At 65.3% G+C, this 113767-nt stretch carries 101 protein-coding genes, 2 pseudogenes and 1 other annotated feature (2 of these 104 only partly in view); of the genes and pseudogenes, 33 read left to right on the top strand and 70 right to left on the bottom strand.

Going from position 1 to position 113767, the window contains the following annotated elements; genetic code table 11:
* From HV786_RS07875 to HV786_RS07855, 5 genes are all read right to left on the bottom strand, one after another.
* Positions 1-518, bottom strand: the 5' portion of a protein-coding gene (locus HV786_RS07875) for an endonuclease/exonuclease/phosphatase family protein (protein WP_056317766.1). It extends 250 nt beyond the left edge of the window; only the first 518 of its 768 coding nucleotides appear in the window; its start codon is at positions 516-518; its stop codon lies off the left edge, out of view.
* A 111-nt stretch (positions 519-629) separates the two neighbouring features.
* Positions 630-2096, bottom strand: a complete 1467-nt coding sequence (locus HV786_RS07870) for a SulP family inorganic anion transporter (RefSeq protein ID WP_128829474.1) — start codon at positions 2094-2096, stop codon at positions 630-632.
* A 91-nt stretch (positions 2097-2187) separates the two neighbouring features.
* Positions 2188-2240 (bottom strand) — a sequence feature (sul1 is cis-regulatory element that is thought to sense ions involved in sulfur or methionine metabolism; They are found in Alphaproteobacteria).
* Between the two features lie 74 nt (positions 2241-2314).
* Positions 2315-3268 (bottom strand): c-type cytochrome, encoded by a 954-nt coding sequence (locus HV786_RS07865; RefSeq protein WP_175210476.1) that lies wholly within the window; start codon positions 3266-3268, stop codon positions 2315-2317.
* Positions 3265-5037, bottom strand: coding sequence for a GMC family oxidoreductase (locus tag HV786_RS07860; RefSeq protein ID WP_128829236.1), 1773 nt, complete (start codon positions 5035-5037; stop codon positions 3265-3267). The genes HV786_RS07865 and HV786_RS07860 overlap by 4 nt, the downstream gene beginning before the upstream one ends.
* Positions 5030-5788 (bottom strand): gluconate 2-dehydrogenase subunit 3 family protein, encoded by a 759-nt coding sequence (locus HV786_RS07855; RefSeq protein WP_128829235.1) that lies wholly within the window; start codon positions 5786-5788, stop codon positions 5030-5032. Before HV786_RS07855 ends, HV786_RS07860 begins: the two co-directional genes overlap by 8 nt.
* Positions 5789-5902: 114 nt before the next feature.
* Here HV786_RS07855 and HV786_RS07850 point away from each other — a divergent pair, with 114 nt between their 5' ends.
* Together HV786_RS07850 and HV786_RS07845 are read left to right on the top strand one after the other, a co-directional pair.
* A complete protein-coding gene (locus tag HV786_RS07850) occupies positions 5903-6325 on the top strand; it encodes a hypothetical protein (protein ID WP_175210474.1) in 423 nt (140 codons plus the stop codon).
* Positions 6326-6720: 395 nt separating this feature from the next.
* Positions 6721-8298, top strand: a complete 1578-nt coding sequence (locus tag HV786_RS07845) for a TerC family protein (protein ID WP_175210472.1) — start codon at positions 6721-6723, stop codon at positions 8296-8298.
* Positions 8299-8324: 26 nt separating this feature from the next.
* On the opposite strand, the gene HV786_RS07840 is transcribed toward HV786_RS07845, so the two are convergent.
* The 4 genes from HV786_RS07840 to HV786_RS07825 all read right to left on the bottom strand — a co-directional run bounded on the left by HV786_RS07840 (position 8325) and on the right by HV786_RS07825 (position 23729).
* The gene (locus HV786_RS07840) at positions 8325-8891 is read right to left on the bottom strand and encodes a hypothetical protein (protein WP_128829233.1); all 567 of its coding nucleotides are present in this window, start codon (positions 8889-8891) and stop codon (positions 8325-8327) included.
* Between the two features lie 228 nt (positions 8892-9119).
* A complete protein-coding gene (locus tag HV786_RS27435; RefSeq protein ID WP_175210470.1) occupies positions 9120-22016 on the bottom strand; it encodes an autotransporter-associated beta strand repeat-containing protein in 12897 nt (4298 codons plus the stop codon).
* A gap of 622 nt (positions 22017-22638) precedes the next feature.
* Positions 22639-23277, bottom strand: coding sequence for an FMN-dependent NADH-azoreductase (locus HV786_RS07830; protein ID WP_128829134.1), 639 nt, complete (start codon positions 23275-23277; stop codon positions 22639-22641).
* Positions 23274-23729 carry a GNAT family N-acetyltransferase gene (locus HV786_RS07825; protein ID WP_128829135.1) on the bottom strand — a complete coding sequence of 152 codons (456 nt, stop codon included), beginning with the start codon at positions 23727-23729 and terminating at the stop codon, positions 23274-23276. Before HV786_RS07825 ends, HV786_RS07830 begins: the two co-directional genes overlap by 4 nt.
* 112 nt (positions 23730-23841) lie before the next feature.
* On the opposite strand from HV786_RS07825, the gene pdxR reads away from it, so the two are divergent.
* Positions 23842-25266, top strand: coding sequence for a MocR-like pyridoxine biosynthesis transcription factor PdxR (gene pdxR, locus HV786_RS07820; RefSeq protein ID WP_128829136.1), 1425 nt, complete (start codon positions 23842-23844; stop codon positions 25264-25266).
* 21 nt (positions 25267-25287) lie between these two features.
* On the opposite strand, the gene HV786_RS07815 is transcribed toward pdxR, so the two are convergent.
* A complete protein-coding gene (locus HV786_RS07815; protein WP_128829137.1) occupies positions 25288-25767 on the bottom strand; it encodes a carboxymuconolactone decarboxylase family protein in 480 nt (159 codons plus the stop codon).
* Positions 25768-26009: 242 nt separating this feature from the next.
* Between HV786_RS07815 and chrA the strand changes: the two genes are divergently transcribed.
* Positions 26010-27266 (top strand): chromate efflux transporter, encoded by a 1257-nt coding sequence (gene chrA / locus HV786_RS07810; RefSeq protein WP_175210468.1) that lies wholly within the window; start codon positions 26010-26012, stop codon positions 27264-27266.
* 27 nt (positions 27267-27293) lie between these two features.
* On the opposite strand, the gene HV786_RS07805 is transcribed toward chrA, so the two are convergent.
* Entirely contained in the window at positions 27294-28088 is a 795-nt protein-coding gene (locus HV786_RS07805; RefSeq protein ID WP_128829473.1) for an enoyl-CoA hydratase, read from the bottom strand.
* A 54-nt stretch (positions 28089-28142) separates the two neighbouring features.
* A complete protein-coding gene (locus HV786_RS07800) occupies positions 28143-29345 on the bottom strand; it encodes a multidrug effflux MFS transporter (protein WP_175210466.1) in 1203 nt (400 codons plus the stop codon).
* A gap of 87 nt (positions 29346-29432) precedes the next feature.
* On the opposite strand from HV786_RS07800, the gene HV786_RS07795 reads away from it, so the two are divergent.
* A complete protein-coding gene (locus HV786_RS07795) occupies positions 29433-29741 on the top strand; it encodes an Rdx family protein (RefSeq protein ID WP_128829230.1) in 309 nt (102 codons plus the stop codon).
* Positions 29742-29856: 115 nt separating this feature from the next.
* Here HV786_RS07795 and HV786_RS07790 read toward each other — a convergent pair whose 3' ends face one another.
* The 4 genes and pseudogenes from HV786_RS07790 to HV786_RS27570 all read right to left on the bottom strand — a co-directional run.
* Complete coding sequence (locus tag HV786_RS07790) at positions 29857-31383, bottom strand: tripartite tricarboxylate transporter permease (protein WP_128829229.1); 1527 nt, start codon at positions 31381-31383, stop codon at positions 29857-29859.
* 3 nt (positions 31384-31386) lie between these two features.
* Entirely contained in the window at positions 31387-31857 is a 471-nt protein-coding gene (locus tag HV786_RS07785) for a tripartite tricarboxylate transporter TctB family protein (RefSeq protein WP_056317818.1), read from the bottom strand.
* Between the two features lie 259 nt (positions 31858-32116).
* Entirely contained in the window at positions 32117-32569 is a 453-nt protein-coding gene (locus HV786_RS07780) for a DUF1348 family protein (protein WP_128829228.1), read from the bottom strand.
* Positions 32532-32654: pseudogene (locus HV786_RS27570) on the bottom strand (TetR family transcriptional regulator); the annotation flags it as partial. The pseudogene HV786_RS27570 and the gene HV786_RS07780, both read right to left, overlap by 38 nt.
* Positions 32655-32882: 228 nt before the next feature.
* On the opposite strand from HV786_RS27570, the gene HV786_RS07775 reads away from it, so the two are divergent.
* Complete coding sequence (locus HV786_RS07775) at positions 32883-33035, top strand: hypothetical protein (protein WP_174245449.1); 153 nt, start codon at positions 32883-32885, stop codon at positions 33033-33035.
* Positions 33036-33104: 69 nt separating this feature from the next.
* Here HV786_RS07775 and HV786_RS07770 read toward each other — a convergent pair whose 3' ends face one another.
* From HV786_RS07770 to HV786_RS07730, 9 genes and pseudogenes are all read right to left on the bottom strand, one after another.
* Entirely contained in the window at positions 33105-34859 is a 1755-nt protein-coding gene (locus HV786_RS07770; protein WP_128829227.1) for a GGDEF domain-containing protein, read from the bottom strand.
* Positions 34860-35095: 236 nt separating this feature from the next.
* The gene (locus HV786_RS07765) at positions 35096-36646 is read right to left on the bottom strand and encodes a sensor domain-containing diguanylate cyclase (RefSeq protein WP_128829226.1); all 1551 of its coding nucleotides are present in this window, start codon (positions 36644-36646) and stop codon (positions 35096-35098) included.
* A gap of 114 nt (positions 36647-36760) precedes the next feature.
* Positions 36761-37879: a site-specific integrase gene (locus HV786_RS07760; protein WP_175210464.1), complete on the bottom strand. Its 1119-nt coding sequence runs from the start codon at positions 37877-37879 to the stop codon at positions 36761-36763.
* 78 nt (positions 37880-37957) lie between these two features.
* Positions 37958-38551: pseudogene (locus HV786_RS07755) on the bottom strand (pyruvate kinase); the annotation flags it as partial.
* 37 nt (positions 38552-38588) lie between these two features.
* Positions 38589-39548: a D-2-hydroxyacid dehydrogenase gene (locus tag HV786_RS07750; protein ID WP_128830258.1), complete on the bottom strand. Its 960-nt coding sequence runs from the start codon at positions 39546-39548 to the stop codon at positions 38589-38591.
* Between the two features lie 149 nt (positions 39549-39697).
* Positions 39698-40660, bottom strand: a complete 963-nt coding sequence (locus HV786_RS07745) for a Bug family tripartite tricarboxylate transporter substrate binding protein (protein ID WP_128830257.1) — start codon at positions 40658-40660, stop codon at positions 39698-39700.
* Between the two features lie 91 nt (positions 40661-40751).
* The gene (locus tag HV786_RS07740) at positions 40752-41153 is read right to left on the bottom strand and encodes a VOC family protein (protein WP_128830256.1); all 402 of its coding nucleotides are present in this window, start codon (positions 41151-41153) and stop codon (positions 40752-40754) included.
* Positions 41154-41158: 5 nt separating this feature from the next.
* Positions 41159-42142, bottom strand: coding sequence for a hydroxymethylglutaryl-CoA lyase (locus HV786_RS07735; RefSeq protein WP_128830255.1), 984 nt, complete (start codon positions 42140-42142; stop codon positions 41159-41161).
* Complete coding sequence (locus HV786_RS07730; protein WP_175210462.1) at positions 42135-43337, bottom strand: CaiB/BaiF CoA transferase family protein; 1203 nt, start codon at positions 43335-43337, stop codon at positions 42135-42137. Before HV786_RS07730 ends, HV786_RS07735 begins: the two co-directional genes overlap by 8 nt.
* Before the next feature lie 86 nt (positions 43338-43423).
* Here HV786_RS07730 and HV786_RS07725 point away from each other — a divergent pair, with 86 nt between their 5' ends.
* Together HV786_RS07725 and HV786_RS07720 are read left to right on the top strand one after the other, a co-directional pair.
* Positions 43424-44350, top strand: coding sequence for a LysR family transcriptional regulator (locus HV786_RS07725; RefSeq protein ID WP_128830253.1), 927 nt, complete (start codon positions 43424-43426; stop codon positions 44348-44350).
* A 346-nt stretch (positions 44351-44696) separates the two neighbouring features.
* The gene (locus HV786_RS07720) at positions 44697-45740 is read left to right on the top strand and encodes a DNA-binding protein (RefSeq protein ID WP_128830252.1); all 1044 of its coding nucleotides are present in this window, start codon (positions 44697-44699) and stop codon (positions 45738-45740) included.
* 29 nt (positions 45741-45769) lie between these two features.
* Here HV786_RS07720 and HV786_RS07715 read toward each other — a convergent pair whose 3' ends face one another.
* The 4 genes from HV786_RS07715 to HV786_RS07700 all read right to left on the bottom strand — a co-directional run bounded on the left by HV786_RS07715 (position 45770) and on the right by HV786_RS07700 (position 54091).
* Positions 45770-46435, bottom strand: coding sequence for a response regulator (locus tag HV786_RS07715; RefSeq protein ID WP_254599462.1), 666 nt, complete (start codon positions 46433-46435; stop codon positions 45770-45772).
* Between the two features lie 326 nt (positions 46436-46761).
* A complete protein-coding gene (locus HV786_RS07710; protein WP_128830251.1) occupies positions 46762-50031 on the bottom strand; it encodes a hybrid sensor histidine kinase/response regulator in 3270 nt (1089 codons plus the stop codon).
* Between the two features lie 8 nt (positions 50032-50039).
* Complete coding sequence (locus tag HV786_RS07705) at positions 50040-51254, bottom strand: EAL domain-containing response regulator (RefSeq protein WP_128830250.1); 1215 nt, start codon at positions 51252-51254, stop codon at positions 50040-50042.
* Positions 51251-54091 (bottom strand): ATP-binding protein, encoded by a 2841-nt coding sequence (locus HV786_RS07700; protein WP_217472105.1) that lies wholly within the window; start codon positions 54089-54091, stop codon positions 51251-51253. The genes HV786_RS07705 and HV786_RS07700 overlap by 4 nt, the downstream gene beginning before the upstream one ends.
* Before the next feature lie 136 nt (positions 54092-54227).
* Here HV786_RS07700 and HV786_RS07695 point away from each other — a divergent pair, with 136 nt between their 5' ends.
* The 7 genes from HV786_RS07695 to HV786_RS07665 all read left to right on the top strand — a co-directional run bounded on the left by HV786_RS07695 (position 54228) and on the right by HV786_RS07665 (position 61046).
* Entirely contained in the window at positions 54228-54995 is a 768-nt protein-coding gene (locus HV786_RS07695) for a hypothetical protein (RefSeq protein WP_128830294.1), read from the top strand.
* Positions 54996-55064: 69 nt separating this feature from the next.
* A complete protein-coding gene (locus tag HV786_RS07690) occupies positions 55065-55421 on the top strand; it encodes a hypothetical protein (protein WP_128830293.1) in 357 nt (118 codons plus the stop codon).
* 184 nt (positions 55422-55605) lie between these two features.
* The gene (gene ydiK / locus HV786_RS07685) at positions 55606-56682 is read left to right on the top strand and encodes an AI-2E family transporter YdiK (RefSeq protein WP_128830295.1); all 1077 of its coding nucleotides are present in this window, start codon (positions 55606-55608) and stop codon (positions 56680-56682) included.
* A gap of 506 nt (positions 56683-57188) precedes the next feature.
* The gene (locus tag HV786_RS07680; RefSeq protein WP_175210460.1) at positions 57189-58055 is read left to right on the top strand and encodes an RNA pseudouridine synthase; all 867 of its coding nucleotides are present in this window, start codon (positions 57189-57191) and stop codon (positions 58053-58055) included.
* Positions 58056-58300: 245 nt separating this feature from the next.
* Positions 58301-59254: a S66 peptidase family protein gene (locus HV786_RS07675; protein ID WP_175210547.1), complete on the top strand. Its 954-nt coding sequence runs from the start codon at positions 58301-58303 to the stop codon at positions 59252-59254.
* A 123-nt stretch (positions 59255-59377) separates the two neighbouring features.
* Positions 59378-59722, top strand: a complete 345-nt coding sequence (locus HV786_RS07670; RefSeq protein ID WP_128830283.1) for a helix-turn-helix domain-containing protein — start codon at positions 59378-59380, stop codon at positions 59720-59722.
* 40 nt (positions 59723-59762) lie between these two features.
* Positions 59763-61046 (top strand): type II toxin-antitoxin system HipA family toxin, encoded by a 1284-nt coding sequence (locus HV786_RS07665; protein WP_252870457.1) that lies wholly within the window; start codon positions 59763-59765, stop codon positions 61044-61046.
* Between the two features lie 6 nt (positions 61047-61052).
* On the opposite strand, the gene HV786_RS07660 is transcribed toward HV786_RS07665, so the two are convergent.
* From HV786_RS07660 to HV786_RS07650, 3 genes are all read right to left on the bottom strand, one after another.
* Complete coding sequence (locus HV786_RS07660) at positions 61053-61517, bottom strand: Rrf2 family transcriptional regulator (RefSeq protein WP_056317851.1); 465 nt, start codon at positions 61515-61517, stop codon at positions 61053-61055.
* Between the two features lie 83 nt (positions 61518-61600).
* Positions 61601-62407 carry a methyltransferase domain-containing protein gene (locus HV786_RS07655; protein ID WP_128830285.1) on the bottom strand — a complete coding sequence of 269 codons (807 nt, stop codon included), beginning with the start codon at positions 62405-62407 and terminating at the stop codon, positions 61601-61603.
* A gap of 108 nt (positions 62408-62515) precedes the next feature.
* Positions 62516-63865, bottom strand: coding sequence for an APC family permease (locus HV786_RS07650; protein WP_128830282.1), 1350 nt, complete (start codon positions 63863-63865; stop codon positions 62516-62518).
* Between the two features lie 537 nt (positions 63866-64402).
* On the opposite strand from HV786_RS07650, the gene HV786_RS07645 reads away from it, so the two are divergent.
* Positions 64403-64789 (top strand): DUF6152 family protein, encoded by a 387-nt coding sequence (locus tag HV786_RS07645; protein ID WP_128830281.1) that lies wholly within the window; start codon positions 64403-64405, stop codon positions 64787-64789.
* 13 nt (positions 64790-64802) lie between these two features.
* Positions 64803-65288, top strand: a complete 486-nt coding sequence (locus tag HV786_RS07640; protein ID WP_128830280.1) for a DUF6644 family protein — start codon at positions 64803-64805, stop codon at positions 65286-65288.
* Between the two features lie 7 nt (positions 65289-65295).
* On the opposite strand, the gene HV786_RS07635 is transcribed toward HV786_RS07640, so the two are convergent.
* Both HV786_RS07635 and HV786_RS07630 read right to left on the bottom strand, forming a co-directional pair.
* Complete coding sequence (locus HV786_RS07635; protein WP_128830279.1) at positions 65296-66231, bottom strand: SMP-30/gluconolactonase/LRE family protein; 936 nt, start codon at positions 66229-66231, stop codon at positions 65296-65298.
* 118 nt (positions 66232-66349) lie between these two features.
* A complete protein-coding gene (locus HV786_RS07630; RefSeq protein ID WP_128830278.1) occupies positions 66350-68011 on the bottom strand; it encodes an arylsulfatase in 1662 nt (553 codons plus the stop codon).
* 252 nt (positions 68012-68263) lie between these two features.
* Here HV786_RS07630 and HV786_RS07625 point away from each other — a divergent pair, with 252 nt between their 5' ends.
* The 4 genes from HV786_RS07625 to HV786_RS07610 all read left to right on the top strand — a co-directional run bounded on the left by HV786_RS07625 (position 68264) and on the right by HV786_RS07610 (position 72923).
* Positions 68264-69163, top strand: coding sequence for a bestrophin-like domain (locus tag HV786_RS07625; RefSeq protein ID WP_338076529.1), 900 nt, complete (start codon positions 68264-68266; stop codon positions 69161-69163).
* A 123-nt stretch (positions 69164-69286) separates the two neighbouring features.
* Positions 69287-70609, top strand: a complete 1323-nt coding sequence (locus tag HV786_RS07620; protein ID WP_175210458.1) for a tetratricopeptide repeat protein — start codon at positions 69287-69289, stop codon at positions 70607-70609.
* Between the two features lie 56 nt (positions 70610-70665).
* Complete coding sequence (locus tag HV786_RS07615) at positions 70666-71808, top strand: formylglycine-generating enzyme family protein (RefSeq protein ID WP_175210456.1); 1143 nt, start codon at positions 70666-70668, stop codon at positions 71806-71808.
* A gap of 89 nt (positions 71809-71897) precedes the next feature.
* Positions 71898-72923 (top strand): HAD family hydrolase, encoded by a 1026-nt coding sequence (locus HV786_RS07610; protein WP_128827434.1) that lies wholly within the window; start codon positions 71898-71900, stop codon positions 72921-72923.
* 6 nt (positions 72924-72929) lie between these two features.
* Here the strand turns inward: HV786_RS07610 and HV786_RS07605 are convergent, their stop codons facing one another.
* The 7 genes from HV786_RS07605 to HV786_RS07575 form a co-directional block, all read right to left on the bottom strand.
* Positions 72930-74732 carry a PHA/PHB synthase family protein gene (locus HV786_RS07605; RefSeq protein ID WP_128827435.1) on the bottom strand — a complete coding sequence of 601 codons (1803 nt, stop codon included), beginning with the start codon at positions 74730-74732 and terminating at the stop codon, positions 72930-72932.
* Positions 74729-75142 carry a hypothetical protein gene (locus HV786_RS07600; RefSeq protein WP_128827436.1) on the bottom strand — a complete coding sequence of 138 codons (414 nt, stop codon included), beginning with the start codon at positions 75140-75142 and terminating at the stop codon, positions 74729-74731. The genes HV786_RS07605 and HV786_RS07600 overlap by 4 nt, the downstream gene beginning before the upstream one ends.
* Positions 75143-75287: 145 nt before the next feature.
* Entirely contained in the window at positions 75288-76022 is a 735-nt protein-coding gene (locus tag HV786_RS07595) for a helix-turn-helix domain-containing protein (protein ID WP_252870000.1), read from the bottom strand.
* Between the two features lie 184 nt (positions 76023-76206).
* On the bottom strand, positions 76207-76860 hold the full coding sequence (locus HV786_RS07590) for a response regulator (protein WP_128827437.1): 654 nt from the start codon (positions 76858-76860) through the stop codon (positions 76207-76209).
* Positions 76857-77945 carry a PAS domain-containing sensor histidine kinase gene (locus HV786_RS07585; protein ID WP_128827493.1) on the bottom strand — a complete coding sequence of 363 codons (1089 nt, stop codon included), beginning with the start codon at positions 77943-77945 and terminating at the stop codon, positions 76857-76859. Before HV786_RS07585 ends, HV786_RS07590 begins: the two co-directional genes overlap by 4 nt.
* A gap of 161 nt (positions 77946-78106) precedes the next feature.
* Complete coding sequence (locus HV786_RS07580; RefSeq protein WP_128827438.1) at positions 78107-78622, bottom strand: flavodoxin family protein; 516 nt, start codon at positions 78620-78622, stop codon at positions 78107-78109.
* Positions 78623-78651: 29 nt separating this feature from the next.
* Positions 78652-79107 carry a CBS domain-containing protein gene (locus tag HV786_RS07575; protein WP_056317885.1) on the bottom strand — a complete coding sequence of 152 codons (456 nt, stop codon included), beginning with the start codon at positions 79105-79107 and terminating at the stop codon, positions 78652-78654.
* 166 nt (positions 79108-79273) lie between these two features.
* On the opposite strand from HV786_RS07575, the gene HV786_RS07570 reads away from it, so the two are divergent.
* On the top strand, positions 79274-80647 hold the full coding sequence (locus HV786_RS07570) for an MBL fold metallo-hydrolase RNA specificity domain-containing protein (RefSeq protein WP_128827439.1): 1374 nt from the start codon (positions 79274-79276) through the stop codon (positions 80645-80647).
* A gap of 81 nt (positions 80648-80728) precedes the next feature.
* On the opposite strand, the gene HV786_RS07565 is transcribed toward HV786_RS07570, so the two are convergent.
* Positions 80729-81154: a universal stress protein gene (locus HV786_RS07565; RefSeq protein WP_128827494.1), complete on the bottom strand. Its 426-nt coding sequence runs from the start codon at positions 81152-81154 to the stop codon at positions 80729-80731.
* A gap of 282 nt (positions 81155-81436) precedes the next feature.
* Between HV786_RS07565 and HV786_RS07560 the strand changes: the two genes are divergently transcribed.
* Genes HV786_RS07560 through HV786_RS07550 form a run of 3 tightly spaced genes read left to right on the top strand, consistent with a single transcriptional unit; the run spans position 81437 to position 83737 of the window.
* Positions 81437-82276 (top strand): universal stress protein, encoded by an 840-nt coding sequence (locus HV786_RS07560; RefSeq protein ID WP_128827440.1) that lies wholly within the window; start codon positions 81437-81439, stop codon positions 82274-82276.
* Between the two features lie 31 nt (positions 82277-82307).
* Positions 82308-82757: a universal stress protein gene (locus HV786_RS07555; protein ID WP_128827441.1), complete on the top strand. Its 450-nt coding sequence runs from the start codon at positions 82308-82310 to the stop codon at positions 82755-82757.
* Positions 82754-83737 carry a zinc-binding alcohol dehydrogenase family protein gene (locus HV786_RS07550; protein WP_128827442.1) on the top strand — a complete coding sequence of 328 codons (984 nt, stop codon included), beginning with the start codon at positions 82754-82756 and terminating at the stop codon, positions 83735-83737. Before HV786_RS07555 ends, HV786_RS07550 begins: the two co-directional genes overlap by 4 nt.
* 32 nt (positions 83738-83769) lie before the next feature.
* Here HV786_RS07550 and HV786_RS07545 read toward each other — a convergent pair whose 3' ends face one another.
* Both HV786_RS07545 and HV786_RS07540 read right to left on the bottom strand, forming a co-directional pair.
* Positions 83770-85560 carry an adenosylcobalamin-dependent ribonucleoside-diphosphate reductase gene (locus HV786_RS07545; protein WP_252870003.1) on the bottom strand — a complete coding sequence of 597 codons (1791 nt, stop codon included), beginning with the start codon at positions 85558-85560 and terminating at the stop codon, positions 83770-83772.
* 13 nt (positions 85561-85573) lie between these two features.
* The gene (locus HV786_RS07540; protein ID WP_056317900.1) at positions 85574-86032 is read right to left on the bottom strand and encodes a universal stress protein; all 459 of its coding nucleotides are present in this window, start codon (positions 86030-86032) and stop codon (positions 85574-85576) included.
* Here HV786_RS07540 and HV786_RS07535 point away from each other — a divergent pair.
* Together HV786_RS07535 and HV786_RS07530 are read left to right on the top strand one after the other, a co-directional pair.
* Positions 85922-86572 carry an aminotransferase class I/II-fold pyridoxal phosphate-dependent enzyme gene (locus tag HV786_RS07535; protein ID WP_338076528.1) on the top strand — a complete coding sequence of 217 codons (651 nt, stop codon included), beginning with the start codon at positions 85922-85924 and terminating at the stop codon, positions 86570-86572. The genes HV786_RS07540 and HV786_RS07535 overlap by 111 nt on opposite strands.
* 84 nt (positions 86573-86656) lie before the next feature.
* Positions 86657-87361, top strand: coding sequence for a ribonuclease activity regulator RraA (locus tag HV786_RS07530; protein WP_128827443.1), 705 nt, complete (start codon positions 86657-86659; stop codon positions 87359-87361).
* A gap of 16 nt (positions 87362-87377) precedes the next feature.
* Here the strand turns inward: HV786_RS07530 and arsH are convergent, their stop codons facing one another.
* The 6 genes from arsH to HV786_RS07500 all read right to left on the bottom strand — a co-directional run bounded on the left by arsH (position 87378) and on the right by HV786_RS07500 (position 92256).
* The gene (gene arsH, locus HV786_RS07525) at positions 87378-88091 is read right to left on the bottom strand and encodes an arsenical resistance protein ArsH (protein ID WP_128827444.1); all 714 of its coding nucleotides are present in this window, start codon (positions 88089-88091) and stop codon (positions 87378-87380) included.
* Positions 88084-88506, bottom strand: coding sequence for an arsenate reductase (glutaredoxin) (gene arsC / locus HV786_RS07520; RefSeq protein ID WP_128827445.1), 423 nt, complete (start codon positions 88504-88506; stop codon positions 88084-88086). Before arsC ends, arsH begins: the two co-directional genes overlap by 8 nt.
* A gap of 45 nt (positions 88507-88551) precedes the next feature.
* A complete protein-coding gene (gene arsB / locus HV786_RS07515; RefSeq protein ID WP_128827446.1) occupies positions 88552-89631 on the bottom strand; it encodes an ACR3 family arsenite efflux transporter in 1080 nt (359 codons plus the stop codon).
* A gap of 21 nt (positions 89632-89652) precedes the next feature.
* Positions 89653-89979 (bottom strand): ArsR/SmtB family transcription factor, encoded by a 327-nt coding sequence (locus HV786_RS07510; RefSeq protein ID WP_128827447.1) that lies wholly within the window; start codon positions 89977-89979, stop codon positions 89653-89655.
* Positions 89980-90008: 29 nt separating this feature from the next.
* A complete protein-coding gene (locus HV786_RS07505) occupies positions 90009-91106 on the bottom strand; it encodes a DMT family transporter (protein WP_128827448.1) in 1098 nt (365 codons plus the stop codon).
* A gap of 184 nt (positions 91107-91290) precedes the next feature.
* Entirely contained in the window at positions 91291-92256 is a 966-nt protein-coding gene (locus tag HV786_RS07500; RefSeq protein WP_128827449.1) for a Bug family tripartite tricarboxylate transporter substrate binding protein, read from the bottom strand.
* Between the two features lie 174 nt (positions 92257-92430).
* Here HV786_RS07500 and HV786_RS27565 point away from each other — a divergent pair, with 174 nt between their 5' ends.
* Entirely contained in the window at positions 92431-92622 is a 192-nt protein-coding gene (locus tag HV786_RS27565; RefSeq protein WP_420809630.1) for a hypothetical protein, read from the top strand.
* 189 nt (positions 92623-92811) lie between these two features.
* Positions 92812-93027: a hypothetical protein gene (locus HV786_RS07490; protein WP_128827450.1), complete on the top strand. Its 216-nt coding sequence runs from the start codon at positions 92812-92814 to the stop codon at positions 93025-93027.
* A 56-nt stretch (positions 93028-93083) separates the two neighbouring features.
* On the opposite strand, the gene HV786_RS07485 is transcribed toward HV786_RS07490, so the two are convergent.
* From HV786_RS07485 to HV786_RS07450, 8 genes are all read right to left on the bottom strand, one after another.
* Positions 93084-95516, bottom strand: coding sequence for a membrane-bound PQQ-dependent dehydrogenase, glucose/quinate/shikimate family (locus HV786_RS07485; protein ID WP_128827451.1), 2433 nt, complete (start codon positions 95514-95516; stop codon positions 93084-93086).
* Positions 95517-95627: 111 nt separating this feature from the next.
* Complete coding sequence (gene ribA, locus HV786_RS07480) at positions 95628-96209, bottom strand: GTP cyclohydrolase II RibA (protein WP_418910203.1); 582 nt, start codon at positions 96207-96209, stop codon at positions 95628-95630.
* 131 nt (positions 96210-96340) lie between these two features.
* Entirely contained in the window at positions 96341-96760 is a 420-nt protein-coding gene (locus HV786_RS07475) for a YgiW/YdeI family stress tolerance OB fold protein (protein ID WP_128827453.1), read from the bottom strand.
* A gap of 106 nt (positions 96761-96866) precedes the next feature.
* Complete coding sequence (locus HV786_RS07470) at positions 96867-98258, bottom strand: ATP-binding protein (RefSeq protein WP_175210446.1); 1392 nt, start codon at positions 98256-98258, stop codon at positions 96867-96869.
* Position 98259: 1 nt separating this feature from the next.
* Positions 98260-98916 (bottom strand): response regulator, encoded by a 657-nt coding sequence (locus tag HV786_RS07465; RefSeq protein WP_056317929.1) that lies wholly within the window; start codon positions 98914-98916, stop codon positions 98260-98262.
* A 107-nt stretch (positions 98917-99023) separates the two neighbouring features.
* Positions 99024-99521, bottom strand: coding sequence for an outer membrane lipoprotein (locus HV786_RS07460; RefSeq protein ID WP_175210444.1), 498 nt, complete (start codon positions 99519-99521; stop codon positions 99024-99026).
* A 39-nt stretch (positions 99522-99560) separates the two neighbouring features.
* Positions 99561-100016, bottom strand: coding sequence for a hypothetical protein (locus HV786_RS07455; RefSeq protein WP_175155506.1), 456 nt, complete (start codon positions 100014-100016; stop codon positions 99561-99563).
* A 77-nt stretch (positions 100017-100093) separates the two neighbouring features.
* Positions 100094-100330 (bottom strand): LapA family protein, encoded by a 237-nt coding sequence (locus HV786_RS07450; RefSeq protein ID WP_056317937.1) that lies wholly within the window; start codon positions 100328-100330, stop codon positions 100094-100096.
* A 248-nt stretch (positions 100331-100578) separates the two neighbouring features.
* On the opposite strand from HV786_RS07450, the gene HV786_RS07445 reads away from it, so the two are divergent.
* Entirely contained in the window at positions 100579-101310 is a 732-nt protein-coding gene (locus HV786_RS07445) for a carbonic anhydrase family protein (protein WP_223575452.1), read from the top strand.
* A gap of 71 nt (positions 101311-101381) precedes the next feature.
* Here HV786_RS07445 and HV786_RS07440 read toward each other — a convergent pair whose 3' ends face one another.
* Together HV786_RS07440 and HV786_RS07435 are read right to left on the bottom strand one after the other, a co-directional pair.
* On the bottom strand, positions 101382-101954 hold the full coding sequence (locus HV786_RS07440; protein ID WP_252870005.1) for a class I SAM-dependent methyltransferase: 573 nt from the start codon (positions 101952-101954) through the stop codon (positions 101382-101384).
* A 241-nt stretch (positions 101955-102195) separates the two neighbouring features.
* Positions 102196-103635 (bottom strand): NAD-dependent succinate-semialdehyde dehydrogenase, encoded by a 1440-nt coding sequence (locus tag HV786_RS07435; protein ID WP_056317945.1) that lies wholly within the window; start codon positions 103633-103635, stop codon positions 102196-102198.
* 225 nt (positions 103636-103860) lie between these two features.
* Between HV786_RS07435 and HV786_RS07430 the strand changes: the two genes are divergently transcribed.
* Entirely contained in the window at positions 103861-104136 is a 276-nt protein-coding gene (locus HV786_RS07430; RefSeq protein WP_128828342.1) for a hypothetical protein, read from the top strand.
* Positions 104137-104140: 4 nt separating this feature from the next.
* On the opposite strand, the gene HV786_RS07425 is transcribed toward HV786_RS07430, so the two are convergent.
* The 8 genes from HV786_RS07425 to HV786_RS07390 form a co-directional block, all read right to left on the bottom strand.
* Positions 104141-104857, bottom strand: coding sequence for a symmetrical bis(5'-nucleosyl)-tetraphosphatase (locus HV786_RS07425; RefSeq protein ID WP_252870131.1), 717 nt, complete (start codon positions 104855-104857; stop codon positions 104141-104143).
* An 84-nt stretch (positions 104858-104941) separates the two neighbouring features.
* Positions 104942-105181: a hypothetical protein gene (locus HV786_RS07420; RefSeq protein WP_062839450.1), complete on the bottom strand. Its 240-nt coding sequence runs from the start codon at positions 105179-105181 to the stop codon at positions 104942-104944.
* A 33-nt stretch (positions 105182-105214) separates the two neighbouring features.
* Complete coding sequence (locus HV786_RS07415) at positions 105215-105763, bottom strand: cytochrome b (protein WP_254599461.1); 549 nt, start codon at positions 105761-105763, stop codon at positions 105215-105217.
* Between the two features lie 45 nt (positions 105764-105808).
* Positions 105809-108331 (bottom strand): DNA ligase D, encoded by a 2523-nt coding sequence (ligD, locus tag HV786_RS07410; protein ID WP_128828340.1) that lies wholly within the window; start codon positions 108329-108331, stop codon positions 105809-105811.
* 2 nt (positions 108332-108333) lie between these two features.
* Positions 108334-109308, bottom strand: a complete 975-nt coding sequence (gene ku / locus HV786_RS07405; RefSeq protein ID WP_128828339.1) for a non-homologous end joining protein Ku — start codon at positions 109306-109308, stop codon at positions 108334-108336.
* A 21-nt stretch (positions 109309-109329) separates the two neighbouring features.
* Positions 109330-109608 carry a hypothetical protein gene (locus HV786_RS07400; RefSeq protein ID WP_252870129.1) on the bottom strand — a complete coding sequence of 93 codons (279 nt, stop codon included), beginning with the start codon at positions 109606-109608 and terminating at the stop codon, positions 109330-109332.
* 57 nt (positions 109609-109665) lie between these two features.
* Positions 109666-110058, bottom strand: coding sequence for a PRC-barrel domain-containing protein (locus HV786_RS07395; protein ID WP_128828338.1), 393 nt, complete (start codon positions 110056-110058; stop codon positions 109666-109668).
* Between the two features lie 18 nt (positions 110059-110076).
* Positions 110077-110265, bottom strand: coding sequence for a hypothetical protein (locus tag HV786_RS07390; protein ID WP_128828337.1), 189 nt, complete (start codon positions 110263-110265; stop codon positions 110077-110079).
* Positions 110266-110546: 281 nt separating this feature from the next.
* On the opposite strand from HV786_RS07390, the gene ppk2 reads away from it, so the two are divergent.
* Positions 110547-111368, top strand: coding sequence for a polyphosphate kinase 2 (ppk2, locus tag HV786_RS07385; protein ID WP_128828336.1), 822 nt, complete (start codon positions 110547-110549; stop codon positions 111366-111368).
* A 63-nt stretch (positions 111369-111431) separates the two neighbouring features.
* Positions 111432-111686, top strand: a complete 255-nt coding sequence (locus HV786_RS07380) for an RNA-binding protein (protein ID WP_128828335.1) — start codon at positions 111432-111434, stop codon at positions 111684-111686.
* Positions 111687-111723: 37 nt separating this feature from the next.
* Here HV786_RS07380 and HV786_RS07375 read toward each other — a convergent pair whose 3' ends face one another.
* A complete protein-coding gene (locus tag HV786_RS07375; RefSeq protein ID WP_128828334.1) occupies positions 111724-111921 on the bottom strand; it encodes a hypothetical protein in 198 nt (65 codons plus the stop codon).
* A gap of 74 nt (positions 111922-111995) precedes the next feature.
* Positions 111996-113767 carry the 3' portion of a TonB-dependent copper receptor gene (locus tag HV786_RS07370; RefSeq protein ID WP_158216689.1) on the bottom strand. It continues 289 nt past the right edge of the window, so the window shows 1772 of its 2061 coding nt (coding positions 290-2061); the start codon falls outside the window, past its right edge; its stop codon occupies positions 111996-111998.

The raw sequence follows: 113767 nt of genomic DNA, 5'->3' as shown, positions 1-113767 counted from the left end.
AGCGGCTCGTCGGCGGGCACGCCGTGGGACACCAACTCGCACAGCCGGCGCAATTGCTCGCCCCGGTGTCGCTCGAGCAGCCCCAGATGCACGCAGATGGCGTGCACGGGCGACGCAAGGGAAGGGGGCCTCAAGACGCAGTGCAACAGGCCCCGTCCCTCATGGCCATCGACGCTCACGTCGTGGTTCTCGTGGCTTTCGATCGGGTAGCGCGACAGGATCGCGTTGCCGTGATGTCCTTCGGGGTAGACCGCGTTGCGGCCATACGCGAAGTCCGTCCACAACGTGTCGGCAAGAAATTCATACTGCGACTGCGCCGGCCAGGAATCGTGGCGCCCGGCGTGCGTCTGGTGTTCGCCCAGGACTTCCTGCAGAAAGACCACGTCCGGGGAGGCGGTGCGCAGCGCCTCACGCAGGTCGTGCAGCATGAAGCGGCGATTGAAACTGGTAAAGCCCTTATGGGTGTTGACCGTCAACACCGTCAGCGTCGTGGCGTCGAGGGAATGCGAAGCGGGCATGAAAACTCCGGCAGATGCGATCTGGCGGAGTGAGCAAGCGGCGTGCCCGGTAAGTAACCAAACGTGTTGATTCGCAGCCGAGGCCGTGAAGGCGTCGGCCGCGACGGCGCGCTAGTGGCCCGACTGCGCTCCGGGTTGGGCATAACGCCCGACCAGCGTTGCGCTGGCCTCGTTCAGTCCCACGACCTCGACCTGACGGCCCGCGCGGCGCAGCTTGAGCGTCACCTTGTCCAGTTCGCCAACGGCCGAAATGTCCCAGAAGTGCGCGCCCGTCAGATCGATCACCACGCGCTCCACGGGCTCATGAAAGTCGACCGCCGCCGAGAACCGCGACGCCGAGGCGAAAAAGATCTGCCCCGAATAGCGGTAGGTACGCGTGAGACCGTCCTCGGACAGCGACGTGGCCACGTGCAGCAGCCCCTTGACCTTGCCGGCAAAGAACAGACCGCTCAGTACCACGCCCACCAGCACGCCGCGTGCCAGGTCGTGCGTCCAGACCACCACGGCGACCGTCGCCAGCATGACGACCGACGACTGCCAGGGATGCGAGCCAAGGTTGCGCAGGGAGCGCCAGTTGAAGGTGCCAATCGACACCATGATCATCACGGCCACCAGGGCCGGCATTGGAATCTGCGCCACCAGGGGGCCCAGCGCCACGATCAGGAACAAGAGGAAGACGCCCGCCACGCAGGTGGACAGACGCGTTCGGCCGCCGGCGCGCACGTTGATGACGGACTGGCCGATCATGGCGCAGCCGCCCATGCCGCCCAGAAAGCCCGTGACCAGGTTGGCGATGCCCTGGCCCTTGCATTCGCGGCGCTTGTCGCTGGAGGTGTCGGTCATGTCGTCCACGATCTGCGCCGTCATCATCGATTCCAGCAGTCCCACCGCGGCCATCGTCAGCGAGTACGGCAGGATGATGCGCAGGGTCTCCAGCGTGAAGGGCACGTCGGGAACCATGAACGACGGCAGGGCAGAGGGCAGCGCGCCCATGTCGCCCACCGTGTTGACGTCCAGGCCCGCCTGGATGGAGACGGCCGTCATGACGATGATGGCGATCAGCGGCGATGGGATGGCCGTGGTGAGCCGGGGCAGCAGATAGATGATGGCAAGCGCGGCGGCCACCATGGCGTACGTGACCCATGTCACCCCGATCAGCTGTGGCAGCTGCGCCATGAAGATCAGGATGGCCAGCGCATTGACGAAGCCGGTCACGACCGAACGCGACACATACTGCATCAGCAGGTCCAGCCGCAGGAATCCGGCGGCGATCTGCAGCAGGCCCATCAGCACGGTCGCGGCGAACAGGTAGCTGACGCCGTGCTCGCGCACCAGCGGCGCAACCAGGACCGCGACCGCGGCGGTCGCGGCTGAGATCATGCCAGGCCGCCCGCCCATGAATGCGATGATGAACGCGATGGAAAACGAGGCATACAGCCCAACGCTGGGGTCGACCCCGGCGATGATGGAAAAGCCGATGGCTTCGGGAATCAGGGCAAGGGCGACGAGCACCCCCGACAGAACGTCCGCGCGCGGATTGGCCATCCAGTCGCGGCGAAGCTTGGAAAGAACTGACATTGATTGGCTAAGCAGATTTGAGCAAGCGCCGGGCGTGGGTCGCGCCGCAGCGTGTGCGGCAGGTCAAGGGCGAACGCCCGTTGGGCTTGCAGGTTGTCCGAGGGATAGGCGCCCGGCCGAGCCACCCGGCAAGCCGGGTCCATCTGGGATCGCGACAGCGTCGCGGCCGCGCACCCGTTGCGGGTGCGGCGGACGGAATTGTACTCCCGGAGCTACGGCTAGCGCGGCGTTGGGGCGGGACCAGCGTAGTAGTGCGCCAGCGCCTGGATCTCCGCGTCGGTCAGGCGCTGCGAAAACGCCCGCATCACGCCGACATCGTCGTTCTGGCGCGATCCATTGCGAAACGCATTCATCTGGTCGGTGAAATATTCCCGAGACTGTCCGGCCAGCCGGGGCAACAGCGGGCCTTCGCCCATGCCGCGCAGACCATGGCAATTGGCGCAGGCGGGCAGGGCGCGCGCGCCGTCGCCTTCAACATCCAGCTTGCGCGCCGCCTCGCCGCCGAACTCGCCCACGTGCAGCGGCGGGCCGGCCAACGTGCCGTAGTAGGCCGCCACCTGTCCGATTTCTTCCTCTGTCAGCGCGCGCGCGATGGTGTTCATCAGGGGTTGCACCCGCGTGCCGGACCGGAAGTCGGCCAGCTGCTTGGCCAGATATTCGCTGCGCAGGCCCGCCAGGTTGGGGAAGATGCCGCCCGTGGGCGTGATGCCCGCTGGGCCATGGCAGGCCACACAGGCCTGCACCCCCGCGCCGGGCTTTCCGTTCGCGGCCAGCTGTTTGCCTGCTTCTGGATCGGCCTCGCGCAGCCATTTTTCCCAATCGGGGCGCGACGCGGTGAAATCGGTGGCGCTGCGTCCGGGCACGGGTTTCAGGGGGGCAGGCGCCTGGGCGCCAGGTGTGGCGGCAGGCGCCGCCGCGCCCGATACGGCAGCGGGGCCCGTTGCGGCCGGCGCGGGGCCCGAAGCAGCCGGGGCCGCCCCTTGCCCCGCCGGCGCGGCCGCCTGAGGCGCCGGACTGGCGGCGGGCGGTGGCGGTTGCGGCACAGCCGAGGCCCGGATCGCCTCGTCGCCGCCCGCGCCCATCATCTGGTGCACGGTCGCGACCAGCGTGATGGCCGGAACCGCGACCATCAATCCGACAGTGAAGAAGATGCCTTTGCGATGTTCGATCATGATGACACCAGCGGGCCCGGCGAACGCAGATAGTCCGCCTTGATTTTCTCTACGATCCAGTAGGCGGTGGCGCCCACGGTGCCTGTCGGGTTGTAGCCCGAGTTCTGCGGAAAGAGCGCGGCGCCCGTGACGAACACGTTGGGCACGTCCCACGACTGACCGTAGCGGTTGACGACGCTGGTGTTGGGATCGTCGCCCATTGCCGCGCCGCCCGTCAGATGGGTCGACTGATACGCGGTCGCCGAAAACGGCCGCTTGCGCGGGCCCGGTTCGGTGCGGACGATGCCCTTCATGGCGCGTGCGATCTCGTCGCCTTTTTCCGTCAGAAAGGCCGACATGCGGATGTCGTTGTCGGGAAAATCGTAGGTCACCCGCAACAGCGGCAGGCCCCACGCATCCTTGTAGGTGGGATCCAGGCTCAGGTAGCCGCCGCGCCAGGGCTGCGCCGAGCCGGTGATGGTGATGTTGGCCGCATGGTTGTAGTAGCGCGCGACCGCCTTCTTCCATTCAGAGCCCCACGACGGCGTGCCCTTGGGCGTGGGATGAAAGCCGATCGGCGCGCCGCTGACCACCTGAATCTGCAGATAGCCGCCGCCGACGAAGCCCACGGGCCCGTGGTCGAAGTTGTCGGCGCTGAAGTCGTCCATCGTCACCGCCACCGCGCCGGCGCCCATGAACGGGTTGATGTTGACCGACTCATCAAAAAAGAGGTTCACGCCCGAGGTGGTCTGGTGCGTGTAGTTGCGGCCCACGACGCCGGTGTTGGTCGCCGGATCGAAGGGCTTGCCGATGCCCGAGAGCAGCAGCAGCCGCACGTTGTTGATGCCGAACGCGCACAGCACGACGATTTCGGCTGGCTGGAAGACTTCTTCGCCGCCGGCATCCACGTACGTCACGCCGCGGGCGCGCTTCTTGTCCGGCGTCAACTCCACGCGCAGCACGTGCGCACCGGTGCGGATCTCGAAATTCTCCATCTTCATGGCCACCGGCAGGATGCACACCTGCGGCGAGGCCTTGGCGAAGTGCTCGCAACCAAAGTTGGAACAGAATCCGCAGTACACGCACGCGCTCATGTGCAGGCCTTCGGTGTTCACGTAGGGCCGCGTACAGAGCGCGGACGGCTGCACGTAAGGGTGATAGCCCAGCTTGCGCGCGGCTTCGCCGAAGAGCGCAGGCGCGTAGGGCACCTTCATGGGCGGGTTGGGGTAAGGGCGCGAGCGCCACGGCTCGAACGGGTTGCCGCCATCCTGTTTTTCGCCCTTGATGTTGCCGGCCTGGCCGGATGCGCCGATCAGGTAATCGAAGCGGTCAAAGTACGGCTCCAGTTCGTCATAGGTGATGCCCCAGTCCTGACAGGTCAGCTCCTTGTCGAAGATGTCCTTGCCATAGCGTTCGTTGTAATGGCTGCGCATGACGAAGTCGGTGGGATCGAAGCGGTAGTAGGCGCCCGACCAGTGATTGCCCGCGCCGCCCAGATGCGTGCCAGGGTAGGCAAATTGCCACCGGCGCATGGGCAGCGCCTTCTGATCTGTGTTGTTGCGGAACGTATAGGTTTCGGTCGCGGCGTCCTGGTGCAGTTCGTGGCGGCGCGTGTATTTGAGCTCGTCGTGGACGTTGGGACCCTGAAAGTCAGGCGACGGCCACCGTGCCTCGCCGCGTTCCAGCACCACGACCCGTTGCTTGGCGGCGGCAAGCTCCTTGCCGATGATGGAACCGGTCCATCCCCCTCCAATGATTGCCACATCTACCGCCGGTAGCGTTTTAGCCATGCTTGCCTCCGGGCGTCATCTTGTGGCTCGTGGCGTTGGCAATGGAGACCGGCTGGCCGGCCCAGATCACGCCGTGGCGCTCGATGTCGTTGGAAAACGAGGCAAACGCGCCGGGAAACCCCACGAGCTTCCACCCCACCATGTCCGCATTGCCGCCATAGAGCGGGTCCGAAAAGAACCCTTCGATCGTGCCTTCGAGCAGCGCCTGGAAGAACACGCCAGAAGGCAGGGGCGAGAAGTCGGGCTTGCCTTCCTGCATGTCGCGCAGCCAGGCGTCCTGGCGCGCCTCATCCAGCTCGGCGAAAGGTTTGCCATCCTGCTTGCGGGCCGCCGCGTCCAGTGCGGCCAGGCCGCGCCGGAACATCTCGGCCGGTGTGAACGAAAGCTGGTAGCCCTGTTCCGGCGTGCCCGGTTCGAAGGGGCCCTGCCGGTAGAACTGGCTCCCCGCGCCCCAGGCCCCAGCAAGCTGGCCGTCAAGAAACAATGTCACCCCGGCTTCCTTGGCGCCCGGACCCAGGTCGTCGGCCGGAATCAGCCGGGCAGCGATGGCGTCCATCGTCAAGGCTTCCTGCGCATTGAAAAATTTGAGCGTCCGGTTGGGCGCCGCGCCAGTCGCGGCAGCGTCCGGTTGGGGGGCAGAAGGGGGATGGTCCGGTGCGCTGATTGCGCGGGGCGCCCAGGCGGCGCCGGGGACGCCGACGGCAAGGGCCTTGAGCAGCCCCCGCCGGCCGGGTACAGGTTGATCACGCATGTATCGCTCCCTTGGCGGGGCAGGCACGCCACTTGCCCCTGGATAAACAGAGATCCCGCGTCAGCTTGTTGGCCTGGGGCTCAGTGTGTCACCGCTGTCGACCAAGGAGCAACCATGAAACATCCGATTCTGTATCTGTGCGCTACCGCCATGAGCGGCTTGCTTGCCACCGGCGCGTCGGCGCAGCGCGTTGAAAAAACGTTGGTCGCGCAGGCGCAGATGACGACCCCCGGCATGGGCGCCGCGGGCCAGTCCAAGCGGGACCAACCGTCCGGCGCGCAACAGCCGCCCGCGCAAACGCAGGGTGCGCAAGTCAAGGGCGCAAACGATAAGGGCGCAAAAGAGAAGCAGCGCGATCCCGGCCGGGGCGAGCCCGCGCGGGGGGGATCGAGTCCGCGGCAAGACGACGCCGGCGCGGACACGCGAGGCGCCAAGGGCACGCCGGGCAGCAACACCGGCTCGACAGGGCACGGCGGCATGCCGGGTTCCGGCGCCTCGTCGGGCTCTGGCGGAACCGCTGACCTGCGCAGTCAATGAGGGTAGTAGCGGCCCCAAGTCGCGCAATGCGCCGTTTCAGGTAAGATTCAGGATCCTGTAAGAAAGAGAGCCCGGCGGATATTCCGATGCGTCGCTGCCCAGGCAGCCTGGAGCCATCCGCCATCTATGAACGAAGACCCTCCTCCTAGCAGGGCGCCGCACTTCTGCCGGCGCCCGACATCTTCTCCCCACACTGCCGCGGCAAGGCTTGTCTGCCTGCGCGCCGCCTCCATGATCGCCACTGCGGCCACGCCGCGTCTGGGCGGCCGCGCGCCGCCTCGCCGGGTCACGTCCATTCGCGCGCCTCTGCAACGATTGCTGCGCGCTCCTGACGCACTCCCTTCCCGCCGACGCGCCCCGAACGCGCGCTCGCTTACGCTTTCCGTGGAAACCTGATGATTTTCGACTGGATGTCCGACCCCACCGCCTGGCTTGGCCTGGCGACGCTGGTCATTCTTGAAATTGTGCTGGGCATCGACAACCTGGTGTTCATTGCCATCCTGGCCGACAAGCTGCCGCCCGAACAGCGCAACCGCGCGCGGCTCATTGGCCTGACGCTTGCACTGGTGATGCGTTTGGGCCTGCTGGCCAGTATTGCCTGGGTGGTCACGCTGACCGCGCCGCTTTTCACCGTGCTGGGCGCCGAAATCTCCGGACGCGACCTGATATTGATCCTGGGCGGCCTGTTCCTGCTGTTCAAAGGGACGATGGAACTGCACGAACGCGTGGAAGGCAGCGCCAGTCACGACCAGGGGCAAAGGCCGCAGCACGCCGTCTTCTGGCAGGTCATCCTGCAGATCGTGGTGCTGGACGCCGTGTTCTCGCTGGACTCCGTCATCACCGCCGTGGGCATGGTGCAGGAACTGAGCATCATGATGATCGCCGTGGTGGTCGCAATGGCCGTCATGATGATCGCCAGCCGCCCGTTGATGGCGTTCGTGGGCCGTCACCCGACGGTCGTGATCCTGTGTCTGGGCTTGTTGCTGATGATCGGTTTCAGCCTGGTCGCCGAAGGCCTGGGCTTCCACGTTCCCAAGGGTTACCTGTATGCGGCCATCGGCTTCTCGATCCTGATCGAGTTGTGCAACCAGCTGGCCCGCCGCAACCGCGCCCGAGGCACGCATGCGCTGGGCCGCCGGCAGCGCACGGCGCAGGCCGTGCTGCGCCTCCTGCGCGGCGGCCGCGCCGGCCAGCCGGTGTCGCAAGCCGATGAAGTCGTCGCGCTGGTGGACGGCGCCGGGGATGAGCCGGCCTTCGCGCCCGAGGAAAGCTCGATGATCGAGCGCGTGCTGTCCATCGGCACGCGCGACATCCGCTCCATCATGGTTCCGCGCGGCGACATGACGTGGCTGGATGTGTCCGACACGCCCGACGTGATCATTCGCAAGTTCGCCACCGGTCACTCGCGCCTGCCGCTGTGCGCGGGGGATCCGGCCAACGTGCTGGGCGTGATTCACTTCAAGGAGGTCCTGCCGCTGCTGCAGAACCCCGGCCCGATCGACTTGGTGGAACTGGCGCGCGAACCGCGCTACGTGATGGAAACCACGCCGGTGCTGAAGGTGCTGGATGAGCTGCGCGCCTCGCGCGACCACATGCTGATCGTCGTCGATGAACACGGCGTGTGCGAAGGCCTGGTCACGCCGCTGGACGTGCTTGAAGCAGTGGCGGGCGACTTGCCTGAACACCAGGAAGACCACCCGGACGCCCTGCGGCTTTCCGATGGCTCATGGCTGCTGGGCGGCCGCTTGTCCGTCGATGAAGCCGCACGCCTCCTGGATGCGCCGGCGCTTGCCGACGACTATCCCGATGCGACGCTGGCCGGATGCCTGCTGCGCGCGGGCGGCCGGATCCCCGAGACGGGCGACACCGTGATGCTGCGTGATTGGGGGTTCGAAGTGACGCGTCGGGACGGCCTGCGAATCGACCAGGTGCATGCGCGTCCGCACCAGCCCGAAGTCAGCGCGGCCGACTGACGGGCAGGGCGGGGCTCGCCACCGCCTCAACTGCAGATCCGTCGCCATGGCGACCGGTTCACCGGGCAGTAGCCCGGACACCGCGTCGCCACGGCCTTGCCGCTCACGCATTGCGCGTTCGGTTCGGTGAAACCGTATTCCATGCTGCCGTAGCAGCCGCACAGTTCCAGGATGGTGCCCGGCGGATGCTTCTGCGGCTCGGTCGGCGCCTTGCCCGACGGCTTGGCGGCGCTGGCCGCAGGCGACGTGGCCGACGTTGCTGCGGATCTCGTCGCGGCAGGTGCCGCGGATTTTGCTGCGGGTTTTTCGGCGGGCTTTTCTGAAGCAGTTGCCGCGACTCCCGTCGCCGCGACTCCCGTCGCCGCGACGCCCGCTTCGGCGGTGGGCACCGCCCGGGACGCAGCTGGATCGGCAGGCGCGCGGTTGGCTTTTGAATCCCCGTCACCCAGCTTTTCCTTCACGGCTGCCGCGCTCATGCCGCAGCGTTTGGCTATCGTGGCCACGCTGCGTCCCGCGTCGGACATCCCGCGCAAGGTCTTGTCGCTGCATGCCGCCCACGCCCCGGCCGGGGTGAGGAAAGCCAGCGTCAGCAACGCGCACGCGAATGCGCCTGGTCTGCATAGCGTCATGACGAGCCTCCCGCACCTTGGTGCGCCAGGGCAGAACCACGCCCGGTTGGACCACGAGTGCGGGCTAGCGTAAAGCGCCTAAATCAAGGGTGTCAATGCGGCCCGAACGGCTCGCCCGAAGGCATTGCGCCCTCGGCCGCAAGCGGGGCGGACAGGCGCCATCCGGATACCAGCCGGATGGCGCCGCGTGCGTCAGAAGTTCCAGCGCACGTTCAGGAAGCCCGCGTTCTCGCGGCTGCCGCTGCCGAACTGGCCTTGGTAGCTCAGGCCAATCGCGGCGTTCTTCGATACGGCCACTTCCGCACCCACTTCCGCCACGGCGGCGTTGCGGGCGATGGGCGTGCCCGCGACCGTGAAGGCCGGGCCCGAACCGAAGGCCATCGTGCGGTCGGGGTCCACGTCTCCCATCGCGTGGCGCCAGCCGAGCGTGGCGCGCAGGCGGGCGGGTGCGCCCGCGATCTGCGTGTCCAGGTTGCCGCGCAAGCCGACGGTAGTGGTCGTGATGTCGTTGCTCTGGCTGTCCGCCGACAGGGCCGCGGAGCCGCCGTCTTCCGAGAAGCCTCCCATGCGCTGCTTGATCCACGCCGCGCCCACAAAGGGTTCGACCGTCGCGTTTGGCGCAACCGGCATGGCGTAGCCCAGTTCGCCGAAGATCTGCGTGGTGTTGCCGCGATAGTCTGCCTTCAGCTCCTGGCTCGCGCCGCCGATGGCAAGATTGCGCCGGGTCTCGATGTCCTGCCAGCTGTACGCCGCGCCGGCCATGACGTTCCACGCATTGCCGCTGGGCTGCACGAAAGACTTGCCGCCGAACACCGTGACGCTGTAGCTGTCGACATCGGCTTTGGCGTTGCGGCTGTCCTGCCAGATCGTGCTGTCCTGGTAGCCCAGCGCCACGCCAACCCGCCAGCCGTCGCCCACCCGGATGTCGCCGCCGGCCAGCACGCCGCCGGTGCGCTGCCGATAACTGGGCGCGTTGCCGTCGCCGTCCTGGCTCTGCCAGTTGCCCAGTACCTCGGTCCACACGTTGCGCCGGCACGAGAAGCGCTCGGCGTAGCCACCCGCGCTGCGGCCTTGTTCGCCGCACGCCCCGGCATCGGCGCGGCCTTCGCTGCGCAGGCTGTCACGCAGATGGTTCAGGGGCAGCGTCCGCACCGATTCCGAACTGCGCACAATCGCCGATGACAACGAGGCGTGGCTGTCGCCCGACAACTGCTTGAAGGCCTCGGGCGCCTCGCCCTCGCTCAACCCCAGGATCGCCGAGTAGAGCGGGGAACCGGGGTTGATCTGCTCCAGCGCTTGCGCCACGGCGCTCTGGTTCGGCGTGTCCGTGACCGACTCGAAGCCGGTGTCGTTGCGCTCGAACGTCACGGTGACGTTGTTGGGGTCGTAGACCACTGCGCCATCCAGGAACGCGAGCTGGGGCAGGGAGGCCGAGGCGAAGGTGCCTTGCACGCCCTGGTCCGCCGTCAGCACCGTGTAGGCACTTTCCTGGGTGATCGGGGTGTTGTTGGTCACCTGCAACGCCCCGTTCAGCGTGGCGGTGCCGGCCACGTGCAGATTGGTCGCACCGGCCGGACCCACGTTGACGGCGAGCGTCGCGCCAGCGGCGTTGCTGAAGTCGTCGCTGACCTTCAACCCGCCGCCCGCTGCGGGCGAGCTTAGGACCGTACCCGCGTTGCTCAGCCCGGCGATCGTGCCGTTGCCGGCCAGCGTGGCGCCCGGATTGACTTGCACCGACGCGGGCAGCGAGGCGGGCGTCTGTGCGCTGCCAAGCAGCACGGTGCCCGCCGCAATGGTGGCGTCGCCGGTGTAGCTGTGGTCGCCGTCGATGACCAGCGTGCCGCCGCCTTGCTTGACGAGGCTGCCCGCGCCCAACAGCGTGCCGTTGAACACGCCGTACGTACCCTGATTGAAGACGAGCGCCGCGTTGTTGGCGATGACGCCTTGCAGGCTGGACGCGTCGCCGATCAGCGTGCCGGCGTTGACCTGCGTGCCGCCGCTGTAGGTGGACACGCCTGTCAGCGTCAGCGTGCCGGCGCCTTCCTTCACTAGCTGACCCTCGCCGCTGACGGGGCCCGCCAGCACGCCGTCTGCCGCCTGGTTCACGCGCAGCGTGGTCCCGGCCGCCGTGCTGACCGCGCCGGCGATGCTGGCGCCGTTGCCTTCCAGTGTGCCCCCGGCAATCACGGTGCCGCCGGTGTAGCCGTTGGCGCCGTTCAGCACCAGCGTGCCGTCGCCCAGCTTGGCAAGCGCGCCCGTGCCGTTGATCGGCTGGTTCAGTGTGAAGGTCTGGCCGGCATCGATGACATCGATGCCGCCGCCCGCGCCATCCAGCGAGACGTTGCGTGCGGTCGTGTCGAAGGCCGCGTCCGCGATGCGCAGCGTGCCGCCATCGATGGACACCGCGCCGCCGTTGCCCAACTGGTTGTCGGCGCTGACTTGCAGCACGCCGCTGCGGATGGCGGTGTTGCCGGTGTAGGTGTTGACGCCGCCAAGCACCAGTGTGCCGCCGTTCAGCTTCTCGATCCCGCCCGCGCCGGTGATGGGCGCGGCTATCGTGGCGGTGGCGCCGTTCTCCACGCGCACCGGCGTCTGCGCCTGGGCGATTGCGATGGCGCCGGCCGTGCCGGCTTCCAGCGTGTAGCCGTCGGTCAGGAACTGCAGGCCGGTCACGTTCTGCGTGCCGTCGATCGTGACAGTGCCCGCTGCACCGGAGAACGCCGCGTACTTGCCGTTCCACGGGTCGGCGCTGGTGCCCGCCGTGTCCGTCCAGTTGGTGGCCGTGGCGTTCCAGGTGCCCGCGCCGCCCGCGATGATGCCGTCGGGCGTGGTCTTCGCGCCGTTCCAGAACTGGATTTCGCCCGGCTGCGTCTGCAGCACCAGATTGATCTGGTTGGGCTGGTTCTGCAGCGTGAGGTCGGCAGTGCTCAGGCTGGCGGGCAGGGCGCCGAACTGCACACCGTTGTCGGTCAACGTGCCGCCGTAGGCGAACAGGCGGTAGACGCCCGTGCCCAGGTTTCCGCCATCCGTGATGTTCAGCACGCCATCGAGCCGCAGGTTCTGCGCCACCGTCACCGCGGTCGTCGCGGAGTTGGGCGTGCCCAGCGTGAAGTCGAGTTGCGTGCCGTTGGACAGCGCCAGGCTGCGCGCAAACGAGATCGGATTGCCGGGGGTGCCCGCCACCAGACGCGCGTTGTCCTCCAGTTCCACGTCAGCGGCCACCGAACCCGAACCGCCCAAATTGCCACCCGGATTGATCGTCACGGCGCCGCCGGTCAGCGTGCCGTCGACCAGCAGCGTGCCGTTGTTGACGGTGGTGCCGCCGCCGACGTTGTTGTTGCCGGTCAGGGTCAGCGACGCGTCGCCGTCCTTGGTCAGCGTGCCCGTGTTGTTGCCGGTGGTGTTGATGTTGCCGGCATAGGTGCCGTCTGTGCCATTCTGGTTGAACACGATGGCGCTGCCGTCCACCACGGTGATGTTGCCCTGCAGGCTGGTGGCGTTGCCGGCCAGCGTGCCGGCGTTGATGACCGTGCCGCCCGTGTAGGCGTTGGGTCCGGTCAGCGTGACCGTGCCCGCGCCGTCCTTGACCAGTCCGCCGCCGCCAGTGATGGCGCCGGCGTATGTGCCGCTGCCCGGAGGCTGGTTGAACACCACGGACGTGCCGGTCGAGGTGGTGATGTTGCCGGTAAGGCTGCTGGTGTCGCCGACCAGCGTGCCGCCCGCGAGCGTCGTGCCGCCCGTGTACTGGTTCTGACCCGTCAGCGTCAGCGTCGAGCCGTCCGTCTTGACGAGACTGCCCGTGCCGGTGAGGTTGCCGGCCAGCGTCAGGTCGTTGGGACCCGACACTGTCAGGGGCGCGCCCAGCCCGATGTCGTTGCCCAGCGCGATGCCCGGCGCGCCGGCCTGCAGCGTGCCGGGGCCCGCAACGGTCAGGCCGCCAGTGCCCAACGCGGCATTGTTGCCCGCGATGATCGTCCCGCCGGCCAGCACCGTGCCACCGTCGTAGGTGTTGGCGTTGCCCAGGGTCAGCGTCGACGTGCCGTCCTTGGTCAGCGGACCCGTACCCGACACGACGCCGTTCAGCGCCAGATCGGCCGCGCCGCCCACCGTGACCGGGCCTTGGAGCTGCACGTCGTTGGTCAGCGACACGCCTTGACCCAGCAGCGTGGTGCCGGCCGCCGCCGTCAGGACGCCCGTGCCCAATGCCGTGCCGCTGCCGATGGCAAGCGTGCCGGCGTTGAGCTGCGTGCCGCCCTGGTAGCTGTTGTTGCCCGACAGGGTCAACAGGCCCGCGCCATTCTTCACCAGGCCGCCCGCGCCGTCGATGTCCCCGGACAGACCAATGTCGGCGCCGGTGAGCGTCGTGCTGCCGGCCAGCGTGATCGCGTTGGCGGCATTGACCGGTACGCTGGCGGAAAGCGTCGTGCCATCGGCCGTCGTCAGCCGCCCCACGCCCAGCGCGGTGTCGCTGCCCCATGCAAGCGTGCCGCCGTTGAGCGCCACGCCGCCCTGGAAGCTGTTCGCGCCGTTCAGCGCCAGCGTGTCCGTCCCGTTCTTGACCAGGCTTCCGGGCCCGGCGATGTCGCCGTCCAGCGTGAGCGCCGCGCTGCCCGGCAACGTCAGCGCGCCATTCAGTTGCACGTCGTTGGCCAGGGTCACGGCTGCAGATGCGTCCAGTGCCGTGCCGTCGGCCGCGGTCAGCGTGCCGGTCCCCAGGGCGCTCGGGCTGCCCACGGTGATCTGCCCGCCATTCAGCTGCGTGCCGCCCTCATAGGCATTCGCGCCCGCCAGCGTCAGCGTGCCGGGGCCGGTCTTGATGATGCCGCCCGCGCCCGAAACGTCGCCGGACAGCGCCATGTCCGCGCCGTTCGCCACCGTGACGCCGCCCAGCAGGTTCATATCGTTTGCCAGGGCAACCGCGACGTCGTTGGACAAGGTGGTGCCATCGGCCGTCGTGAAAAGGCCCGTGCCGAGCGCCGTATTCGAGCCGACCTTGATCTCGCCTTCCTGCAGCAGTGTGCCGCCCGTATAGGTGTTGGCGCCCGCAAGCACCAGCGTGCCCGCGCCCGTCTTGGTCAGCGTGGCCGTGGGGTCCGCGCCCGATATCGTGCCGGACGCGGTGTACGCGCCTTGCGTCACATCGATGGCGCCTGCGCCTTCCAGCGTAAGCTCGCGGGCGGTCGTGCCCGGCGCGGCATTCGCATAGCGCAGCGTGCCGCCGTCGAACACCACGCGATTGGCCGCGTTGCCCAACTGGTTGTCCGCGCTGATCTCCAGCACGCCGCCTTCAAGCCGCGTGTCGCCGACATAGGTGTTGGCCTGGGTAAAGACGAGCGTGCCGCCATCGCGCTTGGCGATGGTGGCCGTGCCTTGCAGGGTCGTGTCCAGCGTCGCCGTCGCCGACGGTTCGACGCGCAGGGTGGCTACGCCGCTGGCATCGGGCAGCGCGTTCAGCGCGCCGCCGGTCAGCGTGTAGCCGTCGGTCGCGAACTGCAGTCCCTGGAAGCCTTGCGTGCCGGCCAGCGTGACGGTGCCGGCTGTGCCCTCGAACACGCCATAGCGGCTGTTCCACGTGCCGGGCGTGCCGTTGACGTCGGCCCAGCTCTGCGTGGCCGAGTCCCAGGTGCCGGTCCCGCCTTGCCAGAACTGGATATCGCCGGCCTGGCTTTCGTTCAGCACGTTCACCTGCCCGGCCACGTTGGTCTGCAGCGTGATGACACCCGGCGGCAGGGTACCCAGCGCCAGGTTCAGCGAGGTCGCCGCGCCCGAATAGGCAATGACGCGGTACACGCCGACACCAAAGTCAGGCGTGCCGTCGATGTTCAGCGTACCGTTCAGGTCGACGTTGCCGTGCACGTTGATGAGGCCGCCGGCGTTCGGCGCGCCTAGTTGTGCGTCGATGGACGACGCGCTGTCCAGCGTCAACGATCCCAGCGTCAGCGCGCCCGGCGAGGCCGACGTCACCGCGATCGACCCGCCGTTGTTCACATTGACGTTGCCATCGGCCGTGCCGGTGCCGGCCAGGATGGCCGCCGGGCCATTGACGTTGACCGTGTTGCTGGCCAGCGTGCCGCCTAGGTTCACCGTGCCATCGTTGATGTTGAAGACGCCGGAATGACTGCTGGCGCCGTTCAACGCCAATGCGCCGGGGCCGGTCTTGGCGATGATGCCTGCGCCGGCGAGGTCGCCGCCGAAGACGCTGTCCGCCGGGCCGCCAAGTCCCAGGCTGCCGTCCACCTGCAATCTGCCCGCCCCGGACAGGGCCGCAATGAACTCGGAGCCGCCCAGTTGCAGTGTGGCGCCGTTGTCGATGCGTACGCTGGAAGCCGATTCGAGCAGGTTGTTGCCCTGCGTGACCAGCGTGCCCTGCGCAATGCCCACGCCGCCGGTCAGCGCGTTGCTGCCGGCAAGGGTCAGCGTGCCCACGCCCGCTTTTTCCAGGCTGCCCGCGCCGCTCAGCGCGCCGGCATAGGTGCCGGCAGCGGCCTGATCGAAGGTGAGGGTGGTGCCCGCGCTCGCGGCGACCGGACCCGAGAGGCTGTCCGTGTCGCCCGTGATCGCGCCGGCCTGGAGCTGCGTGCCGCCCGCGTAGCCGTTGCTACCGGCCAGCGTCAGCGTGCCCGTGCCGGTCTTGACCAGTGCCCCGTTGCCGGTGATGTCGCCGCCGAGCGCCCAGTTGCCCGCGCCGTCCACGGTCAGCGTGTCGCCGAGCGCGATCGCGTTGGCCAGGGTCACACCATCGGCCGCCGACAGCGTTGCGGTGCCGGTCACGTCCAGCGCGCCGGTGCCGAGCGCCGTGCTGCTGCCTGCGACCAACGTGCCGGCCGACAGCGTCGTGGTGCCGGCGTAATCGTTATCGCCCGAAAGCGTCAGTGTCGCGCCGCCATTCTTGATAAGGGCGTTGCCGCCGGTGATGGCGCCGGTCAGAGTAAGGTCCTGGCTGCCGTTTACGGTCAGGTCGCCGCCGGTCAGCGAAATCTGATTGCGCAGCGTCGTGGCCGTCGCGGCGTCAAGCGCGGCATCGCCCGAGACGGTGAGGGCGCCCGTGCCCAGCGCCTGATCCGATCCCGCCACGATGAGACCCTGCGCCAGCGCCGTCCCGCCCTCGTAGGTGTTGCCGCCCGTCAACGTCAACGTGTTCGCGCCCAGCTTGCTCAGACCGCCCGTGCCGGACACGGTGCCCGTCAGCGTGATGTCCTGCGCGCCCGAGACGTCGAGCGGGCCGCCGTCCAGCGCGACGGCGTTGGCCAGCGTCACCGGCGTGGTGAGCGCCTGCAGCGTGGCCGCGCCGCCCACTGTCAACGCACCGCTGCCCAGCGACGTATCGCTGCCCACCTGCAGCGCGCCGCCGTCGATCCGCGTTCCGCCCGCGTAGGTGTTGGCGCCGGCCAGCGTCAGCGCGCCTGCCCCGGCCGCGGCCAAGCCGCCAGCCCCGGAAATCTCGCCGTCAAAGCGCAATCCATTGGTCGTGTCCAGGTTCAACGCCTGGCCCAGGACCACGTTGTTGGCCAGCGCCACGGCCTGGCTTGATCCAAGCGTTGCCGCGCCGCTCACCGTCAGGTCTCCGGTGCCGAGCGCCGCGTTATCGCCCAGCCGGAGGGCCCCGGCCGTGAGCGTCGTGCCGCCGGCGTACGTGTTCGCGCTGGCCAGCGTCAGCGTCGAGGCGCCCGACTTCGTCAGCGAACCTGCGCCGTCGATCAGCCCGTTCAGGTTGATGTCGCGGTCGCCGGTCACGGTCAATGCCGCGGCCAGCGTGGTGTCGTTGATGAGATTGAGCGCCGGGCCGCCCGTCACGCCGGACAGGGTGGCGTCTGCATTGACGAGCAAGGCGCCCGTGCCGAGCGAGCCGTCCTGTCCAACGCGCACGTTGCCGCCGTTCAACTGCGTGCCGCCGGCGTACGCGTTGGCGCCGGCCAGGGTCAGCGTCGTGCCCGCGCCCGCGGCAATCAGGCCGCCGTCGCCACCGACGGTGCCGAGCAGCGTCGCGTCCTGCGATTGCGCCAGCGTCAGATCCGCGCCAGCGCCGACGTTGATGGCGTTGCCGAGTGTCAGGCCGGCCGTGCTGTCCAGCGCCGCGTCGGCCGTGACGGCCAACGGACCCGTGCCCAGCGCGGCGTCGTTGCCCAGCACCAGACGGCCGCTGTCCAGCCTGGTCGCGGCGTGCGAGTTCACGCCGTTCAGCGTAAGCGTTCCCGCGCCCGCCTTGATGAGCGAGCCCGCGCCCGTGATCGTATTGTTCAGCGTCAGATCGCCCGCGCCGCCCGTCGTCAGGGCCGCGCCCAGCGCGATGGCGTTGTTCAGCGCCACCGTGCCGTCGGTCAGCAGGCCGGACGTGCCCGCGACACTCAGCGCGCCGGTGCCGAGCGCGCTGCCGCTGCCGACGCGGATTGCGCCGCCTGTCATGGTCGTGCCGCCGCCATAGGTGTTGTTGCCGGTCAGCGTCAGCGTGCCCGGACCCGCCTTTGCCAGCGCGCCGTCCGCGCCCGACACCAGGCCGGTAAGCGTCAGGTCGTTGGTGCCCGGGTTGGTCAGCGTCGCGCCGGGAGCAATCGCCACATCGTTGGCCAGCGTCACGGCGGCCGTCGCGTTCAGCGCACTTGACCCCGTGACGTTCAGCACGCCCGAGCCCAGCGCGGTGTCGCTGCCCGCGGCGATCGTGCCAGCCGCCAGTGTCACGCCGCCGATGCCGCTGTTGTCGCCGCCCAGCGCCAGCGTGCCCGCGCCCGACTTGGTAATGCGGCCTGCGCCCGAAAGCGCCTGGCCCAGCGTGAACACATTGCCCGCATCGGCAATATCGAAGCCCGCGCCCGCGCCGGTATCGATGGCGCGCGTGGTGCCGGAGTAGCCCGTGCCGGTCACGCGCAAGGTGCCGCCGGCAAAGTTCAGCGCCGTCCCCGCCGCACCCAGGTTGCTGTCGGCGCTGACTTGCAGCACGCCTTCGCTGATCTGCGTGCCGCCCGTGTATTCGTTCGTGCCGCCCAGCACCAGCGTGCCCTGGTCGCGCTTGTTCAGCGTGCCGGCGCCACGGATGACGCTGTTCACCGTTCCCGTCAGCGAGGGATCGACGCGGAACGTGTTCGGGCCCGCGGCCAGACGGATCGCGCCGTCCCGCAGCGTGTACCCATCGGTGAAGAACTGCATGCCCGTGACGGCCTGCTCGCCGGCCACGGTGACGACGCCGCCCGAGGTGCCGCCAAAGATGGCGTAATTACCGGCCCAGGTCTGGCTCAGAAGTCCCGCCTGATTGGTCCAGTTTGTCGAGCCCGCCTGCCACGTGCCCGCGCCGCCCGCCAACGTGCCATCCGCAAGCTGCTTGGGGCCGTTCCAGAACTGCACGCTGCTGTCGCTGGTCTGAACCACCAGGTTCACCTGCTGGTTCACGGCGGTCTGGATCTGCAGGTTTGACGGCACCGTGCCCGGGGGCAGGGAGCCGAGCGCGAGCCCGTTGTCCGTGAGCTGACCGGTGTAGGTGATCAACCGGTAGACGCCTTCGCCGAAGCCGCCCTTGTCGGTGACGTTCAGGTCGCCGTCCAGCGTCAGGTTGCCGTTGACCTGCACCAGCGTTTGCGGCGTGGCCGGCGGCGCGCCCAGCGCCACGTTGAATTGCGAGCCCTGATTCAGCGTCAGTCCGCCCAGCGTCAGGGTCTGGCCGGACGTGGCCGACAGCGCGCCGCCCGATGCGACCGTCGTCAAACCGCCAAGAACGCCCGAGCCGGCAAGCGTGGCGCCTGCGCCCACGTTCACCTGCGAACTGGCCAGACTGCCGTTCACGTTCAATGCGCCCGCCGCCACATCGAACGCGCCGCTTTGCGTGCTGGTGCCGGCCAGCGTCAATGTGCCGGTGCCGCTTTTGACGACGTTGCCCGCGCCGGACAGCGCGCCATCGAAGATCGAATCTCCGTTGTCCTGGCCCAAATGCACTGTCGCGCCCGCGCCGAGGTCCAGCCGTCCCGTGCCCGCGAGCGAGCCGAACGTTTCGCTGTCTGCCAGCCGCAGCACGGTGCCGCCGTTCAGATTCACGGCAAGGCTGTCAGCCAGGGCCTGTCCGCCGCGCGTTTCGACCGTGCCGGACAGCAGGTTCAGCCCACCGGTGAAGGTGTTGGCGCCGCTGAGCACCAGCGTCTGTCCGCCTGCCGCGACATCGACGCTGCCCGACCCGCTGATCGCGCCGCCATAGGCGCCATCCACGCCCTGGGCAATCAGGAGCTTGGAATCGTTCAGCACGCTCGCACCCAGGCTGCCGGCGCCGGCTTGGACCGTTCCGCTTGTGATGGTCGTGCCGGCGTGGGTGTTGGCGCCCGTAAGCGTCAGTGTGCCCGAGCCGTCCATCACCAGGCGGCCGGGGCCCGTGATCGCGCCGGCCAGTCCGATATCGCTCGCGCCGTTGACGGTCAGGTTGCCCGTCAACGCGACGTTGTTGACGAAGCTGCGCGCCTCCGAGCTTTGTAGCGCGGCATTGCCGCCCACAGCCAGTGTGCCGCTGCCCAACGCGGTATCGCTCGCGGCAATTACCGTGCCCGCGTTCAGCAGGACGCCACCGCCATGCGTGTTGGTGCCGGCCAGTGTCAACGTGCCTGCATCGTTCAAGGCGATGGCGCCGGCGCCGGAAATGTTGCCCGTCAGGCTCACCGCCTGTCCGTCGGTGGCGATGCCCAGCGTGTTGCCCAGGCGCACGTCGTTGGACACGGTCAGGTTGCTCGCGGCCAGCGTCGCCGGCCCTTGGACGTCCAGAAGGCCGGTGCCCAGGCCTTGCGCGTTCGTGAGCGTCAGTTGGCCCGCGTTGAGCAGGACGCCGCCAGTGTGCACGTTGGCTGCCGACAGCGTCAGGTCGGCGTTGCCGTTCTTGACCAGCGTGCCGCCGCCCGACAGCGCGCCGCCCAGCGTCAGCGCCTGACTGCCGCCGATGGTGAGCCGGTCGCCCAGCACGAACTGGTTGCCCAGGCTGACAGGCGATGCGCTGTCCACCGTCGTCGCGCCCGTCACGTTGATCACGCCGGTCCCCAGCGCGTTGTTGGCGCCCGCAACGACTGTCCCCGCGGCGAGCGTGCCGCCGCCGAAGCTGTTCGTGGCATTCAGCGTGAGCACGCCGGTCCCCGTCTTCACCAGCGTGCCGCCCGCGCCGGACACCGTGCCGTTGAGCGTGAGATTGCCGGCGCCGCCCACGGTCAGCGCATTGCCCAACGCGAAGTTGTTGCCCAGCGCCACGCCTGAACCGGCAAGGGTGGTTGCGCCGCTGACAGTGACCGCGCCGGTGCCCAGCGCCCCGGCTGCGCCCACATTCACGGTGCCGCCCGCCAGCGTGGTGCCGCCGGTATAGGTGTTGGCGCCGTTCAGATTCAGCACGCCCGAACCGGTCTTGACCAGCGATCCGGCCGCGCTGATCGGCCCGTTCAATGTCAGCGTTTCGGTGCCATTTAGGGTCAGCGCGCTGTTCAGCACGATCGCGTTCTGCAGCGCAACGCTAGCCGACGACGCAAGGGTCGATGCGCCGCTGACGGTGAGCGGTCCCGCACCAAGCGCGGCATTGTTGCCCACCACCAGGCCACCGGCATTGATGCGCGTCGAGCCATGCGAATTCGTGCCGTTCAGCGTCAGGATGCCAGCGCCGTTCTTGACCAGCGCCGATGCGCCCGACAGCGCGCCGGACAGCGTGAGCGCCGAGACGTTGGCCAGGGCAAGATCGGCATTGAGAACGATGTTGTTGTTTAGGTTCGTGGCGCTGCCGGGCTGCAGCGACGAGGCGCCATACACGACCAGGTCACCCAGTCCCAATGCGCTGTTGCCGCCAAGCGCCAGGCTGCCGCCGCCTAACCGCACGCCGCCCAGGTGCGTGTTTACGCCATTGAGCGTCAGGACGCCCGTGCCGGCCTTGTCCAGCGTGCCGGCGCCTGAGATGGCGCCCGCAAGCGTCACGTTGTTCGCGCCTTGAACGCTCAGTCCGCCCGCATTGATCTGGACGGCATTGGCCAGCGAAAGCCCCGCAGTGGCCGCCGTTATTGCACCGCCATTGCCGGTCAATGTTCCCGCGCCGAAAGCATTGCTGCTGTCAAAGTTCACCAGACCGCCATTCAACGTCGTCTGGCTGCTGACTAGCGGCCCGTTAATGGTCCAGGTGCCGCCGTTCACGCGCAGGTTATTGAAGTTGCGGTACACCGCCGAGCTTGCGGTGCCTGTCCCGCCGGTGCCGGACACCTCCGGATTCTGCAGCACCAGCGTGTTGTTGCCGTTCGCACCGCCGTCCACGGTGCCGCCCCGGGCAAAGCCTAGCGCTATGCTCGCGTCCAGGCCCGCCACAGACAGGTCCACCCCCACGTCCGCGCCGCCCGCCGAGATGGCCGATCCCGTCACGGCGGTGAACGTGTTGGTGCTGTTCTGCCCCATGCTCACGCTGCCGTTGATCGTGCCCGCATTGACGAAGCTGTTGCCGGTGACCGATCGGCCCAGTCCCACGCGGCCATTGATGACGCCGCCAGCCGCATTGTTCACGGTGACCGGCGCGCCGCCATAGGCGGCAATCACGGGACTGGCGTTCAACAGCGAGACGGAAAGCAGCCCCGGCTTCAGGCCGATGGTGCCCGAGTTGTCGATGTTGATGGTGCCGGTGGCATTGCTGCGCAAGGCGAGGGCGGTTCCGTCCAGCGTGCTCAGGACCTGCAGGCCCAGCACCGACAGCCCCGCGCCATACAACGTGCCACTGTTGTTCACGCGCACCGTGCCTGCGTTGGTCGCATTGCCCATGATTGCGCCCGAGGTTCCCAGGGCAAGCAGCGACAGGGTGGGGTCAATGAGGCCCTGATTGGTCAGCGTCGTATTGCGCCCCGTCAGCTTGACGGCCGCCGAACCGGGGAGGCCTAGCGTGGGTCCCGTGGATTGTCCGGCTGGCGTGACCAGCACTGAGACATCGTTGGCGCTGCTGTTGACCGTGTTCGGATTGAGCAGGGTGTACGCGTCGTTGCAGATGATCGACGTGCCGGTCGTCGTGCAGGCTAGGGCGGCCGGCACGGGCAATAGCAGCATCGCGAGGACGCGCCAGACGTAATTCAGGTGTAGGGGAACGTGGGTATAGCCATGCCGGTGGCCAGAGGTCATGTCAGCTCCAGGACGGAAGGAGCCTTACCCGTTTTCGCACGCGTCAATCATCCGCAAACGGACAAGGCAGCTGCAACTTCAGGAACCCAGTCGGCGGTTGATGTTGTTGTCCCGTCCGCTGAATAAGGGCCAGTGTTGGGGCGGAACAAGGGTTGGGGCTGTAAACAATCCCCGTTAAACGTAACCGAACAATTCGATGTAATTGCCGATTGTCTCTGGTTGAAATATACGTGTAGTTACTAATATTTCGTACAGAAATAATCAAAAACATTATTCATGCCGCAGCTTTATTTCCGATTAATCGCATAATTTCGACGATATTCAGCGTCGCGGATAACCTAGGAATTATGATGCTGGCTATTTAGCTAAGATATTGATAAATATAGATTAATGGTCAGTTTTCTATTCAGGAAAACTTAATCGCAAACGCCGATTTCAGTTTCCTGCAGAAGGCGGTCAGGAATGCGAATTGCTGAGATGTTTTCTGGTTGCGGCATATTTTTGAGTTAACGACCAATAATCCAACGAAAATTTCTGACAGAAATTCGCCCCCATCCGCGAGGATTCGGGGGCAGACGAAGCGGCTTGTTCGCATCAAAACGCAAGCAGGCGTAAACGGGGCCTATCCAATTATTTCCTCGACCGGCCGGGCGTACGAAATGCCTTCGAGCGCCCCCTCCGCCCGCGCTCGGGCAAGCGCCAGCAACTCGGGCCCACGGGCCGTTCCCTCCACCGCTACAAACGTCACCTGTTTCAACCCGATGGTCGCCAGCACGTGCCGCAGGTATGGCGTCAGGAAGTCCGGCTGACGGGCCTCTTCGCCGCTGAAGGTCCCGCCCGACGAGATCGCGACAAACACGGGGCGATCCGCCAGCAATCCGACCTTGCCCTGCGGCGTGATGTGAAACGTATTGCGCACCCGGACAACAAGGTCCAGCCATGCCTTCAACGCGGAGGGGACGGTGAAGTTGTGCATGGGCGTGGCCAGCACGATGTGGCTGGCGTTTTCCAGCATCCGGATCAGCGCGCCCGACGCGTGTAGGGATCCGCGCGCGAGCACGTCGGCGGCAGGATCCGCCGGCGCGGCCAGCGCCGCGGCATAGTCGCTGTCCGCATGGGTGAGGGTGGTGGCGTCGAACTCCACGACCTCCAGGCCGCCGGCCGGCGCCGTCCGCACGAGGCGTTCGACGATGCGCTGGGACAGGCGATAGCTCTCGGAATCGAGTCCGCGCGGGCTGCAGCGGATACGAAGAATGCTCATTGGGTGTTTCCTTTCAAGGATTTGCTGAACCGGATGGCGCTGGTCAACAGGCCCTGCCGGAAGTAGAAGCGTTGCGCCAGCGCGTTGCCCAGCCCGGTGTCCAGCACCAGCTTGTCGCAGTCCGCGCCGCGCGCCAGGTGATCCAGCTCGGCGATCAGCCGAGCGCCCCAGCGGCTGCCGCGCGCCGAGGGCGCCACCACCAGGTCGTCCACATACATGAACCGCCCGTAGATCAGGTTTTCCTGATACCGGTATCCCGCCAGCGCCAGCGCCTCGCCGTCGCGCATGACGGCGAGCAGGCGATAGTTTTGCTGGTGCATTCGGGCCAGGCGTTCGACAAACGCGTCGTCGTGGGCAAGATGGGGTCGCAGCTCGCGCATCAGCGGCAGGCAGGCCCGCCATTCTTCCGGGGTCTGCAGATGGCGCAAGGCCGGTTCCGTGGATGTGTGCATGGGGTCCGTAGCTCGAAGTTCAGGGCGCGAAGCGCACGCCCACCGTGAGTACGAATCTTAAAAACCACATGCCATAATTTGAAGGGCCATAAATGCGCTTACGGACTATGCCATGATTCCCGCAACACCCGACGGTCTGCAAACCGTCTCCGACGCCGCCGGCCATCCGCTCTACCGCCAGATCTATGAGCGGTTCCGGGGCGCCATCGCCGAGGGCACCCTCAAACCCGGCGACCGCATCCCGTCGGCACGCGCGCTTGCCAAGGAAATCGGCGTGGCGCGCGGCACCATCGAGGTCGCCTATTCGCTGCTGGCGTCCGAGGGCTACATCCAGGCGCGCGGCCAGGCCGGCACCGTGGTCGCTCCCAACCTGCAACCGCTTGCGCGCTCCGCGCCCGCCGCAAAGGCCCGGCCCGCCGAGGCGCAGGAAGACGGCTGGCAGCGTCCGGCCGCACCGTTGCCCTTCCAGATGGGACTGCCGGCGCTCGACGCGTTTCCGCGCAAGATATGGGCGCGTCTGGGCGCGCGCCATCTGCGCGGCATGCAGCCGCCGGATCTTGCATACCCCGATCCCTCGGGCTTGCTCGCGCTCAGGACCGCGACGGCCGCCTACCTGCAGGTGGCGCGCGGCATCCAGTGCACGCCCAGCCAGGTGTTCATCACGACGGGCTACAACAACACCTTGCAGCTCATCATGCAGGCGCTGTTCAAGCCCGGCGATTCGGTCTGGGTGGAAGACCCCGGCTATCCGCCCACGCGGGCGCTGCTGGCGCAGGCAGGGATGCAGGCCGTGCCGGTGCGGGTGGACGCGCAAGGGCTGGTCGTGCAGGCGGGCATTGCACAGGATCCGCGGGCGAGGGCGGCGGTCGTGACGCCCGCGCACCAAAGTCCGCTATGCCTGTCGCTGTCGCTGCCCCGGCGCCAGGCGCTGCTGGACTGGGCCGAACGCAGCAGCGCGTGGATCGTGGAGGACGATTACGACGGCGAATACCGCTACGTCGGCCGTCCGCTGCCGGCCCTGAAAAGCCTGGACCGTCAGGGCCGCGTGCTGTATTCGGGCACCTTCAGCAAGGTGCTGTTTCCGGGCATGCGGCTCGCCTACCTGGTGGTGCCCGAGGAGCAGGCGCCGCGCTTCGAGCGTCTGTGCCTGCTGCTGGCGGGCGGCGCGCCGGCGTTGACGCAGGCCGTGCTGGCCTCGTTCATCAACGAAGGACATTTCGCGCGCCATATCCAGCGCATGCGCCGTCTGTACAGCGAACGGCGCGAGGCCACGGCCGCGGCGCTGTCCAGCGTGCTGGGCAACCGGTTGCGCATCGATCCGCAGCCGGGCGGCATGCATTTGGTGGCGCGGCTGGACGGCCATCAGACCGATCGCGAACTTGCGGCGCGCATGCTGCGGCAGGGCCTGTACGCCCATGCCTTGTCGCACTGGTCGGCAGCGCCGGACGCGCGCGCCGGTCTGCTCATGAGCTTCACCAATATCGTCTCGGCCGAGCAGGCGGAGCAGCTGGCGCGCCGCATCCTGCAGCTCATGTGACCCGCGTCAGCAGAGCGCCGGTCAGTTCAAGCCGGCCTTGTCCAGGCCATAGGCCTTGTCGGCGGACCCGGGCTCGGTGCGAAACGCGACGTTCAACCGGTTCCAGCCATTGATCCCGACCACCAGGAAGGTCAGGTCCGACAGTTCGGTTTCCGTGAACTGCGCCCGCACGGCGTCGTAGATCTCGTCCGGCACGCCGTGCGGGGGCAGCGTCGTAAGCGCCTCGGTCCATTCCAGCGCGGCGCGTTCGCGCGGCGAAAAAAGGGGGGATTCGCGCCAGATGGCGACGTGATGCAGGCGCAGCGCGCGCTCGCCCTTGATCGTGGCTTCCTTGACGTGCATGTCCAGGCAGAATCCGCAGCCGTTGAGCTGCGAGGCGCGGATATCGACCAGCGAGCCAAGCTCCTGGACCACAGGCGTCTTCTTTAGCGCCATGCTGAAGTCCAGATACTTCTTGGACAGGACTTCGGACACCTGGAAATAATTCAACCGTTGGCTCATGTTCAGACCTTTCTATTGGAATGGGATGGGGGAATGACCGGCAAATGATGGCGCCGACTGGCCTACCGCTGAAGTGCCAAGAACCTATTTTTGATATGGGCCATGATGTGCCGGGCGGTGCGCCCGCCAAGCGCCAATTCCTGACATTTATCCGATTGAATCCCGGCCGTGGCCCGGCTATAAGTTTGGTGCTGGGGCCTTTTATAAAATCGCCGCCCCGATTTCCCACGAAGCCCGAGCCGATGCCGCACCCATCCCCCCATGACGAACATGTCGACAGCAAGCCGGCCACCGGCGCGCGCGCCCAGACCGACCGAGGGTCCTGTCTTGAAGTGTTTCTGGTGTTCCTGCGCCTGGGCTTGACGTCCTTTGGCGGACCGGTCGCGCATCTGGGTTACTTTCGCACCGAATTTGTCGACCGGCGCCGATGGCTCGACGATTACACCTTTTCGGATCTGGTCGCGCTGTGCCAGTTTCTGCCGGGTCCGGCCAGCAGCCAGGTCGGCATGGCGATCGGCTTGCGCCGCGCCGGGTGGGCCGGCATGCTGGCCGCGTGGGTCGCCTTTACGCTGCCTTCGGCACTCGCCCTGATCGGATTTGCGATGGGGCTTGCCCACTACGGCTGGCTTTCCGGGTCGGCGGCCATTCATGGGCTGAAGGTGGCCGCCGTGGCCATCGTCGCGCAGGCGGTATGGGGAATGGGCCGTTCGCTGTGCCCGGACAGATCCCGCGCCGCGCTGGCGGTCGCCGCCGCATTACTCACGGTGTTACTGCCGGCCGCGCTGGCGCAGGTCGGCGCCGTGGTGCTGGGCGCGGTGATCGGCGCGGCCTTCCTGCAATTGCCGGCCCGGCCCGTTCTCTCCCACGCCCCTTCCGGCGTGTCGCGCGCGGCGGCCGTGGCGTCGCTGGTGCTCTTTGCCGTGCTGATGGCGGGGCTGCCGCTCTGGGCGCTCATCTCCAGCGGCGCGCTGGCGGGCCAGATCGACGGCTTCTATCGCGCCGGCGCGCTGGTCTTTGGCGGCGGGCACGTTGTGCTGCCGCTGCTGGAGACGGCGTCGGTCTCCACCGGCATGGTGTCCAGCGCGGATTTCCTGGCCGGTTATGGTGCGGCCCAGGCCATGCCCGGGCCCTTGTTCACCTTCGCGGCCTTCCTGGGCGCAATGTCCTCCGGCCCCTTGTCCGGATGGGCGGGCGGCTTGCTGCTTCTCTGCGTCATCTTCGTGCCGGGCGCCTTGCTGCTTACCGCGGCGCTGCCGTTCTGGGACTCGCTGCGGCGCCGTCCAGGCGTGCGCAACATGGTGGCCGGCGTCAATGCCAGCGTCGTTGGCATCCTGCTCGGCGCGCTGTATGACCCCGTCTGGACCAGCGCAATTCTAGGCAAGGCCGACTTTGGCCTCGCGCTGTTGCTGTTTGCGTTGCTGGTCTATGGCCGTTGGTCGCCGTTATGGGTGGTGCTGCTGGCGGCCGTCAGCGGCTGGTCGCTGGGCTGGCTGGTCTAACCCCCGGCCCCAGCCGCCGGCGCGTCGTCACGACGTCCAGCGCGGCGGGCGTTTCTGCAGGAAGGCGTCGATGCCTTCGCACGCGTCCGCCTCCATCATGTTGCGGGCCATCACGTCACCCGCGTAATCATAGGCATCGGCCAGGGCCATCTGCCGCTGCTTGTAGAACATCCGCTTGCCGTAACGCACGGCGGCCGGGCTCTTGGCCAGGATGTCGTCCACCAGCGTGCGCACCCGCGCATCCAGTTCGCTCTCGGGCGCCGTCGCGTTGATCAGCCCCCAGTCCACGGCCTGGGCAGCATCGATGAAGCGCGCGGTCATCAGCATCTCGAAGGCGCGCTTGGCAGACACGTTGCGCGTCAGGGCCACGGCGGGCGTGGCGCAGAACAGGCCGACATTGATGCCGGACACGGCGAACTTCGCGGTGTCCGCGGCGACTGCCAGGTCGCAGCTGGCGACCAGTTGGCATCCCGCCGCTGTTGCAATGCCATGCACCTTGGCGATCACGGGCACCGGCAGCGCCTGCAAGCCTTGCATGACGTTGCCGCATCGGCGAAAGAGCGCCCGGTAGTAATCAAGGTCCGGCTGGCTGCGCATCTCGCGCAAGTCATGGCCCGCGCAAAATGCGCGGCCGGCCGACTCCAGCACCACGCAGCGGACGTCGGCATCGCATGCCAGTGTGTCGATTTCCTGTTGCAACGCGGTCAGCATCGCCTCGGACAAGGCATTGAACTGGGAAGGGCGGTTCAGGCGCAGCGTGACGACGCCGCCCTCGGCGCTGCGCAGCAGCACCGGTTCGTCCGCGGGTTTTTCGATGGACATGTCGCCTCCAGGTGGTTGTTCCTGGATACTAGCGCACGCCCCGCGCCCGTTGGCTCAGGAACCGGCGGCAAGGCGCCGGCCCAACGCCGGCGACAGCAGCAGCAGCGGCGCCACGATGACCGCGCCGACCAGCGCCATGGCCGCCTGAGGCGCCATGCCGCTGTCCAGCAGCAGGGTGGCGATCACCGCCGACCCGCTCATCTGGAAAAGGCCATACACGGCGGCGGCAGTGCCCGCCCGGTCAGCGAAGGGCTCGAGCGCCAGGCTCAGCCCCGATCCCAGCGCCAGCGAGAATCCGACGGTAAACACCGTGACCGGCAGCATGAAGACCCAGGCCGACAGGGGCATCCACAGCCACGCGCTGGCCTGCAGGACCGACGCCAGCAGGAGGGCGGCCATGCCGACGCGCACCATGTTGTAGCGGCCATGCCGCGCGATGAAGGTGGGCGCCAGGAAAAACGCCGCGATGTTGATGGTTGCATTTGCCCCAAACCATGCTGAAAAGCCCAGCTCGCTGTATCCAAGCTGCTCGACCAGCACGACGGGCGCGGCCGACACGAACACTAGGATCATGGCCATGCCCGCCATGCCGAAGCACGCAAAGTACAGGAACCGTCCGCTGGTGACGATGGACGCATAACGGGGCAGGCTGTACAGCGCGCCTGGCGGGTGCGCGAGTTTGGCCCGGGTTTCCTCGAAGCGCACGGCCAGCAGCGCCGCCAATGCCAGCGCGAACACCGTCATGAAGACGAACGTGCTGCGCCAGCCCGCATGCAGCGCCAGCACGCCGCCCACCATCGGCGCCAGCGCGGGCACGGAACATAGCGCGCCGTTCAGGTAGCTATAGACGCGCGCGCCGACGGCCGGGGTAAAGCAATCCCGCACGGCGGCAAAGGCGACCAGCGATGCCGAACACGCGCCCAGTCCCTGAATGACGCGCGCCGCGTAAAACACCTCGAGGGACGTTGCCGACGCGCCCAGCGCCGAGCCCGCCAGATATGCCGCAGCGCCGCACAGGGCAACGGGCCGGCGGCCATAGCGGTCGGCCAGCGGGCCGATCAGCACCTGGCCCACGCCCACCGCAAAAATGAACAGGGTGATGCTGGATTGCAAGGCGCCGATGGGCTCGCCAAACGCCAATGCCATGGCGGGCAGGGAAGGCAGGTAGATGTCGATGGCCATCGGCGTGAGCGTGACCAGTCCCATCAAAAGACCGATCAGCCAGCGCTGGCCTCGGGGCGTCAAGGCAGACTTCATACGAGGCTCTGGGCCCATTGCAGACCCGGGAAAACCCGACATTATCCATGATCGCCTCCGCCCGCGCAGGCGTAGAATGCCGTACCCATGAACCCGCCTGCCTTGCGCCCTCGCATCGTCATCCTGTATTGCACGCAGTGCCAATGGCTGCTGCGCGCGGGCTGGATGGCGCAGGAATTGCTTTCCACGTTTTCGACGGATCTGGGCGAAGTGGCGCTGCAGCCCGGCACCGGCGGAATTTTCCAGATCACCTACGACGGCGATCTGATCTGGGACCGCAAGCGCGACGGCGGCTTCCCCGACGCCAAGGTGCTGAAGCAGCGCGTGCGCGACCGCCTGGATCCGGGCCGCCCGCTTGGCCACATCGACGGCCACACCGCCACGCCGGAAAGCTGACTCGAAACGCGGACGCGCATCGCTGACCCGCATCGTTGACCGGGCAGCCAGGCAAAAAAAGGCCGGTCCTTTTAAGACCGGCCAAAGCAGCACTACCCCGATTCTTGATTTGCGTTTACGTGGCAGACTCCGCGTGCCTGAGCGCTTCGCGCGCCTTGCGCTGGCGCAGCGCCGACACGGCCAGCAGTGCGATCAGCCCCACGCAGGCCAGGATGAATCCCAGGCTGATGGGCCGCGTCACGAAGATCGACAGCTCGCCGCGCGACAGCAGCAGGGCGCGGCGGAAGTTCTCTTCCACCATGGGCCCGAGCACGAACCCCAGCAGCAGCGGCGCCGGTTCGAACCGCAGCCGGATCAACGCGTAGCCTGCGGCGCCGAACAAGGTCACCATCCCCACGTCGAAGAGGTTGTTGTTCGTGCTGTACACCCCCACGCAGACGAAGAACAGTGCGGCAGGGAACAGATAGCGGAAGGGAACCGTCAACAGACGCACCCACATGCCGATGAGCGGCAGGTTCAGGAGCAGCAGCAGCACGTTGCCAACCCAGAAGCTGGCGATCAGCCCCCAGAACATGTCGGCATGCTCGACCATCATCTGCGGACCCGGCTGGATGCCGTGAATGATCAGCGCGCCCAGCATCAGCGCCATGACGGGATCGCCAGGGATGCCCAGGCTCATCGTGGGGATGAAGCTGGTCTGCGTCGATGCGCTGGTTGCGGCTTCCGGACCGGCGATGCCTTCGATGGCCCCGCGGCCAAAGCGGCGCGGTTCACGGGCAACCTTCTTTTCCGTGGCGTAAGAGATGAACGACGCGATGGTCGGACCCGTGCCCGGCAGAATGCCGAACGCCGCACCGATCGCCGTGCCGCGCACCAGCGCGCCGCGCGACTGCTTGATGTCGCCGGCTTCCGGACGCATGGACTTCATGCTCACCTTCGTCGACGTGACCTTGCTGTCGCCACCGATGCGATTGATGTTCTTCAGGAAATCCGCCACGCCGAACAGCCCCATGGCCAGCGCCACGATTTGCAGACCGTCAGACAGTTCGAGGATGCCAAAGTGAAAGCGCATCGTGCCGGTGTTCACGTCCGTGCCCACCACGCCCAGCAGCAGGCCGACGACCACCATCGCCACGCCCTTGATCGCCGAACCCTTGGCCAGCGTTGCGCCGGCCAGCAGGCCCAGCATCATCATCGAGAAGTATTCGGCGGGACCGAACTTGAACGCGACGTCGACCAGCAGCGGCGAGAACAGGATCATTGCCAGGATGCCGACGGACGCGCCGCAGAACGACGAGAACATCAGCATGAAAAGGGCCGAGCCCGCCTTTCCGTTGCGCGCGAGCGGATTGCCGTCCAGGCAGGCCACTGCGTGCGAGGCCGTGCCGGGCAGGTTCAACATGATCGACGTGATACCGCCGCCGTACTGCGAGCCGTAGTAGATGCCGGACAGCATCACCAGCGCCGCGGTGGGCGTCATCGTGTAGGTCAGGGGCAGCAGGATCGAAATGGCGGCCAGCACGCCCATGCCCGGCAGCACGCCGATCAGGTTGCCCATGAACACGCCAAAGATGGCCCACATCAGGTTGTCCAGCGCGAAAGCGACCGAAAACCCGTGCATCAGGTTATTGAAGATTTCCATGGATCAACCCCAGCGGAACAACGGAAACTGCAGTTGCAGCGCCCAGGAGAACACGGCCACGCCAAGCACCGTGACGCCGGCGGCAAGGATGGCTGCGGAGCGCCAGGTATGCTGGCGGTCGCCCATGGCAGAGATGAAGACCAGCACGAACGTCGCAGGCACCAGGCCGCCGAACTTGCCGATGAGGATGAAGGAAAGCAGGCCGCCGATGATGCAGCCCCAGCCGCGCCACTCGGGCGGCGCCACTTCTTCGGCATCTTCCTCGGCGGCCACGGGCGAAGCCGCCATCTTGGCGATGGCCAAGCCAAGAAGCACCAGCAGCACGCCAAGAATGGCCGGGAACATGCCCGGGCCCATGCGGTCCAGGGTTCCCAATGTGTAGGTTGACGCCTGCGCGATGGCGCCCAGGCCCAGCACGATCATCGTGCCTGCAGCCCACGCCTCGCGCCGCACGGCGCTGCGTTTTGATTGCATGGTCTTTTCCTCCCGTTGTTGTGCTTTTGCCTGACTGAGGTCTGAACAAAAGCTGACACTGCAATGAATGCGGGAGTCTAAAAATCCAAACTTCCGTTCACCTTTCAAGGCCTGCGAAAGTTGCGCGCGGATGTAGAGATAGCCACGAAATCGGGGGAAATCCCTAAGTTTTTTTGAAGGGGAATGCGCGCGTCATGCGCCTGCGCGGCACGTGGGCCGCCCAGGCGTTGCAGGCCCGCGCGCGAGCCGTGCAGGGCGTTTACATGCCCAGGTCGGACAGGCTGGGATGATCGTCCGGACGGCGTCCCAGCGGCCAGTGAAATTTGCGGTCGGCTTCCTTGATGGGAAGGTCGTTGATGCTGGAAACGCGGCGGATCATCAAGCCGTCCTCGCCGAATTCCCAGTTCTCGTTGCCGTACGAGCGGAACCAGTTTCGCGAGTCGTCGCGCCACTCGTATGCATAGCGCACCGTGATGCGATTGCCGGTGTAGGCCCACAGTTCCTTGATCAACCGGCACTCAAGCTTGCGCGCCCATTTGCGCGAAAGAAGTTCGCGCGCTTCGTCGCGGCTATGGACGAACTCGGCGCGGTTGCGCCAGCGTGTGTCCAGGCTGTAGGTCCTTGGTGCCGTAGTGCTTGTAGATGCTCTTGCGTGCCACGTCGGAGGTCTTGACGATGAGGTCCATGCCGGTGGCGTTGATGCCCCCGGCATAGATCAGGGACTCGGTGGCGCGCAACAATTTTTCCTGCACGTCGGCGCGCGGTTCAGTATGGGATTCGGTATGAGCTTCAGTCATGCCAAGCGCGCTCCCAGGGCGACGCCCCGCAATTTAGCTTGCTATTTCTGCCAAAATTCTGCTAAAATCTTTTATCTATCGGCAAAATTATAAGAACAAGCCAGTAGTTTCGAATCCCGGCGACGCCTGCTCCTGAATGCTCCCCCGCACCCGCGGCATTCATGGCCCGCCTGAATCTGTGCGCAGTGCTCGGCGGGGGAAGCCATGCGCCTGTCCAGGAGCATGCTTATGTCTCATCAATTGACTGCCAAGAAGGGAAGCTTCGAGATCCCCCCGCTGAATTGGAAGGCCCCCGAGGCCAACAAGCAGTCCGACCGGCACGACACGCCGTCCCACGCCGACACGCCCAAAAAGGCCGACGTCTCGCGCGTGAAGAACTAAGCCTGTAAGCCCGGACGCGGGAAGGCCGGACCCCGGAGGCCCGGACGCGGGAAGGCCGGACCCCCGCTTTCACCCCAGGGTGCGTTGGTGGACTTGATCGCGCCCGTTCAATTTCGCCAGATAAAGCAGTTCGTCAGCGGCCCGAAAAAGGCCGCTGACGCTTTCTGCATGGCTCCACGAAATACACGCCACGCCGAAACTGGCCGTCAGCCCGAACGGGACGCCGGTTGCCGACGTGACTGAGCAGGTTCGGATGCGGTCTCGCATCCGCTGCGCCATCTCCATCGCCTGGTGCGCGCTGCGCGTGCGGCAGAGCACCGCGAATTCCTCCCCGCCCACCCGCGCAACGACATCCGACTGACGCCACGTCGTGTGGCACAGCTGCGCCACGGCCTTCAGCGCCAGGTCGCCGCTGGCATGTCCGTGCGTGTCGTTGATGGTCTTGAAGTGGTCGATATCGAACAGGATGAAAGCCAGCATCGGCTGGCTCTCGTCCCAATGCGCGCGCGCCGCCTCAAAGCGCTTTTCGAAGGCTCGCCGATTCAGCAGCCCGGTCAGATAGTCCGTTTCGGCGGAGTGGGCCAGATCCGCAATCAACCGGTCGCGCTCGGCTTCAAGCTGCTTCTGCGCCGCGGACTTCTCCTTGAGCACGCGCAGCGCATTGAACATCTCTTGCACTTCGCCGTGATGACTGCCGTGCGCAATGTTGGCTGGCGCCGAGCCGCTGGCAATGGATCCGATGATGCGCGTGGCCTGCGCAAAGGGCTGTATCACGCGCTTGCGAAATTGCACCAGCGCCACGGCAAGGGCGGCCACCAACAGCGCGGTCGCTGCCAGGGTCACGGCAAGCAGTCGCGCAGCGCCCATGCGATGCGCCTCGATATGGCGTCCCATCTCGTCCAGCAGCACGTCGCGAAATTCCGTGATGGCGCCCATCAGCGGCACATAGGCCGCTGCCAGCGCGGCGGTCGACACGGGCGGCTCGTCGGACTGACGAGATGCCTGTCCGCGCACGCGCGCCAGGTAGGCCAGGCCGTCGCCGAAGTAGCGCTGCTGCATCCGGGCATACACCTCGGAGGCCCGCACGTCGGGCTGCGTCGCCATGCGGGCTTCAATGAGTGCGCGCAACTCGTCGATCCGGCCCAGGACGCGTTCAATGCGGAACTGTTCCTCGGCCGTCAGCTTCCGGTGGCGGCTCAGCGCGGGCGTATAGGTGGATCCCAGCAGTCCTGCCTGTTCTCGCAGCTCGCTGGCCAGCAGCGCCAGCGTCAGCAAACTGGGCGCATTGGCTTCACTGCGCATGACGCATCCCGCGTTGGCGGCCAGGCTGGCCTGCCATTGCGGGATGATGCGAACCATGCCGCTGACCGCGTCCCACAACATTTGTCCCGACAGCTGATCGCGCGGCGTGGCGATGAGCGGGTCGATGTCCTGCCGCGCGCTGGCCAGCGCCTCGCGAATCTGCTGAATCTCGCCGCGCTTTGCGGCGCCGTCGGCGCCGGCATGCAGCGCCAGCAGCGCGTCAATCAGGGCGTCCGTGCGCGCGCGGGCCGCTGACAAGGAATCCATGACGTGCTGCGGCACGGGCAGGGCGGAACCCAGCGCTGCGTTCATGGGGCCGCGCTCAGCCGAGGCATGCTCCATGACGCGGATGGTCGCGCGTACCGACGAGAATGCCTGCCGCGCGTCCGACGCCGCCCCATACGATCGCCAATTCTGATAGAGCAGAATGCCGGCAAGCACCGACACCAGCAACAGCACGCCGACGGCCAGCGCGATGAAATGACATTCCAGGGATTTTGGCGCGACGGCAGGGCGCAACATCTCGGCGTGCAGGTCCAGGCAAAGTCGAAGCTGCGCAGGATACTGTAATTGCCCCTTCGATAATCGGGGTTTTGGCAGGAGATGGCTTATTTCAGTTTATGGGGGCAATATTATTTCGTTCAAACGCAGTTAATTGCGTTTATCTGCGAAAACTTACGCCGTCAGCTTTCGACGCGCCTTGCCGCGTGCTGACAGGGCACGCGTGCCAGCGACCTGCCGCCTCGCATTCCCAGGTATCAAGCCTCGTGCATCACTACCCGGTTGCGCCCCTGCTGTTTGGCCACATACAACGCGGCATCGGCGGCACGGAACGCTTCGTCCACATCCGGCCCGCTCGATGGCCATTGCGCCACGCCGGCCGACACGGTGACCCGATTGGCCCCGTGCAAGGGCCGCTCGGCGATATGCGTGCGCAGCCGTTCGGCGACATGGACAGCTTCCCGCGCGGCCACGCCTGGCAACAGGATCAGGAACTCCTCGCCGCCGTTGCGGCACAGCACGTCGGACGGGCGCGAGCACTCGCGCATGATCTGCGCCATGTCGCGAATCACCTCGTCGCCCACGTTGTGGCCGTAGGTATCGTTGATCCGCTTGAAATGGTCGATATCCAGCGCCACCACCGAAAACGGCGTGCCGCCGGCCTGCATCTGGTCCACCGCATCCTGGGTGCCGCGGCGGTTGCGCAGACCGGTCAACGGATCCGTGATGCTGGCCAGGTTCAGCTTGCCAATCTTGTCCTGCAGACTGGTGAAACTGGCGATCACGGCGCGCTTGAGGCGCTCGGCCTCGAAGTACCACGCCTTGACGGAATGCACTCGCTGCATCGCCTCGCTGACGTCCTGATGCTCCACGTTCGTCGCCAGTTGCGACAGCGGTAGCGAAATCATGCGGGCGCACCACCAGATGGCCAGCAGGAACGCCACCGCCAGCGGCGCGGCATAGCCCAACAGCGCCCAGATAAGGTCGTGGATCGGCTCCAGTGTGACCTGCGCGGGGCGCTGCGCCACCACGCCCCAGCCGCTGATGGGCACCGGCGCATACCCGGCCAGCATGTCCACGCCCTTGGTATTGATGACGCGCATTGCCCCGGCGTTGCCTTTGACCACCGATGCCACCACCGGATTGGACAGCACCGTCTCGCCCACGCGAGAGGCATCGGTGTGATAGATAAGCTGGCCATCGCCATCGACCACGTACAGATACGATCCATCGTGGTAATGGTGATTGCCCAGCAGTTCATGCAAGGCGCTTTCATTGCGCAGGTAAATCGTGCCCCCCACGTACCCCAGGTACTGGCCGTCGTTCGAAAAGATGGGATGCGACACATTGACGAGCAGATTGCCCGCAACGGACACGTAGGGCTTGCTGATCATGGGCTGGCGGGCCCGCAGGGCGGCGCGGCTGCCCGGACTGTCGATCTGCACGCCCAGAAAGCTCCGGAAGGTCTGCGTGGTCGCCAATACAGTGCCGTCCACCCCCACGACACCTACCGAGTTGAAGCTATCGGTCTGTTGCTGCACGCGCATCACTTCGGCGGCAAGGCGATCGGGCGATCCCATCAGCTCGGGCATGTGCCGGGCGCTGTATCCCAATTGCTGCTGTGCGGACCGCAGGAAGCTTGCCGCGCTTTCCGCCAGCTTCGTGGCGTAGACGCGGTTCGATTCGAGGGTGTTCTCGATCAACTGCTCACGCTGCACCAGATAGCTTGCATACAAGGCATTGGCCGTGGCCGCGATGGCGCTGAAGACGGTAAGCGCAAGCACAAGCCCGCGAAGATTGATTTGCATGGGGGTCGGGGACGGGCAGGGGACGAGCCGGCGCCATGGGCGGTTGCATCCGATCCGATGGGCATCGATCGGCGTAAAGGCCGGAGCGCGGTGATTGTACGGTCACTCCCACCATTACGGCAGGCCGGGGGGATCCTGTAGGTCTGGCCCCTGCGGGTCGTCCAGCAGGCGCGCGGCCGGGGACTGGGCCGCGGCGCCGGCCCGGAAATATCCCATCACCGTCGCCACGCTGGCGTGGCCGGTCATCGCCATCGTGTCGCCCAACGGCACGTTGCGCCGCCCGGCCTCCGTTACAAATCCGGACCGCAGGCTGTGTGCCGAATACGCGCCGTCCAGTCCGGCCAGCCGGCTGCGTTCCAGAACGATGTCGCGCACCGCCGCGGCGGCCAGCGGCTCGCCCACCACATCGCCGCGCCGCACCCGCCGGAAGATCGGCCCCTGCCGGATGCCACTTGCGGCCAGCCAGTCCGCCAGCGCCTGCGCTGCCTTGCCCAATATCGGCTTCTGGTCCTGCGCCCGAAGGACGCCGGTCTGGTTCGTCTTGGAATGCGCCATCGTATACAGATAGCCATCGCCCGCGCGGCGCGTGTTCTCCAAGGTGGCCTGCACCACTTCAGACCGGCGCCGGCCGCCGCTTGCCCAGGCAAAGAGGAGCAGGGCGCGGTCGCGTTTGCCGCGCAACGAGTCGTCGCAGGTGTCCAGCATGGCTTGAAGCGGCTCCCGCGTCAGGGCTTCCTTGCGCGCCGGCGCGACGCCGCGGCGGGCGTACGCGCGGCGCGTCTTGGACACCAGCTCGCGCACGGCGGCGGCGCGGCAGGGGTTCGGGTGGCCCAGCAATTCATGCGCCTTGGACAGCACCGACAGGCGTTGCAGCAGCGTGTTCAGGCTGGGCGCGCCCAACCGTCCTTTTGCCTTCAGGCGCACCAATTCCCGGTCCAGCTCCAGCGGCAATTCCCATTCAAGACCGGCTCCGGAAGACCGCTGCGCGTGGTCCACCACAAACTGAATGACCGCAGCCTCTGACACGGGCAAGGCGAACGACCGGCCATAACGCAACCCGAACCAGGCCGACCAGTAACGGATCGCCGTGCGATAGCTGGCAGCCGTGTTGGGGGAACTGCCTTCGCGCAACAGGTCGCGCACCGCGGCGTCCGCGTGGCGGTCAAGGCTATCCGGATCCAACCGCGCCAGGGCGCGTGTCAGCGCCGGCGCTGCGCCTGGCAAGTCATTCATGGTTCCGCGCGCACGGCAGATGCCGTCTCCTGGGTGAAGGATCAGTTGAACAATCCCGTCATGTTAGATCAGTCGTCATCTGGGAAACGAGACTGCTACATAGTCGACGCCGATTTCCGCGGCAAGCAGAATGTCCGCGCGATCTTTGTCTGTCAGGCTCGGAGCAGAAAGCCCGCCACCGCGCCGGTTGATCCCCTTGTTGTCGGACAAGGGTCCCCCGACGGTCACGACGGTATGCACGGCATTGCCTTCTATGCCCGTTATCTTGACGGCCACTCGCCCGTCGTCCAGCAACAGCTCATCTCCGGCAGCGCAGTCGCGCGCCAATTCTGGTTAATCGATGCCGACAACGGACGCGGTTCGGGCGTCTTTCGGGTCCGCGCTGGAAAGCGTGATGGACTGTCCCACCGTCAAGTTGACGCGCTTGGTCTCAAAGCGAGCGATGCGGATTTTCGGACCTTGAAGATCTCCCATCAACGCCACGAAACGTCCATGACGGACGGCGAGGGCGCGAAGCTTGCGGGCGCGTTCACGGTGATCGGCGGCGCCGCCGTGGGAAAAGTTGAGACGGGCCACGTCCATCCCAGTAAGGATCAGGCGCTCAAGCACCTGATCGCTGCTGGTTGCAGGGCCTAGTGTGGCCACGATCTTCGTGCGGTGTAACGGGTTCATTGATTTCCTGCGGTTCGCAGGGGGTTTGGAGCGCTTGCTAGGCCGCGGTGACGACGTTGCGGGGGGTGGACGCCGCAAACGCTTCGATGTTGTCGACCAATTGATCGGCGAGGGCTTGCATCGCTTCTTCGGAAGCCCAGGCGACGTGAGGGGTCAGCAAGAAATTTGGCAGGCTGGTCAGGGCCATCAAAGGATGCGTCGAATCCGGTGGCTCCACGGTGCACACATCGAATCCTGCACCGCCGATTGCGCCGGAACGCAGCGCGTCCCCAAGCGCTTGTTCATCCACCAGCCCGCCACGGGCGGTGTTGATGATCAAAGGCTTGCGCCGCATTCTGGCAAATTCAGGCGCGCCGATCATGTTGCGCGTCGCCTGGTTCAGCGGGCAATGAAGCGTGATGACGTCGGATTGCGCGAGCACGTCTTCAAAGGGGGTGTAAAGGCTGCCCATGCCCGAAGACCCCTTGAACGCGGAGACCAGGACGTTCATTCCCAGGGCTCGTCCGATGTCCGCAACGGCTCGTCCCAGCACGCCATCGCCGATGATGCCCAGCGTGGAGCCCGCCAGATCTCGGATGGGGTAGTCAAAATAGCAGAACTGCCCGGCTTGCTGCCAGCGGCCGGCCGACACCGACGCTGCATACGCCGCGATACTGCGGCGAAGGGCGAAAATCAGCGCAAAAGTGTGTTCGGGAACGGTGTTGACCGCGTAGTTCCGAATGTTGCTGACTACGATGTTCCGCCTGGCGCACTCGGCCAAGTCCACGTTGTCGGTGCCAGTCGCGGCAACCGCGACGAGCTTCAGCTTCTTCGCCTCGGCGATGGCTTGCGCCTCCAGGCGGACTTTGTTCGTAATTACGACATCGGCGTCCGCGATACGCGCGGGGGCCTGATCCAGGTTTGTCGCGTCGTAGGACACGAGCTGGTGGGCGAAGTCCGGCGCCCGCAATTTGACGGTCGGGCCCAAGGTCGCGCGATCCAAAATGACAATCTTCATATTGATACCAATGAGTTCATGCAAATCAACACACTGCGACACCCCGGCCAGGTCGGACCCGACAGGTCGCCGCGCGACACCTAGGCTGGCGCAATCACGTCGGTTCGGCATTCGCGCCGAGCATCTCGCGCGGGGCAGTTGATATATCTTCACTCGGCGCGAATGTTGGCCTCCCGGACGACCTTCGCCCAGGATTGCGTCTCCTGGTCCACAAAATGTCCCAAATCCGCAGGGCCCATGTAGGTCGCGAAGGCGCCTTGCTCTTCGATCCGCTTTTTGTAAGCCGGACTGTCGACGATCGTTTTCAACGCGTCCGCCAGGCGAGCCTGGACCTCAGGAGGCGTTTTCGCGGGTGCAAACACTGCGAACCAGCTTTCCACGTCGTAGCCTGGCAGACCCGCCTCGGCCGAGGTCGGCACGGTCGGCATGGAAGGGTGCCGCGTTGGCCCGGTGTACGCGACCGCCTTTATCTTTCCTGCCTGAATCTGTCCGATCACTGAGGGCGGCGTCGTGATGAACATGTCCACTTGTCTGCTGATGAGGTCGCTGATCACGGGGCCGGCTCCCTTATAGGCCACATGAGTTACTGGCACCTTCGCCTGCCTGCCGAACATCTCGCCCGCGATATGCTGGATTGAACCGTTTCCGGAAGAAGCGAAGAAGAGACCTTTTCCGTTGGTCTTTCCAAGACTGATGAGTTCCTGCAGGTTCATGGCCGGCACCGTGCCGGATACGGCGACGACATGAGGGGCGCGCATTACCAGGGCGATGGGTGCGAAGTCGGACGTCTTCCAGCGTATCTGCGGGAATAGGGCGGGATTGCCCACGTGATAGCCCGAGTACTGCACCAGCAACGTGTAGCCATCCGGGTTGGCGCGAGCAGCCGCTTCCGTGCCGATATTTCCGGAGGCACCGGGACGATTTTCGACAATCGCCGGCTGGCCAAGAACCTTCTGGAACTGTTCCCCGATCAAGCGGGCGACGATATCTGTCGACCCCGCCGGCGCGCTGGGCACAATCAACGTGATGGGTCGGGTCGGCCAGCCATCTGCCGCGTGAGCGGCGCCTGCCGCGGTAAGGACGACGCCCAGAGTGAGTTGTTTGAGGTGCATGCTTGTCTCCTTGGGTAAAGCGGTGCCCGCCCGGCGTTGCATTGACGCCAGGTCGTGGGTACGGGCGGGTTACGGACGAACGACGGGCGAGCTACGGGGCGGCCACCAGTTCCGAAATCTCGATGAGGTTCAGATCGGGATCTCGCAGGTAGATGGAGCGGATCTTTGACGTTGCGCCCGTTCGCAGCACGGGCCCTTCAATGATCGGCACCTGCAGCGCTTCCAGATGAGCGATTACGTCTTCCAGCGGACTGGCGGCGATAAAGCAAAGATCCAGCGCGCCAGGCACAGGGGTATGGGCCTTGGGTTCGAATTCCCGGCCCTTGACGTGCAGGTTGATCTTTTGGTTGCCGAATTTGAACGCCTTGCGTTCAACGGGCGGCATCCCGCCGACAAAGCGCTCGAGCGTCATGCCCAGCGCCCCGGTATAGAACTTGATGCACGCTTCTTCGCGGTCGGTGGTCAGAACCAGGTGATCCAGATGATCGATCATGATGTCTACGGTCGTCCTATTGATTGTTCGCGATTCAATGCCCGATTGCGGATTTCATCGAAACCGGAGGGGGGAGGGTGCCGTGTCAGTCGTGGGCCGGCGCGGCTGACTTGCGCCGGCATATCGTGGCCAACCAACGCTTGCAGGCGATGGGAAGCCGCGATCAGGTCCTCGACCTGAATGCCTGTGTCATGGCCCACGCAGTTGAGCATGTGCACGACGTCTTCCGTCGCGACGTTTCCCGAAGCCCCCGGCGCATAAGGGCAGCCTCCAATCCCGCCCAGGGACATGTCAAACTGGCCTACGCCCGCCTGGAGCGCGGCCAGGACATTCGCCAGACCCATGCCACGCGTGTTGTGAAAATGCCCGGTCACGTTCATGTCCGGGTACGCATCAAGCACTTGCGCGCAGACTTGCGTGACCTGCGTGGGGTACGCCATGCCGGTGGTGTCGCATAGCGTGACCCCTTCAGCCCCCATTTCAGCGAATCTGCCCACCAGATCGATAACCTCGCTTGCGGCGACTTCTCCTTCCATCGGACAGCCGAAGACGCAGGACAGCGAAATATTGACCGGCACCTGTTCGTGCCGGGCAAGCCGCACCACGTCTGCCAACTGGCGGAGTGACTGGTTTCGCGTCATCCGCAAGTTGGCCAAGTTGTGGGTTTCGCTGGCGGACATCACAAGATTGAACTCGTCGACCTTGCATTCCAGCGCGCGTTCACCGCCACGAATATTCGGAATAAGCGCGGTGTAGACCACGCCAGGCCTGCGTTCGATGCGGTGCATGACAACTTCCGCATCTCTCAGTGCTGGAATGGCTGCCGGGGAGGTGAACGACGTGACTTCAATCTTTGCGTAGCCCAGGCTGCTCAGTTGGTTGATCAGATCAATCTTGTCGTCCGTGTCCACAAACACGGGCTCGTTCTGCAGGCCGTCACGCGTGCCGACCTCATTGATCTTCACGATTTGGGTCTGGGTATCAGGCATGATCCGTCATCCTTTCATCACGCGCCGGCCAGTTCGCATGGCCAAGGATCTCAGCGTTATGCTGGCCGAGACTCGGGGCCGGATGCGCGATCCTGCCCGGCGTAGCGCTCAGTTTGGGAACAATCCCGGGGACCTTCAACTGATCGCCTGCTGCCGTCACGTGGTCAACGATCATTTCCCGTGCGAGATACTGGGGGTCGCAGACAATTTCCTCGACGGAATACACGCGGCCCGCTGGAACACGCGCCTCGTCAAGAGCGCGAAGCGCATCGTCGAGCGAGCGCGTGGACGTCCACGCTTCGATGGCTCGATCAATCTCATCGACCCTTGCGACCCTGCCGTCGTTCTGCGCCAAGGACGGATCATCGCCCAGGTCTGGCCGCCCGATGACCGCCATCAGCCGCTTGAATATGCTGTCGCCGTTGCCAGCAATCAGCGCATATCCGCCGTCAGCGCATCGATACGCGTTGGTGGGAGCAATGCCCGGCAACGCGCTGCCGGAACGCTCGCGCACTGCGCCGAAAGCGTCGAATTCCGGAAGCAGGCTTTCCATCATGTTGAACACGCTCTCGTAGAGCGCAACGTCGATCATCTGGCCCTGTCCTTTGCGGGCGTCGCGGTGGTAAAGCGCGAGCAGAACGCCGATCACGCCATGCAGCGCAGACAAGCTGTCTCCAATGGAAATCCCGCATCGGACCGGCACGCGACCCGGTTCGCCCGTCAGGTGCCGCAGTCCGCCCATGGCTTCCCCAAGAACTCCAAAGCCGGGCTTTTCACGATAGGGCCCGGTTTGGCCGTAGCCCGATATGCGCAGCATGATGAGCTTGGGATTGAGCGCGTGCAGGACTTCCCAGCCCAATCCCCACTGTTCCAACGTGCCCGGCTTGAAGTTCTCGATGAGCACGTCGGCTTCCATCAAGAGCGCCTTGGCGCACTGCTGACCCTCCGGCGTACGCAGATCGACTTCGATGGAGCGCTTGTTGCGGGATTGGACTTGCCACCACACGGATGTTCCATCCTTCAGAAGCCGCCATTTGCGCAATGGATCCCCTATGCCGGGAGGCTCGACCTTGATGACGTCGGCCCCGAAATCGGCCAGCGTCTTTCCGGCGAACGGTCCGGCGATGAGTTGGCCGAGCTCAATGACTTTGATGCCTTGAAGTGCTTGCACGGTAATCCCCAGATGACGATGCATGAAATTTAAGGCTGACCCAGTCATCGCGGAATTGCTCGTTGGTACACTGTCGTTCGCAAAACGCGAACGCTCCTGGGGGTCCCTCATTGAAACCGTTGCTCAATCCCGCGCGCATTGATTTCGTCACGCTGCGGCTCTTTTGCGCCGTGGCGCAGATTGGCAGCGTCACGCGCGGCGCGCAGGCGTGCGGTCTGGCCGTATCGGCCGCCAGTCGTCGAATCGCCGACTTCGAGGAAAGCGCCGGAACCAGACTGCTCAAGCGAAGCGCCCGCGGCGTCAGCCTGACCGCTGCCGGTCACCTGGCTTTGCAACATGCGCTGCGGCTTTTCCAAGGATTCGAACAGTTCAGCAGCGAGATTCGCGATTACTCGCAGGGGACCCGCGGCCACGTTCACCTGTGGGCGAATATGTCCGCGCTGACGGAATTCCTGCCGGATTGCTTGTCCACGTTCATGGCTCGATACCCGGAGATTCGCGTCGAGCTGGAGGAGCAACTGAGCGGCGACATCGTGCGGGCAATAGTGGAAGGTGTTGCAGACATTGGAATATTTGCCGAGAACACGCCGACTGGCGACCTGGAGGTTGAAGCGTTTCAGGAAGACAAGCTGGTTGCGATCTGTTCGCAGGGGCATCCGCTGGGGCGTCGCACGCGTGTGCGGTTCTCTGAATGCTTGCCGTACGATTTTGTCGGACTGAACCGGGGTAGTTCGTTGCTGGAACTCACGTCCCGAGCCGCAGAAGAATGCGGCGCGGCGATGCGGGTACGAATACAGGTCCGTAGCTTCGATGCGATGTGCCAGATGGTGCGAGCCAATCTCGGCATCGCCGTGCTGCCCGCTGCAGTGCTCAGGACGTACCAAACGAAGGCATTGAAGATCGTTCATCTGAACGAAAAATGGGCTCGCCGACGCCTATTCCTGGGGATTTCCAAGAATTGCTCCTCCGCCGCGCTCTTGATGCGAGATCATCTTCGCGCGTTTTCTCAGGCGCCAGCGTCAGCGCGCCGTTCTTGAAGGAATCCGGGCCACCCTCTGCAAGGAGTTCCGGCCCGCATCGCCAAACGTATTGGCGCCACACCTTTCTAGCACCGTTTTATGAGACGCGGGCCGCTGATGGCGCCTGGCGGCTTATTGCGCCCGTGCTGCACGCCCTGCGTAGCTCGGGCCCAAAGAACAGGGCGTTCGTGACGTCACTTCACGACGATTACCTGCCAGGAGATTCTCAGGTAAAGGTGCGTTGGAGAACCGATTGTACGAAAACATACGTAAGCTGTAAGATATATAACGTATATTCAAATTAAATCGCGATAAGGTTCCATTATCGTGACTAAAACAACCCACCTCGGCGACGCAAATCATCATGGCCACTGGCATAACGGAATCGGACGTCTGGAGCGCTGCGGATGCGCTGTTGCTGGAAGGCGCCCGGCCCACTATCGAGCGCGTTCGACAGAAAATCGGCCGGGGCTCACCCAATACCGTCAGTCCGCACCTGGAAACCTGGTTTCGCGCGCTGGGCGCTCGCATCCAGGATCCGCGTGCGTTTGCTGCACCCACCGCGGTACCGGACCCCATCGCCCAGGCCGCCACGCATTTCTGGGAAGCCGCGCTGGCGGCGGCCAGGGCTGAACAAGCTCGGGCGTATGAGGAACGATGGGAGGAATTGGCCAGGGAAGGGGAGCGGTTTGCCGCGCAGGCCGAACAGCTTGAACTGCGCGAGGCGCAGCTGATCGAGCGGGAAAAGCATCTGCAGGAAGCGCTGGAGGTCGCCAGGGCGCAATTGGCCACCACCGAAAACCGTCTGCAAGCCGCCGAAGCGCAATTGCGCCAGCGGGACGCGGCGCTGGCTGCAACGCAAACCCGTCTGGAGGACGTCCGCGCCGCCAACAAGGCCTTGCTGGCCGACGCTGAGCATGACCGCGACCGGCACGCACAGGCGATTGCTGCCCTGGATGCGCGCCACGCCGCCCACGAGCGCCGCTGGCTGAACGAGCTGGATGCGGAGCGGGGCGCGGTTAAGCGCTTGCAGACTCGTCTGGACGCATCCCTGGTTGCCGCCCAACAGCAGGCAGACCAGCTACGCGACGCGCTTGCCGCCGTCCAGGAGCAACAACGCGCGGCCGAGCAGCGAGCTTCCGCCCTTCAGGCGCAGGCGCTGGCCGACCAGCGCGAACGGCATGCCGAGACCGTGGCGGCAGCTCAAGCGCTTCAAGCCAGCCAGGCGCGGGAATCGGATTTGGCGCAACGTCTGGCGGGCGCGTCCGCGCAGGTGGATAGCCTGGTGGCGCAGCTGAAGTCGCGGGATGTCCAGTTCGCCGAACTGACGACGCGTTTGCTGGCGATGCAAGCGTCGTCACACCCCACGCAGCCGGCGCACACACCTGAGCCGGCTCAGCCCGAGTGATTCATGGCGCACCGCTTGACGCGACTACATCAAGAGAACCCTTGTTCGTCCGCGTACCTGAGCAGTTCGGCGTTGGTCTCGATGTTCAGCTTGCGCATGGCCGATTGCTTTTGCGTGCCGATGGTGGCTACCGACCGGTGAAGGCGCTTTGCGATCTCTGTCACGGACAGGCCTTGCGCAAACATTCGGACCACTTCAAGCTCTTTGGGCGATAGCCCTTTTGTTCTGCCGGCGCGTCCCATCGTCACGTCATTCTGGCTGAGCCGCTGGCCGATGCTGTTGGACAGGATGGGGCCGCTTTCAGTCAGCGCGCGGATGCATATCGACACCAGCTCGTCGATGGGTTCTTCCTTGCTGACGATGCCCGTTACGCCCACCTGGCGAAGCTGGTTCAGGATGCCGCTGTTGGACAGCATCGTGAAGACGACGATGGGGATTTCCGGAAACAGGCGTTGCAGACGTTCGATGAGCCGCAATCCGTCTTCATCGCCGGACCGGGCTGCCATTGAAAAGTCGGTGACGATGAGATGGCAGGGATGGTCCTGCACCGCAGTGACCAGTTCGAGTCCCGAGCGCGCGGTGGCGACGACCGTGAAACCGGGCACCTCGTTCAGGGAATCCGCAAGCGCAAGAGAAATGATGGGATGATCGTCGGCGACGATGATTCGCACATCCTGGTCAGACGAAAGCTTCATCATGGATCCGCCATCGCGTTGATGTTCGAATGCACCTGGTGATTCCTCGTGTCCGGCTTGCGATGCCGCAGGGGGAAGCCGTTCCTTGGCTGGCCCCACCAGGCTAAGGGCGCCAGGATTTTCGATACTTCCGTCGGTGACCATTTTATGTTCAAACTCCACTGAGAAGGCGAGCAGAAGCGGTTGGGCTGCAGGCTGAATGGGCGTCAGGCAGGCGGGCGGGGAAAGAGATAAAGCCGCTGAATCTACCTCCGGAACATCAACCGATACATCGATAAGCTTCGAAAGCAAGCCGGCGCAAGGCCCATAAGCGGACGGAATGAAGGCTAGATTTCCGCCAAGGTGTTGCGCAGCAGTTGCACCACCGCGTGACCCTCGGCCTGCGCCACGGCATCCAGACCCGTGCCGCGCAGCAAGTCTTCCAGCGCCTCCAGCCGTTCCGTGATCGCCGTCATCTGCATGACGCTCAGCGCGCCTCGCATGCGGTGCAATGTGCGGCCAAGCAGACGCTGGTCGTTGATTTCAAGGGCCCGCACCATCTGCGTGACGTCCGCTTCCATCGTGCTGATGAACAATGCGCGGTACTTTTCCGGCACTGCAGGCTCGGGTTCGGATTGGCGCGTCGCGCGCGGCCGCGCCGCGGCTTCGGCCGCGTCGGCCGGCTGCGCGCCGCTTCCCTGCAGATGCCGCCTAAGGGTGGAAAGGCTGATGGGCTTGACGAGCCACGACGTCATGCCAGCCGCGAGGCACCGTTCCTCTTCTTCGCGCATGGCATTGGCGGTCACGCCGATGACGGGAACCGTGGCGCCCTGGGCCCGCAACGCCTGGACGAGTTCATAGCCATTCATGCGCGGCATGTTCACGTCGGTCAGCACGACGTCGTAGCGGGCAAGCCCCCACAGCATCAGCGCCTCGGCGCCGTCGGACGCCAGTGTGACCTCGCAGCCAAGCTGCTCCAGCTGATGTTGCAGGGTTGCCTGGTTGATCGGGTTGTCTTCGGCGACGAGAATGGACAATCCCAGCGGGCTACACGCGCCGCTGTCGGCGTCCCCGGGCAAGGCGACTTCACCGCGAACCGCCGCCAACATGCCGGCGGCAATGTGCTCGACGCTGGCGATCACCTTGACGGTCCGCGCGGTGGGCGGCTTGCCGCTTGCGCAGGCCAGCACATGGTGGCCGGGCCAGTCCGTCAGGTCGGCGCCTCCGGTGTAAAGCACGTCGACCAGGATGTCGTCCGGCGTGCCGGCGGGCAGGGGAGCGCTCATGGGAGCCGCCACGGCGCCCCAGCGCTTGAGCCATTGGCAGACGTTGTCGGACAGTTCGTGATGCGGGCTGCGAACGTACACGTTCATGCCGCTTAGGTCGGGCGGGCTGGCCGCCTGACCGGCGGCTACAGACAAAGGCAGGTCCAGCGAAAAGCTGCTGCCCAGGCCAAGTTCGCTGGTGACGCGGATGCTGGTGCCCATCAGACCGGCCAGCCGCGCGCATATCGACAGGCCGATGCCGGCGCCGCGCACCGTGTGCGAACCGCTGTCGATCTGATAGAAGGGAACGAACAGTTGCGCCTGGCCCTCCTTGGGGATTCCGATGCCCGTGTCGACCACTTGCAGCCGCAGATGCGTCTTGCCGTCCAGCACTTGACCCACCGTCAGGCGGACGATCACGTGTCCGGAGTCGCTGAACTTGATGGCGTTGCTGAGCAGGTTGCTAAGGATCTGGCGGATGCGCACGGGGTCGCCTGTCATCCAGTCGGGCACGTCAACGTCCACACAGCAAAACAGCAGCAGCCCCTTCTGTTCGGCCATCGCCGCGTAGGCATTGGTGCATTCCTCGACCAGTTCGCGCGGATTGAAGTCCGAATACTCCAGCGCGAGCTGCCCGGCTTCGATCTTGGTGATGTCCAGGACATCGCTGATGAGCTGCAGCAGGATTGCGGACGAGCTTTGCATGCGCTCCAGGTGCTGCCGCTGTTCCTCGTCCAGCGCGGTAAGGCTCATGAGTTGCAATGTGCCCAGCACGCCATACAGCGGCGTGCGGATCTCGTGGCTCATCGTGGCCAGAAAGGTCGATTTGGCTTCGTTGGCCTTGTCCGCCTCGCGCTTGGCCTCCGTCAGGGCCTGCTCGATGACGGCCCGGGCGCTGATGTCGGAAAAAGCGCACAGCACGACGTCCTGGTTGTTGTAGCGCGTGGGTGCGTAGGCGACGTACAACGGACGTCCGTCGGTGGCCTCGAAACTGGCAATGGTGCCCGGTCCCGTCGCGCCCAGGACCTGCCGCAGGAAGAGGTTGGTCTTGGGTGAATTGTCCAGTTCGCGACCGGCCTCGGCGCCCAGCCATTGAAGCGCGAGACTATTGCCGAACACCACTTGTCCCATCGGCCGCGCCAGCACGCACAGCGCCACGGGTGCGGTTTCAATCAATGTACGGCTGAATTCTTCCTTTTCGACGATGTCGCGCTGCGCATTGGACGCTGGCGTAATGACATGACGGCTGTACCAGCGCGAGGACACGATGCCGGCGCCAAGACTGAGCAGGAGCAGCAGGCCCGCGATGGCCGGCAGCCACAGGTTGTCCTGGAAAAACGCGCCATAGCTGATGCGGTACGTGCCCGTCCACACGCCGGAAGGATCCGTGACGCGCAGCACGATGCCGTCCGCTGTGTATTCGAGACCATCCCTGGACGCCGCCGGGCCCGGCGCCTCGCCCAGCAGCAGGCCTTCATCGCGGTGGGTCAGCCAGAATCCGCCATGCAGCGGCTTGCGCAGCGTCTTTTCAAAGATGTTGATCCGCTGGTGGTTGAATTGCGTGGTGGCGTACACAGCCGACGTCCTGCCTTGTGCCGTGGACCAGACCGACTGCGGCATGTCGGCATAAATGATGCCCAGCATGCTGCCGGACAGCGCTTCCGAGCGGAACCAGTGCACGCGGCCGGTTCCTGGCAGTTCGCGGTGGCTGGGAAGGTCCTGGTCGATAAGGCGTTGTCGCACTGTTTGCAGGCGGCGTAATTCCGTCCTGACCGCGTCCGTCACCGCCAGGAATGCGGTGGCGCTCAGCCGGTCATACCCCGACACGGCATCCACGGCAGGCACGCTCATGCTGATGCTGTCCGCCTGGTTGACCAGAAAGACCGTCGAAGCCGGGTAGTAGGATGCAGCCCAGAAGCTGGAGTAGAAGTCGGCCAGGAATTCGCCCAGGTTGGCGAGCCGGCGGCCCGCCGTGGGACAGTCCGTGGCCTGCTCGCACGCTAGCGAAAACGCCATTTCCGCATAGGTGTGCTGGCCTTCGAAGATCTGCATGCCGAAGCGTTCCGGCACCTCGGTCGCGTGCAGATTGATGGTCGTCGACAGGCTTTCTTCGGGAAGGGATGCGTTATGCGCGCGCAGCCTGCCCAGGAATTGCTCCTGCGCCTGGATGTAGCCGACCAGTATGGAGAAGTCGAGCTTCAGGCGGTCACGCTCCTGGTCGACGATGCGATTCAAACCCCAATAGAGCGCGCCGATCAGGATCAGCGCGAAGGGAAGGATGCCGAAGAGGGCGAAGTTCAACCAGCGCGAGGTACGGGTGATTCGGGCAAACGGGGTGTCCGGCTTACGCATGGTCGGCCTTACCGCGCGGGCGGAGTCATGGCCCGCCGCTCTCGGGCGAGAAGCTGGCTGAAGCCGTCGGTGTCCACCGCGGCCGAAATGAGGAATCCTTGGGCGCAGTGGCAACCGATCTGGCGCAGGAACTCGAGGTCAGACGTCGTTTCGACGCCCTCGGCCGTGACCTGAAGCCCCAATTGCCGGCCCAACTGCACGGACGACCTGAGGGCCGCCGCCTGGCTTTCGTCGCTGGCGGCGCCGCTGACAAAGGCGCGATCGATCTTCAGTTCAGTGAACGGGGTCGAAATCAGGCTGTACATGGAGCTGTAACCTCGGCCAAAGTCGTCTTGTGCCAACCCGAAACCTTTCAGGCGTAACCGGCTGGCGCCCATATAGTATTGGCCTTGTGCCGTCGTTGTCTCGTCCTCGAGCAATTCGAATGTGACTTCCGACGGCGCCACCCCGCGGGTCAACACCATTTCCTCTAGTTCGTCGGGTAGATCCGGATCGTCCAGGAACTGCGTGGGCAGGTTGACCGAGACCGGGACGCGAAAGCCTTGCTGCCCCCACTGCAAGTGCCCGCGCAGCGAGTCTTGCAGGATTTGCCGCAGCAGCGCCTTGTCCAGCCCCAGGCGGCGGATGGCGGGAAGAAAGGCGCCAGGCGGCAGGCATCCCAGTTCGGGGTGCAGCCATCGCGCCAGCGCCTCGGCCCCGACGAAGCGCCCGGTGGCCAGCGACTGCTTGGGCTGAAACCAGGCCTGCAACTGTCCGTGGTGCAGCGCGTGTTCCAGGGCAGTGCGGTCCGTGGCGGGCCCGGTCCCGGGGCCCGGCATTGACTGCTGACGGCCCCGGCACAGTTGGCTGGCCAATTGGCTGGCGTCCTGCACGGTGAAAGGCTTGGAAAAGGTGCCCAGCACGTCCAGACCCTTTTCCCGTGCCATCAAGGCGACGCTTTCGATGATGCGCCGCAGGCAGGCCGATACGATTGCCAGCGCCGGCGAGCGGCGCTGCCTGGCGAGCCGGTCTATGAATTGCACGCCATCCATGCCGGCCATGTTCAGGTCGATCAGGACTAGGTGGTACGCCTGCAGCTCGGTCTTGGCCAGGGCGGTCTCGGCACACGATGCCACGTCTGCCCGCCCGAATCCGGCCGCTGCCAGCTGATCTGCCAGATGGACGCATTGCAGCGGATGGTCGTCCACGATCAGGACCCTGTACTCGGACAGCGTTTTGGTCATGCGGCTTCCTTCAGGGTCATCAACGCCTTGCACAGCGCCGAGATGGGCAGCGGCTTGAGCAGCACGGTCGTCATGCCGGCTTCAGCGCTGCGCCGCAGGTCTTCGGTGAATGCGCTGGCGGTGATTCCCACGATCGGCCGGGTGTAGCCCTGGCTGCGCAGCGTGCGGGTGAGGGCGTAGCCGTCCAGTTCAGGCATCTGCAGGTCCGTCAGGATGGCGTCGAAATCAGCAAGTTCGGGCAGCGCCAATGCATCGTTGCCGTCTGTCGCCAGGACGACGGTGCAGCCCAGGTGTTCCAGCTGTTCTCGAAGGATCTGCCGGCTGACCGGGTTGTCCTCGACGACCAGCAGGTGCATGTCGAGCGAATCGCAGGATGCCGGGGGGGCAGCAGGCGCCTTCGTGGCGGCGCTGTCCTGTGCAAGGCGGACGGCGCCGACGATGCTGGCCAGACTATGACTGTCGGCGGTCCAGCTGTTGATGGTCGGCTGCGGCTTGATGCCCGGCGGATGCGCAATGACCCGGGCTCCGCGCCAGGCCGCGGGAATGAAGTCCCGGGACCATGTTTCCACCAGGACGCTGCCTTCGCGCCGGCCATGCAGCGCGTCCTTGTACGGCATGGCCAGGGCGCCGCAATGCCGCAGCCACTGGCACAGATTGGTGACCACCTCGTTGTTGGCGCCCCGCACGAATACGGGCCGGGGGTCCAGCCGGACGCCCATTTCCGCTTGCGCGCCGCCGGCGCGCGGAAGCGTCAGGACGAGCGACATGCTGGTGCCCAGGCCTGGCTCGCTGACGGCGCTGAGCGTGCCGTTCATCATCTCTGACAGCCGCCGGCATATGGCAAGCCCAAGGCCGGTGCCGGGTACGTTCTGGTTGGGTCCGCCTTCGGCGCGGAAGTAGGGTTCGAAGAGCCGCGCGTGGTGCTTTGCAGAGATGCCCATGCCGGTATCGGCCACCTGGAACTTCAGGGTCGCACAATGCGCGTCCTGACTGAGCGTCTGAAGGCGCAACACCACCTGACCCGAACTGGTGTACTTGATGGCGTTGTTGACGAGGTTGTTCAGGATTTGGCGTACGCGCATCGCGTCGCCCAGGACCAGCGGCGGCGATGTCACGTCGGCCAGAGCATACAGGTGCAGACCCTTGGCTTCGGCGCGCGCCCCGTAGGTGCCGATGACACTGTCCAGCATCTGAACGGGCGAGAATTCCGCGGTTTCCAGCGTCAGGTAGCCTGCCTCGATGCGCGACAGGTCGAGCGTGTCGTTGATGGAGCTCAGCAGGCTTGCCGAGGACTGCTGCATCGTTTCCAGGTATTGCTGCTGCTGGCTGTCCATGGCGGTCAGGCCCAGCAGTTCGAGGGTGCCGAGAATGCCGAACAGGGGCGTTCGGATCTCGTGGCTCATGGTGGTCAGGAACACCGTCTTGGCGTGATTGGCGGCGTCCGCGTGCAGCTTGGCCTGGGTGATGGACTGCTCGACCCGCTTGAATGCGGTGACATCGTTGATGCCGCAGAGGATGACGTCCTCGGCGTGATAAGTGATTGGCGCGAACGTCAGGTACAGGCATCGCCCGTCATTCAGGACGTATTCGCGGTCTGCGCTGAAGTCGTTTTCTGAGATCAGCCGGGACAGCAGCTCGGCATCGCCCAGCAGCCAGTCCTTGGCAAGTTCGTTCGCCAGCAGCGGTCTGCCATCGGCGCGGCGCAACAGGCATAGTCCGACGGGTGCGACTTCGACCAGCTTGCGATTCAGGGATACGCTATCGGCAAGGGCTTCGTACTGCCGCAGGGCCGGGGCGACCAGTTTCTTGCGGATGTGGCGGATGCCGAAAATGACGGCCGCAAAGAGCAGACAGGCGCCGCCAAGTATTGCCTGGATGGCGAACGCCATGTCGCCGAGGATGCGGCTGATGGGCGTGTAGTAGACAAGCCGCCAGCCCGCTTCACCCACGGATTTGCTGAGCACGACGAAGCGGGGCAACAGACCCGGCCCCCACCAGCCGAATGCGTCTTCCCGGCCGCCGTAACGGCTAAGGCCCGCCAGCACCTGCGGGTCGGCGGGGCTGTGCAGGACGGGCGCGTCGTGCTGGTCGTGCAGGATGTAGTTGCCCCCGCGAAGCGAGGACAGGTCGATGGCCTCGTCGAGGTCGCCGAGCTCCAGGCCGATCCATCCGGCGCGCGGCGTGTTGGGGTCGATGGGGGTGTACAGGTAGAGCGGGTTGGCGTTGTGCGTGGATGGCTTCAACCAGGTGATGGCCGTGCGCCGGTCGTGCGCCGCGCCGGGATCGGCCGCCGCCAGCGCCCGCGCGATCCAGGATTGTTCGTCGGCGCCCAGCTGGGGGATGCGGGCAGGCCCGCGCGCCGGGGGGCGGGGAGGGCGCGGCGCGACGTACGTGGTCTGGCCGCTGCGGCCGGAGGTGAACAGCAGACGGGTATGCGCGAAGGCGACGTCGTCAAGGACGCGGGGCGTGAGGATCAGCGCCCAATCGTAGACGTTCGGGTCTTCGTGTAGCGGAAACACCTTGATCTGACCCGTGTTGCCGAAGTGCGATGGGGTGTCGGAGGCGGGCGCGGCATCGGTGTTGCGCACCAGGCTGGATGCCAGCGACCGGAGCAGCGACTCGCGCTGGTCGAAGAAGATCTGCGCGTTGTACGCGGCGGCGTTCATTTGCCGGCGGTACGTGGAAGCGGTGCTGGTAAAAGACCAGTACAGCAGAAATACGGCCGCCGCCGCGATGCAGGCCAGCAGCGCAGCGGCGAAGAGATGCAAGAGCAGCGTGGGAGCTCGGGGGACTGGCTGGACGTCTGGCGCGGGGGTCTTTGGATCCTTGATTGGCATGCGGCCATCGTAGGCATCGCGCTAAACGGCGGATATAAGAATATTTTGAAAATGCGCCAACCCCGGGCGCAATCGCCGCCTGAATCGTACTTTTTCGATTGGTTTATGAATTTGCCATCCATAGACTCATCGACTTATGAACGCTATCAACCTGGCCGAATCCGCCACCCTCGTCAGCGAGCCTTTACGTATCCAACCTGTCCTGGACGCCAAAGGCGTCGTTCGCGAAATGGCGCTGGTCGGCGGCCAAAGCTGGCACGGTCCCGCGCTGCTTGCCAACGCCGCCTCGGCCGACGCCCTGCGCCGCGCAGGGCGAGTCTTCCGGGCGGCAGGATGCATGGCGCCGCTGTCGATCGACCATCCGCTGAACGTCAACTCGGAAATTTTGCTGCCCCGGCAGCTATGCGAGGACCTGCGCATTGGCGCCGTCGCGGGCGATCAACTGCGCGAAACTCCACAAGCGTCGCATCCCAGCCTGCCCATCTACCCGTGCGGCAAAGTCACGTACAACGTTCCCCTTAGCGACCGCCTGGCACACGGCGCCACGCTTTTTCATGGTTACCAGGAACTGCGGCCCGCACTGCGGGTGCGTTTGCTGCCCTCGGCGCAAGCATCGTTCGGCACGCTTCGCGCCACGGGGCTGCGCGTCGGCATACCCGAAGGCATCTGCACCCGCCGTCCCCTCCAAGAGCGTTTTTTCAGCCTGCTTGGGCAAGCGTCCCGCCAAGGCCTGAAGGTCCTGGCGCAAGATATCCGCAGAATCGAAGACTTCAACTGGCTACGCGCGCAGCCCGACGTGTTGTTCCAGGGAGAGGTGCTATCCATCGCGCTCAGCCTGCAGTACGTGCAGGATTGGCTGACCAGCGCCGGTTCCAACTGGCGTGAATTCCAATTGGGGACATAGTTACTCCACACGTCCCCGCCGTAGGGCCGGGGGCTTCAAGCCCCCGGCGGATCCGATTAAAATCCGCGCATGCTTCCCACTCAAGTCATTCTGGCGCTGCTGGTGCTACAGCTTGCGCTACTCATTCCCCTGGTTGCCGTGGCCATCCAGTTCGCGCGCTGGATTCATTGGTGCTTTCTTGCCGCTCCCGACACACGGGGAGAGCGCCCCCGGTTTACCGGACCCGTGCTGGCGCTTATCTTCAGCACCCTGGCCGCCACCGACTTCATCGGCTTCGAGCCATTCCCCACGCTGTCGCAACTGAATCCCGTGCCCGAGGGCGCACGCGCCTACTTCACGGTGGCGATGCTGGCGCTCGCGGTCTGGTGCTGGGCATACTCCGGCGCGATCCGCAGCCGGTTTCGCGCGATGGTAGGCGCCTCGTAGCGCCTACCAACGTTTCCATTCAAGTTCTGCGCGTTTTCGAATACATTCGATTCAGCGCGTTGGCTGGCACGGACGGGCGCCGCCGGTCCTCATCCACCGCAACGCGGGGCGGCAGCCTCGCCAGGAGGTTCGGGTGATACCACGCCAGTCCGTCGACATAGCCCGCATCCTGCTCGTCATCGTCATGCTGCTGGCTTTGATGATCGGCAGCCTGTACGTCCTTCAGCCCTTCCTGCCGGGCCTCATTTGGGCCACGACCATCGTGGTCGCTACCTGGCCGGTGCTGCTCTCGATCCAGCGGCATTGCGGCGGCCGGCGCTGGCTGGCAACGGTGGCGATGCTTCTCATCCTGCTGTTCGTGATCGTGCTGCCGTTGTACCAGGCGATCTCGACGCTGGCGCTACACGGCGGCACCATCATGGCGGCGGTCAAGCGCCTGCCCGATTATGCGTTGCTGGCGCCTCCGTCGTGGGTAAGAGGCATTCCGCTGGCGGGCCCGCGGATCGCCCAGGAGTGGCAGGCCCTGTCCGACGCCGGCGCCGGGGGCTTGCTGGCGCGCATCGAACCCTACCTGACCACCGCGGCGCACTGGTTGCTGGGCCACGCGGCGATCGTCGGCGTGTTCGTGATGCACATGCTGATCACGGTGATCATCGCCGGGATTCTGTACAGCAAGGGCGACGCCGCAGCGGACTTCGCGCTGCGGTTTTCCAACCGGCTGGCCGGCCCGCGTGGCGTGGCGGCGATCAAGCTGGCCGCGTCCGCGATCCGCGCGGTGGCGCTGGGCATCGTGGTCACGGCGGTGGTGCAATCGGCGCTGGGCGGCATTGGCCTGTGGATTGCCGGGGTGCCGGCGGCGGGGATTTTGACTGCCCTCATGGTGATGCTGTGCCTGGCACAACTGGGACCTTTCCTGCCGATGCTGGGTGGCGTCGCCTGGCTGTTCCAGAACGACATGAAACTGGCTGCCGCCGTGCTGCTGGTCTGGGCCATCGTGGTGGGCACCTTGGACAACCTGCTGCGGCCGCTGCTCATCAAGCGCGGCGTGAATCTGTCGATGCTGCTCATCCTGTCCGGCGTGCTCGGGGGCATGATCGCCTTCGGCATCGTCGGGTTGTTCATTGGCCCGGTCATCCTGGCGGTGACGTCGACACTGCTGAAGGCGTGGATCGACGAGGTGCCGCCGCCCGTGCAGGCCGGTCCGCAGGCAGCGGACCGGGAGCCGGCGCCGCCCGAGGGGCTTGGGCGGAAAAGGGCGTAACATCCGTCTCAAGGTGCGGGCCATGTGGCCCGCTTTTCGCAATGCCCGGCAATACTGATGACCAAGCTTCTGATCGCGGCGCCCAAAGGCGCTTCTGACCCATTCCTTTACCGCTTCAATCCGCTGTGCCAGGAGGAGGGACGATGAGCAGCACCTTGCGTCCCACCAAGCCCGGCACGCTCAGCCTGTCATCCCGTCCCGCCAAGCGCGCCACGGGAACCCGCAGTGCTCGTCCGCCCAGGTCCGGGCCGTCCGCCCCCGCGGCGGGGACACCCCGCCGCGAGCCTTCCGTCCCAAGCCCCAGCGAGGCCAAATCCGGCGTGAAACGCGCCGCCGATCGGCCCGCCCGTCCGGCGGCGTCGACGCGGCCAGAGCGTTCCGCAAGCAACGCACCGGCCCGTCCTGCCAAAAGCGGCACAACCGGTCGCGCCATGCCGCCGGCCAAGCCGGCTCGTTCTGCCACAAGCGGCGGGACCGGGCGAGCCACCCCGCCGGCCAAGCCAGGAATGAAGAGCCGCGCCGCAAAGCCCGGCACCGGCGGCGCGGGCACTCGGCCCGGCAGCCGTCCGGATCGTGCGCCTCAAGATCGTGCGCCTAAAGCCAGCGCGAGCCCATCGCGTGGCCAGCGTCCCGCCCAAGCCCCCGCTGCCGCGAACACCGAGCGGCTGGCCAAGCGGCTGGCCACGGAGCTGCCGTGTTCACGCGCAGATGCCGAGCGCTACATCGAAGGCGGCTGGGTCACGGTCAACGGCAAAGTGCAGGAAGAGCCCGGTTTGCGGGTCACGGCCTCGCAGACGGTTAGCCTGCTGCCCGGCGCCCGGCTGGAAGAGGGCCGTCCGGTCACCATTCTGATCCACAAGCCAGCGGGCATGTACGCTGACGACCAGCCTGGCTCGGCTCGCGACCTGATCCTGCCCGAGAACCTGATGCCCGGCGACCGTTCCGGTCAGCGCTATTTGAAGCGCATGTTCAATGGACTCAAGCTGGTGACGCCGCTTGAGCGCGCGGCAAGCGGTCTGGTCGTGTACACGCAGGAGTTCGCGGTGGCGCGCAAGCTGGTTGACGAAGGCCGTCACGTCGAGCAGGAGTACGTCGCCCAGGTCGAAGGCCAGCTCAGCGAGGCCGATCTGGCCCGCATGCAGCGCGGCATGGCCTATGAGGGACGCCCGGCCACCCCGATGAAGGTGAGCTGGCAAAACGAAAACCATCTGCGCTTTGCGCTGAAGTCGCCGATGCCCGGGTTTATTGAAGCGGTGTGCGAAGCGGCAGGGCTGCGCCTGCTGGCCCTGCGGCGGTTGCGGATCGGGCGTTTGCCGATGGCAGGCCTTGCGGCCGGGCAATGGCGCTACCGGCTGGAGTACGAGCGATTCTGATGCGCGGACCAACCAGCCCCCCGTTCGCCAATCTCCTGAGCCGGCCCAGTCCGGAATCCGGCTCGCACCAGGATGCCGGTCTGCCGGACGCCAGACGCCGGCGGATGCTGTTGAATGCTGGCGCCCTGTGCCTGTCGGGGCTTGGCCTGGCGGGCTGCGCCGGCGGCCGGAAAGCGTCCTCACCCGGTGCTCTGAACCGCCCCCCCGCGCCGCCGCCGTCGCACGCGAAACCCTCGGCCGCACCCGTGCCGGCGTTGCGGCCGGGTGCGAAGGTCGCCATCGTGGCGCCCGCGTCCGCCGCGCCCAACGCCAGCGACCTTGCCGCGCAATGGCTCGAAGACCGGGGGTATTTTCCGGTGATCATGCCGGCGTCGCGCACTCGGCTCGACGCTCCCTATGAATATCTGGCCGGGACGGACGTGCAGCGCCTGGATGACCTGCACGCGGCGTTCGCCGCGCCGGACGTCGGCGCGGTGTGGTGCCTGCAGGGCGGTTTTGGCTCATGGCGCTTGCTGGACAGGCTCGATTACGGGCTGCTGCGCCAACACCCCAAGCCCTTCATCGGTTACAGCGACATCACGGCCTTGCATCTGGCCATGCAGCGCCACGCCGGTTTTGTCACCTTCCATGGGCCGATGCTGGCGCAGGATCTGGTGGCAGGCAAGGACGAACCCACCGAGTCGCATCTGCTGGCGATGCTGAGCGGCCAGATCGGGGAGGGCGCGTGGATTCAGCCGCCGCCGGACAGCCGGGCCATGGAACTGGTGGCTGGCACCGCAAGCGGGCGGCTGGTGGGCGGCAACCTGGCGCTTATTGCCGCGCTGATCGGTTCCCGGCACGAGATCGACACGCGCGATTCAATTCTGTTTTTTGAAGACGTCAACGAGGCGCTGCCGCGCGTGGACCGGCTCTTGAGTCAACTGGCGGCCGCAGGCAAGTTCGACGGCGTCCAAGGCGTGGTCGTGGGCAATTTCACCCGCATCATCGGGACGAATCTGGACGACGCGCAGGCGCAGAGCCTGCTGTATCCGCTGATACTCGAACAGTTCGGCGCTCGAGGCATTCCAGTCCTGGCTGGCTGGCCCAGTGGACATGGCGATCCGAACCTGACCCTGCCGCTCGGGGCGCGCGTCACGTTGGACACCGCGCGGGCAGGGCTGCGGCTGGATCAGGCAGTGATCCGTGCAACCGCCGGCTGATACGTTGAAATGCCTTATTAATAGCGCATAAGTGAAACTTACGCGCTATTAATAAATCACGCAGCGGCCATGGTTTGCCTCATTAATAGTGCATTAAGCCAAACATGGCGCTATTATTGCGGCATGAAAAAGAAAATCGAGCCCAGTTTCGAGGCGGCCGAGGCTTTGGCGCGCCTGGGCGCGCGCATCCGGACCGCGCGCCTGCGCCGCAATGAAACCGAAGCCATGCTGGCCAGCCGCATGGGCGTGTCGCGCGCCACCATCAACCGGCTGGAACGCGGCGATGGCGGCGTTTCCCTGGCGCTCGCCGTTGAAGCATTGTTGCTCTACGGCTTTGGCGACCAGGTGTTCGCATTGGGGGACCCGGACCTCGATGGCGTGGGCAAACGGCTTGACGCCATGCGCCGTCCCGCTCGGGGCAGCGGCAAGGCGCAGCATTCGCATCGCGCCGATCCGTCCAGCCTGTAACCCGTCGGTCGACATCGTGCCTGTCAAGAAAACCAAAACCGTGGAAAGCGAGCTTTTCGTCTATGTGGACATCCGGGGCGAAGCCGTGCTGGCTGGCATTCTGACCCTGGATGACAGCGACGAGAATCACTTCTTCGCCGAATTCACCTACGTGCAGTCCTACGTGAACGATCCGCGGGCGTTTTCGCTGGATCCGCTCAATCTGCCGCTGACCGACTCCGCCACCACCTACCGGACCGAAAGCCGGTACCAGACGCTGGGCGCGATTTTCGACGCCGCGCCGGATGCCTGGGGCCGCAACGTGATGCGCGTGGACAACGCGGGCGCCCGCGTGACGGAGAACGAAGTGCTGCTCAAGGGGCGTGGCATGGGCGTGGGGGCGCTCTTTTTCAGCGCCCGGCAATTGACGCCCAACATGCGCAAGACCTATCGGCTGCCCGAAGTCAGCCAGCTGGATTCGTTGGCCGACCTGCTGACCGATATCGACCAGGGCATCAAGCCCAAGGGGCTGTATCGCGACATCCTGGGCAGTTCATGGGATATCGGCGGCGCGCGGCCCAAGACGATCGTGCGGGACGAGGCGGGCGAAATGTGGATTGCCAAGTTTCCGCGCAAGGGCGAATCCTACGACCGCCAGCGCGTGGAATACGCGAATCTGCAGATGGCCAAGGCCATCGGCCTGAACGTGCCGCAGATCCGCCTGGCGCAAACGCATCTGGGCGCCGTGTTGCTGACGCACCGGTTCGATCGCGAGCTGCTGCCGGTCCGGCAGGGCGCGGACCCGGTCATCGCGCGGCGGCACTTCCTTAGCGGCGCTTCGCTCATCAGCCCGTCCGTGAATATCGGCAAACGCGAGCTTGACGGCCCGCGCGGCAAGGCCACGTATTCCTATGCGCGCCTGGCCGACGTGGCGCGCCGTATCTCGTCCAATCCCGTGCAGGATCTGCTCGAACTGTACGCGCGGATGATCCTGAACGTCGCGGTCCACAACACCGACGACCATCTGAAGAATGTCGGATTTCTGAAAGACGAAGATGCGCCCACCTACCGGCTGTCGCCGCTTTTTGATGTGGTGACGCAGGAAGGCTCAGCGCGGCACTACCTTCACATCGGCTCCGCCGGCCGCGACAGCACGTTTGCCAATTGCCTGACCGAGTACCGGCGTTTCGGACTCCGGTCGGAAGCGGCCGCCAGGTCGATCATCGACCGCGTGCAGGACGTGGTCGGCGAGCGCAGGCGTTTCTACGAAGAAGCTGGCATGTCGCAGGCCGAAATCGAACACGTCGAGGCCTCATTGATGGCGTGGCGCCAGCCGTGGGAATAGGGGCGCTCAAACCTCGTGCACGGCGTGCGGGTCGTAAGCCTGGCCGCGCTCGACCATGCGCGCGTGAAAATCCCGGCTCAGTTCGGCCAGCGTGACCTTGCCGAGCCGGTCCAGAAGCAGTTGCTGGGCCTGTTCGAACACGTCGTCCAGCGACGCATTGACCGCCTCTTCGACCAGGCATCCGGGCGATTCGCTGCGGTTGCCCATGGCAAAGATCTCTGGCGCGCCCAGCGCCTCGTAGATATCGCGCAGCGTGACCGCTTTGAAATCGCACGAAATCGTCCACCCGCCGCCATGACCCTTTTCGGATCGGACCAGGCCCTGTTGCCGCAGGCCGCCCATGATGCGGCGGATGACGACAGGATTGGTCTGCATGACGCGGCCCAGGTCATCGGAGGTCATGGGACCGGGGCGCTCGGCCATATGCAGCAGAACGTGCAATACGCCGGAAAGCTTGCTGTCTCTTCTCATGCAACAGATGCTATTGCATGACGGCGGCCATGGTCAACGCGGCGCGGCACACGAACAGCCGCGCCCCGCGGCAAGGGCATCGATCAGATCCGCTTGGCCTGCCATTCCCCCTTGCCGGCCGCGCTTCCGGTCATGCTGCGGCCGTTCACTTCGCCCGCATAGCGCACACCATTGGCGGTGAAGGTGATCGACTTGCCGTCCATCCGGGCGTCGGAGATCGGCACGGACCCCAGCTTGCCCGAGAGCATCTGGTAGTGCTGGTCAAGCTGCAGCGTCTGCCCGCCCAGATCCCATTTGCCCTGCACCTTGGCCGGCACGATCCACAGGAGCGCCGTGCAATAGGTCTGGCAGTTCTCGGTCACAGTTTCCGAGGCATCCGGCTCCCAGTCGCCCATGCGGAAGGTATTTGACACCACGCGCGTGCCGGCCGGCAGCTCCAGCAGTTTGGGGCGCAGCTTCTCGTTGATGGTCGAGAGCAGGAACATCGTGATCACATCGGCCTGGGACAGATCCGTGGTGAACAGGTCTTGCGCCACGAACGTGGCGCGGTCGGCCACGCCCGCGCGCTTGGCATTTTGGCGCGACAGCTCGACCAGGTCGGGGTTGTACTCGATGCCTTGCGCGGTCAGTCCGCGCTGCGCGGCCGTGATGACCGTGCGGCCGTCGCCCGAGCCAAGGTCCATCAGCCGGTCCTTGGGTGTGACCTTGGCCATGTCCAGCATTTTGTCCACCAGGGTCTGCGGGGTGGGCACCCAAATGACGTCCTTGCCTTCCTGGCCGACGTCGGGCACGTAGGCTTTCTGGGCGCCGGCCTTGGCGGGCGCAGTGGCAGTCTGCGCCATGGCGGCGCCCGCGCTCAGCAGCGTGAACGCCATCGCCGAGGCCAGCATCGCAAGGCGCAGGCGCGGGGTGAATACCTGGGACGCGGTTTTCGAATGGTCGAGGGAGCGTGGCATGGTGAGGGTTCCTTGGACGGTGGAGGACAGGGGAAGAGCCAGTCAGCTTGCGGCCTGGGCGGGCTTGAGCAGGCGCATCAGTGGCGCGCCGGCCGCCAGCACCGCCAGCCCGATCAGGGCGCCCGCGCCGGCATACATGGCGCTGGACACGACCAGTCCGGCGCAGGTCAGCGCCAGCAGCAAGGGGGGCAGCGGAAAGAGCGGAACGCGAAAAGGACGAGGGCGGTCGGGGTCCAGGCGGCGCAGGCGCCAGACCGAGGCGGCGACCAGCATCATGAAAAGCCAGAACACCGGCGCCGTGTAGGCCACCATGGTCTGCACGCTGTTCTGGCTGAACGCGCCCAGTGCCACCAGCGCAAGGGTGATCACGCCCTGGACGACGAGGGCGCTGACAGGGGTTTCGTTGCGCGCGCTCCAGCCCGCCAGCGCCTGCAGCCGGGGCACGTCGCGGCCCAGGGCGTAATACACCCGCGCGCCGGTAATGATGGTGCCGTTGATGGTGCTGAGCGCCGTGGCGCAGATGGTCAGGCTGAGTAGCGCCGCCGCATAGGGTCCTGCGGCCAGCTGCATGACCTCGGCACCCAGGGCGGGCGTGTCCCGCAGTCCCTGTAGCCCGAAGATCTCAAGCAGCGCGATGTTGGTCAGCACGTAGGCGCCGGTGACCACCGCCGTGCCGATGAGCAGCACCCGGCTCATGTTGCGCGCGGGATCGCGCAGTTCGCCGCTGAGATACGCGGCCTCGTTCCAGCCGCCATATGTCAGCAGCACGAAGACCATGCCCATGCCCAGCAGCCCGGCGGTATTGCCCGACAGCGGGGCCGGTGAAGCGGCAGTGACAGACTCGCCGCCCGACGCGGTCAGGCTGGCGATCAGCACCGCGGCCAGAGCAATCAGGGTCAGCACCGTGAAAACCCATTGCAGCCGTTTGGAATACCGCGTGCCGATCATGTTCAGGCCCGTCAGAACGACGACGGAGATGGCCGCGTGTACAGCGGGGCCCAGGGATCCCAGGGGCAGAAGCCGCTGTGCGTAATCCCCGTAGATGAATGCCACGACTGCGATCGCGCCGGTCTGGATGACGGAGCATCGCGCCCAGGCGAACATCAGCCCGACGCGCCGTCCCCAAGCGCGGGTCAGATAGAGGTATTCGCCCCCCGCGCCGGGATATGCCGAGCCGAGTTCCGCGTAGCAAAGCGCGCCGACCAGCATGACGAGCCCGCCCGCGCACCAGAGGCCGATGTAGACCGCTTCCGAATGCGCGTGCTGCGCGACCAGAGGGGGGAAACCGAAGATGCCGATGCCGATGACCACGCCTACAAGAACCATGGTCGCGTCCATGACCGACAGGCCAGTGGGCGCGCGGCTGTTCACCGTATCAGGGACGGCGCTCATGGGAGCACGCGCCGCAGACATGGATTGGCGCGTAGCGGCAGGCGGGGGACAAGCGGGAAATCCGGGGGGCGCGTGGTGAGAGTGATGGACAAATTCGCGGGCAAACGCGAGCGGAGCGATGACATGCAATTCTCCCGGGGTGGACGCGCGGACGGACGCTCAGGGCAAATGTCGGCATATGCTGACAATTGCCTGAACATAAAGCGACCGTGACCGGACGGGGAAAGTTCCGCAGGGTTTTCCTGGGTCCAGGCGTCATCCATAAACGGAGATCAGGACATTTGAATATTCATGTAATGTCTTATATTTGTTCTTCAAGCTGTTGATATTGAAGGAACATATATTCAATGAAAAATTTATAGTTGAAGTTGAATATCTAAAGTAATTTCTTAAGTGCGGCCGACGTTTTTTTGTCCGCGCGCGTTCAATAATTTCCCCCGCACGGTCGAAACGCGCTGCTATCCTGCTTTTTCATGCGCTCAACCCTGCGTCGCGGCGCGGGGATCGGCATGCCACCGCAACCACAGGAGCATCGACATGAAGCTTTCCCGACACGCGTTGTTTGCCGCCTTGGCGCTGTCCGCCATGACCGGCGCTGCCCCATCGGCCTTGGCGCATCACGGCTGGTCGTGGGCCGAATCCGAACAGATGACGCTGCAGGGCACGGTCGAGCAGGTGCAGATCGCGCCACCGCATCCCTCGCTCAAGGTGCGGGCCAAGGATGGCGTCTGGACCGTCGAGCTTGGCAATCCGAATCAGACGAAGGAAGCCGGTTTCGTGGAAGGCTCTGCCAAACCTGGAGATGCCATCACCGCCGTCGGGAACCGAGACCAGGACGCCGCCGCCAAGCGCATGAAGGCGGTTCAGGTGACCGTTGGCGGCAAGACCTACGATATCTATCCCAGCCGCATCAAGAAGCCCTGACCGCTGGCCGTGGATGCCTGACCTGCTACGACTAGCGCTCGAACAGCTTCAATCCATGCCGCCAGCGCTGTGGCTGCGCCGGTCCGGCGTTCTCTATCTGCTCGTCAACGCCGCCCATATCGGCGCCATTGGTCTACTGATCGGTTCGATCATTCCGCTGGATCTGCGCCTGCTCGGCGTACTCAAGCCGGGCGCGCTGGCCGTCCTGGCGCCCGTCTTGGCGCGCACGGCCGCAACGGGCTTGGCACTGGCGGTGTTGACGGGGGCGCTGCTGTTTTCGGTGCGGCCGCTCGACTATCTGTACAACCCGGCATTCCTGACCAAGATGGGCTTGCTCGCGGCGGGCGTGGTCAACGCCTGGCTGGTGAATCGGGGCAGGGCTTGGGCAAGCGTGGCAAATGGAAGTCCGCCGTCGCCCGCGCTGCGCATTCAGGCGGCGGCCTCTCTGGTGCTGTGGCTGGGCTGCCTGGTGGCGGGACGCTGGATCGGCTTTTTATAGCCAGGCATCAGCAGTACCCGACCCCCTGCGCGTTCACATACAGCGCGAAGAGACATTGCCCGGTGACCATGAACAGCCGGTTGCGGCGCGCCCCGCCAAAACACAGATTGGCGCACCGATCGGGCAGGGCGATCCGGCCGATGGCCGTGGCGTCGGGCGCAAATACCATCACCCCGCTCAAGGCCTGGCCCGGGCCCCAGCCCGCCCAGACATTGCCGTCGGTATCGCAGCGTATGCCGTCGGGAATCGCGTCGGTGCTTGCCTCGACAAACGTGCGGCCGTCGTCCAGCGACCCGTCCTGTCCCACCGCGTAGACCAGGATGCGATTCGGCATCGAACCGTTGTCCACGACATACAGCAGGCGCTCGTCCGGAGAAAAACACAAGCCGTTGGGGTTGTGGACGCCGCGCACCACGGCGTCCAGCCGGCCGGAGTCCGGATCCAGGCGGTAAACATGCGTCGGCAGCTCGGGTTGCGCCTGAAAGCCTTCGTAGTTGGAGAGAATCCCGAATAGCGGGTCGGAGAACCAGACCGACCCATCGCTGTGCACGACAACGTCGTTCGGCGCGTTCAATCGCTTGCCCTCGAAACGGTCGGCCAGCACGGTCAGCGAGCCATCGTATTCGGTGCGGACCACGCGTCGACCGCCATGTTCGCAGCTGACCAGCCGGCCTTGACGGTCGCGCGTGTTGCCGTTGATGTAGCCGGACGGCTTGCGGTGTACCGATACGACGCCCGTTTCTTCGTCCCAGCGCATCAGGCGGTTATTGGGGATGTCGCTCCAGACCAGGCACCTCGCGTCACCGAACCACACCGGGCCTTCGCCGTACCGGATGCCGGTCGCCAATCGTTCGACGCCGGCGTTGGTGAGCCGGATCGTCTGGAACCGGGGATCCAGGACCTCAATGGCCGGATCGGGATAGCGCTCGGTGGGTTCCCACATATAGCCTCCTGTTTAGGCAGGCGGCAGTTTGCCGGGGTGGCGCCGCCGTGCCCATCCGTCGTCAGCAGCAAGCCGCCTGCCTGGACAGCCCATCGTCCATCGCGGGCGGCGCCGGGCATCAGTTACCGCTGGGCAATGACAGGGTGAAGCCGTCCTTGGCCAGGCTTTCGCGGATGTACTGGAACCGCTCGTAGGCCGACAGCGTCAGCGGACCGGTATAGCCTTCGCTCTGCATCTTGCGGGGCGGATAGTCGATGTAGGTCTTCATCAGCGGGGCAACGGCGTCGTTGATCATGACCATCGTCCACGTCCGTTCGGTGACGTTGCTCATGAAAATGTCATAACGCTCCTGCGGATCGGCCCACAAATCGAATACCTGCGGCACCGTCGCGACGTAGGACTCGGCGCCTTTCCAGCCCAGGTTCGTGTCCACGGCCAGTCCGCCGGTCACCGCGCCGTCGTCGCCGCGCAGGTTGAACACCGCCTTGTAGTTGGCCACGCGCACGGCGCCCGGCGACAGTTCGTTTTCCGTGAAATAGAACCACGCCTTGCGATCGCACTTTCCGGTGCCGAAGAGCACGGGCGACATGTCGTAGCTGTCGAAGATGATCGGCTTGTCCTCGCGGTCATTCGTGGGCAGCTTCACGCCCGCCACCGCGGCAAAGGTCGCCATCAGGTCCAGGCCGCCCACCAGGCTGTGATCCTTGACGCCTGCGGCAATCTTGCCCGGCATCCAGGCGATGGCTGGCACCCGGTTGCCGCCTTCTCGCACCGTGCCCTTGGTGCCCCGCAGCGGCGTGTAGCCCGCGTCGGGATAGACATCCTGCCAGGCGCCGTTGTCCGTCGTGTAGAACACCAGCGTGTTCTTGTCCAAGCCCAGCTCGCGGATCTTGTCCATGATGCGGCCGATGCGAGAATCCAGCTCCACGACCGAGTCCGCGTACTTGCTCTTGGACAGGGACTTGTGGATGTAGTCCGGATCCGGCATGTTGGGCTGGTGCACCTTCATGAAATTGATGCTCATGAAGAACGGTTGCTCGGACTTGGCGTTGCGCTCCAGGTAGTCGAGCGATGCCTTCTCCACGTAGCGGTCGAAGAACGGAATCCCGACGACGCCTTCACGGCCGTTCACCATGGGCGTGTCGACATACTGGCCGTTGATCTTGAATTCCTCGCGCGCCTTTTCTCCCGCGTTGCCGGACAGCGCACCCTTGGTGACCCGCTGGAACATTTCCCGCACGTCGGCGGGCATGTCAGGAAACCAGGTGGGATCGGCGTAGGTGTAGGCGTTCAAGTGATAGAGGCCGGCGTACTTCATCTCGTCATAGCCCTGCGCGTTGGGCAGGGCATAGTCGGCTTCGCCCAGGTGCCACTTGCCCGTGAAGAACGTCTTGTAGCCCGCGGTCTTGAGCACCGATCCCAGCGTCCACTCCGCTGCGGGCAAACCGCCGCCCTGGCCTTGGAACGCCACGGTCGTCATGCCGCTGCGGTTGGGAATGCGGCCGGTCTGCATGGCCGCGCGGCCGGGGGTGCAACTGGGCTGCGCATAGAACGAAAAGAAGGTCATGCCTTCGCTCGACAGCCGGTCGATGTTGGGCGTCGGCATGCCGCGCCCGATGCCGCCGCCATACGGACCGAGATCGCCAAGTCCGGTGTCGTCCGACACGAGAAGGATGATGTTGGGTTTGCGCGGGTCCTGCGCGACAGCCGGTGCGCAAAGTGCCGCGCTGGCCAGGAAAAGCGCTGCGGCACCGCAAGTGAAAGTTCGTTTGGTCGCCATTTTCAACTCCGCTGTTTGAGAGTGAAACCAACCGCACGACACTGCAAACCGTGCGGTTCACATTGGCCTACGTACCAGGGGGAGCGTTCATGCCGGGATGCGATTCGCATGGCTGAACCGCAATAATTTTCATCCTACATCCACGTATGTCAACGGAATTCTTGGCCGCGCGCGCAGAATGACGCGCCGCTGATCCGCGCGGACCAGAGCGCGAGCACCCCCCCTTCGGATCTGGCGTGGTGGGCACGGCTAGTGGCCGCGCCGCAGCGTTGCCAGACGAGGCAGGTCGCCCGTATCGTTGTTCAGTCCCGGCGCGCGTACGCAAGCGGCCGGAAGGCGCATCGCGGTGACCGGACGTGCGGGGTTCTCATGGGCTACTCGTTTCTCCTGGCGGGACTGGCTTTGGCGTTTTTCTTGGCGCTGTTTTGCGCGATCGCGTTGGGAAAGCGATTGGGCGCAACGCAGCAGGAGAAGGGTGGGGCAGGCGTGGCCGCCATCGAGGCGTCGGTGTTTGCGCTGCTGGGACTGCTGGTGGCGTTTACCTTTTCGGGCGCCGCGCAGCGCATGGCCGAGCGGCGCAATCTGGTGATTCAGGAAGTCAACGCCATCGGCACGGCCTGGCTGCGCATCGACCTGCTGGATGTCGCCGACCAATCCGCCGTGCGTGGACCCTTCCGCGATTACGTCGACCAGCGGATCCTGTATGAGCGCCATGTCGCGGATGTGGCCGCTCGCGCTGGCATCGCGGCCAAGGCGTCCGCGACGCAGCAGGATATCTGGCGCGCGTCGATCGCCGCGACGAAAAACGGCGTACCGCCGCCGCTGGCCGCGTCGTACGTCGCCGCCGTGAACGACATGTTCGACGCCGCGACCTCGCTCACCGCTGCCCAGAAGGTGCATCCACCGCTCGCGGCGTACGTGTTCCTGGGCTTTCTGGCGCTGACGGGCGCGTTCCTGGTGGGCGTGAACCTGGCGGCCGCCAAACGGCAAACTTTGCTGCATCAGTTCATCTATGCCGTGGTGATGACTGCGGCGCTCTACATTATCGTCGACTTCGAATTTCCGCGGATCGGCACGATACGCATCGACCAAAGCGATGCCTTGCTGGTCGCGCAGCGCGCAAGCATGGGCAATCCGGACGGGCTTCACTGACATCGGGTAGCGGCGTCCGGTGCAACCGCACTAGCGCAACTGCGTTTTGCCGGAATGCCGCAACCATGCTTATATCTTCGAAGATGTCGAAGCCCGTCGCGGGCCGGCCTCTGGGAGACCACCATGGCGCTGAGCGATGTACGGGGCAACCCGGTTTCCAGCGATGAACCGACATCAATGGCCGCTTACGAGCGGGCGCAAAGCCTGTTTCATGGTTACTACGGCGATCCGCTGGGCGTCATTGACGAGGCCTTGGCCGATGACCCCGTCTTCGTGATGGGCCATCTGCTGCGCGCGGGGATGATGATCACCGCCAGCGACAAATGTGTCGAACCGCTGCTGCGCGAAAGCGTGCAAGCCGCCGAAGCGCTTTACGACATTGCCAACGATCGCGAACGCCGCCACGCCGCCGCGGCCCGCGCCTGGCTCGACGGGGAATTCTCCCGATCCTTGCGGCGCTATGCCGACATACTTGCCGACTATCCGCACGACACGCTGGCGCTGCAGGTCGGCCACATTGGCGATTTCCTGCTCGGCCGCGCGACCATGCTGCGCGACCGCGTGGCCGGCATCCTGCCCGCCTGGGACCGTTCGATGCCCGACTACGGCTATGTTTTGGGCATGCACGCGTTCGGCTTGGAAGAGACGAATCTGTACGGCCCCGCCGAGGCGCAAGGGCGCCGCGCGCTGGAGCTCAACCCGCGAGATCCCTGGGCCGTGCACGCCGTCGCTCACGTCCTGGAAATGCAGGGCCGGATCGACGAGGGTGTCGCCTGGCTGAACGGAAGGCGGGGCGACTGGTCGGCGGACAACATGCTGGCCATCCACAACTGGTGGCATCTGGCTCTGTTTCAGCTGGATCGCGACGAGATTGGCGATGTGCTGGCGTTGTACGACAGCAGGCTGCGCGAACCTTCCACGGGCCAGGTGCTGGATCTGATCGACGCCTCCGCCATGCTGTGGCGTCTGCATTTGCGAGGCGTGGATGGCGGCTCACGATGGCGCCAACTTGCCGATGTCTGGCAAACGCGCGGCGGCGCGGGGTTCTACGCCTTCAATGACGTGCATGCGTTGATGGCCTATCTGGGTGCGGGTGACGGCGCGGCCGCCCAGGCGCTCATCGAGTCGATGGAAGCGGCCGCGGACGGCACGGGAACGAACGCGATGATGACTCGGGACGTGGGATTGCCCGTGGCGCACGCGCTGACCGCCTTCGCCCGGCAAGACTACGCGCTTGCCGTCAACCTGCTGCGGGACGTGCGCCTTATTGCGCATCGTTTCGGCGGCAGCCACGCGCAGCGCGACGTGCTGGCGCTGACACTGGTGGAAGCGGCGTTGCGCGACGGCGCGCGCTCCCTGGCCAAGGTGCTGACTGCCGAACGCATGGCCCTCAAGCCCAGCAGCGCGGGCAACCGCGCGCTTGCCGCGCGGGCCGCGGCGCTTTAGGTGGCGGCACGCACGGCAGCCTCGTGCCGGCTTTGCGCGCCTGACGGAGAAAGCGCATGAAAAGACGAGCCAGTTTTGGAATTGCAGTGGCGGCCATCCTCTGCGTGGCAGGCGCCATCGGCGCCTATGTCGCAGTCTCCGCGCCCGCGAAGGACGTACCCGTCGTCAAGCTGGGAGACGGCAAGCAAGGCCCGGCAGGAATGGCGTGGATCCCCGGCCATGAGTTCCTGATGGGCAACGATCATCAGATGTCGCAACCGAACGAGCGGCCGGCACACAAGGTGCGCGTGAGCGGGTTCTGGATGGACGTTCATGATGTAACCAACGCGCAATTCCGCCGCTTTGTCGAGGCGACCGGCTATGTCACGACCGCCGAGAAAAAGCCGCGCTGGGAAGACCTGCGCGTCCAGCTTCCGGCGGGGACGCCACGCCCGGACGACAGTGCGTCGCAGGCGGGCGCCATGGTGTTCGTCGGCACGCAGACCGAGGTGTCGCTGCGGGACTACTCGCGCTGGTGGCGTTTTGTGCCCGGCGCGAATTGGCGGCATCCCGAGGGGCCGCAGAGCACCATCGCCGGCAAGGACGACCATCCGGTGGTGCAGGTGTCTTACGAAGATGCGCAAGCCTACGCCAAGTGGGCGGGCAAGCGGCTTGCGACCGAAGCCGAATGGGAGTTCGCCGCGCGGGGCGGCCTCGCGCAGGCGACCTACACGTGGGGCAACGAGCTGTCGCCGCAAGGCCGGGCCATGGCAAACATCTGGGACACGCGCCAGGCGCAACCGTTTCCGGTCGTGAAAGATGAAAAAGTGCAGGTCGGCACCACGCCCGTGGGCAGTTTTTCGCCCAATGGCTATGGCTTGTACGACATGGCCGGAAACGTCTGGCAATGGACGTCGGATTGGTACCGCGCTGACGCTTTCAGGATTCAGGCGCAATATCGCCAGCCGCCGCAGGACCCCGCCGGGCCGGCGAACAGCTTCGACCCTGACGAACCCGGCATGCCGGCATCGGCGCCCAAGCGCGTGACCCGGGGCGGGTCCTTCCTGTGCAGCGATACCTATTGCATCAGCTACCGCGCCAGCGCACGGCGCGGCACGGACCCGCTCAATCCCATGTCCCACATCGGGTTCCGAACCGTCATGACGCCGCAGCAATGGAAGACGGCGCAGGCATCGCAGGGCAGCATCGCCAGCCGTTGAGTGTGCGCCGGGCAGGAAGCGGGCAGGGCAGGCAGTTGCCGCCGGTCTGACAGGGCCCGCGCGCGTTGTGCGCATTCCGGGGAAATATCATGCACGCTTCATTCGAACACCAATATGCGCGGCGGCTGGCCTGGATCTGGCTGTGGATCCTTTTCCTGCTGGCTGGGTGCGCGGCATCCGGCCGCGAGAGCCAAGCCGGGTTGTCGTCCTGGACCGACGGCCCCTCCCGCACGGCGATCGTGGCGTTCGTCAAGGCGGTCACCGACCCGGCCAGCGCGGAATTCGTGCCCGCCGAGGACCGCATCGCGGTGTTCGACAACGACGGCACGCTGTGGAGCGAGAAGCCCATCTACTTCCAGGTGATGTTCTCGATGGATGAAGTGCATGCGCTGGCGCCGTCGCATCCGGACTGGTATACCCGTCAGCCTTTCATGGCGGTGCTGCAGGGTGACCACGAAGCAGTGGCCAGATCGGGCGTGCGCGGCATGATGGAGATCTTGCTGGCAACCAACACCGGCATGCCGGTGGACCAGTACACGCAGCGCGTGGACCAGTGGCTGGACACCGCCCGCCACCCGCGCACCAAGCTGCCCTACGACAGCATGACGTACGTGCCGATGCGTGAGCTGCTGGACTACCTGCGCGCCAACGGTTTTACGACCTACATTGTGTCGGGCGGGGAAACGGAGTTCATGCGCGCCTGGACCGCGCAGGCCTACGGCATCCCGCCCGAACAGGTAATTGGAACCATGTTTGGCAGCGAATTCGTGACGGATGGTGGTGGATTCGAACTCATGCGGTTGCCCAAGCTGGACTTCAACAACGACGGCCCGGGCAAGCCCGTGGCGATCCAACGCCACATCGGCAAGCGACCGATCATGGCGTTCGGCAATTCCGATGGGGACTTGCAGATGCTGCAATGGACGACGACCGGGCCAGGCAGACGCTTCGGAGGCATCGTGCACCACACCGACGCCAAGCGTGAGTGGGCCTACGACCGGACCTCCAGCGTGGGCCGGCTCGACAAGGCGCTGGACGAGGCGCCCGCCAGAGGGTGGACGGTCGTGGACATGGAGAAGGAGTGGAAACAGATCTATGCGCAACCGTGGCCGTGAGATGCGTCATTTTTGCATGACATAGCTGCCAGGCGCGGCCATCGGCGCGGCACGATCGTCATCGGGCCGCCGCGCCGCGACGCCGGACGGTGCGGGCCGCAATGGCCCCGATCGATGCGCCAGCCACTCGGTCCACGTCGGCCACCACGATCCTCCGCATTGCATGGTCGCGGCCAGCCATTCGTCCGGACCCGCGCGCAGATCATCCTTCGGCCCCGCGGAAATCCGGTGCCAGCGGCCCGGATGTCCCGGCTCGCTCACGACGCCGGCATTATGGCCGCCACTGGTCAAGACGTAGCGAATGTCCGCGTCCGTCAGGTAATGGATCTTGAATACGGAACGCCAGGGCGCGATGTGATCGTTGACCGCACCCAGCGCAAAGATGGGCGTGCGGATGTTGCGCAAGGCAATCGTGCGGCCGTTCACTTCGAATCGTCCGGCCGCCAGTTCGTTGTTCAGGAACAGTTTGCGCAGATACTCCGCATGCATCCGGTACGGCATGCGCGTTGAATCCGCATTCCAGGCGACGAGGTCGTTCGGAAGGATGCGGTGACCCAAGAAATAGGTCTGCACTGCTCGGCTGGCGACATCCTCGATGGGCCGCAAGGACTGGAAGGCCGCGGCCATTTGCCCGGCCGAGAGGTAGCCCTGCGCCCACATGACGCTTTCCAGGACATGCACCTCGCTCGCGTCGATGTACAACCCCAGGCCACCGGGCTCGGTGAAGTCGGTCTGCGCCGCCAGCAGTGAGATCGTGGCAAGGCGGTCGTCCGCGTCACCTGCCATGGTCGCGGCCGCGATGGCCAGCAGCGTGCCGCCAAGGCAGTACCCCACGGCATGCACGCGCTGGCCGGGCACGCATCGATTGACCGCCGCCATTGCCGCCATGAAGCCCAGGCGGCGGTAGTCGTCCAGGGAGAGGTCGCGGTCGCGCGCATCGACGTTGCGCCATGAGATGCAGAACACCGTGAACCCTTGCGCCACCAGATAGCGGATCAGGGAATTTTCGGGCGACAGATCCAGCACGTAGTACTTCATGATCCACGCCGGCGTGATCAAAATGGGCTCCGGCCGGACCTGCGGCGTGGAGGGCGCGTACTGGATCAGTTCGATCAAGTGATTGCGGTACACCACCGTGCCCGGGGTCACCGCCACGTTGACGCCCACCTCGAACCGTTCCAGGCCGGGCTCCGGCAGGCCCAACAGCTTGTGCCGCACGTCCTCTGCCAGATGCCCCATCCCTTGAACCAGGTTCAGGCCTTTGTCGGTCACCGTACGTTGAATCACTTCGGGGTTGGACCATGGAAAGTTGGCCGGCGCAAAGACGTCGCACCATTGGCTTGCGCAGAAGGAAACGACGTCGGCGTGATGGGCGGAGACGCCGGGCACTCGTGTCGTGGCCTCGGCCCACCACTTGCGCGCTTCGGAAAAGCAATGCTGCCAGTATTGAAAAGGTTCAGCCCGCCAGGCCGGCGTGGCGCACCTGCGGTCATGGGCGGCCTCGGGACAGACGAACGGGCGGCCCGCCAGAGCCATCGCGGCATGCGCGCTGAGCGCCTGGATGGCGTTTCCCGCCTGCAGCGCCAGTCCGATCTGCTTGCCAGGCGCGGCACCCAGGTGGATCAGCCAGTCGGTCATCGCGAGCGCGAGGGCGCTTGGTGAAATGCCGCCCGTCAGTTGCGCGATGAGCGCCGCTCTGAAATAGTCCAGCGCCGCCAGCGCGTTGTCCCCGCCAGGCGGCGCCGATGTCGACGGGTCGGCAACGGATTCCGCGGCCGAATGCGCCTTCGCGGCCCTCACACGCGTCATTGGCTGGCGCGCGTCATTGCGGCCACGGCGTTGCCGTCGGCCAGGAATTTGGCCGTGCTTTCCGCGATCTGCGACATTCTCTCCTGCCAGGGATTCTTGCTCTCACGCAGGGCTGCGGCGGTCATGGTGGACGTCTCGCGCGCGATCTTCTCCATTTCCTTCAGATAGCCGAACTCGCGGCCCATCAGATCCGTCATCAATTTTTGGTGCAGGGCGCACATGGCGGTCAGTGATGTCGCAGCGTTGACCTGGGCATTCGCTTCCTGAGCGAATGCCAGCATTTCCTTGTCGGTCTTGAGCTGCAGAGAGCGGAGTTGCCGCGCGAATTCGAAATAACCGGTGGCTGCGGCCAGAGCAGAATGAATTCCGTATTTGTATAGCGCCACGTAGGGTTCATAGTCGGGTTGCATAAGGTCATCCTCCAGGTCACGCGTAACCGCTCGACGCGGCACTTCGGCGGCCGACCGGCTTGCTTAAGCCAGAATAGGCCTGCCCGCGCCCGGGATGTTGACCAAACTCAAGTTCCGAACGACATCCTGCAAGGCGCAGGCACGCCTACCCGCTGCTCATCTGCCGCAGCGCATCGACATCGCGGATCTGGAGCTGTCGCCGGGATACGTTGACCAGCGATGCCTCCTGCAGGCGGCCCAGGACGCGGCAGACCGTCTCGACTTTCATGCCCAGATGATTGGCGATGTCCTCGCGCGTCATCTTCAAGGTGAAGGCGAGGGGAGAGTAGCCATTGGCCGACATCTGGTCCGACATTCCCACCAGGAAGTCGGCGACCCGCTGCTCGGTCTTCATGCACCCCAGGGTCAGCAACAGCCGCCGGTACTGATCGATATCGTGAGCGATCAAGCGATGGAACTGCTGCGCGCACGAGAAATCATCCCGGCATCTGCCCATGATGTCCGAGAACGGCAGTACGCAGACGAGCGAATCCTCGAGCGCGATGGCATCGCAGCGATGCGTGCCGCTCTCGATGGCATCCAGGCCCAGCAATGCGCCCGCGGACGGAAAGCCCATGATCTGCTCGAGGCCGGCCCGGTTGGTCGCGCGCAGCTTCACCGACCCCGACCGCAGCACATACAGGTTCTGCAACGCGTCTCCCGCGCGGTAGACAGATTCGCCGCGGTGAACCAGCCGCCGGCAGCGAACCATGTCGCTCGGGGTGGGCCTGGCCGCGTCCGATCCTGCGCGGCAGATCCGGACCAGGGCGCAACGGTCACAATCGGCGGACAGGCCTGTCGCACTGTCCGTGTAGTTCGTGCCAACGATGGGTGAGTCCATGGCCGCGGCTCCTTGGGGGAATGTGGCGGTGACGCGGCAGCAGGCCGATCGCCTTGTCCTTATCGCCTTGTCGGTTTCGCTATGGGACCCAGTATCGGATGCCGCGCTGGCGTGCGCTATCAGCGCAGATCGCCACGTTTTGGCCGACGACGCCTACAGATGTAGGCAAATTCCTACAGCGTGCTCAGCGCGAAGGCGCGTCGTCATCGTCGAATAGCCGGTGCCGTATCGCGTAACGGACCAGATCCGACTGGTTGCGCAAGTGCAGCTTGATCAGTATCCGGCTTTTATACGTGCTGACCGTCTTGACGCTGACGAACAACAGTTGCGCGATGTCCGAATTGTTCATGCCCGACGCCAGATGGCGGAAAACCGACAATTCCCGATCGGACAGCAGGGCGTGGGGCAGCGATTCCGCATGGCCGTACCGGTCAAATGCGATGCTTTCGGCCAGCGACTGGCTCAGATACCGCCCGCCACCGGCCACCTTGCGCACCGCCTGCACCAGCTCTTCGCTGGCGCTGTCCTTGGTCAGGTAGCCCGCCGCACCCGCCTTGATCGCCTGGACGGCGTACTGCTGCTCGCCGTGCATCGTGAGCACCAGGATGGGAACGTCCGGGTGGGAATTTTTTATGTGCCGGATCAGGTCCACGCCGTCGCGCCCGGGCATCGACATGTCCAGCACCAGAAGATCCCATTGCCCCTCGGCCAGAAGGTTCAGCGCTTCGTTTCCGTTGCTGGCTTCGCCGCCGACGCGGATGTCTGCGGCCTGCTCGAGCAGCCGCCTCAGGCCTTCGCGCAGCAATGTGTGGTCGTCGGCAAGCATGACGGTGATCACGTTGCCTCCCACTGCAAGTCGGGTGGACGGACCGGGATGCGCACCTCCAGGCGGAACCCGCCTTTCTTGCGGGTATGAACGGAGACGTCGCCGCCGAGCAGGCGGACCCGTTCGCGAATGCCCTGCAGGCCGAGCGAAAGGGGCAGTTTCTTGGCCAGACTCTCCGGTGTGGCGCCGACGCCGTTGTCGGAAACGGTCAGGGCGCAATGTGAGTCGTCGCAGACAAGACGCACGTGGACGGCGCTGGCCTGCGCATGCTTGGCGATATTGGTCAACGCCTCTTGCACGACGCGGAACAGGGTGGTGGCGACCTGCTTTGCCGGTTCGACGGGGCCGATCCGGATGTCCGATTCCGTATCGACGCCATAGCGGGAAACGAAATTGGCGACCAGCCACTCGATCGCCGCCTCCAGTCCAAGATCGTCGAGCATGACGGGCCGCAGGTCCGAGGCGATGCGCCGCAGCGACTTGAACGTGGCCTTGATGAGCTGGCGCATGGTCCGCACGCGCTCGCGCGCCGCGACGTTGCCGGGCGCCAGGGTCGGTTCGAGTTGGGACAGCTCCATCGTCAGCGCCGTCAGGCATTGGCCAAGGTCGTCATGGAGCTCGCGCGCAATGTGCTTCTTTTCCTGCTCGCGCACGTGAAGCAGGGCATTGGACAAGCGGGTCAGCTCGTCTCGGGACGCCCTTAAGGCCTGATCGATACGCTGGCGCTCGGTGATGTCGCGCAGAAAGATGGACAGGTACACGCCGGCGCTGGTGCAGGTCTGCGAGATTGAAGCCTCCATCGGAAACTCTTCGCCGTTGGACCGAAGGCCCCATAGCGGCGCGCCCAGGCCCATCTGGCGATCGGAGATTCCGGTGTTCATGAAGCGGCCGACATGCTTGGCGTGAACGGCGCGAAAGCGCAGCGGAATCAGGATGTCCACGCAGGCGCCGATGGCCTGGTCGGCGGAAAGCATGAACACGCGTTCCGCCGCAGCGTTGAACATCACGATGTGTTGCAACGCGTCGATCGTGATGATCGGTTCTGTGGCGGACTGAATGATATCGAGCAGCGGAGGCGCGCCAGAGGAGAGCTTCATTGCTGGATATGTGGGTGCCGGGATCGCCCTTCGAGGGGGAACTTGCCCATTGCAACACACAATTCCGCAAGCGGCGAGCGCCGCGCGTGGGCTACCGCCACGTGCACTAGTGCAGGCGGCGGATCTGGTCAGCGGATCTCGGACATGTGCCCGAGCGCCGCTCAGTCAACGGCCGACAGCAGCGAGTCGCTCCCGCCCGATTCCCAGGCCGCGAGCGTCCTTTCCTTGAACCGGCAAAGGGACGCGTCGCACTCCTCGGCCAGCACGTCGTACTGCTTGAGCAGAAGAATGCCGCTGGGCTTGGCGCCCACGACGGCGGCAATGTCATCGACAGCCCGGAATCCGCCATAGCCCGACATCACGCAAATGACGGAGTAGGTCTTGATCAGCCGCCCCTGCGTCATCAGGAACGAGCGCATGGGGGCCGCGAGCGATCGAAGCCAGACCGGCGCGATCAGGATCACGTGGTCGAACTGGTCCAGGGCAGGGCCGGCATAGCGAATCTCGGGCTGGCGCTTGAAGAGGCAATCGGTGACGCAGCGAAGGTCGCCGGCAAGACCGATGCGTGGCGATGCGTCCCGCACTTCGTGGACCTCCCATCCCGTGATCGATGCCAACCGCTCGGCCACGGTGCGTCCCGTGCCGGTGCGTGAATAAAAGACGATGCCGATCCGCATGGCGTTCACTCCTAGCCGCAACGACGGCCTCAGACTTCCTGGGCCAGCAGCGCCTGAAGAATGTCCCGGCGGCTGACCACGCCGACCAATTTTCCCTGCCGGACCACGGGAACCCGCTTGATCCCGCGCTTGAGCAGCACATCTGCAATTTCGGACAGGTCGGCGGACTCATCCACCGTGATGGCAGGGCTGCTCATCACGGCCGATGCCGTCTGCTCGCCCAGTTGAAGGCTGTGCAGAAATTCCAGATTCAGTGCCTCGCCTTCTGCCAGGAGCGACAGCCAGTGGTTCACCTTTCTCTGATGCGCGCTGTCCTGCCGCCGCACCAGATCGCCTTCGCTGACCACGCCGATCAACGCGCCGTCGTCGCCCGTCACCATCACGGCGCTGATGTCCCGATCCAGCATGGCTCGCATAATCTGGGAGACCGGGGTCCGCGGGGATACGCAGTATGGGGTCGCGGTCATGAGGTCGCGCGCTTTCATGGCATTTCTCCTGGGTGGCGGGGGCACGCCCCACGCCTGTTTGCTTGTCGGTCCTATGTTGATCTCGCGCCCGGCGGTTATCTTGATATTGGTCAAGCAAGGATGGGCCTGCCACATCAATGCTGCTTATTAGCGAAAACTCGGTCAGACAGTCAGGAGTCAATCCATGGCACAGAAGCTGCGCATACACTTTTGCGGCGCCGCCGGCACCGTGACCGGCTCGCGTCATCTGCTGGATGCGTCCGGGCGGTTGATCCTGATGGATTGCGGGTTGTTCCAGGGACTCAAGCCGCTACGGCTGCTCAATTGGGCGCCGTTTCCCGTGGCGCCATCGAAAATCGAAGCCGTGCTGCTGTCGCACGCGCACCTGGACCATTCGGGGTATCTGCCCAGGCTTGTGCGGGAGGGTTTCGCCGGCCCGATCTATTGTTCCGAAGCGACGCGCGACCTGTGCGAATTGCTATTGCTGGATAGCGCCCACTTGCAGGAAGCCGATGCCGATTACCTGAACCGCCACGGCTTGTCGCGCCATCGTCCCGCGCTGCCGCTGTACACGGTCGCCGACGCGCGCAGAGCGATCGCCGCGCTCCGCCCGGTCCCATTCGATGCGCCGACGCCGCTTCCGGGGGGAATGCAGGTCCGGTTCTTGCGCGCGGGCCACATCCTGGGTGCGGCCATCGTCGAACTCGATTACCCGGGAGGCCGACTGGTGTTTTCCGGCGACCTGGGCCGCTATGACGACCCGCTGATGCCGCCGCCCGCGTCCGTGACGCAGGCGGATCATCTGATTGTCGAATCCACCTACGGCAATCGCAGCCACGGCACGCAAAGCGTGCCGGACACGCTGGCCGACATCATCCAGCGCACCATCCGGCGAGGGGGCTCCATTGTGATTCCGGCGTTTGCCATTGGCCGCGCCCAGCTCCTGTTGTTTCACCTGTGGCGGCTCAGGCTGGCCGGAAGCATTCCTCGCGACCTGCCCATCTACCTGGATAGTCCGATGGCCAGCAGCGCGGTCGACGTCTATCTACGGCACACCGCCGATCAGCGATTGCCGCGCTCCGATGCCAGGGCCGCGTTCGGCGTTGCCACTTGCGTCACTGACGTCGAACAATCCAAGGCGCTGGACCGCTCGCCGATGCCCAAGATCATTCTTTCGGCCAGCGGCATGGCCACGGGCGGACGCGTCATTCACCATCTCAAGCACTATGCCAGCGACTCTCGAAACACGATCCTCTTTGCCGGCTTCCAGGCGATGGGAACGCGTGGGGCCGCCATGCTGGACGGCGCCCGTCAAGTCAAGATACATGGAGAATATGTGGCGGTGCGAGCCGAGGTGGACAACCTGTCGATGTTGTCGGCGCACGCGGACGCCGACGAGATCCTGCGATGGCTTCATGGATTCTCAAGCGCGCCCCGGCATACGTACATCGTGCACGGAGAACCCGCGGCCGCCGACGCGCTGCGCCTGCGCATCAAGGACGAACTTGGCTGGCGCTGCCATCCTGTCGAGCCGTCCGAAACGGCCGTGTTGAACTGATCCGGCCCGGCGCACGGCAGGGAAGGGCGCGGCCGTCAGCGGCCGCCCGGACAGCAGGCGGGCAAGGCCGGGCGCGCCTGGTCAATTGATCATGACGACCGGGATGTGGGTGGTGTGCAGCACTTTCAGCGCCACCGATCCGAGCAGCAGACTGCCCGCCGCGCCTAGCCCCCGCGAACCCATGACGATGTGGTCGCAATGCTGTTCGGCGGCATATGTGGTGATCGATGCGGCCACCGGCCCCACGCGCATCTGCGTTTGATAGCTGACCCCGGCGGCATCCAGGACCGACCGCGCCTCGGCGAGCGCGGCGCTGGATTCGTCCTCGTAGTAGTCCCGGATCATTTCCGGCGTGACGAACGCGCGGACGGCGCCCGACACAATGGGTATTTGTACGTTCAGCAGGTGGATCGCGCAGTCGCCGTGCTCACGGATGTGATCAATCATGTACTTCACGGCACGCAAGGCGTTTTCGGAGCCGTCGATGGGAATGAGTACGTTCTTCACAGTGGCCTCAACGTTGGGGGTAGGAAAGGCGCAGCCTCGGCTGCCTGCAACCATCATGACGCGAATGATGCCCCGGCCATTGACTGGAATCAAGGTTTGGGTCTCACGTCGACGGCGGCGTCCCCGCTCGCGCGTTGACGAAGGTCAATATTTGCCGGATGCACCCGCGCAAGATGAAGCCTATGCAAGAGGACGTTGCCCCGCCAGCCGGTCAAGGGAGCGCCGCAGGGTGTGAGACGCGTGCAGGCAGTCCTCAGCCATTTACTGCCACCGGAGGTCACCATGTTCCGTCGAATCGCGGTCCATCTGGACCAGGGCGCCGATTGTTCGCGCCGGCTCGAATTCTGTCTGCGTCTGGCCAAGGCCCATGACGCCCACCTGACAGGGATATACGCCAGCTACGTCGCGCCGGGCTATTTCTATGACGAGGCCGGGTTGTGGGTGAGGGGGATGGATCGGGCGGTCCAGATCCACGAAAAGGCGCGCACCGCAGTCCAGAAGGCGTTCAGCGAGGCGGCTGAGCACGCCGGCGTTGCGGCAGCATGGCGGCAAGGCGAGTGGGGCACGCCCGCGGAGTGCGTTTCCCGGCACGCGCGTTCCTCGGATGTCGTCGTGGTGGGGCAGAACAACCTCAAGGATCTCGAAGCAGCCACCGGCAACGATTTCGTCGAGCAGGTGATCCTCACCGCGGGTCGGCCCGTCATCGTGCTGCCCATCGCCGGGACGTTCGGCACGATCGGCGGCCGGGTGCTGTACTGCTGGGACCGTGGCCGCGAGGCGGCGCGCGCCATCGCCGACGCCGCGCCGCTGCTGCGCAATGCCGCGGCTCTGCAAGTGCTGTCCCTGGACGAGGGATTCCCCTTGCAGCAGCCTTCGGACGTTCCCTTCGAGGATCTCGCCGCCTACTGCATCTGCCACGGGTTTCCCCAGCCCGTCCACCAGATGCGCGACGTCCGCCACGCAGACATGGGCGATGCAATTCTGACGGCGGCCGCGGATTTCAGTGCGGATCTCATCGTGATGGGCGGATATGGGCACAGCCGGATGCGGCAGCTTGTGATGGGCGGGGCCACGCGGTCTCTGCTCAGCGCGATGACGGTTCCCGTCCTTCTGTCCCATTAGGCGCTTGCTGCGTCAGCGATTTTGATAGCCCATGTACCGCCGCATCCTTGCCGCCATCGACGGCTCACACGCATCCGACCGGGCATTGCAGGAGGCGATCCGGATCAGCCGGGAAGCCGGCGCCTCGCTCCTTGTCGTGCATGCGCTGGAGGATCCGCCGGCAGTCCTGGAGGACAACCCCTACGCCGAGGACGCCCTGCGCACGCTGAAGGCCAGCCGAAAGGAAGTTGGCGCCAAACTGCTGAAGCGCGCCAAGGCTGACGCCGCGGCGGCCGGCGTCAACGCAGAGACGATGCTTCTGGATGAGGAGGCCATGCCGACGCCCGCGCGCATCCTGCGGGCCGCGCAGGCCTTCAACGCGGACTTGATCGTGATGGGCACGCATGGCCACCATGGCCTGCGCCGCGCGATGCTGGGCAGCAGCGCGGAAGGTGTCGTGCGGATGGCCCCTGTCCCCGTCTTGCTGGTCCGCACCCCATGAAGGCGATGGTCCTGCAAGCGCCGGGTCTGCCCCTGACGCTGGAAACACGCGAGACGCCGCAGCCCGGCGCCGGCCAGGTCAGACTGCGCGTGTTGGCATGCGCGGTCTGCCGCACGGACCTGCATGTGCTGGACGGCGAGCTGCCCAACCTCAGGTATCCCATCACTCCGGGCCATGAAGTCGTAGGCGTCGTGGAATCGGTCGGCGCTGGCGTCGACACCGCGATGCTGGGGCGCCGCATGGGTGCGGCCTGGCTGGCGCGCACGTGCGGTCAATGCACGTTCTGCCGCGCCGGTCTGGAAAATCTATGCAGCGAGGCACTGTTTACCGGCTACACACAGGACGGCGGCTTTGCGACGCACATGCTGGCGGATGCAGACTATCTGTTTCCCTTGCCTGCGGCCAGAGCCCCGGCGCGGATGGCGCCATGGCTCTGCGCGGGCCTGATTGGCTGGCGGGCATTGCGGGCAACCGGCGATGCCCAGCGGCTGGGGCTTTATGGATTCGGCTCCGCGGCGCGACTCCTGACACAGGCCTGCCGGCACATGAATCGCGACGTGTACGCCTTTACCCGCACCGGCGACGTGACAGCGCAAGCGCATGCGCTTGCGATGGGCGCGACTTGGGCCGGCAACAGCAGCGAACCCGCGCCGGTGCCCCTGGATGGGGCGATACTGTTCGCGCCGGTCGGTGCGCTGGTGCCGTCGGCGCTGAGCGCGGTGCGCCCGGGCGGATGCGTGGTGTGTGCGGGCATCCACATGTCGGACATACCGGCATTTCCATACCGGTTGCTTTGGGGCGAACGTTCGCTCTCGTCCGTCGCCAACCTGACGCGTGAGGACGGAAGGGAATTTCTCGGCAAGGCACACGCGTGGGATCTGGGTGCCGATGTGCGCACGTATCGGCTTGAGGACGCAAATCGCGCGTTGGACGACCTGCGGACGGGGCGCATCCAGGCGACGGCCGTGCTGCTGCCCTGAGGCGCCGCGGATCCCTGGGGCCGGGCGGTCTCTCATGCGCACCCTTCGCAGGCGCTTGGCGTTGCCAGGGCGTTAGCCCCCGCGGTTGCCGTGCCCAGCACCGCCGCAAGTCCGGGGTCTGGCCGAAAGAGGGTAATCCCCTTGAGCCCGAGCTTGAACGCCGCCATGAACAACGCCTGCGCGCGTTCGACGTTGCAGTCGGACGGCACGGGCACCGTCTTGGAAATGGAGGCGTCCACGAAAGGTTGCAGAACGCCCACCATCGCCACGTGGTCTTCAGGCGCTACCTGCTGCGCGGTGCGGAAATACTCGGGCAAAGGCCTGTGGGGAAAATGCAGGTTCCATTGCCGCCACGCATGGTTCTCAACCGGCACGTCAACCGCGGCGGCGCCCAGCATCACGCGGCGGCGGTAAGTCCAGCCGAAAGCCGGTTCGATCCCGCTGGAGCAGTTGTCCGCAAAGGCGATGCTGACGCTGCCGGTGGGCGCATAGGAAACCAGATGGCTGTTTCGCAACCCATGCCGGCGCACGGCATTGCGTACGTCGGCGGCAAGAGCGTCGCCGATGGCGCCGTCCGACAGGTAGTCCGCTGCGCGGTAAAGGGGAAACGGCCCGCGCTCCCGGGCCAGCGCCGCCGATGCCGCGTAGGCGCTGTCCCGGATGCACCGGGCCACTTCGCTTGCGGCCTGGCGGCCGGCGTTGCTGTCGTATCGCAATTGCAGCATCGCAAGCATGTCCGCCAGCCCGGTCACACCTACACCTATCCTGCGCGTGGACAATGCCTGCGCCTGGTGGGCGGGCAGGGGCCAATGCGTCAACGCGATCACGTTATCGAGCATGCGCACCTGTATGCGGACCATGCCGGCCAGTTTTGCCAGGTTCACCGTGGCGGGGCCACCGAGTCCAAATGGGTGCTCGACCAAGCGTGTCAGGTTGATGGGGCCGAGCACGCAGCATCCATAGTCGGGTAACGGCTGCTCGCCACACGGATTGGTGGCCCGGATCGTCTCGAGCGCGCGCAGGTTGTTGGCACGCGCGATGGTGTCAATGAACAGCAACCCCGGTTCGGAACTATGGACGGCCTCGCGCGCGATTGCATCCCATAAGCGCCGTGCCGAATCCTGGCGATACTGCCAAAGGCCGTCGGTTCGCTGAAATGCGCCCGCGTCGATCGCCGCTTTGCCGGGCGGGGTGTGATGAATAAGTGGCCAGGGCTCGTCGCGCTGCACCGCGGCAAGAAACGCGTCGCTGACCGCGACCGAAATATTGAAGGTGCGCCAGCGCCGGCGGCCGTGCTTGGCCTGGGCAAAATCGAGGATGTCGGGATGCGCACAGGATAGAACCGCCATTTGGGCGCCGCGGCGGCTGCCCTCGAATGCCAGGCGGGCGCACGCCGCGTCGTACTGGTCGATTGCTTCGTGGACCGTCGGGGCGTCTGCCCGCCCGGGGGATCCCGCCGCCAGCGGGGGCAGCGACGAAAAATCGTACCCGACCCCGCCGCCCATGGCCAATGTCTCAAGCGCCTGCTGCAGACCGGCCTGAAAGGAGAGTGAGGCATCATGGCCACCCACCGGTTGCACGAAACAATTGACCATGGTCGCGTGTGCCTGCGTGCCGGCGTTTGCCATGATCCGCCCCGCACCGATCGCGCCGTCCCGCATGTTCTGAAGAAACGCCGGGGCGACGGACGCCCGCCGTGCGGGCGTCTCCGCCTGGGCGAGCGCCAGGGCGACGCGCGCGTACACCTGCGCCGCATCGTGCTCCCCGCAGGCCGCGTACCGGTCAAGCAGCACATTCGCGCACGCCGACTGCGGCAGGAGCACGGAACACCCCGGATCAGGAAACGCCTTCGGGAGCCCGCAGCAGCAGGACCGGTACCGACGCCCCGCGCAGGATGCCTTCGGCGCTGCTGCCCAGAAGGAGGCGCCGCGCGCCGCGACGGCCGTGCGTGCCGATCACGATCAGATCAGCTTTCCAGGCTGCCGCTTCATCCAGCACCCGCTGCTGGACGGTCCGGTCCAGATTCTCGTAGAGCGCGGTATCCGCTTCGATGCCTGCATCGCGGACGGTGCCTTGCGCCGTCTCCAGCATCTTCGCGCCGTTGCGGCGCATCAGATCCAGGAGTTCGCCCGCGTGATAACTGTAGGCATCGGTGGTCAGGGCAAAGGACAGCTCGTCAATGACGTGTATCAGACGGATGCGCGCCCCGGTCAGCTTGGCCAGCCGGATGGCCTCGTTCAAGCCGATCTGCGAGGTGGCGCTGCCGTCGATGGGAACAAGGATTCGCTCGTACATGCTGGTCTCCGGGAAAATTGGGCACGAAACCAGTATCAGCGGACGCGCGGCGAAAATATTGATTCCGGTCAAGTTGTGGGCGACAGCGGATATCCGAAGGGTTCGACACTGCCTCTGGGACGCCGCACGCGGGGCGATCCCGCCCGTGACACAGACAGGGCAGCGACAGCGGCGGCAACCGCGGCGCTGGATGGCCCGATGGAATTTCTGATACCGCGCAATCAGGCGTTCCAGCGCCGGCGCGACCACGGCCTGGACGCGCTCAATGCGATCGAGGGCATTCACTGCCGCACGCCAGAAGGCGCGTTTTACTTGTTTCCGTCCTGCGAAGGGCTGATTGGCCGCACGACGCCGCAGGGCAGGGTGCTCAAAAGCGACGTGGATGTCAGCCAGTTCTTTCTCGACGCGGCGCATGTCGCCGTCGTGCCGGGCAGCGCATTTGGCGCTGAAGGCTACTTCCGCATTTCATTTGCGACGTCGGACGAGCGGCTGGCGCAGGCGTGCAAACGTCTGCGCGATACTTGCGACACCCTTGACTAAAAAGGCTGGAACAATGGATTTGGGCATCACGGGAAAGCGCGCGCTCAAGCTGAGCGCCAGTTCCAATTTCACCTGGAGAAATACATGACGGTTTCCGACGAGGTTTATTTCAAGGCGCTTTCCGGCGTCACGACGGCCACGCTGACCACCATCCTATTGAAGAAAGGGCTGCGCAACGTCTGGATTCGCGGCGCATTCCCGCTGGCCCTGGGCCTGGACCGCATCGTCGGCCGCGCGTTCACCGTGCGCTTCGTGCCCGCCCGCGAAGACCTGGCTACGCCGGAATCCTGGTCCTCGCCCAAATCCAGCCGCGGCGCCATCGAGCAGATGCCCTCCGGCTGCATCGCGGTGGTCGACGCCATGGGCGTGAAAGACGCCGGCATCTGGGGCGACATCCTGTGCGCCCGCATGGCAAAGCGCGGCGTGGCTGGCCTGGTGACCGACGGCGTCGTGCGCGACTTGGCCGGTGTACTGGGAACCAAGCTGCCCGTGTGGGCGAGCGGAGCGGCAGCGCCGCCCTCGGTGGCCGGCCTGACCTTCGTGGACTGGCAGCAGCCCGTCGCCTGCGGTGGCGTGGCCGTCTTTCCCAATGACGTGATCGTCGCCGACCAGGACGGCGCCGTCGTCATCCCAGCCGCGCTGCTGGCCGACGTGGTCGACGCAGCCGTTGAGCAGGAACGCTTTGAAGGCTGGATCATGGACGAAGTCAACAACGGCGCCGTGCTGCCGGGCTTGTATCCGCCGAACGAAGCCAACAAGGCGAAGTACGCCGAGTCGAAGAAGGGGTAACGCCTGACGGCCCTGTCTACGCAACGGAAGGAAGCCGGCTCTTCATGCCGGCTTCCTTGCGTTCGCTGTAGCGATCCACCAGATAAGGGCTTGTATCCCGCGTGAGCAACGTGAACTTCATCAGCTCCTCGACCACGTCGACGATCCGATCGTAGTAAGGGGAGGGCTTCATGCGCCCGCGATCGTCGAACTCCTGGTAGGCCTTGGCGACGGACGATTGATTGGGAATGGTCAACATCCGCATCCAACGGCCCAGGATACGCATCTGGTTAACCGCGTTGAACGACTGCGATCCGCCCGAAACCTGCATGACCGCCAGCGTCTTGCCCTGGGTGGGCCGCACGGCGCCCACCGACAACGGGATCCAGTCGATCTGCGTCTTCATCAATCCCGTCATCGCGCCGTGACGCTCGGGCGAGCTCCAGATCATGCCTTCGGCCCACTGGACTAGCTCGTGAAGCTCTCGGACCTTGGGATGATTCTCCGTGGCGTCATCGACCAGCGGCAGCCCGGTGGGGTTGAAGAGCCGGGTTTCGCCGCCCAGGGCTTCGAGCAGGCGCGCCGCTTCTTCGGCGGCCAACCGGCTGTACGAGCGCTCGCGCAGCGATCCATACAAGAGCAGGAACCGCGGCGCATGCGTGGCCTGCGCCTGCGGGAACAGCGCGGCCGGAGCCGGCTCCTTGAAGTACGCGGGATCGATATTCGGCAGATCCGCAAACACGTCAGACACGGTTGCCCTCCGCATCGATCAGCGGTTCTCCATCCTCTTTGTTGAAGGCGCCGCGTTGCGCCTGAGGCAGAATGTCCAGGACGGCCTCCGACGGCCGGCACAGCCGCGTACCCAGCGGGGTCACGACGATCGGGCGATTTATCAGGATAGGGTGCTCAAGCATGAAGCCGATCAGTTGGTCGTCTGTCCACTTCGGATCCGACAGCCCCAATTCGTCGTAAGGCGTGCCTTTCTGGCGCAGCAGCTCGCGAGCGGAGATGCCCATATCGGCAATCAACGACCGCAGCGTGGCGGCGTCCGGCGGGGACTTCAGGTACTCAATGATCGTGGGCGTTTCGCCGCTGTTGCGAATCAACCCGAGGACGTTGCGAGACGTGCCGCAGGCCGGGTTGTGATAAATCGTGATGGAACTCATGAAAACCTCTCTCTAAGGAATGTCGGGCAGGCCGGCGGCCACCACTCAGCGCCGGATGGCGCCGGCCTCGTACCAACCCTTGGTCCGATTGACGATCCGCACGACTAGCAACATTACGGGCACCTCGATGAGCACGCCCACCACGGTGGCCAATGCCGCGCCAGAGTGGAATCCGAACAGGCTGATCGCGGCCGCCACGGCCAGTTCGAAGAAGTTTGATGCGCCGATCAGCGCGGAAGGGCAGGCAATGCTGTGCTTTTCTCCTGCGCGGCGGTTAAGCCAGTACGCCAGACCCGAATTGAAAAACACCTGGATGAGAATCGGCACCGCCAGCATCGCAATGATCAAAGGTTGGCCGATGATGGCTTCGCCCTGAAAAGCGAACAGCAGAACCAGCGTCAGCAGCAGCGCCGCCATCGAGAACGGCCCGATGCGCGCCAGGGCGGCGTCGAATACCGCCTGACCGCGACGAAGCAGGGCGCGGCGCCAGAGCTGGGCAAGCACCACCGGAATCACGATGTACAGCCCGACGGACACCAGCAGCGTGTCCCAAGGCACGGTGATGGCCGACAGCCCGAGCAGCAAGCCCACCATGGGCGCGAAGGCAAACACCATGATGGTGTCGTTCAATGCGACCTGGGACAACGTGAACACCGGATCGCCTCCCGTCAGGCGGCTCCAGACGAACACCATGGCGGTACACGGCGCCGCCGCCAGCAGGATCAAGCCGGCAATGTAGCTATCCAGCTGGTCGGCGGGTAACCAGGCCGAAAAAATCTGGCGGATGAAAAGCCAGCCCAGAAAGGCCATCGAAAACGGCTTGACGGCCCAGTTGATGAACAGCGTCACGCCAATGCCGCGCCAGTGCTGCTTGACCTGGCCGAGCGCGCCGAAATCCACCTTGAGCAGCATGGGAATGATCATCACCCAGATCAGAATTCCCACCGGCAAGTTGACCTGAGCGACTTCGAGGCGGCCAATGGTCTGGAACAATGCGGGCATCAGTTGGCCAAGCGTCACGCCTAGCACGATGCAGAGAAACACCCATAGGGTGAGATAGCGCTCGAAAACACTCATCCCGGGGCGCGGGCGCTGAGCCGGCGCGGCCTGTGTGGTGGACGACATCGGGTTTACTCCGGAGTTTGATCAGCAGGTCGTGCAAGCCGCACGCAGGGAAGGTTCGCAGGCCGTGCCCGCGCAGCAGTGCTCAGTCAGATAGCCGAGCAATCCGCTCATCTGCGAGAAGTCGGCTCGGTAGATCAGGTTGCGCCCCTGTTGCTCGACAGTGACCAGGCCCGACGTCGACAGTTCTTTCAGATGAAAGGACAGGGTATTGCGCGCAACGCCCAGTTGGTCTGCCAGGACACTGGGCATCAGTCCCGGCGGACCCGCCACGACCAGTGCGCGGAAGGTCCGCAGCCGTTGAGGATGGGCGAGGGCGCCTAGCGCCGAGATAGCTTGCTCTTCGTTCATTGTTCAATCATACAACGATTATTGAACTATTAGCGAGAGCCCCGAGAACTTCCTTTCTTGCGTGCGCGACCGTGTGGATGTCTGTGATGAATATCCGGGTAGTGCGGATGGGTGTGCGTCAGAGGTTCGTGACGATGAGGATGGGTGTGTGGTTCCACGCCATCCCAGGCGAATGGGTGCGTGTGCTGGTGGTGATCGTCGTGCACATGCCGGTGGCTGTGCTCAAGCGGTTCGTGGGTGTGCTCGTGCGCATGCCGTTCGCGCACGTGCAGCCAAACGCCAAGCGCCATCAAGGCCGCGGCCGGCCAAAAGAGTAGACCGGGGCTTTCTGGCCACAGAACAAAAGATATCGCCACCCCAAAAAGCGGCGCCACGGAGAAGTACGCGCCGGTCCTGGCGGTTCCCAGCGTCCGGAGCGCCACCACGAACAACGTGAGGCTCAATCCATAACCGAAAAATCCCACGGCAAGACTGGCGCCCGCCACCGCGCCGGACGGAAAGCCGGCGCCGCCGAGCAGTGCCAGGGTTGTGCTGACGATGCCCGCTGCCAAGCCTTTGATGCCCGCAATCAGCATGGCGTCATTGCAGGCGACTCGCCGGGTCAGGTTGTTGTCCACCGCCCAGCACAGACAGGCGCCCACGATCAGCAGCGCCCCGGTCGACAGCGTTGCGCCGCCGGGCTCCCAGGACAGCAAGACGCCGCCCAGAACGATGGCAATCATGCCCATCACGATCTGGCGGTCGGCATTTTCCTTGAAGAAGCACCAGGCGATGACCGCGGTAAGCACGCCTTCGACATTGAGCAACAGGGAGGCCGACGCGCCGCTGGTCTGGGTCAACCCCAGCATCAGCAGGACAGGGCCAAGTACGCCGCCCGCGACAATTGCGCCCGCCAACCAGGGCAGATCAGCCCGAGGAATCCGCCAGGGGGAAGGAACGGTCGATGTCCGGGCATGCAAGACGTGGCGCAATGCCAGGAGGATGCCGAGACCCAAGCCACTGCCCAGATAGAGCAGCCCGGCCAGCAACAGCGGCGGGACGCCTTCGACCAGAGCTTTTGCGAAGGGCGTGCTGGCGCCGAACAGGAGCGCGGCTGCTAACGCAGGGGTGGCAGACCGGATGGACATGGGAACGGGCGATTGATTGGGGCGGTGTGGCTATTTAGGGGAGCCAAACATTCTATCCACCAGGATCCTTTACTTTACATAATACACATTATGCGTACTTAAGCTGGAGCGATCACCACACCGGTTACGGACCTTCGCAGCTCGGAGCCATTATCGTCGCCAACCGATGCAGACCAACCACCCGCTACTCCTTTTTCTGCCCCTTGGCGCTTGCCGCGAACTCACCGGCCAACGCCTTGAGCTCTTGCTTGTAGTCGTCCAAAGATCCCTCATATCCCTCCAAATACAAATCCCGCCGCGCCTTTTCCATCGCCGCTGAAGTGGCAGCCTGACGCACGAACTCCACCAGCTTCGTCCTGACGGGCTCTGGCGTTTCGCTGCGCACTGCAACGCTGTAGCTGCTGTGGAACACCATGTTCGGCACGCCAAGCTCGGCAAACGTCTTCACTCCGGGCAAATGACTGACGCTTCCTTTGCGGCCGGTATAGGCCAGCACCCTGACGTGCGGATTGTCCTTGACGCTTTGGGTGGTGCCGATCGTGGTGAAGTAGCCGTCGATCTGCCCGCCAAGAATCGCCGTCAGCCCTTCCGCGCCGCCCTTGAATGGAATGGGACGGTATTGCGTCCGCAGCCCTGCAGCCAGCCTCGCGGCGAGCGTGGAGTATGTGCCCACGCCGAGGTCGGCGACGCCAATATCCAATTCCCGGTTAATGCCCTTCAAGTCTTCCAGGCGGTTCCAGCCTCGGTCGGACGGCACGATGAAGGCGTAGCTGCTCTGGCCCAGCGGCGCCAGGATTTCAAAGTCGGAGAATTCGTAGTCCGCGGCGGGTGTCGTGATTTTTGCGCTGTAAAAGCCTTCGGCGTGGACCAGCAAGGTGTATCCGTCCGCGGGCCTGTTCTTGACGGCCATGATGCCGATGGCAGAGCCAGCGCCTGGCCGGTTTTCGACGACGACCGGTTGGCCCATGATCGTGCCCAGTTGTTGGGCGAACGCGCGCGAGATGGCGTCGGTGGCGGCCCCCGGTGGATACGGGACGACGAGGCGGACAGGTTTCGACGGATAATCGGTTTGCGCGCCAGCCCCGAACGAAAACAGTGCGCTGAGGACTGCGCTGCCCAGCAGCATGCGGCGGCGTGTGACGATAGGCATGTGTTGCTCTTTTTCAGTTGTCTCCGCCTGAAAGTGTATCGATCGCCCAGCCGTCGATCTCCGCGATATTCCGCAGAACTCTTCTGCAAGAAATGAAGCAAAAGGCATCGCGATTGCCCAAGGCGATGCCGGCGACTCCTACGGTTCATGCCATTTTGATCTGCGGGTTCAGCTATGGGCAATCCGATTGCGCTGGTCGCGCCCTTGTCCGCGATCCTGCTGAATCCCGTGGTGCTCCCTTCCCTGCCCTACGATCCGGACAAGGACCTGCTTCCCGTCGCGCAAGTCGGCGCAGCGGGCGGCACCGGCGCGGCCATATGCCGGCAATTGCGCTCGATGAGCGGTTGGTTCCAGGTGTCGCGATGACCGCCCCGAAGCAGTGCGGCCGAACTACCGCCTTTAGCTCTTCTTGGCGATTCGCTTCCCGGCTAAGCTTTTTCCTAGCCGGTCGCCGATCCAGTCTGTCCAGGATCGGTTGACCCAATAGCCGCCCACCGCGCACGCGCCCACCGGCTGGAATTTGCGGCCAATGCGCACATCACCAAGGCCCGGGAAATGACCACAACCTATTTTGGCTTGCCTGTCGTGAAAGACCGTTTGGTGCGTCTCGAAGACATCCGTCGCCTCCCGTTCTACACATTCTGGGAGGAAAGCAGCCGAGGGTCGGCGATATGTGAAGGCGATGAGGGAGAGCTTTTCGTCTATCTGAACGACTGGGAGGCATTCTCCGACTTGTTCATCAAGACCGGCAAGCATCGCCACAGCGGTTAGATTGCAAAAAAATGGGCGCTCCGCGGAGCGCCCAGATCCTTGCGTTGCCGCGCGGCTTACACCTTGCCCGGCAATGCGTAGGCAATCACATAGTCGCCACGGTCGGGCGAATTGCGCGCCCCGCCGGCTGAGATGATGATGTATTGCTTGCCATCGACGGTCGACTTGTAGCTGATGGGCGTGCCCTGGCTGCCGACCGGCAGACGGACCTTCCACACTTCCTTGCCGGTGCCGGCGTCGTAGGCGCGCAGGTAGTAGTCCTGCGTGGCGGCGATGAACACGAGACCGCCTTGGGTGGCGAGCGTGCCGCCGATGGTGGGCATGCCGATAGGGATCGGCAGGCCCAGCTTCATGCCGAAGGGGCCGGTGTCCTGCACGGTGCCGACCGGCACCTGCCAGACCATCTTCTGCGTCTTCAGATCCACGGCGGTCAGCGTGCCGAACGGCGGCGCCTGGCATGGGATTTCCAGCGGCGACATGAATCGCACCTTGGCGTTGATCGCGTAAGGCGTACCGGCCAGGGCCACGGGGCCCTGGATTGCGGCGGCTTCATTGCCGTCGCCCTTTTTGGCGTTGGCGCCGGCTTCGACCAGCTGCACTTCCAGGCCGACGCGCATGTCGTTGATGAACAGGTAGCCGTTGACCGGGTCGATCGAAATGCCGCCCCAGTTCATGCCGCCCAGCGATCCGGGCAGGTTGAGCGATGCGTCGGTGCCCGGCGGGGTGAACAGGCCCGTGTAGCGCTTGGACTTGAAGTGAATGCGGCACAGCAGCTGATCGAACGGCGTGGCGCCCCACATGTCCGATTCCTTCAGGTCGTTGGCGCCGATCGAAGGCATGCCGACCGAAAAGGGTTGGGTCGGCGAGTAGGTTTCGCCGGGAATGTTGCCGGCCGGCACCTTGCGTTCTTCGACGCGAGTGAGCGGCTTGCCGGTCTGGCGGTCCAGCACGAAGATCTGGCCGGCCTTGGTGCCGAAGACGAGCGCGGGCACGTTCTTGCCGTCCACGGGGAAGTCCGCGAAAGTCGGCTGCATGGGCACGTCGAAGTCCCAGAGGTCGTCGTGCACGGTCTGGTAGACCCACTTTTCCTGGCCGGTGCTGGCGTCGACCGCCAGCACCGACGCGCCGTACTTGCGGTCCAGCGCGGTGTGCTTGACGCCCCACAGGTCCACGGCGGCGCTGCCCACGGGCATGAAGACCGTGTTGGACTGTGCGTCATACGACATCGGCGCCCACACGTTCGGGGTCGAGCGTGCGTACGTCTGGCCGTCGGCGGGCGCGGCCTTGTCTTGCGGATTGCCGGGGTCGAACGCCCAGCGCAGCTCGCCCGTGATGACGTCAAAGCCACGCACCACGCCGCCAGGCATGTCGGTGCTGACGTTGTCCGCGACGCGGCCGCCGATCACAATGGTCGTGCCGGCCAGCGTCGGGGCCGAGGTCGGGTAGTACTCGCCCTTGTCGGCGCCCTTGCCCATGCCGGCGCGCAGGTCGACGCGGCCCGCTTTGCCGAAATCGGCGCAGAACGCGCCCGTGTCGGCGTCCAGCGCGATCAGTTCGGGCGTCACGCTGTTCATCAGGATGCGGCGGCGGCAGGCGGCGCCCGCGTCCAGGCTGACGGTCTTGACGGGCGTCGCGCCTTCGACGGTGGGCTGCTCCAGCGGCGCATCGATGTCGAAGTAAGCCAGGCCGCGGCAACGCATCCACTTCTTTTGCTTGGCGTTGATCTCGACTTTCCAGAGTTCCTTGCCCGTGGTCGCGTCCAGCGCGATCACGTTGTTGTGCGGGGTGCACAGGAACACGCGGTTGCCGATCTGCAGCGGGGTCTGCTGGTCTTCGGCGCCGCCGCCACCGGGGCTGACGGGCGTATCGCCCGTGCGGTAGGTCCAGGCGACCTGCAGGTCCTTGACGTTGTCACGGGTGATCTGGTCCAGCGCCGCGAAGCGCGTGCCGCCGGCGGTGTTGCCGTAATGCGCCCAGTCCTTCTGCTCCTGGCCCGGAGCAACAGGCTTGAGCGCGAGGGTCTCGCCTTGCGAGAGCGGCGCGTGCGGGACGAACATGCCGGCAACTGTCGCAATGAAGGCCAGCGCCAGCACGGCGGCGGCGATGCGGGACGGTGCGGGGCTGGCCGGCTGGTTCTGCGCGCGGCGCAGCAGCGGCTGCGACAGTGCCACCAGGATTCCAAAGCCGACAAACACCAGGACACGCGACACGAGCGGCCAGAACTGCAGGCCGACCTCTGCCACCGCCCAGATGGCGGTGCCGATCAGGGCCAACGCGTACAGCAGACCGCCACTGGCGCGGCGGCGCGCGATCTGGATGCCGGAGATGGCCAGCACAACGCCGCAAATCACGAAATACCAGCTTCCGTTCAGCGCCACGAGGCGCGCACCCTGGTAACCGAAAAAGAGTCCGGCCGCCAGAATGCAGGCGCCCAGCACGAACAGCCACGCTTTTGCGAGCGCGGACAGGTCTTTATGTTGTTGATTCATAGGGGATTCCAAAACGATACGGCCATGCAGCCGGCAATGCGGCCCAACGACCGGCCCAGAGTATAAGGGTTTCTCCTTATGCCGGGAGGGGCTGCCGGGCGTATCGCTTCGTTACTCCTCGGTCTGACCGAGTTCGATGCGGTGCTGCGTGCGCAGCGCCTTGGCCAGCAGATAGCCTTTGTTGTGCTCGTTTGGAAATACGCCCGTCAGGCGGCAACCGCTGACCCGGATGCCCATGCGTTCGAGCTGGGTGCGCTTGTCGGGATTGTTTGTCAGCAGTTCAAGATTGTCGACGCCCAATGCCCGCAACATCTGGGCGGCCGGCGTGTAGTCGCGGTCGTCCAGGCCGTGGCCCAGTTCCAGGTTGGCAGTGTAGGTGTCGTAGCCCAGTTCCTGCAGCCGGTAGGCGTCAAGCTTGGAATACAGGCCGATGCCGCGCCCTTCCTGGCGCAGGTACAGCAGATAGCCGCCCTCCTGGCTCATGAGGCGCAACGCTTCCTGAAGCTGGGGACCGCAGTCGCAGCGCAGCGATCCGAAGACATCGCCCGTCATGCACTCGGAGTGCAGCCGGACGAGCGGTTGCGGGCCGGGTTGCCCGAATTTGAGGGCAAGATGATCGCGCGCATCGGCCAGACCATGAAAGCTATAAGCCAGCGCCAGCGCCTCGGTGCCATCGGTAAGGCGGATGGGCAACCGGACGGTGGCGCGGATGGAGGCTTCGGGCAGTTGGACCGCGGCGGGGGACGTTACGGGATTCACGACAAACAGGCACGGGTATCGAATCGGAGGTCGACAGGATAACGTATGCGCCCGCCGCGCGCGCTTTACATCACGCGGACGCTGTCGACGTCGAACTCGACGTTGTTGCGGTCACGGTCCAGTTCGCCACGCAACTCGACCTGGGTCTTGTCGTCGATCTTCTGGCCCGCCGGAAAGTCCTCGTGATCGATTTCGACCCGAATCTGGCCCGTGCCGTCGTCAAAGGTGTAGTGATCGTCACCGTCGTGCGACACGATGCGGCCGCGCAGGATGGCGTTCTGGTCGTCCCGGCCATTGGCCAGGAGTTCCTTGACCGTCGTGACGGCAACCGTGCTGGGGCCGCTGTAGCCTTGGGCAGCGGGTTTGCCGGTGCTGGGGCCCGTGTAGCCTTGGGCGTGCGCCACGCCCGCGACGGCGGCGCCCGCGAGGACGGCGCTGGCCAGGAAGGTGCGGATGAATGAGGAACGACGAGAGATCTGGGTCATGGTGCGGCTCCTTGCGCGGATTGCGCTTCGCTGTTGAACATGGCGCCATTTGACGCCCCGAAGATGAAGCAGACCTTATCCCTGCGCGGGGACGCGGATTCTTGCGTCACCCGTTCATGTCTAGCGGCAGCAGCAGCGTGACGCCCAATCCCCGGCCGTCCAGCCCAGGACCGAACCGTAGTTCCGCGCGATGCATGTTGGCCACGCGCGCCACTATGGACAGTCCCAGGCCGTTGCCCGGCACGTTTGTGCCCAGGACGCGGTAAAAGCGCTGCGTCAGCCGCTCCAGATCGGCTGGGGCCACGCCCTCCCCGTCGTCCTTCACGCTGAGCGCGACGTGCTGCCCGGCGCGTTCGGCGGTGACCCGCACCTGTCCGCCCTCGCGGCCGTACGACACCGCGTTATGGATGAGGTTGCGCAAGGCGGTAAAGAGCGCGTCCCGGTTGCCGACCAGTTCCTTTTCGCGCGCCGCAATCGTGATCGTGGCGCCGCGCGCCGCCGCCGCGGGCGCGCAGGCGTCCACCGCATCTTGCAGCAGGCTGGGGACGTCGATGCGCTCGCGCGGCATGGCGTCGCCCGATTGCGGGTCCAGCCGGGCAAGTTGCAGCAGGTTTTCGACCAGGCTCGTCGTGCGCATCATGTCGGCGCGCAGGCGATGCAATTGCGCGGCCAGCGCCGGCGCCTGTTCGGCGGGATGACTGCGTTGCAGGACCTGGATCCGCGACGCCAGGGCCGCAAGCGGCGTGCGCAGCTCATGCGCTGCATCCGCCGTGAAGCGCCTTTCGGCTTCAAGCGCGTGGTCCAACCGGCCAAGCAGGCGGTTCAGGGCTGCCGTGATGGACTGCACTTCATGCGCCCTGCTCTCTTCGGCCACCGGCGACAGGTCGGACGGCGATTTGGTCTCGATGCCGCGCGCCATGCGCGCAAGCGGCTTGAGCAGACGCCAGATCAGGAACCAGTTGATCAGCCCAAGCAGGACCCACAGGCCGACCAATGGCCACGCCAGCGACTCAAGCATGTCCCAGATGAGATCGGTACGGTCGTCCATCTCCTGACCGACCTGGGCCGAGAAGCCGAGCGAGTCATGATGGCGCACGTACACGCGCCAGTCCTCGCCGTCGGCACGGACGTCGTAATAGCGGTCGCCGCGCCGGTCCGGCGGCACAAATGGAAGCTTGGGCGCATCTTCGCCCCGCAGCAGCACCTCTCCCGTGCGCGAGACCAGCTGATAGTCCAACCGAAGTGCCGGCTGCGTGTCGCCAGCGGCGGGCTGGCCCGCCGTCCGACCGATGCTGCCCTCGCCCAGCGCAAGGACTAGCCTCGCGCCCTCTTCCAGCCAGTCGTCATAGGCGTCGTTGACCTCTTTGCGCGCGATGGCCAGCACGATCACGGTGCTGACCAGCCCCACCAGGATGCTGGAACCGAGCGTCGTGCCGATGAGGCGCCGGCGCAGGGAATAGCCGCGCTCGGCCCGGGGAGACGTCTTGCGCCAGCGCATCTCAGTCCGCCAGCCGATAGCCCTGGCGGCGGACGGTCTTGATGAGGTCCGAAGACAGCTTGCGCCGCAGGTTGTAGATGTGGACTTCGATCGTGTTGCTTTCGACTTCGTCGCCCCAGCCATACAGCGCCTCTTCCAGCTGCGCGCGGGACACGATATGGCCCGGCCGCCGGATGAGCGCGTGCAGGATGGCGAACTCGCGCGCCGTCAGCTCGACCGGCGCCCCATTGAAGCGCACCTGCTTGGCCGCCACGTCCAGCAAGACGCCACCATGCTCGAGCGCAGGGGTGGCGTGTCCGTCGCGGCGGCGCAGCGCAGCGCGGATGCGCGCGGACAGTTCGTCCAGGTCGAAAGGCTTGACGAGGTAGTCGTCCGCGCCCAAATCCAGGCCTTCGATACGGTCGGGCACCGCGTCTCGGGCGGTGATCATGATGGCCGGCACGTTGTCGCGACGCGCACGCAGCCGCCGCAACAGGTCGTCCCCCGAGACGCCGGGCAGCCCGCGGTCGATCAGCACGCAGTGGTAGTCGTGGGCGGCCAGCGCCGTTTCGGCAAGATCGCCGCGTGTCACGCGGTCGACCACGTAGCCGTCGAGCTCCAGCCAGGATTCGATCGACTCGCCCAGGGATACATCGTCTTCGGCCAGTAGGATACGCATGCGCCGACTATACGCGACAGGATGAAGAGAATCTTAAGACGCGGCCGGCGAGGCGAACGCCCCGCATCCGGCCCGAATCGCGAACCGGATGCGGACCCCAAGACGCGTCAGATGCCGCCGACGCGGCTGACGCCGCCCTGGGTGACCACCTGGACGCGCTGGCCGGTGGAGATCGGCACGTCCGCTTCCTGTGTGATGACGCGTACGTCGCCTGAATCCAGGCGCACGGTGATTTCCAGGCCCGCACGGCGCATGCTGGCGTTTTCGACTGCGTTGCCCGCCATCGCGCCGCCGACGGCGCCGCCGACGGTGGTGATGCGCCGTCCGGAGCCGCCGCCCACGGCGTTGCCGGCGACAGCGCCCAACGCGCCGCCCGCGATCATGCCCATGCCCGAGGTCTGGCTGGCCTGGATGGTGACGGGCCGCACGCCAATGACGTAGCCGAGGGTGACGGTCTGGGCGCGCTGCGCCTGGTCGAAGGTGTAGACGCGCGAGGACGCGGAGGGATTGGCGCAGCCAGCAAGGATGGCGGCAAGGCCAAGGATGCCGCCTGCGGCGAGAAGGGTCAGGGGGCTACGCGGGGCGGCCTGCTGAGGCTTTTGCATGATGGGGTCTCCGGAACGGCGGAAATGGGAAATCCGGGCCTAGCGCGGACGCGCCGGCGAGGCCGCGGGCGCAGGCGCCGGTGCGGGCGCAGGCGCAGCCGCGGATGGCTGGGCGCTGGCGCGCATGAACTTCCCATTCGCATCGAAGCCGCCTATGGCGCGGCCATTGAAGAACACGACGCGCCGCGCGGTCCACTGCGGCTGGTCGGGACCAAGCTGGTCATAGGCAGCCACGTCAAAGTCGTACTCCCAACCCGACATGGGCTTGCCGTCCTCGCCCGCAAACGTGGTCTTCTTAACCGATTCCGCATATCCCTTGTCGCGGTAGCTGACATACCGGGTGGGCGGCATGGAATCGCGCAGCGTCGACATGTACTGGTACAAGTCTTCATCGCTGGGTGGCGTGCCGTACTTGGCCAGATCGTTCTTCGTCGCGACCGTGCCGGCGCAACCGGCCAGCACGCACGTGGACAAGACAAGGAATAGCCTTTTCATCGGGATTGCTCCTAAGTACGCGTTCGCGCCCTGACTGCGGACGCACGGCGGCTAGCCGGGTAGCGCTTGGGGAATCTTCAGGGGGTGGGACCGGCGGGACGGCTGGCCGCGCCCCGGAATGCGGTGCGCAACAGGCTGAGCAGAAAGCCGCCCGTCAGCATGCCCAGGATGTAGACGCCGACGACGAGAACCGACGTCGGCAAGGTGATGGTGGATGTCCAGAGCGTCAGGGTGACGGAATCGAAATTCTGGACCTTGAACGACAGAACCATCGCCGTGAGCAACACAATCAATACGATGTACAGGTATCTCATGGGGCACCATTCGTATTCGCTGTCTTAACCGCCCCGAACCCGCCCGGGGGCCTGTCGTGCGAAAAACTATGCCACTCATCGGTCGGGAAAACAAGAAGCATTGTTCACCGCCGCAAACAGGAACAGAATGGCTGTCGCCGTGAAAACGGCAAGTGTGGCCGGCCCATCATTGAATAGCCGCGTCCCGCGGTCTATCGTTTTGGGCTGCTTTTTGGGGACACCTCATGGAAGCGATCAAGGATTGTTGCATGGCTGGGCACCCTCTGAACCTGGACCGGCGCGGCTGGTTGAAGGCGGGCGTGGCCGCCGGAACGGCTGCGGTGATGGCCGGCGTGGCAGTCGCCCCGAACGACGCGCAGGCGGCGTCGTTATCGCAGGCACAGCGCGACGCAATGACGCCGGACCAGGTGATTGACATGATGAAACGGGGCAATGCGCGCTTTCGCGCGGGCAAGCCCCAGAAGCACGATTACCTTGCGCAGAAGCGGTCCAGCGCCCTGGGCCAATACCCGGCGGCGGTCATCCTGAGCTGCATCGACTCGCGCGCGCCCGCCGAGATCATTCTGGACACGGGCATCGGCGAAACCTTCAACGGGCGGATCGCCGGCAACATTTCCAACAACGACCTGCTCGGCAGCATGGAGTTTGCCTGCGCGGCGGCGGGCGCCAAGGTAATCCTCGTCATGGGGCATACGGCTTGCGGCGCGGTGGCCGGCGCGATCGACAATGTTCAGCTCGGCCATCTGACCGGATTGCTCGACGTGATCAAGCCGGCGGTCGAGGCCACCAAGTACACGGGCGACCGCAGCGGCAAGAATGCGCAATTCGTGGACGCGGTGGCGCGTACCAATGTTCAGCTCACCGTCGAGGCCATCCGCAAGAACAGCCCCATTCTTGCGGGGCTGGAAAAGGAAGGAAAGATCAAGATCGTCGGGTCGATGTACGACCTCACCAACGGCATGCTGACGTTCATGGCATAGCCCTCCCCCGACGTCGCCGTACCGCGGGCGGACGTGCCTCTCAATGAGCCGCGCCCGTCCCGCCCGTGCTCTCAGGGCGTCCGGCTCAGGCTGTAAACAGAGGCAGGCGGCAGGTTCATGGGCACGAATCGCACGCGCCGGGCGTGAAGTCCACAGTCATCGAGCACGCGCGCCGAGATCGGGCATTTCACGCCATACGTGAAGAAGTGCATGGATGCGCCCGGCGGCATTGCCTCGAAGACGGCGGTAAGCAGCTTGAGGTGATGCACGCCGCTCATGTTGCGCAGCGGCAGGCCGCAAATCGCCGCGCCGATCCCCTGCAGTTCAGGATGGCTGTCGCGCGACAGATCCTGGGCAGGCACCTGCAACACGGCCGCCTCTGGAAACTGGCTGCGCAAGCTGGAGCTCATGTCCGAATCCTGCTCCACCAGTACCAGACTCGATGGCGCAACGCCCCGGCGCAGCATTTCGCGAGTGAACACGCCAGTCCCGCACCCCAGTTCGAGGACCTTGCCGGCGCGGGGCGGGATCGATTCGGTGATGGCCGCGGCCAGCGCGGCGCTGGAAGGCGCTACCGCGCCGACCGCCGAGGGGTTGGAAAGCAGTGCCTTGACGAACTGCTTGCGCTCCAAAAGCCAATTCATGGCCGAGCCGGCCGGCTTGTGCCGGGCTAGGGTCTTGATGGGCGGCAAGGAAAACATCGATGCGTCTATCTCCGGGGGACGTCATTGTCAGACAGACCTTACCTTCGGTCGGCGGGCCCGACCGGCAACGGTGCGTAAGCACGCCTTTCATTTGGAGAGCGTCGAATCCGGAAACGAACAAGCCGTATCCGATTTCTCGGATACGGCCTGTTGCCAAACCAGATGGGTCAGACGCCGGAGCTTAGACCCCCACGACCGACACGGCCTTGGTGACCAGATACGCCTCAAGCGCTTCGGGACCGCCTTCGGAACCGTAGCCGGAATCCTTCACGCCGCCAAAGGGCAGCTCGGCCGAGGGCGTTGCGGGCTGGTTGACCCAGAGCATGCCCACTTCAAGGCGGCGCGACAGCTCGTGCACCGTCTTGATCGACCGGGTGAAACCATAAGCCGCCAGGCCGAACGGCAGGCGGTTGGCTTCGCGGATGGCTTCGTCCAGGGTTTCGAAGCTGCGGATCGCCGCGATGGGACCAAACGGCTCTTCGTTGAAAATATCGGCCTCGAGCGGCACGTCGGTCAGGATCGTCGGGGCGAAGAAATTACCGGCGCCACCCACGCGCTGCCCACCAGTGGCCACGCGTGCGCCCTTCTCTGCCGCGTTCTTGACGATCTTGTCCATCGCCGCCAGGCGGCGGTCGTTGGCCAGCGGGCCCAGCGTGGTGCCTTCGGTCAGGCCGTCGCCCAGCTTGAGCTTTTCGGCGTGCGCGATGAAAGCCTGCTCGAAAGCCGCCTTGACGTTCTTGTGCACCAGGAAACGGGTCGGCGAAATGCAAACCTGGCCGGCGTTGCGGAATTTCGCGCCGCCCGAAGCCTTGACGGCCAGTTCGACGTCGGCGTCCTCGGCCACGATGACCGGGGCGTGACCGCCCAGTTCCATCGTGACGCGCTTCATGTGGCGGCCAGCCAGCGCGGCCAGTTCCTTGCCGACCGGCGTGGAGCCGGTGAAGGTGACCTTGCGGATGATCGGATGCGGAATCAGGTAGCTGGAGATCTCGGCCGGCGAGCCGAACACCAGGCCCAGCACGCCCTTCGGGATGCCGGCGTCGACAAAGCAGTTGAGCAGCGCGGCAGGCGACGCCGGGGTTTCCTCGGGCGCCTTCACCAGGAAGGAGCAGCCCGTGGCCAGCGCGGCGCCCAGCTTGCGCACGATCTGGTTGACCGGGAAATTCCAAGGCGTGAACGCGGCGACGGGGCCGACGGGCTCCTTGATGACCAATTGCTGGGCCGCCGGGTTGCGCGACGGCACGATGCGGCCATAGACGCGCAGGGCTTCGTTGGCGAACCAGTCGATGATGTCGGCGCCCGCCAGCACTTCGCCGCGCGCCTCGGCCAGCGGCTTGCCCTGCTCTTGCGTCAACAGGCGCGCCACGTTGTCCGCGCGCTCGCGCAGCAGGACAGCCGCCTTGCGCATGACCGCGCAACGCTCGTGTGCGGACGTGTCGCGCCACGTCTCGAAACCGCGTTGCGCTGCCGCCAGCGCCGCGTCCAGGTCCTCGCGGGAGGCGCTGGCCACCTGGCCGATCTTCTGGCCGGTGGCGGGGTTCACGACGTCGATGCGCGCGCCGCCTCGGGCCTCGCGCCATTCGTTGTCGATCAGGAGAAGAGTATCTGGGTAACCGTTCATGAATGCTCCGTGGTTGAAATGCGGCCGTCACGTGTCAGTCGAGTCGGGCAAGCGGGGCGGAAACGCCCGGCGCCTGCCGTATCGTAAGTGTTTGGGAGGGAGACGGGAAGTGGGCCGCCTTTGGAGCGTCCGGCTGGCGGTCCGGCGCGCAAGGCCGGGCATGGGCACGCCGCTTGCTGTAGGCGTTTCGCCTTTCGTCACTTAACCCTGATTGCGGAGGCTCCCATGAGCTCACCGGAACCCGTTCTCTCGCCGACGCCGGTCGGCAACACCTTGATTTCCTTGGGACTTGCGCGCGGCGCCCAACCCGCCCAAGTCGCGGATGGCCGGCTCCCCTGCCCCACGGCCGCCAATGATGAAATTCCGCCCGAGGCGCAATCGGCGGGTCAGGCCGAAGCGCCGGCGCGCGTGCCGCTTAGCGCCTGGCTGTCGTTGGCGTTCTATGCCATTGGCACGGCGCTTCTGTTCAGTCTGGGCGTGGCCTATCGGCTGTTCGCGTGACCGTTCAAGCCGCCCGGGCAAGCGCTTCGCGCGGGGCCTGTACCAATTTGTGGTCGGAAAGCCGGTAGGCAGTCAGCGGCCCGCCCGTCACGCAGCCCGTGTCCAGGCACACGGCGTCCGTGCGCACGAGCAGCCCCAGTGTCGCCCAGTGGCCGAAGACGATGGTGTTGCTGGCGTCCGCGCGCCGCGGCAGGTCGTACCACGGCAACGTGCCGCGAGGCCAGCGCCCTGGGGTGGACTTGGCGCCGGGCGCCAGCACTGCATTGCGGGTGCAAAGCCGCATACGCGTAAATGCGCTGGCGATGAAGCGCAGACGTTGCTGCGTATCCAGATTGGCGCTCCACGCCAGCGGCGCGGTGCCGGTCAGCGTGCGCATGTGTACGCGCCAATCATCGTCGCGAAGCATGTCCTGGACCTCGCCGGCGAGCGCCACGGCTTGGGCCACGTCCCATCCGGGAAAGAGCCCGGCATGCACGAGGACATGCCGGCCCTGCACGTGAATCAGCGGTTGCGCGCGCAGCCAATCCAGCAATTCGTCCGCATCCGGCGCGTTGAACAGATCATCCAACGTGTCGCGGGGGTCGGGGCGCAGGCAACCTGCGGCCACCCCCAGGGCGCGCAGGTCGTGATTACCCAGCACCACGGTCGCGCGGTCGCCCAGGGACATGACCCGGCGCAAGACCTCGGCATTGGCAGCACCGCGGTTGATCAGGTCGCCCACGAACCAGAATCGGCAGGTTGGGTCCCCCGCGATTTCCGTGCGGTGCGTCAACCGCCAATGTGAAGTTCGCGTCAACAGGCGTGGCTATCCTTCCTTTTTGCGCCGCCCCCACACGGATTCCTGGCGATAGGAGTCCGCCTGGCACAACGTGCGGTAGAACATGGCGCCCGCGCCTATGAAATTGCCCAGCTCCTTCTCCGACAGCTTGGGTGCGACGCCTTCCAGGTACCCGGCGTAAATGGAAAGCACCCGGTCCCATTCGTCCAGCCGGGGCGCCGGCGCGGACACCGAGATCATCAGTGCCAAGAGCTCATCGCGCTGCATGATTGCCTCCTGTGCAGGCCGGCGCGCCGGCCGTCATTGCCCCTTGGTCATGCGCGTCAATACGCGCCGGCCGTCCCTGCCGCGGTGCAGGAAGGCCATCAGGACGTGGCCCGCCGCCGCCGCGAGAAGCGTCCAGCCCAGCAGTCCGTGCCAGGCATTGGCCAACTCGACCAGCGCTTCGATTTCCTGGTCGCGGGGGCTGAAAACCGGGATGCCGAAAGCCGAGTATCCCCTGCCCCGGCCATACGCCCGCAACAGTCCCAACGTGGGAATGGCGATCATCATGAGGTACAGGAGTAAGTGTCCGAAGCCCGCCATCAGGCCGCTGTTCGGACGCCGTCTCAGGTTGGCGAGGGCCCACGCGCCGCGTACGACGACCAGGATCAGCAGCAACAGACCCAGCGACGTGTGCGACGCCCAAAAGAAGTCCTCGATGGGGGTGTCCGGAAAAAATTGCCGCGCCGCCGCGCTGATGAACTGCCACGCCAGCAGCACCGCCATTAGCCAATGCAGGACGCGGCTGACGATTCCATACCCTTCCGGGTGGTCCATCACGCTGGATTTGGCGACAGGGGGTGGCATAGCGCAACTCCTTGGGAGATCCACACAGCACAAGGGAGATCCTGCTCATGGCGCGAACTCCATGGCGGACATGGCGGGCGCGAGGGACTGCGGCGCGTAATCGTCCCATGGGGTGTTGCCCGCGTCCAGCCGGGCGTGGATATCCTGGATCGTCCAGTGCGCCCCGCCCGTTAGCTTGTCCAGCTCTTCCCACTTGACGGGCACCGACACGCCCAGACCGGGACGTGCCCGCGCCGACCAGGCGCAAACGGTGGTCGCGCCAAATCCATTGCGCAGGTAGTCCGCAAAGATCTTGCCGACCCGGTTCTTTGGCCCGCTCTTGGCCACAAACAGTTGCGGTAGTGTCCGTGCCAGATGCTGCACGATCACCTGGGAAAAGCGCTTCACCGTGTCCCAGTCGTACTGTTTGCGCAGCGGCACGACCACGTGCAGGCCCTTGCCGCCGCTGGTCTTCAGCCACGCTTTCAGCCCGATTTCTTCCAGCAGCACGCGCACGAGGTTCGCGGCCTGTTGCATCGCGGGCCACTGCACGCCCTCGCCCGGGTCCAGGTCGAACAGCATCCGATCCGGCTTGCCGATGGACGTCTTGACCGCGTTCCAGGTGTGAAATTCGACCACATTCATCTGCACCGCGGACATGATGGCCTCGGCCGTGGGCACTTCGAGCAGCGGTGGATGGTCCGGGTCGAGCTTGGCCGGCAAGGATTTGACGCCCGGCATGGCGGCTTCAAGGTGCTTTTGGAAGAAGAATTCGCCCTGGATGCCGGCCGGCGCGCGCAGAAACGACACCGGGCGTCCCTTCAGGTGTTCCAGCATCAGCGGCGCCACCAGCGCGTAATAGCGCGCCAGATCCAGCTTCGTGAGCTTGGTGGACGGATCGATGACGCGATCCGGATTGGTGAGCTTGCCGCCCTTGGCGCGGCTGGCCCTTGAGGCGGGTGCCGCTTTGCTGGCCGGTTTGGTCGCGCCCGCATCGCCCTCGATGTCTTTGACTGGCACCGCCTTCTCCCTGGAAATGGCCCGCACCGGCTTGTCCTGCCGCAGTCCTCGAAAGACAGAATGACGGATGTGTCCGCCCCCCGTCCACTCGCCAAACGACACCTCTGCGATCAGTTCGGGCTTGACCCAGCGTACGCCACCTGCGGCGGGCGCGTTCGCGACAGGCTTCTTGTCGGTCTCGATGGACGCCAGGCGCTTTTGCAGCGACACCAGGCTGGCGTCATCGAAACCTGTGCCGACCTTGCCGGCATAACGCAGGCTGCCATCCTGCTCGGTCACGGCAAGCAGCAGCGCCCCCAGCCCCGCGCGGCTGCCCTTCGGCGCCGTGTAGCCGACGATGGCAAATTCCTGGCGCCGGGCGCATTTGACCTTCACCCAGGTATTTGTGCGGCGCGACACATAGGGCGAGGACAGGCGCTTGGCCATGATGCCTTCCAGCCCCATCTTGCAGGCTGTCGCCACCAGATCCGACGGCGCGGCCTCCAGGGCCTCGCTGAATCGCAGATGATCGTCTTCAGTGGTGTCCATCAGTTGCTGCAGCAGCGCCCTGCGCACCGTCAGGGGTTCCTGGCGCAGATCCCGCTGCCCGATGAAAGGCAGATCAAAGGCGTAGAAGACGATATCTTGCGTGCGCTCGCCGTCGAAGGCGTTCTGCAGCGCCTGGAAGTTCGGAATGCCCTCGCGGTCGAGCATCACGATTTCGCCATCCACCCAGGCCCATTTGGCAGGCAACGCGCGAAACGCTTCGACTAGATGAGGCAGCTTGGCGCTCCAGTCGTGGCCGTTGCGGGTAAAAAGGCGCACGTCGTCGCCTTCAATCCGCACCACCATCCGGTAGCCGTCGAATTTCATTTCGTACAGCCAGTCCGGGGCGTGGTGCGGCACGCCGTCCACCAGCGTGGCGAGCTGTGGTTTCAGATGCGCCGGCAAATCTGCAGCCACGCCGGGCAAGGCGCGTTGGCCGGCGGCCGAAGATTCAGGTTGGTCTTCGGACCGATCTGGGGATGGCGCTTTGGCCGCGCGCAGCGGGACCACGCTGTCGGGCATTTCGTCCACCACGCTGAACTCCCGCTCCGGCCGAGCGAACGCATCACGATCCTTGATGAGCAACCAGGGCGGCTGCTTGTCGCTTTCCTTGCCCTTTAAGCGGATCAGCGCCCACCTGCCCTGCATCTTGACGCCCTGCAGGTCGAATTTCAGATGACCGTCCCGATAGCCCTTGCGCGGGTCGCCCACGGGCATCCACTTGCCTTCGTCCCAGATGATGACCTTGCCCGCGCCGTACTGGCCTTCGGGAATCTGCCCCTCAAACTGGTTGTAGGCAATGGGATGGTCCTCGACCTGGACGGCCATGCGCTTGACGGCCGGGTCGTAGCAAGGACCCTTGGGCACCGCCCAGCTCTTCATGGCGCCGTCCAGTTCCAGACGGAAGTCGTAGTGCAGCCGGCTCGCCCAGTGCTTCTGGATCACGAAAGCGCGCGCGTCCTCGTTCGCCTCGCCGCCGCCTGCCGGTTCCGAGGTAACTTGAAAGTTGCGCTTTTCGCGGTACTTCTTGAGCGAATCGGCCATGATCAAGCCGCCTTGCGCGCTTTGCTCGCCGTCTTGGCGGCTGTCTTACCGGACGCCTTGCTGGCGCTGCCCGTGGATTTTGTCTTCTTTGCCGCCGTCTTTTTGGCCGCAGATTTGGCCGCCTTTTTTGCGGCGCCATTGCCGGCCTTGCCCGCCGACGACGCGGCCCTGGACGCGCCCTTGCCGCCCTTCAGGCTGCGTTGCAGCAGCTCCGTCAGGTCGATGACGTTGTCGGCGTAAGTGGGCGACTCTTCCTGCGGCTCGATGACCGTCTCCGTCTTGCCGGCGCGCGCCTTCTTCTCCACCAGCTCCATCACCGCGGCCTTGAATTCGTCCTGGTACTGTTCGGGATCCCATTCGCCGGACATGTCCTGGACCAGCATCTTGGCCATCTTCAACTCGCTGGCGCTGGGCGTCATGTTCTTGGCGCCAGCCTTGGGAAGATCCAGCCCTTCGAACGACTTGACCTCGTCGCCCCAACGCATCAGGTTCAGCACCAGCGCGTCACCCGACGGGATCAGCGCGGCCAGGTGCTGCTTGGTCTGGATCACGACCTTGGCGATACCGATCTTGCCGGTCTTGGCCAGGGTGTCCCGCAGCAAGGCATACACCTTGTGCCCCTTGTTGATGGGCGCAACGTAATACGGCCGCTCCAGATAGACGAAGGACACGTCCGTGGCGTCCACGAACTGCTGGATCTCGATGGTCTGCGTGGTCCGGGGATACGCATCGGCGATTTCGTCGGGCGACACGATGACGTACTTGCCGTCCTCGTACTCGACGCCCTTCACGATGTTGTCCTTGTCGATTTCCTTGCCGGTCCGCTTGTTGATGCGCTTGTAGCCCACCGGGTCCATCGAGCGCTTGTCCAGCCAGTCGAAATCCACGCCCGACTCGGTGGTGGCCGTGTGCAGGCCCACGGGGATGTGAACCAGACCGAAGGAAATGGCCCCTTTCCATATGGTTCTTGCTGCCATGACAGTTCTCCTGCGCCGCGATCAGCCCAAGCGCTTGACGATCCGGGCGACGCGGGCAACGCCCCCGGTTCCGCTTGCCGCGCGACCGATCAAGGCGGTGCCGGCTGCCGTGATCAGCGTGCGCCGCAGGATCGTTCGGCTGCGCATGCCCGACAGCATGAGCAGAACGCCCACGCCCAGCACGATCAGATGCTCGCCCGGAAAATCCGGCCGGCGGGCATCGATATCCGTGAGCTGCGCGACCAGTGACCGCGAGCGCGACGCGGGGCGGCGGGTGTCGGGGACGGGTTCAATCTGCATGGAGCCTCCTCGTGGCATGGATGGTCATGCGGTGCGGGGCGGCAAGCCCCGCGCCGACTACTTCGCGTACTTGAATTCGGGCAGCGCCTTGAGCGTGTCTTTGGTGGCCGCCGGCAACTGGAACTGATCGCCCGCGACCTGCATCTGCGACAGCGGAACCGTCACCAGGTGGTTGCCCACGCCCAGCAGGCCACCCACTGACAACACCGCATAAGGCGCCCAGTCGGGTGGTCCGAGGATCAGATCATCCACGGTGCCGAGCTTTTCCTTCTTGCCGTTGTAGACCGTCGCCCCGATCATCTTCGAGGCGCGGTAGCCGGCGTCAACCTTGGCGACATCGACCCGGACTTCGGTCACGGACTGCGGCGCGCCCTGCGCGTGCGCTACGCAAGCGCCGCCCGCGGCGCCCAGGAGGACGGCCAAACCCAACACACTGGTCTTTATGGTCATGATCGGTTCTCCTCGGGGTCAGGATGAGCGCTGCGAGCCGGCGGGGTCGGGAGTGGATTCGGACGCATCCGAAGGCTCCATGTCCTCGTTGCGGACTTCATTGCCCTGCGCGTTCTCGCTAGCGTCGGAAGGCTTGACCGGCTGGGCGCCGGGCTTGCCGTCAGAAGGCTTGACCGGAAGATCGTCCGGCGTTGATGTGGCTTCCACGGCGTTGTCCTGGGAAGATGCCTGTCCAACGGAATGTCTTGGTTCCATTTTCGTCACCTTGGGATGTGCTGCGGCCAGCGATATGTGGCCAAGGACGCAGACAGCAAATGCCGTGCCCGAGCTGTGCCTGATTTCGCATGCCTCCCATGACGGGTTGCGTTGCGGCACCATAAAACCATTGGTAACGCGTGCCCAAATGGCATCGAATCGGCAATATATTCACTTCACGGGCGGCGCCCGGATGCGCCTTGATTCGTGGCTGAACTTTTCGGAGTGCGACGATGGCCGGCAAAAAAAAGCAGAAGGACATCCCCGAGGCGGCCGAAGAGGCCGGATTGTCCAAGAAGCAGTACGAAAAGGAACTGGCGCAGTTGCACGCCGAACTGGTCAAACTGCAGCAATGGGTGCAGGAGACCGGCGCGAAGGTGTGCATCGTGTTCGAAGGCCGTGACGGCGCAGGCAAAGGCGGCACGATCAAGGCCCTGACCGAGCGCGTCAGCCCCCGCGTTTTTCGCATCGTGGCCTTGCCCGCGCCCACCGAGCGCGAGAAGTCGCAGATGTACATGCAGCGTTATCTTCCCCATCTGCCCGCCGCCGGCGAAGTCGTGATCTTCGACCGCAGTTGGTACAACCGGGCGGGCGTGGAACGTGTCATGGGATTCTGCTCCCAGGCGCAGGTCGACACTTTCCTGAAGGCCGTGCCGCTGGTGGAGCGCGTGATGATCGACTCCGGCATCCTGCTCTTCAAGTATTGGCTGGAAGTGAGCGAGGCGGAGCAGACGCGCCGGCTGCAATCGCGCATCAATGACCCGCGCAAGACCTGGAAGCTGACCAAGATGGATCTGGATTCGTACAGCCGCTGGTACGACTATTCACGGGCGCGGGATGACATGTTCAAGGCCTCGGATACGGCCATCTCGCCTTGGTATGTGTGCGGATCCGATGACAAAAAGCGGGCGCGGCTCAATATCATCAGCCATCTGCTGGAACACATTCCCTACAAGGTCGGCCCGAGGGAAAAGATTGCGCTACCCAAGCGGCAAAAGGCCAAGGGATACGAGCAGCCGGAGCATCCGTTCCGGTTCGTGCCCGAAAAGTTCTGACGCGAAACGTCGTGACGCGAAACGTCCTGACGCGCGAAGCGCCCCTTCCCCGGAGGTTCAGCCATGGCAGCGCTGCTCATCAATCAGGTTGAGGAAACCACCACCGACGACGAGATTCGCAACTTCCTGACGAAGTACGGGTTTCCATCGCCGGATCACGTCAAACGCATCGTCAGCGAAGGCGACCGGCCCGCAGTGCTGGTGACCTTTACGAGCGCGACGGAACCGGAGCTGCAAGCGTTGCTGCCCCGAATCCATCAGGTATTTTGGAAAAACCATACCGTTTCGGCGCTGGTCATGCGCGCGCCGATCGAGTGACGGGCGCCCGAGGGCAGCGGCGCCCTGCCCCCGCGGCTCACCACACCGTGCGCGGACGGTAAGTCTCTTTTACATATTTCGCCAATTCGGCCTCGACTGTCGACATCATGACGGCAGGCGGACGTTCCGGGTGCAAAAGTTGCTGCGCGGCAGCCAAGGTGCGCAACGCGCAGCGTTCGCCGTTGGTCATCGGCTGGGGGGTGGTCAGGGTGGGCGTGTACTTGAAAGCTTCCATGATGCTTCTCCATAAGACAAGGAATGACCCTCAGCACCCTTTCAGCAAGTAGCGTGCCCAACCCATTTCCGTTGTCAGTAACGGATACTGACCCGCGCCCAGACGCTGCGTCCGGGTTCGTTCACAGCCGTCCCCGCTGGATACCCAAAACCCGCGTTTCCAGCCAGGTTCAGGTGTTCGCTGTAGGTCTTGTCGAACAGGTTGTCCACGCCCATGGACAGCCGGACCTGCCGGTTCACCACGTACCCCGCATTGACGGAGAAGACGCCAAAACCGGCGCTGGGGCCGAAATCCTTGCCGACGACATTGCCCTCGTTGAGCGCGTAGCGCTTTTGCGGCGCGACGATGCGCCACAAGGCGCCGGCCGACCAGATGCCGTCGTCATAGGCAGCGCTGAGCTTGGCTTCCAGCGGGGGGATCTGCGGCAGCGGCCGGCCGTCGCTGCGGTTCTGGCCCCAGGCGTAGGCAAGCGTCGCACCCAGTTTCCAGCGCGGCGACATGGCGTACGTGGCGCCGAACTCCCCGCCGAAGATGCGGGCATCCACGTTGGTCGCCTGCGAGGTGGCGCCCATCATCCCGCCGGACGTGTAGCTGAAAAGAATGAAGTCGTCCACGTAACCCGCGTACCCGGAGAACCAGGCATCGAGCGTTTCGGTCTTGTACTGCGCGCCGAAGTCCAGCTGGGTGGTCTTTTCCGGCTTGACGCCCTGGAAGGCGTTGACCGAACCGGCCGGCCCTCGCTTGGGCGAGAATAATTCCCAGTAGTCGGGAAACCGTTCGACGTGGCCCAGGCCGATGTACACCGTGGCGGGCAGCGACGCCAGATCCCTTTCGTAGCGCAGAAAGCCGCTGGGCAGCGTGTCGTCGCGGCGCTCGCCCGCCGTCGGATTGGGCATGGGCATCATTTGGCCGCCCGTGGACTGGCGGAAATCCTTGGCCGACGCCCAATCCACGCGGGCCCCGCCAATCACGCGGCTGTCCGGCGCGGCGCGCCAGGTCAATTCGCCAAAAACACCCGTGTTGGAAAAATCTGCATCCTTGACCCACGGTTGGCTGCGGTACGACACCGTATCCGTGCCGCTGCGGGCGCGGTGGCGGCTCTGCTGGAAGTCCACCCCTGCCTCCAGGTTCACGTCCGGCGACAGGGTCCAGGTGCTGGCGACGCGCCCGCCCCAGGTGGCCCGGTCCACGTCCGAAGCCATGGGCATCGCCATGGAACTTGAGGGGTCGGGCGCGCGCAGGGTGTAGTTGTCCATGACGTGGTCGGCGTAGTTGTAATAGAGCTGCGCCTGTACCTGGTTCAGCACCTCGCCGAGGTTACGTTTTTCAAACCGCAGTCCAAAGCTTTCCCGCTTGAACTGCGAACCGTCCATACCGCGGCCGGCATAACGGGCCTCGCCATCGCCCGTACCGGCGGTCAATTCATAGAAGGTGTCCGCGTCCGGCGTGAAGCCCAGCGCGACATCCGCGTTCCATTTGTCCCAGCGCGACGGCACGGTGTTGCCATCGCCGTCCTTGTAATCCTGCGAATGCGAGTGGTTGGCGGTAAACCGGGTGTAGACCTTCTCGTTGCCGGCGGTCAGGTCCGCCGTCTGGTCGTTGCGTCCGAACGAGCCGCCCGTCAGGCTGCCGTCAAAGCGCACGCCCGGCTCGGTGAACGGGGGCGTGTCGCGGTCGAAGCGGACGGTGCCGGCCGACGCGCCCGGCCCCCACAGCACGGTCTGCGGTCCCTTGATGACGGTGAGCTGGTCGAAGTTCTCGGGGGAAATGTAGGAACTGGGCGCGTCCATGCGCGAGGGGCAGGCGCCTGGCATGGCGGTGCCGTTGGTCAGGATGTTCAGGCGCG

This window comes from Achromobacter mucicolens, assembly GCF_902859725.1.
Taxonomy (GTDB): Bacteria; Pseudomonadota; Gammaproteobacteria; order Burkholderiales; family Burkholderiaceae_B; genus Achromobacter; species Achromobacter mucicolens.
This window is presented reverse-complemented; position numbering and strand designations above follow the sequence as displayed.

What these genes read in the sequence shown, in the direction of transcription:
- HV786_RS07750 (WP_128830258.1), bottom strand. Translation starts at nt 39,548, where the DNA reads ATGAAGATTGTCATTTTGGATCGCGCGACCTTGGGCCCGACCGTCAAA.
- HV786_RS07595 (WP_252870000.1), bottom strand. Translation starts at nt 76,022, where the DNA reads ATGGACTCACCCATCGTTGGCACGAACTACACGGACAGTGCGACAGGC.
- HV786_RS07760 (WP_175210464.1), bottom strand. Translation starts at nt 37,879, where the DNA reads ATGAATGACTTGCCAGGCGCAGCGCCGGCGCTGACACGCGCCCTGGCG.
- HV786_RS07575 (WP_056317885.1), bottom strand. Translation starts at nt 79,107, where the DNA reads ATGAAAGCGCGCGACCTCATGACCGCGACCCCATACTGCGTATCCCCG.
- HV786_RS07845 (WP_175210472.1), top strand. Translation starts at nt 6,721, where the DNA reads ATGATTTTCGACTGGATGTCCGACCCCACCGCCTGGCTTGGCCTGGCG.
- HV786_RS07635 (WP_128830279.1), bottom strand. Translation starts at nt 66,231, where the DNA reads ATGTGGGAACCCACCGAGCGCTATCCCGATCCGGCCATTGAGGTCCTG.
- HV786_RS07710 (WP_128830251.1), bottom strand. Translation starts at nt 50,031, where the DNA reads ATGCGTAAGCCGGACACCCCGTTTGCCCGAATCACCCGTACCTCGCGC.
- HV786_RS07660 (WP_056317851.1), bottom strand. Translation starts at nt 61,517, where the DNA reads ATGAGAAGAGACAGCAAGCTTTCCGGCGTATTGCACGTTCTGCTGCAT.
- HV786_RS07785 (WP_056317818.1), bottom strand. Translation starts at nt 31,857, where the DNA reads ATGCAATCAAAACGCAGCGCCGTGCGGCGCGAGGCGTGGGCTGCAGGC.
- HV786_RS07830 (WP_128829134.1), bottom strand. Translation starts at nt 23,277, where the DNA reads ATGAGCATTCTTCGTATCCGCTGCAGCCCGCGCGGACTCGATTCCGAG.
- HV786_RS07715 (WP_254599462.1), bottom strand. Translation starts at nt 46,435, where the DNA reads ATGAAGCTTTCGTCTGACCAGGATGTGCGAATCATCGTCGCCGACGAT.
- HV786_RS07380 (WP_128828335.1), top strand. Translation starts at nt 111,432, where the DNA reads ATGGCAGCGCTGCTCATCAATCAGGTTGAGGAAACCACCACCGACGAC.
- HV786_RS07505 (WP_128827448.1), bottom strand. Translation starts at nt 91,106, where the DNA reads ATGTCCATCCGGTCTGCCACCCCTGCGTTAGCAGCCGCGCTCCTGTTC.
- HV786_RS27565 (WP_420809630.1), top strand. Translation starts at nt 92,431, where the DNA reads ATGGGCAATCCGATTGCGCTGGTCGCGCCCTTGTCCGCGATCCTGCTG.
- HV786_RS07620 (WP_175210458.1), top strand. Translation starts at nt 69,287, where the DNA reads ATGGCGCTGAGCGATGTACGGGGCAACCCGGTTTCCAGCGATGAACCG.
- HV786_RS07800 (WP_175210466.1), bottom strand. Translation starts at nt 29,345, where the DNA reads ATGAAGTCTGCCTTGACGCCCCGAGGCCAGCGCTGGCTGATCGGTCTT.
- HV786_RS07560 (WP_128827440.1), top strand. Translation starts at nt 81,437, where the DNA reads ATGTTCCGTCGAATCGCGGTCCATCTGGACCAGGGCGCCGATTGTTCG.
- HV786_RS07695 (WP_128830294.1), top strand. Translation starts at nt 54,228, where the DNA reads ATGAACGCTATCAACCTGGCCGAATCCGCCACCCTCGTCAGCGAGCCT.
- HV786_RS07460 (WP_175210444.1), bottom strand. Translation starts at nt 99,521, where the DNA reads ATGCAAAAGCCTCAGCAGGCCGCCCCGCGTAGCCCCCTGACCCTTCTC.
- HV786_RS07790 (WP_128829229.1), bottom strand. Translation starts at nt 31,383, where the DNA reads ATGGAAATCTTCAATAACCTGATGCACGGGTTTTCGGTCGCTTTCGCG.
- HV786_RS27435 (WP_175210470.1), bottom strand. Translation starts at nt 22,016, where the DNA reads ATGACCTCTGGCCACCGGCATGGCTATACCCACGTTCCCCTACACCTG.
- HV786_RS07795 (WP_128829230.1), top strand. Translation starts at nt 29,433, where the DNA reads ATGAACCCGCCTGCCTTGCGCCCTCGCATCGTCATCCTGTATTGCACG.
- HV786_RS07415 (WP_254599461.1), bottom strand. Translation starts at nt 105,763, where the DNA reads ATGCCACCCCCTGTCGCCAAATCCAGCGTGATGGACCACCCGGAAGGG.
- HV786_RS07570 (WP_128827439.1), top strand. Translation starts at nt 79,274, where the DNA reads ATGGCACAGAAGCTGCGCATACACTTTTGCGGCGCCGCCGGCACCGTG.
- HV786_RS07530 (WP_128827443.1), top strand. Translation starts at nt 86,657, where the DNA reads ATGACGGTTTCCGACGAGGTTTATTTCAAGGCGCTTTCCGGCGTCACG.
- HV786_RS07490 (WP_128827450.1), top strand. Translation starts at nt 92,812, where the DNA reads ATGACCACAACCTATTTTGGCTTGCCTGTCGTGAAAGACCGTTTGGTG.
- HV786_RS07855 (WP_128829235.1), bottom strand. Translation starts at nt 5,788, where the DNA reads ATGCGTGATCAACCTGTACCCGGCCGGCGGGGGCTGCTCAAGGCCCTT.
- HV786_RS07420 (WP_062839450.1), bottom strand. Translation starts at nt 105,181, where the DNA reads ATGCAGCGCGATGAGCTCTTGGCACTGATGATCTCGGTGTCCGCGCCG.
- HV786_RS07735 (WP_128830255.1), bottom strand. Translation starts at nt 42,142, where the DNA reads ATGCCTGATACCCAGACCCAAATCGTGAAGATCAATGAGGTCGGCACG.
- HV786_RS07850 (WP_175210474.1), top strand. Translation starts at nt 5,903, where the DNA reads ATGAAACATCCGATTCTGTATCTGTGCGCTACCGCCATGAGCGGCTTG.
- HV786_RS07400 (WP_252870129.1), bottom strand. Translation starts at nt 109,608, where the DNA reads ATGCAGATTGAACCCGTCCCCGACACCCGCCGCCCCGCGTCGCGCTCG.
- HV786_RS07705 (WP_128830250.1), bottom strand. Translation starts at nt 51,254, where the DNA reads ATGACCAAAACGCTGTCCGAGTACAGGGTCCTGATCGTGGACGACCAT.
- HV786_RS07430 (WP_128828342.1), top strand. Translation starts at nt 103,861, where the DNA reads ATGAGCTCACCGGAACCCGTTCTCTCGCCGACGCCGGTCGGCAACACC.
- HV786_RS07500 (WP_128827449.1), bottom strand. Translation starts at nt 92,256, where the DNA reads ATGCCTATCGTCACACGCCGCCGCATGCTGCTGGGCAGCGCAGTCCTC.
- HV786_RS07485 (WP_128827451.1), bottom strand. Translation starts at nt 95,516, where the DNA reads ATGAATCAACAACATAAAGACCTGTCCGCGCTCGCAAAAGCGTGGCTG.
- HV786_RS07475 (WP_128827453.1), bottom strand. Translation starts at nt 96,760, where the DNA reads ATGACCCAGATCTCTCGTCGTTCCTCATTCATCCGCACCTTCCTGGCC.
- HV786_RS07720 (WP_128830252.1), top strand. Translation starts at nt 44,697, where the DNA reads ATGGCCACTGGCATAACGGAATCGGACGTCTGGAGCGCTGCGGATGCG.
- arsB (WP_128827446.1), bottom strand. Translation starts at nt 89,631, where the DNA reads ATGTCGTCCACCACACAGGCCGCGCCGGCTCAGCGCCCGCGCCCCGGG.
- HV786_RS07615 (WP_175210456.1), top strand. Translation starts at nt 70,666, where the DNA reads ATGAAAAGACGAGCCAGTTTTGGAATTGCAGTGGCGGCCATCCTCTGC.
- HV786_RS07670 (WP_128830283.1), top strand. Translation starts at nt 59,378, where the DNA reads ATGAAAAAGAAAATCGAGCCCAGTTTCGAGGCGGCCGAGGCTTTGGCG.
- HV786_RS07445 (WP_223575452.1), top strand. Translation starts at nt 100,579, where the DNA reads ATGGCTGGGCACCCTCTGAACCTGGACCGGCGCGGCTGGTTGAAGGCG.
- HV786_RS07640 (WP_128830280.1), top strand. Translation starts at nt 64,803, where the DNA reads ATGCCTGACCTGCTACGACTAGCGCTCGAACAGCTTCAATCCATGCCG.
- ydiK (WP_128830295.1), top strand. Translation starts at nt 55,606, where the DNA reads ATGCTGCTGGCTTTGATGATCGGCAGCCTGTACGTCCTTCAGCCCTTC.
- HV786_RS07730 (WP_175210462.1), bottom strand. Translation starts at nt 43,337, where the DNA reads ATGCATCGTCATCTGGGGATTACCGTGCAAGCACTTCAAGGCATCAAA.
- HV786_RS07645 (WP_128830281.1), top strand. Translation starts at nt 64,403, where the DNA reads ATGAAGCTTTCCCGACACGCGTTGTTTGCCGCCTTGGCGCTGTCCGCC.
- HV786_RS07450 (WP_056317937.1), bottom strand. Translation starts at nt 100,330, where the DNA reads ATGAGATACCTGTACATCGTATTGATTGTGTTGCTCACGGCGATGGTT.
- HV786_RS07680 (WP_175210460.1), top strand. Translation starts at nt 57,189, where the DNA reads ATGAAGAGCCGCGCCGCAAAGCCCGGCACCGGCGGCGCGGGCACTCGG.
- HV786_RS07510 (WP_128827447.1), bottom strand. Translation starts at nt 89,979, where the DNA reads ATGAACGAAGAGCAAGCTATCTCGGCGCTAGGCGCCCTCGCCCATCCT.
- ligD (WP_128828340.1), bottom strand. Translation starts at nt 108,331, where the DNA reads ATGGCCGATTCGCTCAAGAAGTACCGCGAAAAGCGCAACTTTCAAGTT.
- HV786_RS07650 (WP_128830282.1), bottom strand. Translation starts at nt 63,865, where the DNA reads ATGAGCGCCGTCCCTGATACGGTGAACAGCCGCGCGCCCACTGGCCTG.
- HV786_RS07555 (WP_128827441.1), top strand. Translation starts at nt 82,308, where the DNA reads ATGTACCGCCGCATCCTTGCCGCCATCGACGGCTCACACGCATCCGAC.
- arsC (WP_128827445.1), bottom strand. Translation starts at nt 88,506, where the DNA reads ATGAGTTCCATCACGATTTATCACAACCCGGCCTGCGGCACGTCTCGC.
- HV786_RS07770 (WP_128829227.1), bottom strand. Translation starts at nt 34,859, where the DNA reads ATGTTGCGCCCTGCCGTCGCGCCAAAATCCCTGGAATGTCATTTCATC.
- HV786_RS07600 (WP_128827436.1), bottom strand. Translation starts at nt 75,142, where the DNA reads ATGCAACCCGACTATGAACCCTACGTGGCGCTATACAAATACGGAATT.
- HV786_RS07605 (WP_128827435.1), bottom strand. Translation starts at nt 74,732, where the DNA reads ATGACGCGTGTGAGGGCCGCGAAGGCGCATTCGGCCGCGGAATCCGTT.
- HV786_RS07740 (WP_128830256.1), bottom strand. Translation starts at nt 41,153, where the DNA reads ATGATCGATCATCTGGATCACCTGGTTCTGACCACCGACCGCGAAGAA.
- HV786_RS07825 (WP_128829135.1), bottom strand. Translation starts at nt 23,729, where the DNA reads ATGCACACATCCACGGAACCGGCCTTGCGCCATCTGCAGACCCCGGAA.
- HV786_RS07470 (WP_175210446.1), bottom strand. Translation starts at nt 98,258, where the DNA reads ATGCGCTGGCGCAAGACGTCTCCCCGGGCCGAGCGCGGCTATTCCCTG.
- HV786_RS07465 (WP_056317929.1), bottom strand. Translation starts at nt 98,916, where the DNA reads ATGCGTATCCTACTGGCCGAAGACGATGTATCCCTGGGCGAGTCGATC.
- HV786_RS07690 (WP_128830293.1), top strand. Translation starts at nt 55,065, where the DNA reads ATGCTTCCCACTCAAGTCATTCTGGCGCTGCTGGTGCTACAGCTTGCG.
- HV786_RS07440 (WP_252870005.1), bottom strand. Translation starts at nt 101,954, where the DNA reads ATGAATTGGCTTTTGGAGCGCAAGCAGTTCGTCAAGGCACTGCTTTCC.
- HV786_RS07860 (WP_128829236.1), bottom strand. Translation starts at nt 5,037, where the DNA reads ATGGCTAAAACGCTACCGGCGGTAGATGTGGCAATCATTGGAGGGGGA.
- HV786_RS07455 (WP_175155506.1), bottom strand. Translation starts at nt 100,016, where the DNA reads ATGAAAAGGCTATTCCTTGTCTTGTCCACGTGCGTGCTGGCCGGTTGC.
- HV786_RS07395 (WP_128828338.1), bottom strand. Translation starts at nt 110,058, where the DNA reads ATGACCATAAAGACCAGTGTGTTGGGTTTGGCCGTCCTCCTGGGCGCC.
- chrA (WP_175210468.1), top strand. Translation starts at nt 26,010, where the DNA reads ATGCCGCACCCATCCCCCCATGACGAACATGTCGACAGCAAGCCGGCC.
- HV786_RS07745 (WP_128830257.1), bottom strand. Translation starts at nt 40,660, where the DNA reads ATGCACCTCAAACAACTCACTCTGGGCGTCGTCCTTACCGCGGCAGGC.
- ku (WP_128828339.1), bottom strand. Translation starts at nt 109,308, where the DNA reads ATGGCAGCAAGAACCATATGGAAAGGGGCCATTTCCTTCGGTCTGGTT.
- HV786_RS07765 (WP_128829226.1), bottom strand. Translation starts at nt 36,646, where the DNA reads ATGCAAATCAATCTTCGCGGGCTTGTGCTTGCGCTTACCGTCTTCAGC.
- HV786_RS07805 (WP_128829473.1), bottom strand. Translation starts at nt 28,088, where the DNA reads ATGTCCATCGAAAAACCCGCGGACGAACCGGTGCTGCTGCGCAGCGCC.
- HV786_RS07870 (WP_128829474.1), bottom strand. Translation starts at nt 2,096, where the DNA reads ATGTCAGTTCTTTCCAAGCTTCGCCGCGACTGGATGGCCAATCCGCGC.
- HV786_RS07550 (WP_128827442.1), top strand. Translation starts at nt 82,754, where the DNA reads ATGAAGGCGATGGTCCTGCAAGCGCCGGGTCTGCCCCTGACGCTGGAA.
- HV786_RS07610 (WP_128827434.1), top strand. Translation starts at nt 71,898, where the DNA reads ATGCACGCTTCATTCGAACACCAATATGCGCGGCGGCTGGCCTGGATC.
- HV786_RS07435 (WP_056317945.1), bottom strand. Translation starts at nt 103,635, where the DNA reads ATGAACGGTTACCCAGATACTCTTCTCCTGATCGACAACGAATGGCGC.
- HV786_RS07580 (WP_128827438.1), bottom strand. Translation starts at nt 78,622, where the DNA reads ATGCGGATCGGCATCGTCTTTTATTCACGCACCGGCACGGGACGCACC.
- HV786_RS07815 (WP_128829137.1), bottom strand. Translation starts at nt 25,767, where the DNA reads ATGAGCCAACGGTTGAATTATTTCCAGGTGTCCGAAGTCCTGTCCAAG.
- HV786_RS07630 (WP_128830278.1), bottom strand. Translation starts at nt 68,011, where the DNA reads ATGGCGACCAAACGAACTTTCACTTGCGGTGCCGCAGCGCTTTTCCTG.
- HV786_RS07540 (WP_056317900.1), bottom strand. Translation starts at nt 86,032, where the DNA reads ATGTACGAGCGAATCCTTGTTCCCATCGACGGCAGCGCCACCTCGCAG.
- HV786_RS07700 (WP_217472105.1), bottom strand. Translation starts at nt 54,091, where the DNA reads ATGCCAATCAAGGATCCAAAGACCCCCGCGCCAGACGTCCAGCCAGTC.
- HV786_RS07775 (WP_174245449.1), top strand. Translation starts at nt 32,883, where the DNA reads ATGTCTCATCAATTGACTGCCAAGAAGGGAAGCTTCGAGATCCCCCCG.
- HV786_RS07585 (WP_128827493.1), bottom strand. Translation starts at nt 77,945, where the DNA reads ATGAAGCTCTCCTCTGGCGCGCCTCCGCTGCTCGATATCATTCAGTCC.
- ppk2 (WP_128828336.1), top strand. Translation starts at nt 110,547, where the DNA reads ATGGCCGGCAAAAAAAAGCAGAAGGACATCCCCGAGGCGGCCGAAGAG.
- HV786_RS07865 (WP_175210476.1), bottom strand. Translation starts at nt 3,268, where the DNA reads ATGATCGAACATCGCAAAGGCATCTTCTTCACTGTCGGATTGATGGTC.
- HV786_RS07780 (WP_128829228.1), bottom strand. Translation starts at nt 32,569, where the DNA reads ATGCCGGGGGCATCAACGCCACCGGCATGGACCTCATCGTCAAGACCT.
- HV786_RS07655 (WP_128830285.1), bottom strand. Translation starts at nt 62,407, where the DNA reads ATGCTGGCCTCGGCGATGGCGTTCACGCTGCTGAGCGCGGGCGCCGCC.
- HV786_RS07375 (WP_128828334.1), bottom strand. Translation starts at nt 111,921, where the DNA reads ATGGAAGCTTTCAAGTACACGCCCACCCTGACCACCCCCCAGCCGATG.
- pdxR (WP_128829136.1), top strand. Translation starts at nt 23,842, where the DNA reads ATGATTCCCGCAACACCCGACGGTCTGCAAACCGTCTCCGACGCCGCC.